The organism is Stappia sp. WLB 29 (assembly GCF_023507705.1).
Taxonomy (GTDB): Bacteria; Pseudomonadota; Alphaproteobacteria; order Rhizobiales; family Stappiaceae; genus Stappia.
This window is the reverse complement of sequence record NZ_JALBGD010000007.1, coordinates 1-113,156: the sequence shown is the minus strand read 5'-3', so window position 1 is coordinate 113,156 and position 113,156 is coordinate 1. Positions and strand designations below refer to the sequence as shown.

The following is a 113,156-nucleotide window of genomic DNA, read 5'->3' as shown; positions in this document are numbered from 1 at the left end:
GCGCTGTTCGGGGGCGAGCCCCTGCCAGAAGCCCGGGTTGATCACGTAGTTGGCGCCCAGCACCACGCCCATCGGCAGGGTGGTCACGGACTTCGCGACTTCCCAGAACTTGTTGCCCTTGTCGAGGTTGGTCGGGTCCGACATGGTGCAGTCGATGGAGCCGCGGCTGAGGCCCGAATAGACATCGCCGATCGGCACGGAGACCGGCACGCCGCCGAGACTCTCGACCCAGGAGGTCTGGGCGCCGCCGGCGGTGCGGATCTTCAGGCCGTTGGCATCGGCTGCCGCGCGGATCGGCTTGACGCAGACGAAGTTGTAGACCGGGGTCGAGTAGCCGCCGGCGAAGATGCCGCCGTTCTTCTTCCACTCGCCGACGATGCGCTCGTTGGTCATGCCCATTTCGGTATAGGCGAAGGCCGAGGCGATATCGTCGTCGGAGACGAAGACGAGGTCGTTGAGCACGTTGTTCAGCGGCAGTTCCGAGGGGGTGTAGCCCGGATAGACGATGCCGAGCTGGGCAACGCCGTCGCGGATCGCCTGCATGGTCGACTTGGCCGGCACCAGCGCGCCGCTGGAATAGACCTCGAAGGTGATGGCGCTGTCCGTCGCGGCCGCCACATCCTTGGAGAACTTCTGGTAGGTCTCTTCGTTGAGGATGTGGACCGGCGCCATCCAGTTGGTGGCCTGGTACACGTCCGCATAGGCGGCTGAGCCCATCAGGCCGGCAGTCAGGGTCGCAAGGGCGAGCAGTTTCTTCATGTCTTCCTCCCATGTTCCGGCGCTTCTTGTCGGGCGCCGATCGGATCAGGCGAACGAGGTGTTCGGGGGTCAGTTCGCCATGATTGCGGGCAGCCACAGGCTGATGGCCGGGAAGGCGATCAGCAGGGCCAGCGTGATGAAGTCGGCCAGGATGAACCAGCTGACGCCGGCGAAGATCTGGCCGAGAGGTATGGTGCTGCCGAGACTGGATCGGATGACGTAGACGTTCATTCCGACCGGCGGCGTGACGAGGCCGATCTCCAGCAGCTTGACGGTCAGGATGCCGAACCAGATCAGGTCGACGCCCAGCAGCGCCAGCATCGGCGCCAGCACCGGCAGGGTCAGCAGCATGATCGAGATGCTTTCCAGGAAGCAGCCGAGCACCAGATACAGCGCGCCGATCATCAGGATCACGGTGATCGCGCTGTAGCCGTCGAAGAAGTTGGTGACCCAGACCGGCACCGTGGACAGGGCGATGAAACGGGCGAACAGGGCCGCGCCGACGACGATGATGAAGATTGCGGCTGTCCCCATTGCCGTATCGATGAGCGCGCAGCGCATCACCCGGATGTCGAGCTGGCGGCGGGCGGCGGCGATGATGCAGGCGAGGAACGCGCCGATGGCTCCGGCCTCGGTGGCGGTGAAGATGCCGGTGAAGATGCCGCCGAGCACGCCGGCGATCAGCACCGGAAGCGGCCACACGTCCTTGATCAGCTCGAGCTTCTCGGCCCAGCTGTAGACGGCGTCGCTCTTGGGCGCCAGCTCGGGATTGAGCATGGTGCGCAGCGAGATCAAGCCGACGAACATGACGGCCGACAGCAGGCCGGGGATGAGGCCGGCGATGAACAGCTCGCTGATCGACACGTCCATCATCAGGCCGAAGACGATCAGCAGGACGCTCGGCGGGATCAGCGAGCCGAGCGTGCCGGCCGCCGCGACCGAGCCGGCCGCGAGCGAGGGGGCATAGCCGGCCTTCAGCATTTCCGGGATGGCGATGCGCGAGAAGGCGGCGGCGGTCGCGACGCTCGATCCGCTGGCCGAGGCGAACAGCGCGCTGGAGGCGACCGTCGCCGAGGCGAGCCCGCCCGGCACCCGGTTGAGGAACACGCGGGCAGCGGCGAACAGGCCCTTGGTCAGGCCGGCGCCGGAGGCGATGTAGCCCATCAGCAGGAACATCGGCACGGCCGACAGGTTCCAGTCGCCGACGAGATCGTAGGGAACGGCCTTGACGATGCCGATGGCCGGCATCGCGCCGAGCATCGCGAAGATGCCGCCGACGGCGACCGCGCCCATGGCGACGCCGATGGGAACGCGCAGGCCGATGAGGACGAGCGTCAGGACGATGCCGACGAAGCCGATTTCGAGACGGTCCATGATCGGGGCCTCAGACTGGATCTGCGTGTTGGGGCTGGTCGTCCGCCGGCAGGACGTCGCGGCCGGACAGGATCAGCACGAGGCGGGTGAACTGGGCGAGGCAGGCGAGGCCGAGGCCGAGCGGCAGGAGGAATTTGGTCGGCCAGACGACGACCTTCCAGGCGCCTTCGACGATCTCGCCGATTTCCCAGGCATGCACGGCCGGCTGCCAGGACAGCCAGGCGATCAGCCCGTAGACGGCGAGCGACAGCAGCGTGCCGAGCAGCAGCATCATGCGCCGCGCCGTGGGGTTCGCCATGTCGAAGAACAGCTCCACCACGATCGGGCCGTTCTTCACTTCGAGCCAGGCCAGCGGGAGGAACACGACCGAGATCATGTAGTAGCTGGCCACCACCTCGGCGGTACCCGGGATCGGCGCATTCAGGAAGTACTTGCCGGCGACGTCCGCCGTCACGTGCAGCATCATCGCCAGCAGGGCGAGGGCCGCCAGCCCGGCGAGCAGGGCGGCGATCCGGTTGAGGGCGCGCTCCAGCATGGTCATTGCATCCGGTAGCCGCCGTTGATGTCCAGCGTGGCGCCGGTCACATAGGCACCGTCCGGACCGGCGAGATAGGACACGGCACCGGCGACGTCTTCCGGTGTGCCGATCCGGCCCATGGGGATGTTGCGGGAAATCTCCGCGTCTTGGGACGGGTCGAGTGACAGGCGCAGCATCGGCGCGTCGATCAGGCCGGGAGCGACCGCATTGACGGTGACGCCGAGGGGCGCGGCCTCGCGGGCGCCGGCCTTGATGAGCCCGAGGATCGCGCTCTTGCTGGCGATGTAGGCCGAGCTCGACCGGTAGCCACCGAGCTGGGCCGCAACGGAGGAAAAGCCGACGAAACGGGCGTGCTCCAGCGGGGCGCGGGTGCGGTGGCGCAGGTACTCGCGCAGCAGCAGGAACGTGCCCGTGCTGTTGATCGTCTGCGTCTTGTCCCATTCCTCGAAGCTGGTCTCGGTGAGGGGGCGGCGTTGGCCGGTCTCGTCGAGGATCAGGATGCCGGCCGCCGCGACGAGCACGTTGATCGGGGCGATGCCGCTCTCGACCTCGCGAAGACAGGCGATCACCGCCTCTTCGCTGCTGACGTCGAGCGCAAGGCCGGCATGGCCGGTTCCCGGCAGCGAGGCGGCAACCTCGCGGGCCCGTCCCGCGTCCATGTCGGTGGCAATGATCGAGAAACCGTCCGCGGCAAGCCGCTGTGCGACGGCGCGGCCTATTCCGCCTGCCGCGCCGGTGACGAACGCTGTGAGCGCCATCCGTATCCTCCCATATTTGTTCCCAGGATTGGATACATTATTGCGGTTGTCAATCGTGAATATGAGGATTTTTGATTGTTTTGGATAAATTCGATGTTTGGCGAACTTGCCAGAGGGCATGAAACAGGTCATTTTGGACCCATGACACCACTCGATCAGGCTCCGGCATCCACAGCCGACGTCACCAGCGCGGATGCTGCGGCAACCGCCATTCGCGAGATGATCCTGGAAGGCAGGTTTGCCCCCGGCGAACGGCTGCATCAGGACCAGCTTGCGGAAATCCTTGGCGTTTCGCGCACGCCCCTGCGCACCGCTCTGGCTCGGCTCGCCCAGGACGGGCTGATCGACTACGAGCCCAATCGCGGCTATCGAATCCGCCGCTTCATGGTCTCCGACATCCGGCAGGCCTTCACCGTACGGGCGAACCTGGAAGGGCTCGCCTGCCGGCTGGCGGCGGAGGCGGGGCTCAGCAAGGGGCAGCTGGCGCGCATGGAGGCGCTGGTCCTTGAGGGCGACGCGATCCTCTCGGCCGGCCGCCTCGACCCTGAGCAACTGCCTGCCTACCGACGGATGAATGTCGAGTTTCACGAGACCATCATCGGCGCCGCCGGGAACCACTGGATCGGCCGCTTCGTGCACCAGTCGCACAACGTGCCGCTCGTCTCCGACCGCGTGATCCTCTGGGACGACTTCGAGGTCATCCACCGCTCGCATGACGACCACCGCCGCATTCTCAAGGCGCTGGGCGACAGGGACGGCACGCGGGCGCAGAACCTGATGAGCGAACATGTCATATTCGCCGGCCAGCTCCTTGCCGACCGGCTGGAGGCCGACCCGGAAGCCGCGCTGCGCCAGGCGAGCCAGGCACAGGCCGGACATTTCTGAAAACCCACTGGAGAGTGTTGATGAAGCTCTATTTTTCCCCCGCCTCGCCCTATGTGCGTAAGGTGATGGTCGTCGCCCATGAAAAGGGCGTGGCCGACCGGATCGAACTTCTCGGTTCGGCGGCAAACCCCGTCAACCGCGACAAGACCATCGTCGCCAGCAACCCGTCCGGCAAGGTGCCGACCATGCTGCTGGACGACGGATCCGCTCTCTATGACAGCCGGGTGATCTGCGCCTATGTGGATGCGCAGGCCGCCTCGCCGGTGCTGGTGCCGGCCGAGGGCAACGAGCGCTTTGCGGTGATGACGCTGGAGGCGCTCGCCGACGCGATCCTCGATGCGGCGCTTCTCGCCCGCTACGAGAAGATCATGCGGCCCGAAGCGCTCTACTGGGACGACTGGCACCGCGGCCAGATGGAGAAGATCGACAGCGGCCTCGATGCGCTCGAGACGGTCTGGTTGTCGCATCTGGAGGGGCCGCTGTCGATGGGATCGATCGCGGCTGCCTGCACCCTCGGCTATCTCGACTTCCGCTTCCCCGACAAGGACTGGCGCAGCACCCATCCGGGCCTCGCGGCGTGGTTCAAGGCGGTCTCCGAACGCCCGTCCATGCAGGCAACGATGCCGAAGGGCTGAGGCGCCTCGGGCGGACAGGCAGCCGCCTCTCAACGATCAGGGCGCGGATCCGCAAAGGGTCCGCGCCCTTTTCGTATTGCCAGGCTCAGATTTTCAGGCTGTCGACGATCAGCCACAGGCCGGACAGGCCGTAGACGGCCGCCAGCGCGTAGCGGAAGCCGGTCGAATTGGCGACCTCCTCGCGGTTCAGCACGCGCGAGGAAAACAGCAGCACATAGGCCGAGAAGATGCACAGGCCGAGAACGAGGCACCCGAGCACGATCGCCAGCGGCGCATACCAGGGCGAATCCGGACGCACCCCGGCGGTGATGATAAGGATCCAGCCGACGCTCGCCTTGGGGTTGAGGATCTGGATCAGGAAGCCCCGGCGGAAATGGCCGGCAAGCCCTGTTTCCGTGCCGTTCTGCCCTGTCTCCGGTCCGCCGGCCGGCCCCATTGACGGTTTCCACTGGCGAAAGGTCTTCCAGGCCAGCCAGACGAGATAGGCCCCGCCGGCGATGCCGACAGCCATCATCGCCGCCGGCATGGCGACCAGCACCGACGACAGGCCGAAGGCGGCGAGCAGGGCCCAGGTCTGCCCCGCGGCCATCACCCCGGCCATCACGGCGAAGCCGGACGGGCGGCCCTGGCGGATCGCGGTCGTTGCGATCGTCATGTTGCCGAGGCCGGGGCTGGCTGCCCCCACGATGTAGATGAGAAACGCCGAGATCATGTTGGCGTCGTCGTAGGTCATGATCGGCAAGGGCTCTCAGGAAGGAGTGGCGGGTCGCGGCGCTTCCTTTACAGGGGCGCCGACAGGCGGTGCAAGTCTAGATTGTAGGAAATCGCTTGCTCGCGCTGGGCGTAGCCTTGCCGTTTCCTCCCCCGTTGCGCGAGATGCTCGCGAGTGTCCCGCCGATCAGTGCGAAACACTTCTTTGCGCGGAAGAAGAAATCAATATCGTAATTAATAACAATATTGATAAATCTACGCAAGGAATCGCCTATTTATTTCTTGATTCGGGCCTTCATATTTGAAGTGACTCACATGATATATTTAAAGAATTTCGGCAAAAACAGTCGTACTGCTAGCGTGATCAAGTGATAAATAGAGTTTTTCCAAAAAAATACGGTGTATTTACGCGATAAATACTTCGCGTGCACAGGTCATCCGACGGTCCGTTCCGGCGACTTGCGGGCTGCGATTGGAGGAAGAGTCATGCTGAACAGAGGCGACCAGATCGCTCATCAGATGTTCCAGGAGGTGCAACTGCCAGGGCAGCCGCGCCAGAAGGTTATCGACAGTCCGCACCTGCACAAGATGCAGAGAATGCATTTTTTCCTGTTCGACGTGTTGCCGATCCTCGGCACCGCCTGCGCGATCGTGTTGCTGTTCTTCCACCCGATCACGTCTCTCGACCTGACGCTCTTCCTCGTCTTCTGGGCGTTGAGCGGTCTGGGGATCTCGATCGGCTACCACCGTCTCTTCACTCATCGCAGCTTCAAGGCCTCCGCGCCGGTTCGCGCGGCTCTCGGCATCTTCGGGTCGATGGCGGGGCAGGGCGGGGTGATCTCCTGGACGGCGATGCACCGGCGACACCACGAGCTCGGCGACCAGGAAGGCGACCTCCACTCGCCGAACCTGCATGGCAGCGGGCTCAAGGGCAAGCTCAAGGGCTTCGTCCACGCGCATTTCACCTGGATGGTGGCGCATCCCTATCCCAACGTCGTCCACTACGCGCCGGACCTGCTCAAGGACCGGGTGATGATCTGGGTGAACCGCCACTACTACACCTGGATCGTGCTGGGCCTGCTGATCCCGACCGCCATCGGCGGGCTGGTGAGCCAGTCCTGGATGGGTGCGCTGACGGGCTTCCTGTGGGGCGGCATGGTGCGCATGTTCGTGGTCGAGCAGGGCATCTTCGCACTCAACTCGCTTTGCCACCTGATCGGCCGCCGCCGCTTCGTCACCGACGACCAGAGCACCAACATCAGCTGGCTCGCCCCCTTCATCTTCGGCGAGTCCTGGCACCACAACCACCACGCCTTCCCCGGTTCCGCGTCCTTCGGGCTCGCCTGGTACCGCATCGATCCCGGTTACTGGGTCATCCGCTTGCTCGCTCTTTTCGGCCAGGCCTGGGACATCAAGGTCCCGACGAAAGAGCAGATCGAGCGCCGGGAAATTCGCAGCGCCTGACCCGACGCAATTGCAGGAAGAGGAGGAGTTCCCATGGATCACGTTCAGATTGCGGAAAAGGTCGACGAGGCCGCCGTGTTTGCCTGGCTCAAGACCTACATCTCCAATGTGCTGGGCATGGACCAGGCGTCCATCAAGGGCAGCGATGGACTCGATTCCCTCGGTCTCGACTCCGCCCTGACCACGGCGCTGGCGATGGATCTGGAGACCTGGCTCGGCGTGGAGATCCCGCTGGCGATCCTGTTCGAGGCGGAAACGCTCGACAACATCGCCGCCGGCGTCGCCCGTGAGGCCGAGCGCCAGCACGTCACGGCAGGATGAGGGCCGATACCATGAAGACGGAACAGCCCGACTACGGCGGCTCGATGGCCGCGGTCCAGTACCACTACGACGTCAGCCGCGACTTCTACCGTCTGTGGCTCGACGAGTCGCTCACCTACTCCAGCGCCCTGTGGGAGGGCGAGGACGACACGCTGGCCGCCGCCCAGCAGCGCAAGATCGACCATCACCTGCGCGAGGCCCGGGCGGAGAAGGCTGAATCCCTGCTCGACGTCGGCTGCGGCTGGGGCGCCCTGGTACGCAAGGCCAGCAGCTATTCCGGCCTGAAGCGGATCGTCGGCCTGACGCTCAGCGAGGACCAGGCGGACAACGTGCGCAGCTTCGGCATCCCGCAGATCGAGGTGCGCCTGGAAAGCTGGACCCAGCACAAGCCGGACCGGCCTTATGACAGCATCATCTCCGTCGGCGCTTTCGAGCATTTCGCCAAGCCCGAGGACAGCCGTCAGGTGAAGATCGAGACCTATCGCGACTTCTTCGCCACCTGTGCCTCGTGGCTGACGCCGGGCGGGCGCATGTCGCTGCAGACCTTCGTCTACGGCACCATGCGCAACGAGGAAGCCAGCCAGTTCATCAACGAGGAGATCTTCCCGGCCGCCGACCTTCCGCGGCTGGACGAGATCGCCGCGGCGGCGGACGGGGTGATGGAGGTGACCTATCTGGTCAACCACCGCCTGCACTACGCCCGCACCTACGATGCGTGGGCGCGCAACCTGCGCCGGCGGCGCGACGAGGCGGTGAAGCTGGTCGGAGAAACCGTCACCGAGCGGTACGAGCGCTATCTCAAGCAGACCTCCATCGGCTTCTACACGGGCAAGATCGGGCTGCTGCGCATCTCGCTGCGCCCGACCGATCGCCCCGTCTCCGAACTGTCGAGGATGTGAGGGAGCCGGGCCGGCGTCCCTCGCCGGCCCGCCGCACGCATCGGCAACACCCCCGGCTGCGCGAGCCGTGCCGCCGGACGCCCCCGTCTTGTCTCCGTCTTGCCCGCGTCCAGCAACAGGGAACCGTGCCATGACCGTCACCGCCCCAGCAGCACAAACCCAGCCAGGCAGCGCTGCCTCCCGCGTGCCGGGCGGCCAGGACATCGTCTTCAACCCACTTGATCCCGCGTTCCGCGCCGATCCCTATCCGGTCTATGCGCGCCTGCGCCGCGAGGCGCCGATCCTGCGCACCAAGGGTACGCTCATCCTGTCGCGCTACGAAGACGTGCTCGCGGTCATGCGCAGCCGCAAGTTCAGCGTGCGCCTGATCCCCGACACGGTGGTCAAGCAGGCCGCCCGCCTGCGGTTCGAGGACTACGGCCAGATGCTGCGCTTCCTGCAGACCTCCATCGTCTTCACCGACAATCCGGAGCACATGCGTCTGCGCCGGCTGGTGAACCAGGCCTATTCCAATGAGGCGATCAACGCTCTCCTGCCGGTGCTGACCGACCGGATCGAGCGCCTGCTCGCCACCCATGCCGCCCGCGGCGGCTGCGACGTCATGGCGGACATCGCCGTGCCGCTGCCCATCGACATCCTGTGCGACTGGATGGCGGTCGATGACGAAGCCCGCCCCGGTATCGCCGAGAAGGTCCATGCCGTCCGCTACCTGCTCGACCCCGGCATGATGAACCGCTCCGCCTTCCAGAAGGCGGCAAGCAGCATGCGCGAGCTGACCGGCTATTTCGGCGAGCATGCGGCCCGCATCCGCAAGTCGGGCAAGGACACGATCATCGCCCGCCTCTGCGAGGCGCAGGTCGACGGCGCCGGCCTGACGGAGGAGGAGATCGCCTTCGCCTGCGTCATGTCCTTCGTCGCCGGCACCGAGACGACCCAGTGCCTCATCGGCAATCTCGTCGATGCCATCCTCGATCACCGCGAGAAGTTCGAGGCGCTGGGCGACGACGGAGCCTCGATCCGCGCCGCGATCGAGGAAGTGACGCGCTACGAGACGCCGCTGCAGTTCACCAAGCGCCTTGCCGTCGAGGACTGCACCGTCGGTGGCATCGACATTGCCGCCGGCGAGCAGATCCTGCTCTGCCTCGGCTCGGCCAATCGCGACGGCGAGGTCTTCGAGGCTCCCGACGAGCTGCGCTTCGACCGCAAGGGCACCGCCCATATCGGCTTCGGCTTCGGCATGCATTCCTGTCTCGGCGCGCTGCTTGCCCGCGTCCAGGGCGATGCCTTTCTCAAGGTGCTGCTGAACGGCTACGGCGACTTCGAGCGTGTCGATCCAGAGCGCCGCTGGCAGGCCAACAGCCTGATCCTGCGCGGTCCCGAGCGGCTCGACATCCGCTTCTCCAGTCAACGGGGGACGGCGTGAGCGCGCAGGCGGAGATCTTTGCCAGCGACCGCGCGCGGGCGGCGGTCGACCTCTACGTCTTCCACCATGCCGGTGGCAGCCGCCACTCCTTTGCGGCCTGGCAGGCGAAGTTTCCCCCGGAGGTCGCGCTGCACCGGGTGCAGCTTCCCGGCCGCACGGCGGAGACCTGCAATGTCCTGCCGAAATGGGCCGGCGCGCTGGTTCCCGGCCTCGTCCGCAACTTCCTAGCGTCCCGCGCCGGATCCCGGCGGCCTTTCGTCTTCTACGGCCACAGCCTCGGCGCATTGATCGCCTTCGAGCTGACCCGCTTCCTGCGGCTGATCGGCGAGGACATGCCCGCCGGCCTCGTCGTCGCCAGCCGGCGCGCGCCCCACTGCGAACTCAGCCATGGCGAGCTGTTCAGCCTGCCCGACGACGAGCTTGTTGCCGCGCTCCATCGTCTCGGCGGCGTGCCGGCGCTCATGCGCGGCAAGGAGGACTGGCTGCGCCAGGTGCTGCCCGTGATCCGCGCCGACCTGCAGCTGTCCGACATTTATCGTTACGCCGGCCAGCCGCCGCTCGAGTGTCCCATGCTGGCGGTGAAGGGCTTCGACGACCCGATCATGTCGCTGCGCGAGCTCATCGAATGGTCGGCCCACACCACCGGCAATTTCACCTGCGGCCAGCTGCCGGGCGCGCATTTCTTCGATGCCGAGGGCACGCGCCGCCTGGAGGCGATCCTCGTCAGGACCCTGGCCCGCTGGGCCGACTTCGAACCTGCGGGCACGTCCGCCCGTCCCATCAGCCTTCCGGAGGAGAGACCATGCTGGACAAGAGCCGGGATCTGAGCAGCGTCGGCGTTCCCACCCTGTGGGGCCTCCTCGACACCTATGCGGCCGCACGGCCCGACGACCGGGCCTTCCTCTATCTGGGGCCGGACAATATCGAGCAGGAGGCGCTGACTTACGCCGAGCTGCACCGGCTGGCGCGCATCTACGGCCAGCGGCTGCGGCGGCACACGCGCCCCGGCGACCGGGCGATCCTGATGTTCCCGACCGGCCTTGCCTTCGTCGTCGCCTTCTTCGCCTGCCATTTCGCCGGCGTGGTGCCGGTGCCGATGGTGCCGTTGAAGGGCTCGCGCCTGCGCAACACGGTGCATGCCATCGCCGAGAATGCCGCTGCCGCCGTGGTGTTCAGCAATCTCGACCAGGCCTCGCTCGTCCACGCTCAGCTGAGCCCGCTGCCGAGCTACCGAGACGCCACTTTCATCGCCATCGATCTCGACGAAGCCGGCGCCGCACCGACGGCCGACCCGCACGAGGCGCTGCCGCACGAACTCGCCTTCATCCAGTATACGTCCGGCTCCACGTCGGTGCCGCGCGGCGTAATGGTGAGCCACGCCAATCTGGCCGCCAACCTGGAGATGATGGCCGAGGCCTTCGGCAACGACGACAATCCCACCTATGTCGGCTGGGCGCCGCTCTATCACGACATGGGGCTGATCGCGAATGTGCTGGAGCCGTTCTATCTCGGCACCTTCTGCATCCTGATGTCGCCCAACCTGTTCGCCCACCGGCCCTGGCTTTGGCCGAAGGCGATCAGCGACTATCGCGCGGTGGTCAGCGGCGGACCGAACTATGCCTACGACCTGTGCATCGAGCGCCGCGACCTGATCATCGATGCCGGTCTCGACCTGTCGTCGTGGAAGCTGGCGTTCAACAGCGCCGAGCCGGTGCGCGCCGGCACCCTGCAGCGCTTCACCGAGGCCTTCGCCGGCATCGGCTTTCGCCCGCAGACCTTCTACCCCTGCTTCGGCATGGCGGAGGCGACGCTCCTGATCACCGGCGGCAGCCGCAGCGAGGTTCCGATCCTGCGTCCGGTCAGCCGTGCCGGCCTTGCGCGAGGGGCGGCCGTCGCGCCGGCCGACGAGAAAGACGAGACACAGGCGATAGGCTGCGGCCGCGCGCTGCGCGACGAGACGCTGCGCATCGTCGACCCGGAGACTTTCGCCGCCATGCCCGACGGCGAGATCGGCGAGATCTGGGTGGCAGGACCGCATGTGCCGCTCGGCTATTTCGACAATGAGGAGGTCTCCCAGCGCACCTTCCACGCGCGCATCAAGGGCGAGGCAGACGGCGAGCGTTACCTGCGCACCGGCGACCTCGGCTTCGTTCTTGAGGGCGAGCTCTATGTCACGGGCCGATACAAAGATCTCATCATCGTCCGCGGCCACAACGTCTATCCGCAGGACATCGAATATGTGGCGGAGCGCGCCTGGCCGGGGCTGAAGACCAACTCCGGCGCCGCCTTCGCGGTGGAGGATCCCGACAGCGGCATCCAGACGCTGGTGCTCGCCCAGGAGGTGCGGATGGGCAATCGCCAGTCGATCGATATCGACGCGGCAACACGGGCGATCCGCCAGGAGATCCTGCGCGAGGCCGACGTCACCTTCCACAAGATCGTCCTGCTGGAGCCGGGCTCCATCCCCAAGACGTCGAGCGGCAAGATCCGCCGGGCCGAGACGCGCAAGCGCTATCTCGACGAGACGCTGGCGATCCTTGCCCGCCGGCCGTCCCAGGCTGCCGAGGCGGAGCCCGCCAGAGCGGCGAGCGGCGACGACTGACCGAACGCGGAACCGGGCCGGCACGGCCCGCCCGGTTCGCGGAACTTGCAATCGTGACGAGGTGAATAAAGGACCATGTCCGAGGAAAAGCAGCCGGTTCTCTCGCGGGACGAGATCGGAGCGGTGATCGGCAAGACGCCGTTTGCGGTCTGGGTCGGGGCCAGCCTCGACACCTATCGCCACGGCGAGGTCGAGATCAGCATCCCGATGCGCCGCGAGCTGACCCAGCATCACGGCTTCGGCCATGGCGCGATCATCGGATTCCTGGCCGACAGCGCCTGTGCCTGGGCGGCCGCCTCCGTCGCCGGCGATGTCGTGACCTCCGAATATAAGCTCAACATGTTCGCACCCGCCGTCGGCCAGACGCTCGTCGGCCACGGCCAGGTGCTCAACTACGGCGGGCGCCATGCGGTCTGCCGTGCCGATGTCTACGCCCTTTCGGGCACGCGCAAGAAGCTGGTGGCGACGGCGCTCGCCACGATCTTCCAGGTCAAGCCGTAAGGCGACCTTCCGATCCACCCCAACCAGGAGTTCGCGTCATGCAGCACGTTGAAAGCACTCTCGGTCCCGACGTTCCGATCGTGGTCTGGTCGCCGCGCGACGGCACCCGTTTCAGCCTCGACGAGCTCGCCGCCTACCTCGCCGAGGCCAAGGACCGCATCTCCGCCCAGCTCGATGAAAACGGCGGCGTCCTGCTGCGCGGGTTCGACTGCGTGCACACCTCCAGCGACTATCAGAAGGTGCTCGACGTGGTCGCGCCCGACCTGATGGACTATGTCGGCGGCACCTCGCCGCGCAAGGTCGTCAACGGCCGGATCATGACCGCGACCGAGATCCCCGGCTCCTACTCGATCCCGCTGCACCAGGAGATGTCCTACACGGACAATTCGCCCGACCGCATCTCCTTCTTCTGCGAGCGCCCGCCCGAAGAGGGCGGCCAGACCACCATCGGCGACATGCGCGCCATCACCCGCGCCATCGATCCGAAGGTCCGCGAGCGCTTCGAGACCCATGGCGGCGTGCAGCTCTGCCGCAACCTGCCGCTGCCGGAGAAGGTCGCCTCCCGGCCGGGCGTGCCCAAGACCTGGCACGAGGTGTTCGCGACCGACCGGCGCGAGGAGGCCGAGAAGGTCGCCGCCAAGTCCGGCTGGCGCTTCGAATGGCTGGACGACGGGTCGATGCAGCTCTGGCAGGAGGTGCGTCCGACCACCCGGCAGCACCCGCGCTCCGGCGACGATGTCTGGTTCAACCAGGTGCATATCTTCTCGCCCGTCTCGGCGCTGAAATGGGCGCGGCTCGATGGTCGCACCGAGGCCGCCGACCGGCTGGCGCGGGCGCTGGAAGAGGCGCCGCAGCTTCTCGACCACATGCGCTACGGCGATGGCACCGAGATCTCGGCCGAGGATGTGCTGCACATCTACGACGTGCTGCTGGAGAACGAGAAGCCGGTGCAGTGGCAGAAGGGCGACGTGCTCGTCCTGGACAATATCCTCGTCGCCCATGGCCGCAAGCGCTTCTCCGGCGACCGCAGCGTGCTCACCGCGCTGATCCAGCACGCCCACTGACACTCGTGCCAAGGCCCGGCGGCGTGTCCGCTGGGCCCAACCCCATCCGAACGGGAGACAGCCATGCTGAAGACGGTTTCCAGCACAAAGTCCGGCGAGGCGCGGGACGAGATGGCCGCCGAGGAGCGGCGCATGCGCGTCCAGCTTGCCGAGTTCTACCATCTCGTCGCCTATCTCGGCTGGACCGAGATGATCTTCAACCACATCTCGCTGCGCGTGCCCGGTCCCCACCGACACTACCTCGTCAATCCCTTCGGGCTGCACTACGAGGAGATCACCCCGGACAACCTGGTGAAGGTCGACGTCGAGGGCAATCTGGTCGAGCCGTCGGACTACCCGGCCAACCGGACGGGCTTTGCCCTGCACGGGGCGATCCACGAGGCGCGCGACGACATCCATTGCATCGCCCACACCCACACGACGCCGATCTCCGCCATCGCGCTGAAGGAGGGCGGTTTCACCTATGACGACTTCTACGGGGCGCAGCTCTTCGGCCGGGTCGGCTATCACGCCTTCGAGGGGGTGACGGTCTTTGCCGACGAGCGCCCGCGCATGGTCGCGAGCCTTGGCGACAAGAGTGTCCTTGTGCTGCGCAACCACGGCATCGCGGTCGGCGAGCGCGACGTGCCGCGCACCTTCTGGCTGCTCTACAACGCGCAGCGCGCGGCCGAAATCCAGTGCCAGGCGGGCATGCTGCCCGGCGCCAATACCCCGCTCACCGACGAAGTGCGTCTGCGCAGCGCGGCAGCGGCCGAGGAGCTCGTCGCGGGCGATGCGTTCGCCGCCAAGCTCTTCGACGCGATGGTGCGCAAGGTACGCCGTGACCGCGGCCCTCTCTGGGCCAGGGATACGGGAACCGACCGGCTCGAATAGGCGGCGTCCCGCCGGCCTGCCGACCCCGAAATCGCGGAGGATCATGTCCCGTGACACTGCAAGAGAGAAACCGGCCCCGGTCCGGGCCAGGGGTGGCGTCCCACCGGGATCGGGCGACAGGCTGGGCGAGCACTCACCGGGTCCATCTCGGCATGCCGCATCTGGCCTTCAGCGGGCTTTCGGAGGCCTGGCTGCTGAAGGAACTGGGCCACCGCCACTGGATCCAGCTGGCGCGCATGGCGGAATACGACTTTCCCGACTTCTACGACGAGGCGGGACACACGGTCTATGCCGCGTTCCGTTCGGTGCGGATCGAGGGCGCGCGCTTCGATATGGCCAAGGAGAACGACACGCTGGTGATCCGCTCCAGCCTGTTCCGCCTGTCGCGCACCCAGGTGCAGAGCGAGCACCGTCTGAGCATCGGCGGGGCGATGCTCGGCATCGTGCGCATGGTCTCGGTCTTCGTGCACCGCAACGGCCAGACCTCGAACCGCTCGGTGGTCCGCGTCGAGATCCAGGGCCTGCCGCCGGTCTCCGAAGCCGGCAAGTCGGATCTGTCGGGCCTCGACGGCACCTTGTGGGCCTGGGACGAGGGAACGATCGTTGCCGCCGACCACCGGCCGCAGCTGTTTTTTCCCTGCCCCTCGCAGGACTTCAACGGGGCGGGCTTTCTCTACTTCGCCAACGTCCCGGCTTTCGTCGACCGGGCCGAATGGAACGTCGATCCGGACTTCGCGCGCAATGCGATCACCCGCTGGCGCAGCGTCGCCTATCACGCCAACATCGATCCCGGCGAGGCGATCTCCATCGAGCTCGTCGACTTCGAGCGGGGTGATCTGCTCTGGCGGCACCGCTGCCGGGTGACCCGGGCTACCGACGGCAAGCATATGGCCGACGTCCTGAGCGTGCGCAGCCGCGTCGAAGTTGCCGGATCGCGGCGGGTTGCGGCCCGGCAGGAGATCGGCTGTACCGACCGGCCGGACTGCTGACCTCTTTGACCGAAGAAGGGGCAACCGGGCGGTGCGCGCCCGGCAAGGGTCCCTTGCGCCCGCCCAAGGGTTGCATATCCTGAAATACGGAGTGTGGATACCGGTTGGTGATACGGATATTTTACATCGCCACGTTGTCGTGATACCCCTCTTCAGATCCTGCAAAAGTGCGGAACATCCGTAATCTCAAGTAGTTTCAAGAAAAAATCCGTTCAGGACGCCAAGAGGCCGATCTGATGCCGTTTTGCATCGAGCTTTCTCTCGTTCTGGCGAAGGGTTGGTTGCGGCCATCGGGAGACGGGCATGACATATTCGGTGTTGCGGCGGATCGAGGAACTTGCCTTCGATCGTGGCGACCGCGTCGCGATGGAAGAGGGGCCGCGCCGGCTGACCTATGCCGGCCTCTATGAGGCGATCCGCAGGACCGGCCGCCAAGGCCTCTCCCGTTCCGCCCCCGGACTTGTCGGGATCAACGGACGTCCCTCGATCGAGGCCGGCGTCGGCATGCTTGCGGCGCTGGCCTCGGGCGATGTCGCCGTTCCGGTCGACGGGCGCCTGCCGCTCGCCCGACAGCATGCGCTGCTCGACTGGTGCGACACCTTGAGCGATCAACGCGACATCGCCGGGATCGTCGCAGATCTCGACGGCAAGGTGCCGCAGCCCGATCCCGCGGGCTGCATCGCGCCGCGCCTCCCGCGTCAGGCGGCCTATATCGCCTTCACTTCCGGCACCACCGGCGAGCCCAAGGCCATCGAAGGCACGATGGAGGGTATCGACCATTTCATGGCCTGGCAGTCGGGCCTCGTCGGCAGATTCTGCGAGGCGCCGCGTGTCTCCTGGCTGACGCCGCTGTCCTTCGACGTGATGTATCGCGACCTGTTGCTGCCGTTGGTGACCGGCGGCACGCTGGTCGTTCCCGATGTCGAGGCCGGGTTCAACATCGCCTCGGGCTGGCAATGGCTGACGGCAGAGCGGATCGACATTGCCCATGTCGTTCCGTCCATCGTCTCTGCCTGGCTGGCGGCCGGCGAGCTGCCGCGCCTGGACGTCCGTGCCCTGTTCTTTGCCGGGGAACCTTTGAAGGTGCCGCTGGTCGCGGCGCTGCGCCGCCGCTATGCCGGGCGCGTCTACAATCTCTACGGCCCCTCCGAGGGCACGATGGCGAAGTTCTGCCGCCTGATCGACGAAGACTGCCCGACGCGCGGCGCGCTCTATCCCGTGGGCCGTCCCATCGGCGACGATGTGTCCTTCGAACTCGCCGGGACCGGCGAAATCGTGCTCGCCTCGCCTTACCTGACCAACGGCTACCGGCGCCGCGACGGGGCGGCCGAGCCGTTCCCGCAGGTCCGGCCGGGCTGGTACGCCTATCGCACGGGAGACCGGGGCGAGGTTTCCGGAGACGACCTCTTCCTGCTCGGCCGCCTCGACAACCAGATGAAGGTCAACGGCATCCGCATCGAGGCCGGCGAGGTCGAGCGTCTTGCCGAAGCTTGCGAGGGCGTCGAGCGCGCGGTCGCCGTCAAGCTGGCGCCGCCCGAGGCGCCGGGCGAGACGCTCGCCCTGTTCTGGCAGGGCGCGCCGGACCGGGAGGCGTTGCTCCGCGAGCAGCTGTCCGATGCTCTTCATCCGGCCGTGATGCCCTCGCTCTACACGCGTCTTGCCAGCTTCCCCGTCACCCTCAACGGCAAGGTGGATCGCAAGGCCCTTGCTGCGGATGCGGCAGCCTTGCTCGCCGAAGCGCAGGCGGATCCTGGCGAGCCCCTTCACGGCAACCCGGCCGAGCGGCATGTCCAGCAGGTGATCTCGCAGGTGCTGCGCCGTCCTTGCGGCCTCGATACGGATTTCATCGGCCTTGGCGGCAATTCGCTGATGTTCGGACTGATCGCCCTGCAACTGGAGACGGCCTTCGGCATCGCCATTCCCCAGCCGCGCTTCTACGAGGCCGGCACGCCGCGTGCCATCGCGGCCTGGTTCCTCGCCAATGGCGGGCGGCTTCGCCAGACGGGGAAAACTGCGGACACGGGCGGCGCCCCCGCTTTGCCGGAAGCGGCGGTGGCGACTTACCGGCCGCTCACCAGCCGCCAGCAGACGATCTTCGACATCTTCTGCAAGGACATCTTCGGCGCGGCCATCAACATGATCCTGCAGATGCCGTTTCGCGCCGCCGAGGCCGAGCGGCTGAAGCGCGTGTTGCTGCGGCTGATCGAACTCAACGACTGCTTCCACCTGCGCTTCCGGCGGGATGGCGACACGCTGCTGCAGACGATGGTTGCCGAAGGCTTTAGTCCTGAGGACTTCGAGGAGGTCGAGGCGGACGATGCCGAGTTCGACCGGCGGTCCACCCTTTTCGGCGAGCGGACCTTCGACCTCGACGGCGAGCGCCCCTTCCGGATCCTGCTGCTCACCAGCCCGTCGGGTGCCGGCCGCCTCGTCCTGTCCATGCATCACCTCATCAGCGACGGCATGTCGCGCGAATATATCCGCCGCGACATCGAGGACGCGCTGGCCGGCGCGCCGGTACCGGTGCGCGGGCCGTTCCGCTCGGCCATCGCCGCCGAAACCGGCGAAAGCCGTGCCCGCGCCACCGCCTTCTGGCATGCGCATATCGCGGGCGCGCCGCCGATGCCGCGCTTCGTCTCCGGGCCCGACCGGGAGAACCTGTCGGCGCGCATGCTCACCGTGCCGCTCGGCGTTGATCACGACGCGCTGCTGGCCCATGCCCGCGCGCTCAACGCCAGCGTCTTTCCCTTTCTGATGGCGCATTTCTACCGGGCAATGGCGGCCCATTCCGGTGCATCCGACCTGATCATCCGGGTCACCACCCACGGGCGCTACCGCCCGGAACTGCTCGACACGCTGGGCCTGCTGTTCAGCGCCGTGCCCTTGCGCATCGACGGGGCTGGAAAGAGCACGCCTGCCATCGTCGCCAGCCTGTCGCGCATGCTGGAGGCCGCCCGCGATCACCAGGACGTGTGCTTCCGCGATCTCGCCCGACTGGCCGGCGAGCCGGACGACGAGCATGTCCACCCGGTCACCGGCATCAGCTTCGCGCTCGACGGCTACGACGTCAGCGAGGCGATGCCGGCCGGCCTTTCCCTCGACGCGATTCCGCAGGTCGTCCGGGCGTCGCTCCCGCATGAGGCGCTGGTCTTCGCCCGCACCTATAGCGACGGCTGCGTGCTGCGGTTCCTCTACCGCGCGAAGGCCTTTTCCGACGCCGATATCCGCGCCATCGCCGCGCATATGCGTGAAACGATCCTGCAGGAACTGGCGGAGGGCGCGCGGGAGGCCTTTGAGGCAGCGGAGACCGGTCGCCGTGCTCTGCAGTGTTCCTAGCGCGGTCGTGGCCAAAAAATAAGCCCGTCCGCAGCGAGAAAGTGCTAGTTTTCCGACAGCTAGCGTGGCATGCGACCGACGATGTCGGTTGCGGCAGGTATGCGGACTGGGACGGGATCTTGCGCAAGGACAAGTCGATGACGCAGGCGCCGGCGGGCGCCACGGTGGTGGACCGGGTTTTCCGTGCGGTGCGCTCCGCGCTTTTCGGCGTGGCGCTGGTCAGCCTCTTGGTCAACCTCTTGATGCTCACCGGGCCGGTCTACATGCTGCAGGTCTATGACCGGGTCCTGGCCAGCGGCTCCGTGCCGACCCTGCTGGTGATCAGCGGCTTCGCCCTGCTGCTCTATGGCGTCTTCGGCCTCCTGGAAGGCCTGCGCTCGCGCATCCTTTCGCGCATCGGCCAGCGCATCGATGCCCAGCTGTCCGGTCTTGCCTTCGCCATCTCGTCCCGGCTGCCGCTGCGCATGGGCGCGGGAGCGGCGAAACTGCGTCCGGTGCAGGATCTTGACGCGGTCCGCACCTTCATGTCCGGCCCCGGCCCGGCGGCGATCTTCGACCTGCCGTGGATGCCGGTCTATTTCGCCCTGCTTTTCCTGTTTCATCCGTTGCTCGGCTGGCTGGCCATCGGCGGTGCAGTGCTGATCTGCATCCTGATCGGCCTCAACGAGGCGACGTCCCGCAAGCCGGCAACGGAAGCCGCCCGCGCCGCCAGCCGCCGGGCGTCGGTGGAAGAGGCCGGCCGCCGCAATGCCGAGGCGCTGGGTGCCATGGCGATGGACGGCCCCCTGGTGCAGCGTTGGGAGCGCGAGAACGAGGCCTTCCTCGAGGTGCAGCGCCGGGCGCAGGACTGGTCCGGCTTCTTCGCCACGGGGATCAAGACCGTCCGCTTCCTGCTGCAGTCGGCGGTGCTGGGCCTCGGCGCCTGGCTCGCCATCCTGGGCGAGGTCACTCCTGGCGTCGTCATCGCCGGATCCATTCTCACCTCCCGCGCGCTCGCCCCGGTGGAGCAGGCGGTCGCCCAGTGGCGCCCCTTTGCGGCGGCTCGTCTCGGTCGCCGGCGCCTGCGCGAGGTGTTCGCCCAGCTGTCGGAGCCGGACGTCGAGCGCCTGGAGTTGCCGTTGCCGCAGCGCTCCCTGACGGTCGAGCAGCTGGCCTGCGGCCCGGCCGGCGTGCCGCGCCCGGTGGTGCAGGGCGTTGCGCTGGAGCTTTCCGCCGGCGACGGGCTCGGCATCATCGGCCCGTCCGGCTCGGGCAAGTCGACGCTGGCCCGTGCCCTAGTCGGCCTGGTGCCGCCGCTGCATGGCTCGGTCCGCCTCGACGGGGCGGAGCTGTCGCAATGGGCGCCCGCCCGCCGCGGCCGCATCATCGGCTATCTGCCGCAGGACGTGCAGCTGTTCGACGGGACGGTTGCGGAAAACATCGCCCGCTTCGATCCGGATGCGGAGGCGGATGCGGTGATCGAGGCGGCCCGCATGGCCGATATCCACGATTTTGCAACCGGTCTGCCGGACGGGTACAACACGCTGATCGGGTCGGAAGGCATGGTCCTGTCGGGCGGGCAGCAGCAGCGCATCGCCCTTGCCCGCGCCCTGTTCCGCAAGCCGTTCCTGGTGGTGCTGGACGAGCCCAATTCCAATCTCGATTCCGACGGGGAGGCCGCGCTGACGCGGGCGATCCGAGAAATGCGCAATGCGGGCTGCATCGTCGTGGTCATCGCCCATCGGCCGAGTGCCATCTCCGCCGTCGACAAGGTCCTGTGCCTGCGCGATGGACGCATGGCGGCCTTCGGACCGAAGGACGAGGTGCTGAAGCGCGTGGTCGCGCCGGTGCCGCAGTCGGGAGTGGCGTGACATGGTCCGCCGCGAAGCCGACGGGCGCCTCGCCGCGCCCTCCATCGACCGTCAGCTGACCCGCAGCGTCCGCCGTCACCTGCTCGCCTCGCTGCTGGTTGCGGTTCTGCTGCTCGGCGGCTTCGGCGGCTGGGCGGCGATGGCGCGCATTTCCGGCGCGGTCGTCGCGCCCGCCACCGTGGTGGTGGAGAGCAACGTGCGCCGCATCCAGCACCAGGAAGGCGGCATCGTCCGCGAGATCGCCGTGCAGAACGGCGACCGCGTGGCCGCCGGCGACCTTCTCGTGCGCCTGGACGATACGGTGACCCGCGCCAACCTGGCCGTCGTGACGCGCCAGCTCGTCGATCTCTACGCCCAGGAAGCGCGCCTCGTCGCCGAGCGCGACGAGAGCGAGGAAATCGCCTTCAACGAGCGCGCCCGCGAGCTTGCCGATACCGAGCAGCTGGCGCTGGTCGAGGACAGCCAGAAAAGCCTGATGGATGCGCGGCGCAAGTCCGTCACCGGCCGTAAGGACCAGTTGGGCGAGCAGATCGTCCAGTATCGCCGGCAGATCGAGGGGCTCGATGCGCAGCTTTCCGCCAAGGGCGAGGAGATCGCCCTGATCGAGGACGAGCTGAAGGATCTCACCGCCCTCCTCGAAAAGCGGCTCGTGTCGCGCGCCCGCGTCACCGCCCTGCAGCGGGACCGCACCCGCCTCAAGGGCGAGCATGGCGGGCTCGTCGCCAAGATCGCCGAGGTCAACGAGGCGATCAGCGAGCGGCGCATCCTGATGCTGCAGATCGACGAGCAGTCCCGCGCCGAGGTGCTGGAGCAGTTGCAGGACACTCGCGCCCGCATCGCTCGGCTGGAGGAGCAGAAGATCGCCGCCGAGGACCAGCTGCGCCGTGTCGAGGTGCGCAGTCCGCAGGCCGGCACGGTCCACCAGCTTGCCGTGCACACCATCGGCGGCGTGGTCGGTCAGGGCGAGACCTTGATGCTGATCGTGCCGCAGGGCGACCTGCTGGTGATCGAGGCGCAGGTGCAGCCGCGCGACATCTCGCAGATCGTGCCGGGGCAGGAGGCGCGCGTGCGCTTCCCCGGCTTCGACCAGCGCACGACGCCGGAGCTTGCCGCTCGCGTGCACACTATCTCGGCCGACCTTGCGAGGGACAACGTTACCGGCGCCCGCTACTTCGTCGCCCGTCTCGTCATTCCGGACGAGGAACTGTCGCGCCTCGACGGCGAGCTCCTGGTGCCCGGCATGCCGGCGGAGGCCTTCATTACCACCGAAGACCGCACGGTGCTGTCCTACCTGGTGCGCCCCGTCACCGACCAGATCGCCCACGCCTTGCGCGAGCGGTGAGCCGCCCCCCCGCTTGACGTTCCCTCCCGACCCTCCTATCGTGCCGCAAAATTCGTTGGGGTGCCTTCACCGGCTGAGAGACGCGAACCGCGTCAACCCACTGAACCTGATCCGGGTCATGCCGGCGTAGGGAACGAATGCAAGCCCGAACGGCCGCAAGGCCGGGCTCTGCCGCAAGATCGATGCGGCCATCCGTCGCCCCGAAACCGCAGTCCGGATCGTGCCATTCACGCGGCGCGCCACCTTCTTGCCGAAGGCGCGCCTGGCAGGAGCGGGGAGCGCCGTGGCCAGGGACACGAAACCGGAACATGCTGCAGGCGGCTCGGGCAGAGGCCCGGCCATCGCACTGACCATCGCCGGCTCGGACAGCAGCGGCGGCGCCGGCATTCAGGCGGATCTCAAGACCTTCTCCGCGCTCGGCGTCTATGGCGCCAGCGCGATCACGGCGATCACGGCGCAGAACACCCGCGCGGTGACGCATATCCACGACATCCCGCTCGATGTGGTCGCAGGCCAGATCGCCGCCGTTCTCGACGATCTCGAGGTCGGCGCGGTGAAGATCGGCATGCTGTCCTCGCCGGAGATCGTCGCCTGTGTCGCCGCCGCGCTTGCCGACTATGCGGGCCCGGTGGTGGTCGATCCGGTCATCGTCGCCAAGTCCGGCGCCAAGCTCCTGCGCGAGGAGGCCATCGCCGCGCTGAAGGAGCAGCTGCTGCCGCGTGCGACGCTGATCACGCCGAACCTGCCGGAAGCCGCCAGCCTGCTCGGAGAGGGTCCGGTCCGCGACACTGATGCGGCGGAGCGACAGGGCCATGCACTGCTGGCGCTCGGCTCCGGCGCCGTGTTGATGAAGGGCGGCCATGCCGAAGGGGAGCAGTGCACCGATCTTCTGCTGGTTCCCGGCGAGCCGCCGCTCGCCTTCACCTCGCCGCGGATCGAGACCCGCAACACGCACGGCACCGGCTGCACGCTCTCCTCGGCCATCGCCGCGGGCCTTGCCAAGGGGCTGCCGCTCGCGGCGGCCGTCGCCGAAGCGCATTCCTGGCTGCACGCGGCCATCGCCGCCGCCGATACGCTGCGCGTCGGTTCCGGGCATGGTCCCGTGCATCATTTCCATGCCCTGTGGCGGGAGGATACGCGATGAAGATCTCCGTCGTCGGCGGCGGCGTCGTCGGCCTCTGCGTTGCTACCGTGCTTGCCGAGCGCGGGCAGGAGGTGACGCTGTTCGAACGGGCCGAGGCGCCGGGTCCCGCCTCCTGTTCCTGGTGGGCGGGCGGCATGCTCGCCCCCTGGTGCGAGGGCGAGAGCGCCGAGGAGCCGGTGGTCCGGCTCGGCCGCGACGCCATCTCCTGGTGGTCGCAGCGTGTCGGCGGCGTCGTGCTCAACGGCAGCCTGGTGGTCGCCCCGCCACGGGACACGGCGGACCTGCGCCGCTTCGCTCGCATGACCGACTGCCACGAGAGCGTCGACGGCGAGCGCATCGCCGAGCTGGAGCCGGACCTTGCGGGCCGCTTCCGCCAGGGGTTGTTATTTGCCGGCGAAGGACATCTCGATCCGCGCCGGGCGCTGGCCGATCTCGTCGCCCGGCTGCAGGGGCTGGGCGCCGCCCTGCGCTTCAACACGGACATGCTGCCGCAGGACGCACCGGGCGACCGGGTGGTCGACTGCCGGGGCCTCGGCGCTGCGGCCGACGTGCCGGAGCTGCGCGGCGTCAAGGGCGAGATGCTGGTCCTGCATGCGCCGGAGGTGTCGCTGTCCCGGCCGGTGCGCCTGCTGCATCCGCGCATCCCGCTTTACGTGGTGCCGCGCGGCGAGGGGGTGTTCATGGTCGGCGCCACCATGATCGAGAGCAGCGAGCGCTGGCGCATCACCGCCCGCTCGATGATGGAGCTGCTCGGCTCCGCCTACACACTGACGCCGGCCTTCGCCGAGGCCGAGATCCTGGAAACCGGCGTCGACGCGCGCCCGGCCTTCCCCGACAACCTGCCGCGCCTGTTGCGCGACGGCCGTATCCTGCGGGCCAACGGCACCTATCGGCACGGCTACCTGCTTTCGCCGGCGCTGGCGCAGCAGGCGGCCGATCTGCTTCTCCATCCTGAAACCGAACCGGAGTTCTTCCATGGCCATAACCGTCAACGGCGCTCCGCTTGAGCTTGCGCCGGGGTCGCTGGCCGCGATCCTCGAGGCGCTCGACTATGGCGATGCCATCGTCGCCACCGCCCTCAACGGCGATTTCGTTCCGGCCGAGGAGCGCGCCGGCACGCAGGTGCGCGACGGCGACCGGGTCGAGATCCTCGCCCCCATGCAGGGGGGCTGACCCATGCCCGTCTTCTACGGAGAAACCGTCGAGAGCCCGCTGCTGCTCGGCACCGCGCTCTATCCCTCCCCGGCGATCATGGCCGAGGCGGTGCGGGCCAGCGGCTGCGACATCGTCACCGTGTCGCTGCGGCGCGAGTCCGGCTCGGCCCGCGCGGGCCAGGACTTCTGGGGCTTCATCCGCGACCTCGGCGTCCGCGTTCTGCCCAATACCGCCGGCTGCCATTCGGTGCGCGAGGCGGTGACCACGGCAAAGATGGCGCGCGAGGTTTTCGGCACGCCCTGGATCAAGCTCGAGGTCATCCACGACGCCGAGACGCTGGCCCCCGACGTGTTCGGCCTGGTCGAAGCGGCACGCATCCTCTCCGGCGAGGGGTTCCAGGTGTTCCCCTATTGCACCGAGGATCTCGGCGTCGCCGAACGTCTGGTCGAGGCGGGCTGCGAGGTCCTGATGCCCTGGGGCGCGCCCATCGGCTCGGCGCGAGGGCTCAACAATGTCTACGGCCTGCGCTCCCTGCGCGCGCATTTCCCGAAGATTCCGCTGGTGGTCGATGCCGGCCTCGGCGTGCCCTCCCATGCGGCGGCCGCCATGGAACTCGGCTACGACGCGGTGCTGCTTAACACGGCGGTCGCCAAGGCCGGCGATCCGGTCGCCATGGCTCGCGCCTTCGCCAAGGCCGTGGAGGCCGGCCGCCTTGCCTTCACGGCCGGGGCGATGGAGCCGCGCGACATGGCTGCCCCCTCCACGCCAGTTCTCGGAAAGGCTTTTCTGGAATGACCGCCCTCGACCGCTTCTATCCCATTGTCGACAGCGCCGCCTGGATCGACCGCATCGTGCCGCTCGGCGTGCGTCTCGTGCAGCTGCGGATCAAGGACCGCAGCCCGGCGGAACTGCGGGCGCAGATCCGCGCCGCGGAGGCGACCTGCCTTGCGCAGGGCTGCCTGCTGGTGGTCAACGACTACTGGCAGCTCGCCATCGACGAGGGCTGCCGCTTCGTCCATCTCGGCCAGGAAGACCTTGCCGATGCCGATGTCGGCGCGATCCGCCGCGCAGGCCTCGGCCTTGGCCTCTCCAGCCACGACGGGGAGGAGCTCGAGACCGCGCTCGCCGTCTCGCCGGACTATATCGCGCTCGGGCCGGTCTATCCGACCATCCTGAAGCAGATGAAATGGGCGCCGCAGGGGCTGGAAAAGCTCGGCGACTGGAAGCGCCGGATCGGAGACATCCCGCTGGTCGCCATCGGCGGCATGAGCGTCGAGCGCGCCGCCGGCGCCTTTGCCGCCGGGGCCGACATCGTCTCCGCCGTCACCGACATCACCCTAAACCCGGATCCCGAGGACCGGGTCCGGCAATGGCTCGCGGCAACGCGCGCCTGATCTTGCACACCTTCAGCCGAGGTTCGTCACCAATGCGTATCCTGACTTTCGTTCTCGCCCTCCTTGTCGCCCTGCCGGCCGTTGCCGCCGACAAGATGACGCTGCTGCTCGACTGGTACGTGAACCCCGATCACGGCCCGATCATCATCGCCAAGGAGAAGGGCTTCTTCGCCGACGAAGGCCTCGACGTCGAGATCGTCGCCCCGGCCGACCCGTCCGCCCCGCCGAAGCTGGTTGCCGCCGGCAAGGCGGAGCTCGCGGTCTCCTATCAGCCGCAGATCCATCTGCAGGTCGCCGAGGGCCTGCCCCTGAAGCGCGTCGGCACGCTGATCGCCTCGCCGCTCAACTGCCTGATGGTCAAGGACGACGGCCCGGTGAAGACCATCGCCGACCTCAAGGGCCGCAAGGTCGGCTACTCCGTCGCCGGCGTGGAGGAGGCGCAGATGCGTGCCGTGCTGTCCCGTCACGGGTTGACGATGGACGACATCGAGATGGTCAACGTCAACTGGTCGCTCGCCCCGTCCGTCATGTCCGGGCAGGTCGACGCGGTCATCGGCGCCTATCGCAATGTCGAGCTGCACCAGATGGAGATCGAGGGCGTCAAGGGCCGCTGCTTCTTCATCGAGGAGGAGGGCATGCCCTCCTATGACGAGCTGATCTATGTCGCCAATCCGGAGCTGATGGACAAGGCGAAGATCGCCCGCTTCCTGGCCGCGACCGAGCGCGCCACCCAGTATATCGTCAACCATCCGCAGGAGAGCTTCGAGATCTATGCCGGCACCGCGCCGGAGCTGAACGACGAGCTCAACAAGCGTTCCTGGGCCGACACGATCCGCCGGTTCGCCCTGCGTCCGGCTGCGCTCGACCACGGCCGCTACGTCCGCTTCGAGGAGTTCCTGAAGGAGCACGGCCTGATCGAGACGATCCGCCCGGTGTCCGACATCGCCATCGATGTGAGCGTCCAATGAGCGGCGCGGAGCGGATCGTGGAGGCGGCCTACGGCTCGCCGGTCTACGGCGCCTGGCGTCAGGAGGCGGCCGGCGACTGGCAGGCCTACACGCACCATGCCTTCGTCGAGCAGCTCGGCGCCGGCACGCTGCCGCGGGAGATCTTCCTGCATTACCTGACGCAGGACTATATCTTCCTGTTCCACTTCGCCCGCGCCTGGGCGCTGGCGGTGGTGAAGTCCGAGACGATCGCCGAGGCGCGCTTTGCCTCCTCCATCGTCGACGGGCTGATGAACACCGAGATGAGCCTGCATGTCGACATCTGCGGCAAGGCCGGCATTTCGGAGGCGGCCCTGCTGGCTGCCGCCGAGGAGCGGGAGAACCTCGCCTATACCCGCTTCGTGCTGGATGCCGGCATGTCGGGCGACTTCCTCGACCTCGTCGCCGCGCTGGCGCCCTGCGTCATGGGCTATGGCGAGATCGGCGCAAGGCTCGCCCGCGAGGGCGCGGCCGACACGCCGTACCGCCAGTGGATCGACACCTATGCCGGCGACGACTACCAGGGCCTTTGCGCGAGCGTCGGCGAGCTGATCGAGACGTCCGTTCGCGGCCGCCTCGGCGATGCGCCGGCCGCCCTGCCGCGCTGGGCCAGCCTGTCGAAGCGCTTCCGCACCGCCACGCGGCTGGAAATCGGCTTCTGGGAGATGGGATTGCGCGGCCCGACCATCGCTCCGGACCTGACGTGAGCAAGGCACCCGCGCCCGCCCCGGCTTCGGTTTCGGCTCCGGCCCTCCGGCTGACCGGCGACTTTCATCATGCCGGGCGGCCGCTGTTTACAGGCCTCGACTTGGCCATTGCTGACCGTGGCTGGACCTGCCTGCTCGGACCCTCCGGCGTCGGCAAGTCGACGGTGCTGCGCTTGCTTGCGGGGCTCGACACCGGCGGCACGTTCGACGGCGATATTTCGGCGAGCGACGGGGCGCCGGTCGCAACCCGCATCGCCTTCATGGCCCAGTCGGACCTGCTGGCGCCCTGGCTCGACGTCGTCGGCAACGTGACGCTCGGCGCGCGGCTGCGCGGCGAGGCGCCCGACCTTGTCCGCGCCCGCGCCCTGATCGAGCGCGTCGGCCTTGCCGGTCATGTCGACAAGCGCCCGGCGAGCCTGTCCGGCGGCATGCGCCAGCGGGTGGCGCTCGCCCGCGTGCTGATGGAAGACCGCCCCATCGTCCTGCTCGACGAGCCTTTCGCCGCGCTCGACGCCCGCACGCGGGCGGAGATGCAGGAACTGGCCTTCGAGGTGCTGGAGGGACGCACCGTGCTGCTCGTCACCCACGATCCGGCGGAGGCCGTCCGTCTCGGCCATCACCTCTTCATCCTGTCGGAGGACGGGCTGACGCGGGTCGATGTGCCCGCCTCGCCGCCGATCCGCGCGGTCGACGCACCGGAGACGATGGAGATGCAGGCGCGTCTGTTCCATGCGCTGCGCGGGAGGCCGGCATGACGAGCTCGACCCGCCTGACGCCGCTGCAGCGGCTGCGCGATGCGCTGGTCGCGGTCGTGGCGGCCCTGTCGTTGTGGCAGGCCATCGTCTGGCTCAGCGGCGTTCCGCCCTTCATCCTGCCGGGGCCCTGGCGGGTGGCGGTGACGCTTGCCGACAATATCGGCCTGATCGCCGACCATGCGCTCATCACCATTGCCGAGGTGCTGATCGGTCTCGTCTTCGGTGCCCTGCTGGGTGCTGCCACCGCGCTGCATCTGATGGTCTCGCCGGCCGCGCGCCGCATCGCCCTGCCGATCATGGTGTTCAGCCAGGCCGTGCCGGTCTTCGCGCTGGCGCCGCTGCTGACCCTGTGGCTCGGCTACGGCATGGCTTCGAAGATCGCCATGGCGCTGCTGATCATCTACTTTCCGGTGGTCTCCACCTTCTACGACGGGTTGCGCCGCACCGATCCCGGCCTGCTCGATCTTGCCCGCACGATGGGCGCGACGCCCACGCGCACCCTGCTGCATATCCGCCTGCCGGCGGGCCTGCCGGCCTTCGGCTCGGGGCTGAGGCTCGCCGCCGTCTATGCGCCCATCGGCGCGGTGATCGGCGAGTGGGTGGGCGCCTCCAACGGCCTCGGCTACCTGATGCTGCTGGCCAACGGACGCGCCAAGACCGATCTGATGTTCGCCAGCCTGTTCGTGCTGGCCGCCTTCGCGGTGGCGCTTTACGGGCTTGTCTCGGTGGCAACGCGGCGGATGACGTCCTGGTCGCGCGAAAGCCTCGATACGCTTTAAACACCGTCCGGATGCGGCCGGGCGAGCAGCACCGCATTTCCGCGCCCGAGCCCGACCCGCAACCCCTCGCTGCCCGCCACGCGGTTGGAGAGGGTGAGGGACGAGCCCATCGGCACGTCGCGTTTCGTGAGCGGCCACTCGACCCCGCGCAGGGTCAGGCCGGCAAGGTCCGACAGCGCCAGCACGGAAAACAGCGAGCCGGCGGGCAGGTCGATCTCCTGCTCGCCCGGCAGCAGCGGCCAGCCTTCCTCGTCGCCGCTGGTCATCAGCACGGGAATGCCGCGCGCCCGGAGCGCTGCCCCCTGCAGCAGGTTGCCCATCGCATGGTCCGAGCGCGCGCCGCCGAACACGCCGGCGAGGACGAGACCGCTGGCGCCGCGGGCGATGGCTTCAGCTGCCGCCAGTTCGCCGTCGGTCATGTCCTTGGCGACCGGATGGCTCTGGCGCGGCACGTCGCGCCACGCGGCCGCCATGTCGCTGCCGCTTGAGTCGAAGTCGCCGACCCACAGCTCCGGGCGAACGCCCAGCGGTCCCGCATGGCGGATGCCGCCGTCGGCGGCGATGGTGCGCGCGCCGGCGATCTGCCGCAGAAGTCGCGGCGTCGGATCGAGATCCCCGCCGAGCAGGATCAGGAACGGCATCGTTCCGATCATCGGTCAAGCCTCCTGTCCGATATGACTTATTGCGAAATCAGCCTTGTATTATCGGTTTTTTCCCGTCCATGCTCGCGCAAAAGGGAGGACTTCATGAATCTGTCCAACATGCTTGCCCATCGTGCGGAGACGGGCCGCCCGGTGCGCGTTGCGCTGATCGGCGCGGGAAAGTTCGGCTCCATGTACCTGACCCAGGCGCGCCTGACGGTCGGCGTCCATGTCACGGCCATCGTCGATCTGGATCCTGCGCGCGCGTGCCGCACGCTGGCGACCTGCGGCTGGCCGGACGAGCAGTCGCGGGCGATGTCGCTGGACGATGCCTGTGCCGGCGGCGCGACCTTTGTTACCGACGATCTTGCCGCCGTGCTCGCCGACGGGCGCATCGAGGTGGTGATCGAGGCGACGGGCGATCCGTCGGTCGGCATCCGCCATGCGCTGGCGGTGATCGAGGCCGGCAAGCATGTGGTGATGGTCAATGTCGAGGCCGACGTGCTGGCCGGACCGCTGCTCGCCCGCCGGGCAGAGCAGGCCGGCGTCGTCTATTCGCTGGCCTGGGGCGATCAGCCGGCGCTGATCTGCGAGCATGTCGATTGGGCGCGCGCCTGCGGCTTCAAGGTCGTGTGCGCGGGCAAGGGCACGCGCTACCTCCCGACCTACCACCAGCTGACGCCGGAGACGGTCTGGGACGTCCTGGTCCAGTATCTCGGCATCACAGACCGCAGCCTGATCAATCCGAAGATGTTCAACTCGTTTCTCGACGGCACCAAGTCGGGCATCGAGATGACGGCGGTGTGCAACGCCACCGGCCTGCTGCCCCAGCCGGACGGGCTGTCCTTCCCGCCGGCGAGCCGCTTCGAGCTGTCCACTGTGCTGCGGCCGAAGGAGGCCGGCGGCACCCTGCCGTTCACCGGCACCACCGAGGTCGTCTCCTCGCTGACGCGCGACGGCGCCGACGTGCCGCATCACCTCGCCATGGGCACCTTCGTGGTGATCGAGGGCGAGACGGATTACGCCCGCCAGTGCTTCCGCGAATATCACATGTTGGAGGACGAGACCGGCCGCTATGCCGCGCTCTATCGCCCGACCCACATGATCGGCATGGAGCTCGGCCTATCGGTCGCCTCCGCCGTGCTGCGCAAGGAGCCGACCGGCATGCCGCGCGGCTTCGTCGCCGATGTGGTGGCGACCGCCAAGCGCAACCTCAAGGCCGGCGAGATGCTGGACGGCGAGGGCGGCGCCACCGTATGGGGTAAGCAGCAGCCGGCATCGGTGTCGCTGGAGCGCGGCCTGCTGCCGCTCGGCCTTGCCGCCCATGTGAAGCTGGTGCGCGACATCGCTGAAGGCGAGATGCTGCGCTGGGACGATGTCGCCATCGACACGACCCAGACGGCGGTGCGCATCCGCCGCGAGATGGAAGCCGCGTTCACCGCCGGCTGACGCGTCGGCCCTCAGCAGGCCACGACATTGACCGCAAGTCCGCCTTTCGAGGTTTCCTTGTACTTGTCGGTCATGTCGAGGCCGGTCTGCCGCATCGTCTCGATGCAGCTGTCCAGCGGCACGAAATGCGCGCCGTCGCCCCTCAGCGACAGGGAGGCGGCGGTCACCGCCTTCACCGCGCCGAAGGCGTTGCGCTCGATGCAGGGCACCTGCACCAGCCCGCCGATGGGATCGCAGGTCATGCCGAGATGGTGCTCCAGCGCGATCTCGGCCGCGTTCTCCACCTGCTCGTTGGTGCCGCCGAGCGCGGCGCACAGGCCCGCCGCCGCCATCGCCGAGGCCGACCCGACCTCGCCCTGGCAGCCGACCTCCGCGCCGGAGATCGAGGCGTTCGCCTTGATGATGCCGCCGATCGCGGCCGCGACCAGCAGGAACGAGCGGATGCCTTCCTGGGTGCAGTCCGGGCAGTGGTCGAGATAGTAGCGCAGCACCGCCGGCACGACGCCGGCCGCCCCGTTCGTCGGCGCGGTGACCAGCGTGCCGCCGGCCGCGTTTTCCTCGTTCACCGCCATCGCATAGACGCCGAGCCAGTCCATCACCGTGTGCTGGAAGGGGCGGTTCTGTCCGGCTTCGCCCACCAGCTTGGCGTGGATCTGGTGGGCCCGCCGCTTGACGTTGAGACCGCCGGGCAGGGTGCCGCTGCGCGACAGCCCGCGCTCCAGGCAGGCGTTCATCACGCTCCAGATCCGGTCGAGCCCGGCGTCGAGATCGCTGTCGGGGCTGCGCGCGATCTCGTTCCGCCGTTTCATCTCGGCGATGGACAACCCGCTGTCGCGGCCCATCGCCAGCATTTCCGCCGCGCTCTTGAAGGGGAAGGGGACGCCGGTTTCCACCGTGCCGGCCATCGGCTCGTTCTGCGCGGCAAGCTCCGCCTCGCTGACGACGAAGCCGCCGCCGACCGAATAGAGCGTTTCCTCCGCCAGCACGGTACCGTCCGCATCGAAGGCGCGGAAGATCATGCCGTTGGCGTGGCCCGGCAGCGGCGGGCCGTAGTCGAAGACGAGATCGGTTGCCGGATCGAAATCCATATGGCCGACGCCTTCGACGGCAAGGCGCTTGTCGCGCGTGAGGCTCGCGATCTCCTCCTCCACGCAGTCGGGATCGATGGTTGCCGGATCGTGGCCGAGCAGGCCGAGGCAGATCGCCCGATCGCTGGCGTGGCCCTTGCCGGTGAAGGCGAGCGAGCCGTGCAGCGACATGGCAAGGCGCGCCGGCCTCAAGCCCCTTTCGCGCAGCAGATCCAGGAAGCGTGCCGCCGCCACCATCGGCCCCATCGTATGCGAGGACGATGGACCGATCCCGATCTTGAAGATGTCGAAGACGCTGATGAACACGTGATCCTCCCGAAACCGCCGGCGTATCGCCGGTGCGCTCGGGTTTCTCCCGCACCCGTCGCGCGGCCGCGATCATGCGTCGGGACGCGGCCCGTGTCACCCGTTGCCGGGTCCGGTGACGCAAAGGGGAAAATCCCTGTCGCTTTCGAAAGACCGGAAGAACGGCGTCAAGCGTCCTCGGGCCACAGGAAGGCGTAGACGGCGAGCGAAAAGCCGATGTGCTCGACGAGCAGCGCCGCCGCGCGGGCGCTGTCGCGGGCGAGCGCCGCGTCCATCAGGTCCGTGTGGTGGGCAAGGCCGAGCGTGCGCTCGACCAGGGCGCGAAAACCGGCCATCGCCTCCTGCGACAGGCCCTGGCGCGCCTGCGGGTCGAACAGCATGTGCCGGTGGTGGCGCTGCAACTGCTCCGTGATCTGTTGCTGGAAACGGGAGAGGCTTTCGGAGCGTCCGGCCGACAGCAACGCGGCGTGGAACGCATCGTGCCGCTCCTCCCACAGCGACATGCCGGCATCGTCGATGCCGGGTTCGGGGGCGGGCGTCAGCGACAGGCGGTGATGGGCGGCGACGATTCGGGCTTCCCAGTCCGCATCTCCCGCCTCGATGGAGCGCACCAGCAGCGTCTCCTCCACGGTGCGGCGGGCGAGTTGCAGGTCGCGGATCGCGGCGGCGGAGACCGGTGCGACCCGGTAGCCGCGATTGCGCTCGGAGACCACCAGACCTTCCGCCTCCAGCCGCGACAGCGCTTCGCGCAGCGGCGTCCAGCCGAGGCCGTAGCGCGCCTTCAGGCCGGCGACGACCAGCGGCGCGCCCGGCGCGATGCGGCTGCGCAGCAGGTCGGCCTTCAGCCGCTCATAGGCTTCCTCGGTCTTGGCCATGGGCTCCCCGGGCTCTGTCGCCGCTTCCGCTTGGAAACGGTATTTTGATATAATCAGATTGATTATATATAATTCTTGGCACTTGTCGTCCACACTGTTAGGATCGCCGCGTCACGACAGGAGATGGACATGCTGACAGGCCATGGCGCGGCCGGCGGAGCCTCGAAGGAGGCGCCCGACATTGCCGCACTCGACCGCAATGACCCGCTCAAGGACAAGCGCGCGCTCTTCTCGATCCCCGAGGGCGTGCTCTATCTCGACGGCAATTCGCTCGGCGTGCTGCCCAAAGCCGTGCCCGACCGTCTGGCCGAGGCGGTCACCAGGGAATGGGGCGAAAGCCTCATCCGCGCCTGGAACGAGCATGGCTGGATCGACCTGCCGCAGCGCGTCGGCGACCGTATCGCGCGGATCGTCGGCGCCGCGCCCGGCCAGGTGACGGCCTGCGACAGCACCTCGGTCAACGTCTTCAAGGTGCTGGCCGCCGCGCTGGCGCTGCGCCCCGAGCGCAAGGTGATCCTTTCCGACAGCGGCAATTTCCCGACCGATCTCTACATGGCACAGGGCCTGCGCGACCTGCTCGGCCAGGGGCACGAATTGAAGATCGTCGCGCCGGAGGAGGTCGAGGCGGCCATCGGCGAGGAAGTCGCCGTCGTCATGCTGACCGAGGTCGACTACCGCACCGGCCGCCTGCACGACATGGCGGCGATCACCGCGATGGCTCATGCCGCCGGCGCGCTGACCATCTGGGATCTTGCCCACTCGGCCGGCGCCCTGCCGGTGGAGCTGGATGCCGCCGGAGCGGATTTCGCCGTCGGCTGCGGCTACAAGTATCTGAACGGCGGCCCCGGCGCCCCGGCCTTTCTCTATGTCGCGCAGCGCCATCTCGACCGTGTCGCGCCGCCGCTGACCGGCTGGATGGGCCACGCCGCGCCCTTCGCCTTCGATCTCGACTACCGCGCCGATACCGGCATCGGCCGCATGCGGGTCGGCACGCCGCCGATCCTGTCGCTGGTCGCGCTGGAGGCGGCGCTCGCCGCCTTCGACGGCGTCGACATGGCCGCGCTGCGTGCAAAGTCCATCTCCCTGTCGGAGCTGTTCCGCGCTGAGGTCGAGCGACGCTGCCCGGAACTGGAACTCGCCAGCCCGCGCGATCCGCAGGCGCGCGGCAGCCAGGTCTCGTTCCGCTTCGAGCACGGCTATGCCCTGATGCAGGCGCTGATCGCCCGCGGCGTCATCGGCGACTTCCGCGCGCCCGATGTCGTCCGCTTCGGCTTCACCCCGCTCTACCTCTCCCATGCCGACGTGATGGCCGCTTGCGGCATCCTCCAGGAGATCATGGAGACGCGCGCCTGGGATCGGCCTGAGTTCCACAAGCGGGCCAAGGTCACATGAGCGGGACGGGGGGAGAGATGGAAACGCGCAGCCCTTATGCGAGCGGACCTTTCGATCCGGCCGAGGACGGCGCCGAGATGGAATTCGACGGTCGCATGTCCTATGGCGACTATCTCAACCTCAGCCGCATCCTGACGGCGCAAAACCCGCTGTCCGAAGCCCATGACGAGATGCTGTTCATCATCCAGCATCAGACCTCGGAACTGTGGATGAAGCTCGCCATCCACGAGCTTGCGGCGGCCAAGGGGCGCATCGCCGCCGACGACCTGCAGCCGGCCTTCAAGATGCTGACCCGCGTGTCGCGGATCTTCGAGCAGCTGACCGGCGCCTGGCAGGTCCTGCGCACCATGACGCCCTCGGAATACACCCTGTTCCGCGGCGATCTCGGCCAGTCCTCGGGCTTCCAGTCGCACCAGTACCGGGCCATCGAGTTCCTCGCCGGCAACAAGAACGCGGCGATGATGCGCCCGCATGCCCATGTGCCGCGGGTGCACGACTGGCTCGACCGGATCCGTTGCGACACCAGCATCTACGACGAGGCGATCCGCCTGCTCGCCCGCTCGGGCCTGCCCATCGACGAGGCGCATCTGGCCCGCGACATCTCGCAGCCCTACGAGCGCAACGACAGCGTCGCGCGCGCCTGGCTCGAGGTCTATCGCGACCCGCACCGCCATTGGCCGCTCTACGACCTGGCCGAGAAGCTGGTCGACTTCGAGGATTATTTCCGCCGCTGGCGCTTCAACCATGTCACCACGGTGGAGCGCATCATCGGCTTCAAGCGCGGCACCGGCGGCACCTCCGGCGTCATGTATCTGCGCCGCATGCTGGAAGTGGTGCTGTTTCCCGAATTGTGGGAGATCCGCGCCGACATGTGAGCGCGGCGCGCTATATGCCCTTGGGAACGGACAGTCCTGGGAGGGGCTGACGGGAAGGGCACGGGGACGGGGTTCATGGGGAGGGCTTCATGCCGACGGGACTGATCGACATCACGCCGCCGCTGCGCCCTGGCGCGGCGGTGTTTCCGGGCGATGCGCCCTACCGGGTGGAGAGAACCTTCGCCATCGGCCCCGGCTGCCCGGTCAACGTCACCTCCGTCTCGCTCTCCACCCATTGCGGCGCCCATGCCGATGCGCCCTTGCATTACGATGCGGACGGCGCTCCCATCGATGCCCTGCCGCTGGAGGACTTCATCGGCCCCGCCCGGGTGATCGATGCGCGAGGGGACGGCCCGCTCTGCCTGCCGCAGGAGATCGCGGACCATCTGGACGGCGCGCCGCCGCGCGTGCTGCTGCGCCTTGCCGAGGCGCTCGATCCGCAGGTCTGGCCGGAGGGCTTTCGCGCGCTCAGCCCCGAGACGGTGGAGCTGCTCGCCTCCCGCGGCGTGCGCCTCGTCGGCGTCGACGTCCCTTCCGTCGATCCCGACACGTCGAAGGAGCTGCCTGCCCATATGGCATTTCGGCGTCACGACATGCGGATTCTGGAGAATCTCGCCCTCGCCCACGTCGAAACCGGGGATTATGAGTTGATCGCCCCGCCATTGAAGCTAGAAGGGCTCGACGCGGCGCCGGTGCGCGCCCTGTTGCGGCGCCTTTAGGACGCGCGAAAAATGCCACCGGCAGGCAGAGCGGCCGGCAAGGCCGCCACATCGGACCGGGAAGGTCCTGGCGAGGGGACGATGAGCGGACAGGACATGATGCTTGAGGTCGAGGACCTCGTGATGACCTATGGCGGCTTCCGCGCCGTCGACGGGTGCAGTTTCTCCGTGCGCGAGGGAACGATCACCGGCTTGATCGGACCCAACGGCGCCGGCAAGACGACGACGTTCAACATGGTGGCCGGCGCCATTCCGCCGACATCCGGGCGCATCCGCTATCTGGGGCAGGACGTCACCGATCTTTCCACCGACAAGCGGTTCCATCTCGGTCTTGTGCGCACCTTCCAGATCCCGCACGAATTCCACCGGCTGACGGCGCTGGAGAACCTGATGATGGTGCCGCCGCGCCAGTCGGGCGAGGGGCTGCTCGCCAACTGGCTGTCGCCGGGCCGGGTGCGCGCCGACGAGGAGCGTGTGCGTGCCAGAGCGGTCGAGACGCTCGCCTTCCTGGAACTGACCCACGTGGCGGACGAGCGCGCCGGCAACCTGTCGGGCGGCCAGAAGAAGCTGCTGGAGCTCGGCCGCACCATGATGACGGACGCGAAGCTGGTGCTGCTCGACGAGCCGGCCGCCGGCGTCAACCGCACGCTCCTGCGCAAGCTGGAGGAGAAGATCGCCATCCTCAACCGCGAGCGCGGCTACACCTTCGTCCTCATCGAGCACGACATGGAGATGATCGAGAAGCTCTGCGATCCGGTCGTCTGCATGGCCGAGGGGCGCGTGCTGATCGAGGGCGATTTCGCGACCGTGCGCTCCGATCCGCGGGTGCTGGAAGCCTATCTCGGCGAGACGGTGGGAGACGCCGCATGAGCGACATTCTCGACATGCGCGATGTCGTCGGCGGCTACGGCGAGGCCGACATCCTGCTGGGCGTGACCCTGCGCGCCGCCCCTTCCGAAATCGTCGTCATCGTCGGCCCGAACGGGGCCGGCAAGTCGACGGCGATGAAGGCGATCTTCGGCCTGCTGCATGTGCGCGGCGGCACGATCCGCGTCGACGGGGCCGACATCACCGGCCTTGAGCCCAACCGCATCGTCGAGGCCGGCGTGTGCTACGTGCCGCAGGTCAACAACGTCTTCCGCGAGATGACGGTGCACGAGAACCTGGAGATGGGCGCCTTCCTGCGCTCCGGCGACCTGTCGGCCGCCTACGACCGGGTCTATGCCCTGTTCCCAGACCTGAAGGAGCGGCGCAAGGCGCTTGCCGGCAACCTGTCCGGCGGCCAGCGTCAGATGGTCGCCATGGGCCGGGCGCTCATGCTGGAGCCCAAGCTGCTGCTGCTCGACGAGCCGACGGCGGGGCTTTCGCCGAAATACATGGAGCAGATCTTCCGGATCTGCCGCGACGTGCGCGACACCGGCGTCACCATTTTGCTGGTCGAGCAGCATGCCAAGCAGGCGCTGGCCTTCGCCGACCGCGGCTATGTGCTCGCCTCCGGCGTCAACCGTCACGAGGGAACGGGTGCCGAACTCCTCGCCGACGAGGATGTCGCCGCCATGTTCCTGGGAGGCTGACCGACATGGACGCGATGGAACTGATCAACTTCTACCTGGTGCCGGGCATCGTCGTCGGCTCGATCTATGCGCTCGGCGCGGTCGGCATCACGCTCGTCTTCGCGATCCTGCGCTATGCGCATCTCGCCCATGGCGACCTTGCCACCTTCGGCGCCTTCCTGGCGCTGGGCGTGGTCACGCTGGGCGGCGTCTCGCCCTATGTGGCGCTGCCGGTGGCGATGGCGGTGACGGCGGCGGTCGCCGTCGGCATCGACAGGACCTTCTACGCCTATCTGCGCGAGCGGCCGAAGATCGTCACGGTGATGGCCTCGCTCGGCGTCGCCCTGATGGTGCGCGCGGTGGTGCAGATCGTGTGGGGCGTCGATTCCCAGACCTACACCCGCGGCATCGTGCGCCCCGAGAACTGGTTCGGCATCCGCATCCGCGACCGCGAGATCGTCACCGTGCTGGCGATGATCGCCCTCGTCGTCGCCCTGCAGCTGTTCCTCAAGTACAGCAAGTGGGGCAAGGCCATGCGCGCGATGTCCGACAACCCGGACCTTGCGCTCCTGTCGGGCGTCGACAACCGCAAGGTCGTGCTGCTCACCTGGACGATCGTCGGAGGCCTGTGCGCGGCGGCTGGCGTCTTCCTCGGCCTCAATTACGAGCTGAAGGCGCTGATGGGCTGGACCATGCTGCTGCCGATGTTCGCCGCCGCCATTCTCGGCGGCGTCGGCCGGGTCGAGGGCGCGGTGCTCGGCGGGTTGATCGTCGGCATCGCCGAGGAGATGTCGGCCCTGTTCCTGCCGACCGAGTACAAGGCGGCCACCGCCTTCGCCATCCTGCTGTTGATGCTCCTTGTGCGGCCGACCGGCCTGCTCAAGGGCAAGGTCCTGTAAGGAGGTCGCGCGCGATGGAATGGCTCGGCTTCGTCAATTACGCCGTCTTCATGGCGATCTTCATCGGCATCTATGCGCTGCTGGCGCTGGGGCTGAACATCCAGTGGGGCTATACCGGCCTCTTCAACGCGGGCATTGCCGGCTTCTTCGCCGTCGGCGCCTACACCTCGGCGATCCTCACCTCGCCCTTCGCGGAAGGGCGCGTCGGCGGCTTCGACCTGCCGGTGCCGGTCGGCTGGCTCGGGGCGATGGTGGCGGCCGGGCTGATCGCCTGGCCGATCGGCAAGATCTGCCTGCGCCTGCGCTCCGATTATCTGGCCATCGCCACCATCGGCGTTGCCGAGATCATCCGCCTCGTCGTCAAGTCGGAAAGCTGGCTGACCAACGCCGCGCGCGGCATCACCGACATCCCGCGCCCCTTCGGAGATCTCGCCTACACCATGTCGCAGCTGGCCTATCTGGCCATCGTCGCCGGCGTGCTGCTGGTCGCCTATCTCCTGGTCGAGCGGCAGTTCGCCTCGCCCTGGGGCCGGATGATGCGCGCCATCCGCGACAACGAGGACGCGGCCCGCGCCATGGGCAAGGACGTGCCCTACCGGCGGCTCGAGGCCTTCATCTTCGGATCGGCGCTGATGGGGCTCGGCGGCGCGCTCTTCGCCCATTTCAACCGCACGATCACGCCGGAGGCGATCGACCCGATGGTCGCGACCTTCCTCGTCTGGATCATGCTGATCCTCGGCGGATCGGGCAACAATCGCGGCGCCATCCTCGGCGTCGCCGTGGTCTGGATCATCTGGTCCATGTCGGAGATCGTCACCGACCGCCTGCCGCACGAATATGCCGTGAAGGCCAAGTACCTGCGCGTCTTCCTGATCGGCCTGATGCTGCAGGTGGTGCTGCGCTTCCGGCCCGAGGGGCTTTTGCCCGAGCCGCAGAAGCGCGGGCCCCGGCCGGACCCCGCGGCAAGCGGTGCACGCCCGCCGGCGTCACCCGATTGAGGCTTGTGAGGGCGGCGCGTTTCGGTTGAAACTGCCGCCACCAGGGCAGCCGGGCATCCGGCTGCCGCAAGCGCGGAAGGCGCCGTTCCGGGACGGGCAGGATGGCCCGAGGGGAGCGCCTCCGCGAGACAGCAAACGGCCGGCAGGATTTCGCACCGGCCGGATAACCACAAGGTGGAGGTTTATCATGAGGACGTTCCGTATCGCCGCGGCTGCGGCTCTCCTGGGTGCGACGGCGCTGGCGGCGCCCGCCCATGCGGACGTGAAGATCGGTCTGCTCGGCGGCGTTTCCGGTCCGATCGCGGCAATGGCGCCGGCGATGATCGACAGCGCCAATCTCGCCATCAGCCAGGTCAACGACGCCGGCGGCATTCTCGACGGCCAGAAGCTGGTCGGCGTAGTCGGCGACAGCGCCTGCAACCCGCAGAACGCCACCGACGCGGCCACCAAGGCGGTCAACATCGAGGGTGTCGTCGCCGTCGTCGGCCCGCATTGCTCGGGCGCCGTGCTGGCGGCCGCCAATTCGGTGACCATCCCCGCAGGCATCGTCATCGTCACTCCGTCGGGAACCTCGCCGGAGATCACTTCGCTCAAGGACAACGACACCGTGTTCCGCACCGTGCCGTCCGACGATTTCCAGGGCCGGGCGCTTGCCCGCACGCTGCTGGAACGCGGCACCAAGAAGGTGGCGGTCGCCTATCTCAACAACGACTACGGCAAGGGCCTGGCCGAGTCGTTCCGCGCCGAGTTCGAGGCGCAGGGCGGCGAGATCGCCGGCTATGCCGCCCACGAGGGCGAGAAGGCCTCCTACCGCTCCAACCTCGCGGACCTCGCGTCCGGTGGCGCCGACACGCTGGTCATCCTCGACTACGGCGACGGCTCGGGCCTGACGATGCTGCGCCAGGCGCTGGAGAACGGCTTCTTCGAGAACTTCGTCGGCGCCGACGGGATGAAGTCCGACGCCCCGATCAAGGAGCTCGGTGCGGAAAACCTGGAGACCTTCCTCGCCTCCGCTCCGGTCGGCGAGCAGTCCACCTCGCTGGATGCCTTCAGCAAGGCCTTCTCCGATATCGGCGGCGACCCGAGCGCGATCTTCGTGACCACGTCCTACGACGCGGCCTTCATGCTGGCGCTCGCCATCGAGAAGGCGGGCGGCGACAAGGCCAAGGTGGCCGCTTCCTTGCGCGAGATCTCCAACGGCGAGGGCGAGCCGATCCTGCCGGGCGAGTGGGCCAAGGCCAAGGAGCTGATCGCGGCCGGCACGGCCATCGACTACAAGGGCGCGGCCGGCGAGCACAATTTCGACGAAGCCGGCGACGTTCCGGGCGCCTATGCCCTGTTCAGGGTCTCGGGCAACGGCTTCGAGGTCGTCTCCGAGATGAAGTGAGCCTTCGTCCGGCCGGGGGCGCTCGCGTCCCGGCCGGATCCTCCCCTTGGCGGGGAGCGGAAACGCGAAACGGCGGCCCTGCGAGGGGCCGCCGTTTTCGTGTCGCGGTCGGGAACCTGAACTCTGCCTGTACGCCTCAGGCGCCGGCGCCCTGCAGGCTCGCCATCTTGCCCGAAGTGGGGATCTCGCCATCCATCTTCAGAAGGAAGCGGATCTCGGTGCGGTCCTCGGCCAGCTCGGCGATGGTGTGGGAATCGAGCACCATCATGAAGGCCTCGAGCGCCTCGTGCAGCAACCCGTTGAAGCCGCAGGAGGTGATCAGCGGGCAGTCCTTGCGGCCGGATTCGAAACACTCGGCGAGCAGGAAGCTTTCTTCCGCTGCACGCACCACCTCGCCGACGGAAATCTCCGCCGCCGGGCGCGCGAGCAGGATGCCGCCGTTGCGGCCGCGCAAGGTGCGCACGAATCCGCCGTCGACAAGAACCTTGAGGATCTTGAAGAGATGCGTCTCCGACATCTCGAAGCTGGCCGCGATATCCGCGACACGGCTCGGGGATCCGGGGTTTGCCGCACAGTAGATGAGGGTGCGGACGGCGTAGTTGGTCTGCTGGGTCAGGCGCATGTGCATAGATATGCGGTGCCGGGGCGGGAACGTCAACGGCTTTGATGGAAAAACATGACGGAGAAAGTCAGCTTTTTCCGCGCCTTTGTGCCGCTACGTCGGATCGGGGTGGAGCGGGGCCGGATCGGGATTGTCCGCCTCGTCGGGGGGCTAGGCCGGGAGGTGATGTCGTGCCTCCCCCCGGCGGCAGGCGAAGCCGGAGAGCCGGCACTCTCGGCAGGTGTTGCCTCGCTCGAGCCTTTCCGCGTCCTTCGGGCAAGCGCAAGCGCGACCCGGGATCGGGGAGGCACGTCGGTCGCGGCGGCGTTCGGGACCGTGCCTCATCCGCCCTCGGCTCTCCGATCCCGCATCTCCCTTGCTTTGCACTTGAAACTCGTCGGCAGAACATGAATAGTGATTCATAATTCATATTGTTTGGGGGAGGATGTCGTGGGCGGAGCGGAAACGGGCAGAGGCGCGGGGCAGGCCGCAACCCGCGGCACGGCTGCGCGCGGGCGCAAGGCTCCTGCAAAGACGGGGGCCGGCAAGCCGCGCGCACCCAAGAATGACGCAGCGGGAACCGGTCCGGCAAGTGCTGTCGCACCGGCCGGCGAGGATGCCGCCTCCGGCATGCCGAAAACCGCGCGCGGCGCGGCGACCCGGCGGGCGATCCTCGAGGCAGCCGAACGGGTCATCGGCCGCCAGGGCTTCAACGAGGCCTCCATCGGCTCCATCACCCGCGAGGCCGGAGTCGCGCAAGGAACCTTCTACATCTACTTCGCCAGCAAGGACGAGGTCTTCTCCGAACTCGTCGCCGAAATGGGCCGCATGCTGCGCCATGCGATCAGCGAGGCGACCTCCGGCTATACCGACCGCCTGCAGGCCGAGCGCGAGGGCCTGCGCGCCTTCCTTGCCTTCGTCTCCGCACATCCCGAGCTCTATCGCATCGTCCAGGAGGCGCAGTTCGTCGACCGCGACGCCTATCTCGCCTACTTTCGCACCTTCGCCGAAGGCTATCGCGAGGGGCTGGAGCGGGCGGCGAGCGCGGGCACCATCCGCCCCGGCGATGCCGAGATCCGCGCCTGGACGCTGATGGGCATCGCCCGCTCGCTCGGCGAGTTCCAGGTGGTGTTCGGCGGCGAGGTTCCGGTCGACACCATGGTCGAGGTCGCCCACGATCTCATCGAGAACGGCCTCAAGGTCGGCGGCAGCAAAGGGGGCGGCGAATGAGCGCCGCCGCCGACGGTGCCGTGCATCTCGACTGGCGGGAGGGTGCCGCATGGCTGACGCTCGACCGACCGGGGCGCGGCAACGCGCTGGCGCCGGAGCTTCTTGCCGCCTTGCGCGCACGGATCGACGAGGCGCGGCAGGCAGGGGCGGCTGCGCTGGTGCTGACCGGCCGCGGCCGGGCCTTTTCCGCCGGCGGCGATGTCGCCCGCTTTGCCGCGCTCTCCAGGGACAGCAGCGATTTGCTGCACTTCGCGCGCGAGATCGTCGGCGCGCTCAATGCGGCGGTTCTCGACCTGCTCGCCTTCCCGATGCCGGTGATCGCCGCGCTCAACGGTCCGGTCACCGGCGGCTCTGCCGGCCTGATGCTCGCCGCCGACATGGTGGTGATGAGCGAGGACGCATTCCTCCAGCCCTATTATGCGCAGATGGGCTTTGCGCCGGACGGCGGCTGGACGGCGCTGCTGCCGGAACGCATCGGCACCGCGCGGGCGCTGGAGGTGCAATATCTCAACCAGCGTCTGACCGCCGCCGACTGCCTGCGCCTCGGGTTGGCGAGCGAGACCTGCCTGCCGTCCGAGCTGGAGGCCCGCGTCTGCGCGCGGCTCGCCACCCTCGCCGGGATGGACCCCGGCACCCTTGCCGTGACCCGCGCCAATATCTGGAACGAGGATCGTCTCGCCGCCGTCGCCAGGGATCTCGAGCGCGAGCTTCACGGCTTTCTCGCCTTGATCGCCCGGCCGCAGACGCGGGAGCGGATGCAGGCCTTTCTCGCCCCGCTCGCGGCCGGGGAGGCGCGGCGATGATGTCCTGGGTCACCGATATGGCGGCCAGGCGCGCCGAGCTGACGCCGGATCGCATCGCCTTCACCGACCACGAGACCGGCGCGCAACTCACCTTCGCCGAGGTCGAGGCGAAGGCCAACCGCACCGCGCGGGCGCTGCTGGCGCGGGGCGTTGCCGCCGGCGAGCGTGTCGCCGTCCTTAGCCACAATCACGCGGATTTCTTCGTCCTGCTTTTCGCCGCCCAGAAGACCGGCATCGTCCTGCTGCCGCTCAACTGGCGCCAGCCGCCGGCCGAACTCGCCCCGGTCGTCGCCGCCTCCGGCGCGCGGCTGCTGCTGCATGACGGCGCAACGGCCGCGACCGCGCAGGCGCTTGCCGGTGACCTCGCGCTGGATCTTGTCGGCTTCGCCGATGCGCCCGTTGCGGGCGAGGCGCCCCATCTTGATCAGCTTGCCGCGGATCTCTCCCCGGCCTCGCTCAGTGACACGCGGGTCGAGGCCGGCCGGCCGTGGTATCTGCTCGCCACATCCGGCACCACCGGCACCCCGAAACTGGTGATCCAGACGGCGGAAATGGCCTGGGCCAACGCGGTCAACTACACCCAGGCGACCGGCCTTTCCGGCACCGACCGTACGGTCAATTTCCTGCCGCTGTTCCACACGGCCGGCATCAACCTGATGACCCTGCCGCTGTTCCTCGCCGGCGGCGAGAGCATTGTCTTGCGCAAGTTCGATGCCCCGGCGGTGCTGAAACTGATCGGCGCCGGCCGGCTCACCGCCTTCTTCGGCGTGCCGGCGATCTACCAGGCAATCGCGCTGGAGCCGGGCTTTTCGGAAACGGACTTTTCCGCCCTGCGCTCGCTCGGCTGCGGCGGCGCGCCGATGCCCGCGCCCCTGCTTGAGACCTATCTGTCGTGCGGCGTCACCGTGTGCAACGGCATGGGCATGACCGAGACCGGGCCGACCGTGTTCCTGTCCGATCCGGAGAATGCGCCGCGCAAGATCGGCTCCGTCGGCAAGGCGCAGATCCTCGCCGAGGTGCGTCTCGTCTCGGTGACGGGCGAGGTGGTGGAGGGCGAAGGCGAGGGCGAATTGCAGATCCGCGGCCCCGGCGTCACGCCCGGCTATTTCGGCAACCCGCAGGCGAGTGAAGTCGCCTTCGCGCCGGGCGGCTGGCTCTTGTCGGGCGATGTCGCCCGCCGCGATGCCGAGGGCTACTACTACATCGTCGACCGCATCAAGGACATGTACATCTCCGGCGGCGAGAACGTCTATCCGGCCGAGGTCGAGCGGGTGCTGGTCGCCCATGAGGACGTGCTCGATGCGGTGGTGATCGGCGTGCCGGACGAAAAATGGGGCGAGGTCGGCGCCGCCTGGCTGATCGCCCGCCCCGGCGCGCTGATCGACGTCGCCGCGCTGACCCGTTGGTGCCGCGAGCAGCTCGCCGGCTACAAGGTGCCGCGCAGCTTCCGCGTCGTCGACGAGTTGCCGCGCACCGCCGCCGGCAAGGTCCAGAAACACATCCTGAGAACACGACATGGGGAGAGCGGCCGGTGACGACGGCAACGGACGAGTTTTCGGCACGCTGGGTGCCGACACAGGCGGATTTCGACGCCTTCGCGGAACTGTCGGGCGACGACAATCCGATCCATGTCGATGCGGAGTTCTCGGCGCGCACCCGCTTCGGGCGCACCGTCTCGCACGGCATGCTGCTCTATTCGCGGCTCTGGGCCCTGCTGCGCCAGCGCTATCCGGAGCACCGCCATGAGATGCAGGCCCTGATGTTCCCCAATCCCGCCTATCCGGAGGAGGAGCTGGAGCTCGCCTTCTCGCCGGCCGATACCGGCGAGGTCGCGATCACCGTTTCGCGGGTCGCCGACGGGGCGCCCGTGCTCGTCGGGCAGTGCAGGCTGGAGGCGGGACGATGAAGCTGACCGTGGGACAGAGCGCCGAGGTGAGCCGCCGCTTTCCGGCATCGGATGCGGCCGTCTTCGCCGGCCTTGCCGGGCTGGATGCGCTTCCCGAGACGGTGCCGCAACCGCTGATCGGCGGGCTGTTCTCCTATCTGCTCGGCGTCCGGCTGCCGGGCTTCGGCACCAACTACCTGAAGCAGGAAATGTCCTTCCTGTCCGAGGCGCGCTTCGGCGAGATGCTGAGCGCGCGGGTGACGATCACGCGCCTGCGCCCGGAAAAGCATCTCGTGGACCTCGAGACCGTGTGTCTGGGCGAGGACGGGCGGCGCATCTGCGAGGGCCGGGCGCTGGTCTATGTCGAGGATGCCGTCGCCGCCTGAGGGTCCCCGCAACGAAAAACGCCGCCGGCGGGGCCGGCGGCGTCAGAACCTGGGGTTCCTTGCGGAACGGCCCGATCTGCTCAGGCGAGCTCGAGCTGGGCGGCCTGCAGGCCACGACCGCGACGGTCTTCCTCGGTCACGAAGGTCAGCGTGGTGCCCTCGGCCGGAACGGCGAGGCCCGAACGCTCGAAAGCCGTGATGTGAACGAACACGTCCTTGCCGCCCTCGGCCGGGGTCACGAAGCCGAAGCCGCGATCATGGTTGAAGAACTTCAGGGTGCCGGTCTGGCGCATGGGAAAACTCCTGTCCCGTGTCGATAGTTAAGCGCAAGTAAGCGCGCTTGCTTGCGCGAGCGTGGCATTCAGAAACGGGAAAGGCAGTTCTGTTCGACAGAACCGGTCGTTTGGACCAGGAAGCGCCGCATACCGAAACTTTCTTAACCGGGTTCGAATTTTCAAGCCCGCTGAGGTCGGTCCGAAAACCGACCGGGCGAAGTGTATGCGAAAACCCTGAGACCGGCAAGCACCGCCGCAGCGTCCGCTGCGCTTCCTCACGCAGGTTCGGCGCCTTGCAGGGTTCCGTGCCGCCGCAGCAGCCCGGCCAGCATGTCGTTGAAGCTGCTGGATTCCTCCAGATGCGGCGAGTGGCCCGAGCGGGCGAAGGTCTCTATGCGGGCGCGCGCCAGATGCGCCGCCTGCCACTCGGCGGCAGCGAGGCCGTAGAGCTGGCTGCGCGCGCCTCGCGCCAGAACCACGGGGAGCTGGATGCGCGGCGTCAGAGGGCGGAAATCCTGGATCGTCAGCGAGCGCCACATGGCGGCGAGCAGCCGCGGGTTCGCCCCGCGCATCTCCCGTTCGGCGAAGTCGACGAGCTGCCGGGGCGCATCCAGGGCGAAGCTCCGCCGGGCGGTTGCCGGCGCCAGCAGCGGCCACTGGCCCTCGATGGCCTTGAGGAACACCGCGTTGCGCGGCCCGTCGAGACCGTTCAGCGTGCCCAGCGTCCAGTCCGGCCCGTTGATCACCCGCGGCGCCATGTCCTCCACCACCAGCGCGCCGAGCCGGCCGCTGCCGTGGCGCTCGATCATCGACCAGGCGACGAGCGCGCCCATCGACCAGCCGACCAGCACGGCTTGCGCGATATCCTCTTCCTGCATCATTGCCGCCAGCGCGTCCGCGCCCGCCTCGATGCTCGGGGTCACACGGTCGCCGGTCTTGCCGTGGCCCGGCAGGTCGGGGGCGATCACCTCGGTGAGCTCGGCCAGCTCCTCCAGCTGCGGGGCGAAGAAGCCGCCATGGCAGGACCAGCCGTGCAGCAGGATCAGGATGGGCACGCCCGGTCGCCGCCGGCCGGCCCGGTGCAGATGCAGCCTCCTCATCCACGGTTCCTCAGCCGGCCGACGATGCCGTCCGGGAAGAAATAGACCGACAGGATGAACAGCGTGCCGAGCCACAGCAGCCAGCGTTCGGGCGCCACCAGGTCGGGCAGCAGCGGCAGGCCGCGCGTTGCCGCCTCGGCGCTCGCCATCAGGCTCTGCAGATAGGTCTGGGCGAGGATGAACAGGCTCGCCCCGATCACCGCCCCGTACATGGTGCCCATGCCGCCGATCACCACCATCAACAGGATGTCGATCATGATCTCCATGGACAGGGTCGTCGCCGGTCCCGTGTAGCGGATCCAGATCGCGAGCAGCGCGCCGGCAAGGCTTGCCATGGCGGCGGAGAGCACCGTCGCCGTGGTGCGGTAGAGCACCACCCGGTAGCCGATCGCCTCGGCACGGAAGGCATTGTCGCGCACCGCCTTCAGCGTGGTGCCGAAGGGCGAGTTGACGATGCGCAGCATCACGAGGAACAGCACCAGCGCGCAGAGGAAGACGAGGTAATAGGCGAGCAGCCGCCCGTCGATCCGCACGTCGAAGAGGCGCAGGTCGGTCAGGCGGAAGGCCGGCGTCAGCTCGCGCGGGATCCGGTAGGTCAGCCCGTCCTCGCCGCCGGTGATCGAGGAGAGCTGCGAGACCAGCACGGCGAAGGCGCTGGCCACCGCCAGCGTCACCATGGCGAAGAAGATCGCCTTCACCCGCAATGAGAACAGGCCGATGGCGAGCGCCAGCGCGCAGGACAGCGCCGTTCCGGCCAGCACGCCGACGAGGATCGCCACGAACGAGGCGCCGAGACTGCCGAGCGCCAGCGCCACGCCATAGGCGCCGATGCCGAAGAACATCGTATGGGCGAAGGAGACGATGCCGGTATAGCCGAGCAGCAGGTCGTAGCTCGCCACCAGCACGATGAAGATGCAGATGCGCGCGGCCGTATCGAGCGGCTTGGTGCCGGGAAACAGGAACGGCGCGAAGGCGAGGCAAAGGCCGATTGCGATCAGCAGCAGCGCGAGCGTGCGGCTTTGCGGGCGGTCGCCGGAAAGGAGGGTGTCGATCATCTTGCGCCTACTTCGCCTTGACCACGGGATAGAGGCCCTGCGGCCGCCACATCAGGATGGCGACCATCAGCGCGATGGTGGAGACCAGCGCCGCCTTGGGCGCCAGGAACGCCATGTAGTTGGCGAGCAGCCCGACCAGCAGCGCGCCGATGAAGCAGCCCTCGATGGAGCCGAGCCCGCCGATGATCACCACGACGAAGACCAGCACCATGATCTCCGAGCCCATATGCGCGGTGATCGTCTCCTGATAGAGGCCCCACATGATGCCGCCGAGGCCGGCCAGCGCCGATCCAGCCATGAACACCAGCAGGAACAGCCGGTTGATCCGGTAGCCGAGCGCCTCGACCATCTCGCCGTTCTCCACCCCGGCGCGCACCAGCAGGCCGAGCTTGGTCGCCCGCAGCACGTGGCGCATGGCGAGGAACAGCACCAGCCCGATGGCCACCGCCAGCATGCGGTATTTCTCGATGGCCGCCTCGCCGACGATGAACGAGCCCTGCAGCGAGGGCGGGCGGGCGACATGGATCGCATCCGGCCCCCAGACCACATGGATCAGCTGCTGGGCGACGATCAGCCCGCCCATGGTGACGAGGATCTGCTTCAGGTGATGGCCGTAGACCGGCTTGACGATCACCCGCTCGAAGGCGAGTCCGAGCGCGCCGGTCACCGCCATGGAGGCGAGGATCGCCAGGAAAACGGCGGCAAGGTTCAGCACCACGGCCGGATTCTGCGTCCAGCCGGACAGCCAGGCCAGCACCGTGAAGCCGACGAAGGCGCCGACCGAGACGAAGGCGCCATGGCCGAAATTGATCACGTCCATCAGGCCGAAGACGACGGTGAGGCCCGAGGCCATGATGAAGATCATCAGCCCCATGGCGAGCCCGGCGACCGTCAGCGTCAGCCACACGGACGGATCGCCGACGGCGACAAGCCCGACAAGGGCCAGCACCGGCGCCAGCAGCAGCGGCGCCGCCTTGCCGAGCCGCTCCATCGCCGTCGGCCCCACCAGGCGGGGGCGGATCGCGGTTTCGCTCACTGGTGCACCTCCAGGCTGAGGCCCATCAGCTTCTCCTGCAGCGACGCGTCGGCGGCCAGCTCCGCCATCGCGCCCGCATGGACGATGCGCCCGTCATCCATCACCGCCACCGTGTCGCCGAGCGCCGAGGCCATGGCGAAATTCTGCTCCACCAGGAGGATCGTGGTGTCGGTGTCCTTCAGTTGCTTGAGCGCTGCCGTCATCGCGGCGATGATCGCCGGCGCCAGGCCCTTGCTCGGCTCGTCGATCAGGATCAGGCGGCGCGGCTCGATGATCGCGCGGGCGACCGACAGCATCTGCTTCTGTCCGCCCGACAGCGTGCCGGCGGCCTTGTCCCAGAACGTGCCGATCGGCGGGAACAGCTCCTTGATCCAGGCAAGGCGCCTCTCGTCGAACGGCCCGCTTGTCGCGGCAAGGCGCATGTTCTCCGCCACCGTGAGGTCGGCGAAGATGCCCATGTTCTCCGGCACATAGGCAATGCCGGCACGGGCGATGTCCGGTGTCGCCAGCGACTGGATCGGCCGGCCGTCGAAGGTGATGGTGCCCCGGCTTGCCTTCCACAGGCCCATGATGGTGCGCAGCGTCGTCGACTTGCCGGCACCGTTGCGCCCCAGCAGCATGGTCACCCCGCCGCGCGGCACGGCAAAGCTCACCTCATGCAGGATGTGATAGGGGCCGATATGGGTGTGGACGCCCTCCAGCGTCAGCAGCGCGTCAGCCATGGGCTGTCTCCGTTGCGGCAGCGGCATCCGGTGCCTTGCCGAGATAGGCTTCCTGCACGATGGCCGAGCGCATCACCTCGCCGGGCTCGCCGTCGGCGACCAGCGCGCCGTTGTGCAGCACGACGATGCGGTCGGCCAGCGTGCGGATCACGTCCATCTTGTGCTCGACCAGGAGGATCGTGCGGTCCTTGTCGGCCTTCAGCTCGCGGATCAGGTCGAGGATCACCGGCACCTCGTCGACGCTCATGCCGGCGGTCGGCTCGTCGAACATCAGCACCTGCGCGCCGAGCGCGATCATCAGGGCGACCTCCAGCTTGCGCTGGTCGCCATGCGGCAGGGCGGAGACGGTGACGTCGCGCTTGTCGGCAAGCCGCACCTCGGCCAGCACATGGTCGGCCCGCTCGATCAGCTCCACATGCGAGCTTGCCCGCGAGAACAGGTCGAAGCCGCGCCGCGCGCGCGATTGCGCCACCAGGCGGACGTTCTCGCGCACGCTGAGGCTGGGAAACAGGTTGGTCAGCTGGAAGGCCCGGCCGATGCCGCGCTCGCAGCGGTCGGCGACGCCAAGGCGGGTGATGTCCTCGCCGTTGAGGCGCACTGTGCCGGCGCTGGCCTTCAGCTGGCCCGAGACGAGGTTGAAATAGGTGGTCTTGCCGGCGCCGTTGGGGCCGACGATGGCGGTCAGCGTGCCGCGCTCGAAGGCGCAGGTCACCGCGTCGACCGCGACATGGCCGCCGAAGCGGATCGTCAGGTCCTCGGTCGCAAGAACGGGCGGTTCGCGCATGAGGGCTCGGCTCCGGGAAAGGGCGCGGGAAAGGCTCGGTGTCGGAAAGTTCGGGCGGCCCGGCCGCGGCGAAAGGGCCGGGCCGCCTCGCGTGGCGGAATTCGAAACACGCTTTGGGAGTGCCGCCGAGACGACGCGTGTTCCAAACTCGCCACGCCAGAGCGTCAGCGCGTGTTGCGGATCGGGATGTTCATGTCCTCGATCTTCAGCTCGCGCACCAGTTCCGGAATGCCCCACTCGACCTCCGGGTCGACCCGGATCTTGAAGTGGTACATGGACTGCAACGCCTGGTGATCCTCCGCGCGGAAGGTCATCGTGCCCTTCGGCGTTTCGAAGGACATGCCCTCCATCGCTGCGATCAGGTCTTCCGTGTCGGTCGAGCCGGCCTTGCGGATGCCCTCGACGACGGCGATGGCGGCCGACATGCCGCCGGCGGTGAAGAAGTCCGGCGGCGAGCCGTGGCGCTTCTCGTGCTCGGAGACCAGCCAGTCGTTCGCCGCGTTCTTCGGGATGTCGTGGTAGTAATAGGTGGCGCCTTCCATGCCCGGCAGCGCCTTGTAGGCCTTCATCGCCGCCAGGATGTTGCCGCCGGTGGCGATCTCGATGCCGAAACGCTCCGGCTCCATCGCCTTGATCTTGCCGATCGGGTTGTTGGCGCCGGCCCAGATCACGAACAGGAACTTGCGGCCCTCGATGTCCTTCATCGCGTCGAAGATGCGCTGGGCGCTGGCGGTGAAGTCCTGGGTGTCGGTCGGGGCGTATTCCTCGAAGGCGAGCTTGGCGCCCGTATCGGCCAGCGCCTCGCGGAAGGCGGCGACGCCGTCGCGGCCGAAGGCGTAGTCCTGCGCCAGCGTTGCGATGGTGACGCCCTCCTTGCCGAGCGCGACCGCATTGGCGATGGCGTCCTGCGAGGAATTGCGCCCCGTGCGGAAGACGTAGCGGTTCCAGTTCTCGCCGGTGATGGAATCGGCCACCGCCGGCTCGACCAGCAGCAGCTTGCCGTATTCCTCGGCGACCGGCAGCATGGCCAGCGCGACACCCGAGGACACCGGCCCGACGGCCAGGTGCACGTCGTCGTCGCCATAGGCCTCGGCCAGCGCGGCGCGGCCGATATCCGGCTTCAGCTGGGTGTCCTTCTCGATGACGACGATCTTGCGGCCGTCGATCTCCATCGTGCCGTCGGTCGCGTATTCCAGCCCCATCATGAAGCCGATATGCGACTGCTTGGCATAGGCTTCCAGCGCGCCGGTCTTGCCGTAGACGTGGGCGATGCGGATGTCCTCGGCCTTGGCCCCGGCGCCCAGGGGCGCGGCGGCAAGGGCTGCGGCGAGCAGCGCGGCCGCGGTGGCATGTCTGATCATGGTGTCCTCCCTGTGGCGCGGATCGCGGGCCGCTCCTCCAGCCCGCCGCTCCGTATCGCCGCCGTTATATGACGCATGATTCATGTTTCATGTCAATTCGGATGCGCGCAAGCCTCCGCCGCTTCCCGAAGGGGCAGTCCCGCGGGATGCGCCATCTCGTGATCGCGATCACAGTTGTCTTGGCAAGACTGTCTTATCTTCTGACCATGGACGCAGGAAAAAGCGGCGTCACGAAGATGAGAAATAAGCATCAAGCAGAGGGAATGAAGTCATGTTCAAGAAGATCGCAGTCACGAGTCTTGCAGTCGCCCTGACCGCCGGTGCGGTTCTGGCATCCGGCACCACCGGCGCCGAGGCCAAGAAGGGCTGGCACCACAACAACGGCTGGGCCGCTGCCGGCGGGTTCGTCGCCGGTGCCGTCATCGGCTCCGCCCTGTCGCAGCCGCGCTACTACGAGCCGGCCCCGCACTACGCTCCGGCCCCGGTCTATTACGGCCGCCCGGCCCCGTGGACGCCCGAATGGTACCGCTACTGCTCGTCCAGGTACCGCTCGTTCAATCCGGACACCGGCTACTTCCGCACCTATTCGGGTCGCTACCAGTTCTGCCGCTAGTCACCCGAATCTGAAGTTCGTCACTCCAGGCGGACCCCCCCTTTCCGGGGACCAGAAGAGGGCCGGCCTTTGCCGGCCTTTTTCCGTTGTGCCGGGGGAGGGGTCAGCGACCGGCCAGTGCCCGGGCGATGCCGTCGGCAGCCTTGACGCCGCTGGCGAAGGACGCCTGCAGCAGGTAGCCGCCCGTCGGGGCTTCCCAGTCGATCATCTCGCCGGCCACATGGATGCCCGGCAGCTTGCTGAGGCCGAAATCTGCGCCGATCTCCTCCCAGGCGATGCCGCCGGCCGTGGAGATCGCCCGGTCCAGGCCGGAAAACCCCGTCGCCGTCAGCGCCAGCCCCTTGATGCGGCGGGCCAGTTCGAGCGGATCGCTGGTGCGCTCGCCCGTCTCCGACAGCAGCGCGATGGCGGCGGGCGGCAGGCCCGCGGCCTTGCGCAAGTGATTGGACAGCGACTGCTTGCCGCGCGGTCGCGCGAGCCGCACTGCCAGATCCGCCTCGCCGAGATCCGGGCGCAGGTCGAGCACCAGCTGCGCCGTTCCGTTCGCCTCGAAGGCCGCCCGCAGCTCCGCCGACAGCGCGTAGACCGCGCCGCCTTCCAGCCCGCGCGCGGTGATCATCGCCTCGCCGGCAACGCGCGTGCCGCCGATGCTTGCGGCGATTCGCTTCAGCGGCGTTCCGGCAAAGCGCGCCTTCAGCAGCTGCGACCAGTCGACGAGAACGCCCGCATTCGCCGGTGCAAGCGGCGTCACCGTCACGCCGTGCCGTTCGAGCATCGGCACCCAGCCGCCGTCGCTGCCGAGCCGCGGCCAGCTCGCGCCGCCGAGCGCCAGCAGCACTGCATCCGCCTCGATGTCCTTTGTCCGGTCCGGCGTCTCGAAGGAGAGGCGCCAGCGCGCGGGCGCGTCCGTGCTCCGCTCCAATCCTGTCCAGCTCCAGCGGGTGTTGAGCTGTACGCCGCGCGCCGCCAGCCGCTCCAACAGCGCCCGCACCAGCGGCGAGGCCTTCATCTGGATCGGAAACACCCGCCCGCTCGAGCCGATGAAGGTCTCGATGCCGAGCTCCGCGCACCAGGCCCTGAGCGCTGCGGGATCGAAGGCCGCGATCGCCGGCGCCAGCTGCGCCTCCGCGTCCCGGTAGCGGGTGAGGAACGCCGGCATCTCCTCGCTATGGGTGAGGTTCAGCCCGCCGCGCCCGGCCATCAGCAGCTTGCGCGCCGGCGAGGGCATGCGCTCGGCGATGGTCACGGCAAGACCCGCTGCCGACAGTCTGTCGGCGGCGATCAGCCCGGCCGGCCCGGCGCCGACGACGACCACCTGCGGGACCGCCCGCGTGCCGTTCTCGCTCACTCTGTGCGTCCCGTTTCGGCCCCCGCGCGCTCAGCGCAGCGGCGCCCGGCCCTTGGAGAACAGGAAGCCGCGCTTGGCCTCGAACAGCCACAGGCCGAGCTTGGCCAGCAGCTTGACGTCGCCGGCCGGCAGCAGCGACTTGCGCCCGACGCGGGTGAGATTGAAGCCGCGGAAGGTCTCGAACACCCGGCGCGTCATGCCGAAGGTCTTGTGGAAGCGCGGATGTCCGCCGGCCGCAAAGCGCGGGTGGAACGAGACGTAGCAGTCGACCCGCTCGCGCTGCAGCAGCGGCGCCAGCAGCGGCGCCACCTCGTATTCCGCGCCCTCGATGTCCATCTTGATGAACAGCTTGTCGTTCGGCCCGATCATCGCCGCGATCTCCTCGATGGAAATGCAGTCGACATCGAAGGACACGCTCGCGTCCTTGTGCACGAAGGACGACATCGAATCGCCCGGCGCGGTCTTGGCGGCCATCTTGCGGCTGCCGCTTTGCGTCCACACCGCCTTGCGGATCACCGTGACCTTGTCCTTGAAGGCCGGGTTCAGCGCGAGATTGGCCTCCAGCTCGTCGGCCGCGGTCGGGTCCGGCTCGAAGGCGATGACCTTGCGCCCGCGCTGCGCCTCGTAGAGCACGGTCGGCCCGACCCAGGCGCCGAAGTCGAGGCAGACGGTGTCCTCGTCGACGCAGGCATCGAGAATGTCGTAGGTCGGCTTTTCCCAGTTGCCGTTTTCCGCCTGCCGCCAGAAGCCGGGGCGCGCATCGTTCACCTGGAAGGAAATCTCGCGGATCGTCACGCTGTGCATCTGGAGGGTACCGGCTCTCTTTATCTATATGTCTCTTGCGAAGCGTCTGCCGAAGGGCGGGCTTCAGCGCCGGCGGCGCTTGTCGGCCTGCTCGCACAGATCCTGCTCGTAGGCCTTCGCAAGCCGCAGGAACCTCGTATAGGCGAAATTGACGGAGATCACGATCCCCCACCAGCCATAGAGCGCATAGCGGCGGATCGCATAGGCCTTCAGGAAGGCGAGGGGGAACTCGGTGGCGATGCGCCAGCGGGCGATCCGCCGTCCGCGGGCGGCCATGTCCTGCGCCTGCATCGTCGAGTAGCGGTTCATCTTCTCCACGTGGAAGGCGACCGAGCGGATCGAGCGGTGCTCCATCGCACCTTTCAGCCGCGCCGGCCGTGCGCCGGCCGGCGGACGCACCGTGTCGTGCACGGGCGAATCGGAAAACCGGCCTGCGCGCCGGTCGTAGAGGCGGATCTGGATATAGCCGTAGGCCCAGGGCGCCGGGCCGTCCTCATGGGCGAAGACGTCCTTGATCGCCACCTCCCAGAAAGAAGAGGCAGTCAGCGCGCCGGAAGCGGCCAGTTGCGCGATCTCGCGCGCCAGCACCGGCGTTGCCGCCTCGTCCGCATCCAGATTGAAGATCCAGTCGTTGCGGCACTGGTCCTCGCCGAAGCGCTTTTGCGGTCCGTAGCCCGGCCAGGCATTCTCTAAGACCCGCGCGCCATGCGCGCGCGCGATCTCCTGCGTCCCGTCGGTGGAGCCGCTGTCGACGACGACGACCTCGTCGGCGAATCCCGCTACGCTGTCGATGGCGCGGCCGATGCGGTCGGCCTCGTCATGGGCGATGATGAAGACCGATACGGCGACGGGCTGCCCGCCAGCTGTCTTCTGCATCCGTTCAAGTCCCTGTTGCCGGCCGTAAGGGCCGCTTGACTGCCGCGAATCGAGGCCACGCCCCTGCCGTAAAAAGCGTCTGCATGCACTGTGCGGGCCTTCTTTACGGGGCGGGATAGGCTGCTTCAAGGCTTTCGCGGCGCGGCATCGCCGGGAAGCCCGGAAAGCGGCGCCAAAGGCCGAAAACGGCAGAACCGCAGGAAACCTCGCCCATTTGCTAACAGAGGTTTAACGGGGTGTCACCGCAAAGACACACTGTGTCCGTCGAGTGCCGCTCTCGGGCATTTGCCGGTTGCTAGGCGCCGACGGCCTCGCTTAGAAAAGGATCGAGCTCGCGGGGAAGCTTGCTCAACTCTTCATCTCCCGTTGGCCGCTAGGTCACACAGGGAATAACGACGAGGTCAGGAAATGAACATCAAGAGCATCCTGCTCGGCGCTTCCGCTGCCGCCCTGGCGGCCACGGGCGCTCAGGCCGCCGATCTCCCGGTGGCTCCGGAGCCGGTCGACTACGTTCGCGTTTGCGACGCTTTCGGCACCGGCTTCTTCTACATCCCGGGCACCGAGACCTGCCTGAAGATCGGCGGCGGCGTTCGCGTCGAGTTCCGTATCAACGACGTGCTGGACGAGGGTGGTTCCGATTGGGACTCGCGTCTCGACGATTCGACCACGTTCCGTGCTCGTGCGTACATGAACTTCGACACCCGCACCAACACCGAGTACGGCCTGCTGCGCACCTACGTCGCGGCCTGGTCGACCACCGACAACACCGGTGGCTCTGACTTCTACCTCGACGAAGCCTTCATCCAGCTGGGTGGTTTCGTTGCTGGTCGTACCGCTACGTACTTCCAGTTCTACACCGGCAACAACTGGGGTGCGGCGCTCGACCAGGGCTTCACCGACTACGGCGAGACCAACCTGTTCGCGTACACCGCTCAGTTCGGCAACGGCTTCTCGGCCTCGGTGTCGGCTGAAGTCGCGAACAAGCGCGCTCAGATCTGGGACGCTGCTGCGCCTGGCATCAACTACTACGGTGGCAACAAGATCCCGGACTTCGTCGCAAACCTGCGCGTCGACCAGGGTTGGGGTTCGGCCCAGATCATGGGTGCTCTGCACCACGTCTACGGTGCGCACGTCCCGGCTACCTACGGTGGCGAGAGCAAGCTCGGCTGGGCGATCGGCGCTGGCGCCACGTTCAACCTGCCGATGATCGCTCCGGGCGACAACATCTCGCTGCAGGCGGTCTACTCGCAGGGCGCGATCGGCTACGTCAGCTCGGCTTGGGACGGCACGGCTGGTTTTGCTGATGCGGCCTACAACGCAGCTGGCAAGCTCAAGCTGTCGACCGCTTGGGGCATCGGCGGTGGCTTCACCCACTTCTGGACCCCGGCGATCTCGACCTCGGTCACCGCATCGTACAACCACCTCGATCAGGCGACCGCCGCTCTGGCCGATATCCGCGACATCAACGTCCAGGGTAACGTCGTGTGGCGTCCGGTCTCCGGTCTGCAGGTCGGTGCCGAGCTCGAGTACCGTCATCGCGACCGCGACTTCCTGCCGAACAACGACGCTCTGATCGGCGTGTTCCGCGTCCAGCGCACGTTCTAATCTGATCCTCTAAGGATTGGATTGAGAGGCCCGGCAGGCAACTGCCGGGCCTTTTTCTTTGGCCGCAGACAAGCCGGAGGGGCTGTGGAACTCCGGCGCTCGTGTCGCGCAATTTTATTTAAGTGATTGAAAGTAAATTATTAATCTTGCCTGATTGACGTTTTCGTAAATAAGGTGCTTGCAAGCCCGCCTGCGAAGTGGAATCTTCCCCTCCATCGAAAGAAACGGCCCGGGATCCGGACAGGTCCGCCCGCATGGGCGCAGCCGGCGATCCGCGACAGGGCATTTCGCGGAGGTAGTCATGACTGCAGCAATTGTCGGCTGGGCCCATACCCCCTTTGGCAAGCATTCCGACGAGACGGTCGAGAGCCTGATCGTCCAGGTGGCGCGCGATGCCATCGCCGATGCCGGCTTCGAGCCGGCCGATATCGACGAGATCGTGCTCGGCCATTTCAACGCCGGCTTCTCGGCCCAGGACTTCACCGCCTCGCTGGTGCTGCAGGCCGACCCGGCTTTGCGCTTCAAGCGCGCGACCCGCGTCGAGAATGCCTGCGCTACAGGCTCTGCCGCGGTGCATCAGGGCGTGCGCGCCATCGCCGCGCGCGAGGCGCGGGTGGTGCTGGTGGTCGGCGTCGAGCAGATGACCACGACTCCGGGGCCCGAGATCGGCCGCAACCTGCTCAAGGCCTCCTACCTGCCCGAGGACGGCGACACGCCGGCCGGCTTTGCCGGCGTCTTCGGCAAGATCGCGCAGGCCTATTTCCAGAAATACGGCGACCGCTCCGATGCGCTGGCCGCCATCGCCGCCAAGAACCACAAGAACGGCGTCGGCAACCCCTATGCCCAGATGCGCAAGGATCTCGGCTTCGACTTCTGCCGCGCCGAGAGCGAGAAGAACCCCTTCGTCGCCGGCCCGCTCAAGCGCACCGACTGCTCGCTCGTCTCGGACGGCGCCGCCGCGCTGGTGCTCACCGACATCGAGACGGCGCTCGGCCGCAAGAAGGCGGTCGCCTTCCGCGGGCTTGCCCATGCGCAGGATTTCCTGCCCATGTCGAAGCGCGACATCCTCGCCTTCGAGGGCTGCGGCGAAGCCTGGCGCCGGGCGCTGGGGGCGGCCGGGCTGTCCATCGAAGACCTCTCCTTCGTCGAGACCCACGACTGCTTCACCATCGCCGAGCTCATCGAGTACGAGGCGATGGGCCTGACCGCGCCGGGCGAGGGGCATCGCGCCATTCTCGAGGGCTGGACCCAGATGGACGGCCGCCTGCCGGTCAATCCGTCCGGCGGACTGAAGGCCAAGGGCCACCCGATCGGCGCCACCGGCGTCTCCATGCATGTGCTGTCGTCGATGCAGCTGACCGGCACGGCCGGCGACATCCAGGTGAAGAATGCCGAGCTCGGCGGCGTCTTCAACATGGGCGGCGCCGCGGTCGCCAACTACGTTTCGGTGCTGCAGCCGCTGCGCTGATGCTGCGCCATATGAAATAGAGGCGCGGGGGCTCGGCTCCCGCGCCGTTGTTTTGTCTGCGACCCTTGGTATCGGCGTCAGTAGACGGCCGATTCCATGTAGCGGGCCAGGTCCAGAAGGTCGAAGGCGACGATGTCCCAGCTGTCCCGCGGGGCAAGGTCGTTGCGCTGCTCGGGCCCGAACTCCTTCGGCCTTGCGAAGAAGGCGGTCTTCAGCCCCGCAGCTCGGGCGGCGGCCAGGTCCGCATTGTGGGCGGAGGCATACATCACCTCGGACGGCTGCAAGTCCAGCGTCGCCGCGGCCTTGAGAAACAGGCTGCCGTCGTGCGCCCGCCCGTCCAGCAGGTCCGATCCGAGCACGAGATCCCATGGCAGGCCCGCATGCTTGGCGAGCCAGGTCATCGGCGCGGTCGGCAGGTCGGTGCAGGATGCGATGACATATTCGCGGCGCAGCGCGCGCAAGCCCGGCACGCTGTCCGGCCAGGCGGGAAAGCGTTGCCAGCAGGCCAGGAGCAATTCCTGCTCCCGGCTTCCCACCGGGGCCTCCAGGCCTGCCTCTTCCAGTACGTGGGACAGGCTTTCGGCCAGTTGGTCCTGAGCGTAAACGGCTCCCGTGCTGGAGGTGAACCGCGCGCGATAGTCCTTGTACCACGCACTCGCCAGGGTGCTTGCCGAAATGTCCTTGCCGCTTTTTGCGAAGGCGCGGTCGAAACCGCTGGATAGCCCCCTGTTCCAATCGACAATGGTGCCCAATACATCAAAGAAAATAGCTTTTACCACGGGTTTTCACTCGATATCGATATGTCTGAAACGCTTCTGGGGAGACCAGTATTAGTTGCTTGACAGTGGGAATCAACCAAGAGTCTTCCTTGTCGGAGGTACAGTAACACCCCCCAATCTGATTTTCCGAAGAAAGCAGAATCATGGATAAGGAGCAAAAATCAAAAAGAAAACACCTGAAGTCTCGCTGATGTTGAACAAGATCAGTTGATTTTTTGAAATTATGGTAAGACGGTTGCAAAGGCTCGCCAGCGCGCGCCAAAGACTATGGTTCTGAATTCCGCGCGCGGAAAACCTCCCTCATGGGTTGTAGTCGCGAGGCAGGACGTCTTTTCGTCTTGCACCGGCAAAATCGTGCCGGCTTCCGGCAAGCATTTCGGTCCTGCCTGGCGGCAAAACCGTCGGAAGGCCGATCCGTAGTATGATTTTTCCCTGCCGCTTCCCTCGATTGAAATGCCATGCCCGGCGCAAGCGGGTCCGAGGCTTTATCTCTAGGGCTGTCTCAAGACCGCCCAGAGATCGTTGGGAGATCGCGCCAGATGGCTCGCCAAGCAAAGGCAACGGATCGCAAGCTCGCCGTCTTCCCGGCCTTTCACAAGGTCGAGGGCAAGCGCGTCGTCGTGGTCGGCGGCGGCGACGAGGCGGCCGCCAAGGTCCGGCTTCTTGCCGAAACGCTCGCCGACATCGTCGTTGTCGCGCCGCAGGCCGAGGATGTCCTGCGGGACGCCGTCGCCCGCGCCGGCGGCGCCATCGTCGCCGAAGCCTTCGATCCGGCGCAGCTCAAGGGCGCCGTCCTGGTCTTCGCCGCCAGCGGCGAGGAGGCGGAGGACACCTCCGTCGTTGCCGCCGCGCGCGCGCTCGGCATTCCGGCCAACGCGGTCGACCGGCCGGAGATCTGCGACTTCTATGTCGGCGCCCTGGTCAACCGCGCGCCGGTCGCCGTCGCCATCACCTCCACCGGCGTCGGCCCGGTCCTCGCCCGCCACATCCGCGCGCGCATCGAGGCGATGCTGCCGCGCGAGACCGGCGATCTCGCCCGCCTTGCCGAGAGCTTCCGCGAGACGGTCGTGCGCGTGATTTCCAGCGGTGTCGAGCGCCGCCGCTTCTGGGCGCGCTTCTTCTCCGGCCCGGTCGCTGCCCAGCTGCAGGCCGGGCGCCCCGATGCGGCCCGCAACGAGGCGCAGCGCCTGCTCAACACCCGCAACCAGGAAGCCGGCTTCGTCTGGCTGGTCGGCGCCGGTCCCGGCGCCGAGGACCTCCTGACCCTTCGCGCGCAGCGCCTGCTGCAGGAGGCCGACGTCATCGTCCACGACGCCCTGGTGCCGGAGGCGGTCGTCGCCATGGGCCGGCGCGATGCGGAGCGGATTTCCGTCGGCAAGCGCAAGGGCCGCCATTCGGTGTCGCAGGACGAGATCAACGCGATCCTGGTGCGCGAGGCCTCGCACGGCCGCCGCGTCGTGCGGCTGAAGGCGGGCGATCCGCTGGTCTTCGGCCGCGCCGGCGAGGAGATCGCCGCCCTGCGCGCCGCCGGCATCGCCCATGACGTGGTGCCGGGCGTGACGGCCGCCCTTGCCGCCGCCGCCGGCACCCGCATTCCGCTGACCCTGCGCGGCGTCGCCTCCGACCTCGTCTTCGCCACCGGTCACGACCGCGACGGCGAGACGCTGCCGTCCTGGGGCACGATGGCGCTGCAGGGCGCGACCGTCGCCGTCTATATGGGCCGCACGGTCGCTTCCCGCGTCGCCGACCGGCTGCTCGGCGCGGGCCTGTCGCCGGCCACCCCGGTCGCGGTGGTGGAGAACGCGGCGCAGCGCAACGAGCGCTTTTTCGCCGGCACGCTCGCCGATCTGCCGGCGCTTCAGGGCCGCCACGAGATCGACGGCCCGACCCTGATCATCATCGGCGAGGCCGTCGGCCATGGCGACCTCGCAAACAGCCAGCCCCTGCGCGTCGCGCCCGCCGAAAGGGCCGTGGTCGCCGCATAGCCCCGTTCGAAGGAGCGATTGCATGAAGGCTTTGACAGCCAACCGACTGATCGATGGCGAAGTGGTGTGGCTCGGCCGCTCCGGCACCTGGGTCGAGACCCTGGCCGGCGCATGGCTGCTGGAAACGCCGGAGGCCGTGGCCGAGGCGGAAGCGGCCGGCGCCGAGGCCGAGGCGGCCCGGTTGATCGTCGAGCCCTATCTCATCGATCTGACGCGCGAGGACGGCGAGATTCAGCCCGTCCGCTTCCGCGAGAAGATCCGTGCCAAGGGGCCGACCGTGCGCCTCGACCTCGGCAAGCAGGCCCGGCGCGAGGTGTCGGCGGCCTGATCCGGCCGCGACACGCTACCCATTGAGTACCCAGAACCGGGACGCGACACGCGATCCGCCGTTCCAGGAGTTGCAAGCATGTACCGCTATGACGAGTTCGATGCGCATTTCGTGTCCGCCCGCGTGGACCAGTTCCGCGACCAGGTGCAGCGCCGCCTTGCCGGCGACCTGACGGAAGACCAGTTCAAGCCGCTGCGGCTGATGAACGGCGTCTATCTGCAGCTCCATGCCTACATGCTGCGCATCGCCATTCCCTACGGCACGCTGAATGCCCGCCAGATGCGGCGCCTCGCCCATGTCGCGCGCACCTACGACCGCGGCTACGGCCATTTCACCACGCGGCAGAACATCCAGTTCAACTGGCCGCGGCTGAAGGACATTCCCGACATTCTTTCGCAGCTCGCGGAAGTCGAGATGCACGCGATCCAGACCTCGGGCAACTGCATCCGCAATGTCACGGCCGACCATTTCTCGGGCGCTGCCGCCGACGAGATCCTCGACCCGCGGCCCTATGCGGAGATCCTGCGCCAGTGGTCGTCGCTGCATCCGGAGTTCTCGTATCTGCCGCGCAAATTCAAGATCGCGGTCACCGGCGCCCCGCACGACCGGGCGGCGGTGCAGGTGCACGATATCGGCCTGCAGGCGGTGCGCGACGCGGACGGCAATGTCGGCTTCCGCGTCTTCGTCGGCGGCGGCCTGGGGCGGACCCCGATGGTCGGCCGGCTGGTGCGCGAGTTCCTGCCCGAGGCGGACCTGCTCGCCTACAGCGAGGCGATCCTGCGCGTCTACAACCGCTACGGCCGCCGCGACAACAAGTACAAGGCCCGCATCAAGATCCTCGTCCACGAGACCGGCCTCGAGGAGCTGAAGGCCGATATCGAGGCCGAGTTCGCCGAGATCCGCGACGGCGTCCTGACGCTGCCGGCCTCGGAGATCGAGCGCATCACCGCCTATTTCGCGCCGCCGGCCTTCGATGTCGCGGTCGGGGACGAGGCGGTGCTGGAGGCGGCGATTGCCGCCGATCCGCAGCTGGAGGCCTTTGCCGCGCGCAACGTCCATCCGCACCGCGCGCCCGGCTATGCCAGCCTCACCATTTCGCTCAAGCCCATCGGCAAGGCGCCGGGCGATGCCACGGCGGAGCAGATGGAGGTCGTCGCCGACCTTGCCGAGCGCTACGGCCATGACGAGATCCGCGTCAGCCACGAGCAGAACCTGGTGCTGCCGCATGTGCGCCGCCGCGACATCCCGGCGATCCACGCCGCGCTCGCCGAGGCGGGGCTCGCCGAGGCCAATGCCGGCCTGGTGACGGACATCATCGCCTGCCCGGGGCTCGACTATTGCGCCCTCGCCACCGCCCGCTCGATCCCGGTCGCGCAGCGCATTTCCGAGCGCTTCGCCTCGCCCGAGCGTCAGCGCGAGATCGGCGATCTCAAGATCAAGATCTCCGGCTGCATCAATGCCTGCGGCCATCACCATGTCGGCCATATCGGCATTCTCGGTGTCGAGAAGAAGGGCGAGGAATACTACCAGATCACCCTCGGCGGCTCGGCGGACGAGAACACGTCGGTCGGCGAGATCATCGGCCGCGGCTTCTCCTACGACGAGGTGGTCGATGCGATCGAAAAGGTCGTCGACACCTATGTCGGCCTGCGCGAGACCCCGCAGGAAGATTTCCTCGCCGCCTATCGCCGTGTCGGCGATCAACCGTTCAAGGAGGCGCTCTATGGCACTGCGTGAGGCCTATGCGGTCCGGCAGGACCCGCCGACGCCCGCCCTCGATGCGGCCTGGCTCGCCGAGCGCTTCGTCTCGGCCTCCGCGGAGGCGGTGATCGCGGCCGCGCGCGGGCGCTTCGGCGACCGGTTGGCGATGGTGTCCTCCTTCGGCGCGGAAGCGGCGGTGCTGCTGCATCTCGTCTCGCGCGTCGACCGGACCATTCCCGTGCTGTTCATCGACACCGGCAAGTTGTTCCCGGACACGCTGCGCTACCGCGACCTTCTGGTCGAGCAGTTCGGTCTTTCGGACGTGCGCACCCTCGCGCCCGATCCGGCGGATCTCGAGGCCGTCGACCCGGCCGGCATGCTGTGGATGAGCGACACCGACGCCTGCTGCGAGATCCGCAAGGTCCGCCCGCTGGCGCGCGCGCTCAAGGGCTTCGATGCCTGGATTTCCGGGCGCAAGCGCTTCCAGGCGAGCACCCGGTCCGACATCCCGGTCTTCGAGGCCGACGGCGAGCGCATCAAGGTCAATCCGCTGGCCGACTGGGACCCGTCGGACCTGCGCGCCTATGCGCAGGCGCAGGACCTGCCCAGCCACCCGCTGGTCGCCAGGGGCTACCCCTCCATCGGCTGCATGCCCTGCACCAGCCCGGTGGCGGAGGGCGAGGACCCGCGCGCCGGCCGCTGGCGCGGGCGCGACAAGACCGAATGCGGCATTCATCTGGCTCTGCCGATGGAGAACGAACAGGGAGCCGGGATCTGACCATGACGGCAAGACTTTACCGTGCCGGCGGCTTCGTCGCCGACGAGTGGACCCATCTGGACGACGAGGCGGAGCTGCCCGCGCAAGGCGCCTTCGTCGTGCCGCTCGCCCGCTTCCTGGAGCAGGCGGCCGATCTGCCGCAGGGCCTCAGGCTTGCGCCGCTGGTCAAGGCGGGCGACGATCCGGCAAGCCTTGCCGGCCATCTCGCCGCGCTGGAGCTGGTGGTGGTCGACTTCGCCAAGTTCTCGGACGGGCGCGGCTACTCGACCGCCCGCCTGCTGCGCCAGCGCTACGGCTTTGCCGGCGAGGTCCGGGCGAGCGGCGATGTGCTGCTCGACCAGATCCCGTTGATGCGGCGGGTCGGCTTCGACGCCTTCGCCGTGGTCAACGAGCCGACGATCCGGGCGCTGGAGGCTGGTCACGACGTCGACGTGCCACTATACCTCCAGCCTGCGGAACGGGCGGGCGAGGTGCCTGCCGGCGCGCGTTCCTGGGCCCGGCGCCCGGCGGATGCGCAGCTTTCCTGATGTCTGCGGCGCGGCTCTTGGCTATGCTGCCGCCGGCCGTTCGGATACACGTATTGTTCGACATGTAGTGAGGATGCAACGCATGAATGTGGTCAATCTTGCCGGCGATCTCGCCGACGCCGTCCCTGCAGGCGCCACTGCCGAGACGGTGACCGAGGTTCAGCACTACACGGACGATCTGTTCCGCTTCCGCATGACGCGCCCGGCGAGCTTCCGCTTCCGCTCCGGCGAGTTCGTGATGATCGGGCTGATGGTCGGCGAAAAGCCGGTCTTCCGTGCCTATTCCATCGCTTCTCCGTCCTGGGACGAGGAGCTGGAATTCTTCTCGATCAAGGTTCCCGACGGCCCGCTGACCCAGCATCTGCAGAAGATCAAGGTCGGCGACAAGGTCCTGATGAAGAAGAAGCCGACCGGCACGCTCGTCAACGACGCGCTGATCGCCGGCAAGCGCCTCTACATGTTCTCCACCGGCACCGGCTTTGCGCCCTTTGCCAGCCTGATCCGCGACCCGGAGACCTACGAGAAGTTCGAGGAGGTGATCGTCACCCACTCGTGCCGTTTCGTGGCCGAACTCGCCTATTCGCAGCAGACGGTCGCCGCCACCCGCGAGGATCCGCTGATCGGCGAGCTCGCCGCCAGCCAGCTGCGCCTGTTCACCTCCACGACCCGCGAGCCGCACGCGCATACCGGCCGCATCACCACATTGATCGAGAACGGCGATCTGTTCCGCGCGCTCGGCGTGCCGCCGCTCGATCCGGCCACCGACCGGGCGATGATCTGCGGCTCCATGGCGATGCTCAAGGACACCAAGGCGCTGCTCGAGGCGGCAGGCCTCACGGAGGGCGCCAACAACCGGCCGGCCGAGTTCGTCATCGAGCGGGCCTTCGTCGGCTGACGATTTTCGCCCCCCTTGCGCCCATCGTCTTCGGCTGACATGAGTGAGACGCCGCGTTGCGGTGCATCGGGAGTGTTTATGCAAGAAGAAGACAGGCAGGACCCGTCCGAACGGGAAGGGCAGAAGGCTGTGCGCATCGTCTCCGAGCGCAGCCTCTACGAGGGCTTCGGCACCTACCGGGAGATGGTTGTCGAACAGCCGCTGGCCTCCGGCGGCAATATCGAGATTTCGCGCGAGTTTCAGGCACGGCGCGATGTGGTCGCCGTTCTTCCCTACGATCCGGTGCGGCGGGTCGCCTTGCTCGCCCGCCAGCTCCGCGTGCCGCTGTTCGCCCGCGGCGACCATGACGGGTACCTGGAGGAAGCGCCGGCCGGCTATATCGACGAGGGCGAGATCGCCGTCGATGCCGCCCGCCGCGAGGCCGCCGAGGAAGTCGGCGTCAAGGTCGGCGAGCTCGAACATGTCGGCGACATCTATCCCTCGCCCGGTTCCTCCACCGAACGGCTCAGTCTTTACCTTGCCCGCTACGGCGCCGGCGATGTCGTCTCCGGCGGCGGCGGCCTTGCCGAGGAGGGCGAGGAGATCGAGGTGATGGAATGGCCCATCGCCCGTCTCGGCGAAGCGGTGCAGGAGGGCAGCCTCTCCGACGCCAAGACCCTGATTCTCGTTCAGGCCTTGATGTTGCGCGCGCCCGAGCTTTTCTCGTAGCCTTGCCGCCATCGTATCTCCAACACGCGAAAAGGGACCGCCATGCCGATGAACCGTGTCGTGCGTCTGGTCAAGCGTCCGGCCCCGGGCCTTGTCACGCCGGATTGTTTCGAGATCCGCGACGAGCCGCTGCCGGAACCGGGCGAGGGCGAGTTCCGCGTCCGCATCAGCCACGTCTCGCTGGATCCGGCCATGCGCGGCTGGGTCAATGACGGCAAGTCCTATGTGGCGCCGGTCGGGCTCGGCGATGTCATGCGCTCGTTTTCCGCCGGCATCGTCGAGGCCTCGCGCCATCCCGACTTCCAGGACGGCGAGGCCGTCGTCGGCCTCTTCGGCGTGCAGAGCCATGCCGTGTCGGACGGCAAGGGCGTACAGCGCGCCGACACCTCCATCGCGCCGCTGCAGAGCTGGATCGGCGGCCTCGGCATGCCGGGCCTCACCGCCTATTTCGGCCTGTTGCGCGTTGCCGAGGCCAGGGAAGGCGACACGGTGGTCGTCTCCGCCGCTTCCGGCGCGGTCGGCTCCATCGTCGGCCAGATCGCCAGGATCAAGGGCTGCCGCGCCGTCGGCATCGCCGGCGGGCCGGCCAAGTGCCGGGCCCTCGTCGAGGAAGACGGCTTCGACGCGGCCGTCGACTACAAGGCCGGCAATCTCGCCGCCGACCTTGCCGCCGCCTGTCCCGACGGCATCGACGTCAATTTCGAGAATGTCGGCGGCGAGATCCTCGACGCGGTGCTGGCGCGGATGAACCCGTTCGGGCGCATCGCCGTTTGCGGCCTGATCTCGGCCTACAACGCGACGACGCCGCAGCCCGGCCCCGCCAACCTGCGCTTCCTGCTGACCCAGCGACTGCGGATGCAGGGCTTCATCGTCTTCGACTTCGCCCGCGAGAACCCCATCGCCCTTGCCGATCTGTCGCAATGGGTCTCGCAAGGGCGGCTGAAGTTCCGCGAGGACGTGCGCGAGGGTGGGGTGGACGCCTTCCCGCAGGTGCTGAACCTGCTCTACACCGGCGAAAATTTCGGCAAGCTCTCGCTGAAAGTCTGAGGTCTCCGCCATCCTGCTGACAAGATGTCGCGGCCTCATTGATGCCGTCTTCTTCGGGCGGCGGGAGTGAAGAATGCGGCGGATCGGGCTGGGGTCGATTGCAGGACGAGTGTACGCTCGGGCCGGGCTCGCAAAGGCGCGCGGCGCGGCGCTGGCGCTGGCCGCCCTTTCGCTGCCGCTCAGTGCCGTGCCCGCCGCCGCCTCGTTGGAAAGCTGCCTGCCGCAGATGCGGGCCCAGGCCGTGAAGGCCGGCGTCAGCCAGCGCACGGTGGATGCCGCGCTTGCCGATGTCGCCTATGACGAAAAGGCGGTGCGCTTCTCCACCAGCCAGCCGGAATACAAGACCCCGATCTGGGACTACCTCGCCTTCCTCGTCGATGCCGAGCGCATCGCCGATGGCCGCAAGATGCTGTCGCGCCATGCCCGTGTGCTCGCCCAGGTCGAGAAGACCTACGGCATCGACCGCCACATCGTCGTCGCCGTCTGGGGCGTGGAGAGCGATTACGGCCAGTTCCGCGGCGACTTTCACGTTCCTCATGCGCTGGCCAATGTCGGCTGCTCGGGCCGGAGGGCCAAGTATTTCCGCTCCGAGCTGATCGAGATCCTCAAGATCGTCGACCGCGGCGACGTGCGCCTCGCCGATCTCCAGGGCTCCTGGGCCGGCGCCTTCGGCCAGACCCAGTTCATGCCCTCCACCTATCGCCGCCTTGCCGTCGATTTCGACGGCGACGGGCGCAAGGACCTGGTCAATTCGGTGCCGGACGCGCTCGCCTCCACGGCCAATTACCTCAAGAACGCGGGCTGGGTCACCGGCATGCCCTGGGGCTACGAGGTCAAGGTGCCGGCCGGCTATCGCGGTCCCTCGGGCCGCAAGTCCAAGGTCTCGGTCACGGAGTGGGGCAAGCGCGGCATCCGCCATCTCGATGGCGCCGAGCTGACCGGCTCGGCCAGGGCCGGCCTGCTGCTGCCTGCCGGCGCGGAAGGTCCCGCCTTCCTCGTCTTCAGCAATTTCGACGCGATCTACACCTACAATGTCGCGGAAAGCTACGCGCTGGCGATCTCGCATCTCGCCGACCGGCTGCGCGGCGCCGGACCGTTCCAGGTCGCCTGGCCGACCGCCGATCCCGGCCTGTCGCGCAAGGAACGGCTGGAACTGCAAAAGCTGCTGCTGCGCGCCGGCTACGACATCGGCGAGGCCGACGGGCGGGTGGGTGCGGCGACCCGCGCCGGCATCAGCAAGGCGGAGGCGCGGCTCGGCCTGCCGGTCACGGGGCGTCCGGGGCAGCGCATCTACAAGGCGCTCGGCGGCCGCTGAGCCGCCGGCCGGCGTGGTACGGGATCAGGAGGTCAGGACGCGACCGTGCGGTTGCGCCCGCCATGCTTGGCCTCGTAGAGCCGCATGTCGGCGATGCGCATGGCCGACTGCATGTTCGCCTCGTTGCCGTTCGACAGGCCGACGCTGATCGTGACGTTGCCGAGCGAGCGCAGCGGCCCCTCGCGTCCGGTCAACTCGGCGAGCCCCTTGCGCACCTTGTCGATGAAGGCAACGCCCTCCGCCGGGGCGAGGCCCGGCAGCAGCACGCAGAACTCGTCGCCGCCGAGGCGCGCCGGGAAGGCGCGCTGCGGGCAGTGCTCGCGCAGCAGCATGCCGAACAGGCGGATCAGCTCGTCGCCCTGCTCGTGGCCGAACCGGTCGTTGACCGACTTGAACGTGTCGATGTCGATGGCCGCCACGGTCACGTCCTCGCCGGCGCGCCGGGCGCGTTCGAACATCGCGTTGCCTTCGGCGAACAGGTGCCGGCGGTTCGACAGCCCGCTCAAGGCATCGCCGTGCGCCATGCTCGACAGGGTCTGGATCCGGTCCAGCATGTCGAGGTTCTGCGAGATCCGCAGCATGAATTCTTCCGGCGTGCAGGACTTCGGCAGGAAGTCGTTGGCGCCCGATTTCAGGAAGCGGGCGATCACCTCCGGGCCGGCCTTGCCCGACAGGCCGATCACCGCCAGCTCGTTCATGGTGAAGCGCCCGCGCACCGCCCGCAGCACCTCGAAGCCGTCGACCCGCGGCATCACGTAGTCCAGCACGACCAGCCGCAGGTTCTCGAACGTGTCGAGCATGTCGATGGCGGTCTGGTGATCGGTGGCCGTATGCACCCGCAGCTGGTAGAGCGCCAGGCGCCGGGCGATCACCTCCGTGTCGACCCGGCTGTCGTCGACCACCAGCGCGTCGATATGCCGGTTGGCATGGACGCGCTGCACCAGCGTCGTCAGGTAGGTCAGGCTCGCCGGGCTGTCCTTCAGGATGTAGTCGACGACGCCCTTGTTCAGCAGCGTGTGCCGCAGCCTCTCGTCGAAGCGGCCGGAAAACACGATGGTCGGCAGCTGTGCGTTCAGCGTCACGTCGACGATCTCGCCGTCGGGTGCGTCCGGCAGCGTCAGGTCGACCAGCGCCACCTCCGGTTTGAAGTCCGGGCGCGCCAGCAGGGCCTCGGCCTCCGCACGCGTCGTCGCGGAAACGACCTCGAGCCCATGCAGCTCGCTCAACTGACGGCGAATGACCCGTTCGAAGAACGAGGCATCCTCTACAAGCAGAACTTGTCCCATCTCGCCTGACCCGACTCTCTCCCAGGGACTTCGACCATTGTCCTCCATCGGTGAAGGAAACGTTTACCGAATCGTCTTTCTGCCGATGGTGCGGAAAGCACCGCCTGCCGAAATCGGTCCGAAATCGAATGCTTGTCGCAAGGAGAGGATAAGCGGGGTGCCCGGCGGGGATAACGCGGGCAAGGTGCTGCGTCACCCTGTCGAGGGGAAGCTTGCATCCGCTCCGGCGTCCGTGCGGGGACAAGTCGCTGCGGCCGGGCGCCCGGCCTGCATCTCCAGATTGCCGAGTTTGCGAGGCCGAACGCAACTTCGGCGATTATTGAGACGGGATTTTGCAAAATCCGTCTCAATTTTTCTCGAAATTCGCACCACGCCCTGCGCCTGCGATGCTGTCGCCGGGCTGCACTCCCGGCCCAAACAAAAAGGCGGACGGGAGGTCCCGTCCGCCTTCGCTGTTCTTGCAGATCGACCGTCCTGCCGGACCGAAATCGTCAGGCCGGAATGGTCAGCTTGGCCGTGGTGCTTGCCTTGACCTCGTCCGCGGTCACGTCCTTGGCCAGCTCCACCAGCACCAGGCCGTCCTCGGTCACGTCGAAGACGCCCAGGTTGGTGATGATCCGGTGCACGCAGTTGACGCCGGTCAGCGGCAGGGTGCACTCGGGCAGCAGCTTCGGGTCGCCCGACTTCGACGTGTGATCCATGATCACGACGACGCGCTTGACGCCGGCGACCAGGTCCATGGCGCCGCCCATGCCCTTGACCATCTTACCCGGGATCATCCAGTTGGCGAGATCGCCCTTCTCGGACACTTCCATGGCGCCGAGGATCGACAGGTCGATATGGCCGCCGCGGATCATGCCGAAGCTGTCGGCGGACGAGAAGTAGCTCGTCTGCGGCAGCTCCGTGATCGTCTGCTTGCCGGCATTGATCAGGTCCGCATCCACCTCGTTCTCGGTCGGGAACGGGCCCATGCCGAGCATGCCGTTCTCCGACTGGAGCGTCACGTGAACGCCTTCGGGAATGTAGTTCGAGACCAGCGTCGGGATGCCGATGCCGAGATTGACGTAGAAGCCGTCCTCCAGCTCCTGCGCGGCCCGCTGGGCCATTTCGTCGCGAGTCCAGGCCATTGTTCTTCTCCTTGTCCTCAGGCGGCGCGGGTGGTGCGCTTCTCGATCCGCTTCTCGTGCTGGCCGAGAATGATGCGGTCGACGAAGATGCCGGGCGTGTGGATGGTGTCGGGATCGAGCTCGCCGAGCCCGACGATCTCCTCCACCTCGACAAGGGTCGTCTTGCCGGCGGTCGCCATCATCGGATTGAAGTTGCGGGCGGTCTTCCGGTAGATCAGGTTGCCTTCCGGATCGGCCTTCCAGGCCTTCACCAGCGACACATCGGCGACCAGTCCGGTCTCCATGATGTAGGTCTCGCCGTTGAAGTCCTTGTGCTCCTTGCCTTCCGCGATCAGCGTGCCGACGCCGGTCTTGGTGTAGAAGCCCGGAATGCCGGCGCCGCCGGCGCGGATGCGCTCGGCCAGCGTGCCCTGCGGGTTGAACTCCAGTTCCAGCTCGCCGTTGAGGTACTGACGCTCGAAGGTAGCATTCTCGCCGACATACGAGGAGATCATTTTGCTGATCTGGCGCGTCTGCAGCAGCAGGCCGAGGCCGAAATCGTCGACACCGGCATTGTTGGAAATCGCCGTGATGTTCTTCGTACCGCTGTCGCGCAGCGCCGCGATCAGGTTCTCCGGAATGCCGCAAAGACCGAATCCGCCGGCCATCACGGTCATGCCGTCAAACGTCAGTCCCTCAAGCGCGGCGGCCGCGTTGGGGTATACCTTATTCATCTGGCGTCTCCTCGCATCAGCGTCTCCTCGCAACGGGTCCTGCGGACGGGGCAGGGGCGCGCAGCGCCGCCCGTCCAACATGAACCTTTCGTCAGGCGCCCTGTGATACCTTCCCTCACCGGTGATCTCAAGCGCCATCCATTCGGCCCGGGATTTCCGGCGGTTTCGTCTTGAACCGCGTGCCCCGAACTCCTATCCCGATGCAGGATGCGACGCGCTGCGTCGCTGCGAACACATCGAAGACGACGCGCCAGAGGGCGCCGGCCGGATTTTGTCATGAAGCGCCTTTTGGCGATCCTCCTTGCAGCACTTGTCCTCGTCGCGGTCGCAGCCGTGTCCGGCTATCTGCTGGTCTCGCGCGAGGTCTCGCGAGAGCGCGTCGAGGCGAGCCTGTCGGCCCGGCTCGGCGGCACGCTGAACCTTGTCGACGTGCCCGCCGTCTCGCTCGCTCAAGGCCCGGCCCTGGTGCTCGGCGGCGTCCGCTGGCAGGGCCGGGATGGCCGCTGGACGCTGGCGGCCGAGCGCATGATTGCGGGGATAGATCCGGCTGGCCTCTTCCTCGGCGAGGTGCGCCTGTCGTCCTTTCAGCTCGACGGGGCGCGCCTGCACCTGGCCGGCGCCGTTCCGGCGGACGGCGTGCTGGCAGGCCTGGGGCGCGATCTGTCGCAGGTCATTGGGGCGCCGGTCACGGTTTCGGGCGATGGCATCAGCTGGGGCGCGTCCGAAACACCGCGGCTCGGCGCCTTCGCCTTTCGTCTTTCGCCGTCGGGCGAGGGCGGCACGCTTCGCGGGTCGGTGGCGGCCGGCGACCAGACGGTCGAGTTCAGCGCCTCTCTCGGACATCGCGGCATCCTGACCGGCACGGCCAGCGGGCCGGTCGCCGTTTCCGTGGTCTCGCCGCTTGCCAGCTTCCGCATGACCGGGGCGGTCCGCAACCCGGAAGCGGCCCGGATCGAGGGAAGTTTCGACTTCAATACCAGCGACTTGCGCGGCCTTGCGGTCCGCTTCGGCAAGACGCTGGTCGGCGAGGCGAGCTTCGGCGCGCTGCGGATCGCCGGCGATGGTGCGGTCGACTTCTCCCGCCTGGTGCTCGACACGGCCCGGCTGGAGCTGGACGGCAATGTCGGCGAGGGCCGTCTCGGCTTCGAGCTCGGCAGCCAGCGTCCGCGCCTTGAGGGAACGCTCGCCTTCGAGAAATTCGACCTCTCCGCCTATCTCGGCGAACTCGGCAGCCTCGTCGGTGCCCGGGACGACGCGCCGCAGGGCGACAGCCTGCGCGACCGGTCCTTGTCGGGCCTGCTGCAGGCGGCCGACATCGACCTGCGCCTGTCGGCCGCCCGCTTCACTGCCGGGCCGCTGTCGGGCGGGCCGAGCGCCGTCGCGCTGCTGCTGCGCGACGGCGACCTGTCGCTCGACCTCAGCGAAACCGATGTTTCCGGCGGCACGCTGGAGGCGACCGCCCGGCTGAAGCCGGCGGGCGGCGACACGTTCGACCTTGCAGCGGACGCCATCGCCGACAAACTGGATGTGCGCCAGCTTCCCCCGCTCGACGTCGTGACGATGCCGCAATCCGGGCAGCTGACCTTCCGCCTCGGGCGCACCGGCAAGGGGCCGACCCTTGCCGCGATCCTTGGGAATGCCGGCGGCGAATTGCAGCTGCTGCTTGAAAACGCGACCTATCCGGCCGGCGGTGAAGCGCTGGCCCGGCTCGCGGCCTCGGCAGGCCAGGCAGGAACCGCCGTCGCCGCGCTGGTGCTGGAGCGCGTGTCGGGACACGGCGCCATGGCAGGGCAGGAGATGCGCCTCGGCGATGTCGAGGCGTTTGCCGGCAAGCACCTCCTGCAGCTCGCGGGCCGCCTGTCGCTCGCCGATTTTTCGCTGTCGCTGCGCGGCAGGCTGCTGCCGCGCACGGCCGCGGCGCCGGCTGCCACCGCAGGGCCGGCAGCACCGGCTTCCGCTCCTTCGCAGACCGTGGCCGAAGGCATCCCGGTGCTGGTGCGCGGCACGCTTGCCCGGCCCAGCCTCCTGCCCGACATGACCGGGATCGGCAACGGGACTGGGACCGGGACTGGCACCGGCGCCCCGTAAACCCACGGACTGCCCCGGGGTCAGGCTTGCGCTTCCGCCTGCCGCATGTCCTGCGCGCGCCGAACTTCGCGCCGCTTGGTCAGCAGCGAGGTGAAGACCACCACCACCGTTACCACGCCGACCAGGATCGTGCAGATCGCGTTGATCTCCGGCGTCACGCCGAGGCGCACCTGCGAGTAGATTTTCATCGGCAGGGTCGTCGCTTCCGGCCCGGTGGTGAAGCTGGCGATGACCAGGTCGTCCAGCGACAGGGTGAAGGCCAGCATCCAGCCGGCGACGACGCCGGGCAGGATGATCGGCAGGGTGATCGAAAGGAAGGTGCGCGCCGGCGGGCAGCCGAGGTCCTGCGCCGCTTCCTCCAGCGACCGGTCGAAGCCGGCAAGGCGCGACTGCACCACCACCGCCACGTAGCACATGGCGAAGGTCGTATGCGCGATCATGATGGTCCAGAAGCCGCGAGCCTGGTCGATGGCGACGAAGAGCAGCAGCAAGGACAGGCCCAGGATCACCTCCGGCATCACCAAGGGCGCGTAGACCATGCCGGAAAACAGGCTGCGGCCGGCGAACCGGCCCGAGCGCACCAGAACCAGCGCGGCCAGCGTGCCCAGCACCGTGGCGATGGTCGCCGAGGCGAAGGCGACCCGCACGGTCACCCAGGCGGCGTCGAGGAGCTGCTGGTTGCCCAGCAACGTTCCGTACCATCTCGTCGAGAAGCCGCCCCACACGGTGACGAGCCGCGAGTCGTTGAACGAGTAGATCACCAGCAGCACGATCGGCAGGTACAGGAACGAAAATCCCAGCACCAGCGAGGTGACGTTGAACCAGCTCGGTCCCTGTCTCATCGTGCCGTCCTTTCGCGCGCGCCGGCCGCGTGCGGCCTTGTCGGTCGGGTGCTCACAGGCCTCTCTCCGCGGCTTTCTGCTGCTGGTTCTGGAAGAGCACGATCGGCACCACCAGGATGAGCAGGAGAATGACGGCAACCGCCGAAGAGACCGGCCAGTCGCGGTTCGTGAAGAACTCCATCCACAGCGTCTTGCCGATCATCAGCGTCTCAGACCCGCCCAGCAGGTCCGGAATGACGAACTCGCCGACGGCCGGAATGAAGACCAGGAAGCAGCCGGCGATGACGCCCGGGATCGCCAGCGGCACGGTGATCGTCCAGAAGCTGCGCCACGGCGGGCAGCCGAGGTCCGCGGCCGCTTCCAGAAGGCTGGTGTCGAGCTTTTCCAGGTTGGCGTAGAGCGGCAGCACCAGGAACGGCAGGTATGAGTAGACGATGCCGATATAGACCGCGAGGTTGGTGTTGAGGATCGTCAGCGGCTGGTCGATCAGCCCCAGCCACAGGAGAAACTGGTTGAGCAGGCCCTCGTTCTTCAGGATGCCGATCCAGGCGTAGACGCGGATCAGGAAGCTGGTCCAGAACGGCAGGATCACCAGCATCAGCAGCGTCGTGCGCCATTCCTTCGGCGCGCGCGCCATGCCGTAGGCGATCGGAAAGCCGACCAGCAGCGTGATCAGCGTCGAGATCGCCGCGATCGAGACGCTGGAGATGTAGGACTTCCAGTAAAGGTCGTCCTGGGTCAGCCAGACGTAATTGTCGAAGGACAGCCCGCCGACCAGCTCGACGAGCCCGTTCCAGCCGTCCGCCGGATCGAAGGTCGGCATGTAGGGCGGGATCGCGACGGCGATCTCCGACAGCGAGATCTTGAAGACGATGAAGAACGGGGCCAGGAAGAAGAACAGCAGCCACGCATAGGGCACGGCGATCAGCAACCAGCCGCCGAGGCTGCGCCTGGGTCTCGTGCTCACCTGCTCGGGCATCGTGTCGTCTCCCGGTTGAGGTCCGGCGGCATCGCGCCCCGCCGGACGGCACTATTTCGTCAGAACCACCCCGGCATCCGCGTCCCAGGACAGCCAGACCTTGTCGTCCCAGCCGACCGGCCGTTCCACGACGCGCGACCGGTTGGCGACCGTCGCCCGCACGGTCTGCTCGTTGGCGATATGCGTGTGGTAGATCGAGACGTCGCCGAGATAAGCGATGTCCCAGACCTCGCCCGTCACCGCGTTGACACGGCTTTCCGGCTCGTCGAAGGAGATGCGAACCTTCTCGGGCCGGATCGCGAACCACACCGTCTCGCCGATGCCGGCCTCGACCGGCTGCGCCACCTCGATCTCGCAGCCGAACTCGACCGACGTCATGCGGCAGATCTCGCCCTCCTTGGCGGCCACCTTGCATTCCATCAGATTGATATCGCCGATGAAATCGGCCACGAAGCGCGAGTTCGGCAGCTCGTAGATCTCCGCCGGCGTCGCGATCTGGATGATCCGCCCACGGTCCATGACGGCGATGCGATCGGCCATGGTCATGGCCTCTTCCTGGTCATGGGTGACGATCAGGAAGGTCATGCCGAGCTCGTATTGCAGGTCGGTCAGCTCGAACTGGGTTTCCTCGCGCAGCTTGCGGTCGAGCGCGCCGAGCGGCTCGTCGAGCAGCAGCACCTTGGGCTTCTTTGCGAGCGAGCGGGCCAGCGCGACGCGCTGCCGCTGGCCGCCGGACAGCTGGTGCGGCTTGCGCTTGGCGAAATCCTGGAGCTTCACCAGCTTCAGCATTTCCTCCACGCGCGCGGCGATCTGGTCCTTCGGCATGCCCTCCTGCTTGAGGCCGAAGGCGACATTCGCCTCCACGCTCATGTGCGGAAACAGCGCGTAGGACTGGAACATCATGTTGACCGGGCGCTTGTAGGGCGGCACGCCGGCCAGGTTCTGTCCGTCGAGAAAGATCTCGCCCGCATTCGGCGTCTCGAAGCCGGCGAGCATGCGCATCATCGTCGTCTTGCCGCAGCCGGAGCCGCCCAACAGGGCGAAGAACTCGCGCTCGTAGATCTTGAGGGAAAGGTTGTCGACGGCGGTAAAGTCGCCGAAGGTCTTGGTAACGTTCCTGAATTCGATATACGGCTTCGCCTGCGGGTCGTCCCAGGGTGCGAAGTCGCGGCGCACCGGCCCGATCGGTTTCTTGGCCAAGTCAGCCCCCTCGTCGACGGGAGGAAAGGGCCCGGCCGCCGCTCGGCGGCCGGACGATCGTCTTGGTTACTGGCCGGTCTTGACCCGGGTCCACTCGCGGGTGCGTGCCCGCATGGCCTGGGGCGACTTGGTGGTGGTGGTGAACAGGTTCTCGACCGTCTCCTCGCTCGGATAGATCGCCGGATCGTCCAGAACTTCCTTGTCGACGAACTCCTGGCTCGCCTTGTTGCCGTTGGCGTAGAAGACGTAGTTGGTCGCCTTGGCGATGACTTCCGGTTTCATGATGAAGTTGAGGAAGGCATGCGCCTCCTCCACATGCGGGGCATCGGCCGGGATCGCCATGTTGTCGAACCACATCATCGCGCCTTCCTTGGGGATGACGTATTCGACCGTGACGTTGTTGTCGGCCTCGGCCGCGCGGTCGCGCGCCTGCAGCACATCGCCGGACCAGCCCACGGCCAGGCAGATGTCGCCATTGGCCAGCGCGTTGATGTATTCCGACGAGTGGAACTTCTGGATGTAGGGACGGATCTTCATGAGAAGTTCGCCGGCCTTGGCGAAGTCTTCCGGATCGCCGCTGTCGGGATCGAGCCCTAGATAGTTCAGCGCCGCCGGAAAAATCTCGTCCGCGGTGTCGAGCAGGTGCACGCCGCAATCGGCGAACTTGGAGATCACTTCCGGCTTGAAGATCATGTCCCAGCTGTCGAGCGGGGCGTCGGGCATGCGCTCCTTGATCTTGTCGACATTGTAGCCGAAACCGGTGGTGCCCCACATGTAGTTGATGGCGTGCTCGTTGCCCGGATCGAACTTCTCGATGCGGGCCGAAATCTCCGGCCACATGTTCTCCAGGTTCGGCAGCTTCGACTTGTCGAGCTTCTGGAACACGCCGGCCTGGATCTGGCGGCCGAGGAAGGTTCCGGTCGGCACGACGACGTCGTAGCCGGTGCCGCCGGCCAGCAGCTTGGTCTCCAGCATCTCGTTGCTGTCGAACACGTCGTAGACGACCTTGATGCCGGTCTCCTTGGTGAACTCCTCGAGCACGGATTCGTCGATATAGTCCGACCAGTTGTAGACGCGCACTTCCCGATCCTGGGCGGACGCCGCGGTGGCGGCAAGTACGCCGAGCATTGCGACGCTGGTGAACAGCAGCTTCTTCATCAGTCCCTCCGTCTGGCCTGCGCCGGCGCGGCTCGCACTCCGGCCCCTGTCGTTTTCCGGTTGCAGGCGCTCGCGCCCGTCCCGGATTCCGTCTTTCATTCGGCCGTATGCGGCCCCTCTGCCTCGCAGCCTAGAAGCGATGCGGCCCGTCCTCAAGAGAGCATCCGCACCAATCGCCACGAACTGCCTTTGCGGACAGGCATTTCCCCAGTCGCGCTCGCGTCACAGGTAGGTCTGCCGTTCCAGCGACGAAATCTCGCGCCCGAACGCGAAGAGTTCATGACGCTTGATGTCGACCAGTACCTTGTGCATTTCCTCGCCGACCGCGTCCTTCATCCGCTGGGAGGCGGCGAAGGCGTCGATCGCCTCGTCCATCCACGGCGTCAGGCGCGGGGCGGTCTTCTCGTAGGCATTGCCGTCAACCGCCGGCGGCGGCGGCAATTCGCCGAGCACGCCCTGCATCATCCCCGCCAGCACCCCGGTCAGCACCAGATACGGATTGGCGTCGGCTCCGGCGATCCGGTGCTCGATGCGTGCGGAGGCCGGCGTTCCGGCCGGGACGCGCAGCGCCACCGAGCGGTTGTCGTAGCCCCAGCAGATCGAGGTCGGGGCATAGGAACCCGGCTGCATGCGGCGGAAGCCGTTGAAGGTGGAGACGAACAGCAGGTGCGCCTCCGGCATCGTGTCGAGCAGCCCGCGGATCGCGTAGCCGAGCCGCGCCTCGCCGGTGTCCGGGTCGGCGAAGATGTTGCCCGTGCCGTCCTCCATCGAGACATGCACATGCATGCCGTTGCCCGGCCACTCGACGAAGGGCTTGGCCATGAACGAGGCCTTGAGATTGTGCTTGCGGGCAACGCCTGCGACCAGCCGGCGCAGCAGCACCGCGTCGTCGGCGGCGCGCAAGGGATCGCGCTGATAATGAAGGTTCAGCTCGAACTGCCCGGGCGCGGCCTCGGAGACGGCGGCATCGGCCGGAATGTCCTGCGCATCGGCCGAGCGGCGGATCTCGTCGACCAGCGGCATCAAGGCCTCGAGGTCGGACAGCGCATACATGTTCTGCCGGGCCGGACCGAGATGGGTGGAGAAGACCGGCGTCGGCGCACTGCTCCAGTCGCCGTCGTCCTTGTCCTCGAACAGATAGAATTCCAGCTCGAAGGCCGCCGTCGCCGTCAATCCGTGCTCGCCGAGCCGGCTGGCCTTGCGCGCCAGCACATGGCGCGGATCGCACATGAAGGCGCTGCCGTCGCGGTCGTGCATCGACAGCAGCACCTGCGCGGTCGGGCGCTCGGCCCAGGGCACGGCGCGCAGCGAGCCGGGCACCGGCCAGCACACGCCGTCCTTGTCGCCGGTCTCGATATGCATGCCGGTCTCTTCGACCTCGCGGCCCCACACATCGAGGCCGAACAGCGAGAAGGGCAGGGCGACGCCGTTTTCGAACACCTTGCGCAGCGCGCTGCCGGGTAGCCACTTGCCGCGCAGAACCCCGTTGCTGTCGGGCAGGATCACCTCCAGCGTGTCGAGGTCGGGATACTCCGCCTCGAAGCGGGCCACCTCTTCCTGCCAGTCGACGCCGCCGGCCGGGCGCTGCCAGGCCGTGCGATGGGTCTGCAACATCGGATCCTCCAGGGCGCGAACTTGCCGTCCGCGCGAATTGCCGTTTACGCAAAAATGTGATCACGTAGCGGCAAGGCTGTCAAGCAAGGCCGGGAGGGAACGAGGCAAATGGCTGGCCAAAGCCGACCGCAACAGGCGAAAGACCTGCAGGATCCGCCTGCACCCGGCCGGCACTCGCTGCGCGATACGGTCGAGGAGGCGCTGCGCGAGGCGCTGCTGACCGGCCGCTTCGTTCCGGGGCGCGCCGTCACGCTGCGCGGCCTGGCGCAGGAGCTCAAGGTCAGCCCGATGCCGGTGCGCGAGGCGGTGCGGGCGATGGCGGCCGGCCATGCGCTGGAAATCCGCGCCAACGGCCGCATCCAGGTTCCGACCATGACGCCGCCGCGCCTGGCCGAGATCGTCAAGGCGCGCCTCCTGCTGGAGCCGGAACTGGCGCAGGCCGCGGCGGCGCGACTGGGACCGCGCGATGCAGCACGCCTTGCCGCCATCGACGACCGGATCGACGCCAGTCTCGATGGCGGGGATGCGGAGACCTACATGCGTCTCAACCATTCCTTTCACTTCATGATTTACCGTGCGGCTGGCTCGCAGGTGCTGCTGCCTCTGGTCGAAAGTCTGTGGTTGCAGTTCGCCCCGTTCATGCGCACCGTCTACGGGCGGGTGGGGACCTTTGCCCTCGTCGACCACCACAAGGAGGCGATCGAGGCCGTGCGGACCCGCGATGCTGCGGCCCTGCGGGAGGCGGTGGCGGCGGACATCCGCTGCGGAATGGATCTGCTCGACACCGGACTTCCCGATGCCGGGCCGTCGGTCGCCGAATGATCGCCGGCGATTGACTCGATGAAAATGTGATCACAAAATGCAGTCCGCGCGGTGAGGAGGCAGGCAGGCGCCCGCTGCCCCGCCCGCCCTGCGCCCGAAAGGCGAGACCCGTGAGCAAGAAGAAGAAATCCGCACCGAAGATTGCCAGCCGCCGGGGCGTCGAGAGCTTCGACGCGGCCCAGCTATGGCTGTCCGAACGCGGGATCGAGGACATCGAGTGCATCGTGCCCGATCTCGCCGGCGTGGCGCGCGGCAAGATGATGCCGACGGAGAAGTTCTTCTCCGGACCGGTGATGACGATGCCCGCCTCGATCTTCGCCCAGACCATTTCCGGCGACTATCCGCCGGACGACGAGCGCTTCCAGCACAATTCGACCGACGGCGACCTGTTCTTCCGCGCCGACTATTCGACGCTGACCACCGTGCCCTGGGAGAGCGATCCGACCGCCCAACTCATCCACGACGCCTATACCCGCGAGGGCATTCCGGTGGAGACGGCGCCGCGCAACGTGCTCAAGCGCGTGCTGCAGCTCTACGAGGACGAGGGCTGGACGCCGCTGGTCGCCCCGGAAATGGAGTTCTATCTCGTCCGCCCGAACACCGACCCGGACTATCCGCTGGAGCCGCCGACCGGCCGCTCGGGCCGGCCGGAGGTCGGCCGCCAGTCCTATTCGATCTCCGCACTCAACGAGTTCGACGACCTGATCGACGACATCTACGACCTGTCGGAGGCGCAGGGGCTGGAGATCGACACCCTGATCCACGAGGAAGGCGCCGCGCAGATGGAGATCAATCTCCGGCACGGCCATCCGCTGGAGCTTGCCGACCAGGTGTTCCTGTTCAAGCGCACGATCCGCGAGGCGGCGCTGCGCCACGACATGTACGCCACCTTCATGGCCAAGCCGATGTCGAACCAGCCCGGCTCGTCCATGCACATCCACCAGTCGGTGATGGACGCGGAGAAGGGCACCAACATCTTCTCGCGCGACGACGGCGAGCCGACGAGCGAGTTCCTCTCCTTCATCGCCGGCCACCAGGCCTTCCTGCCGGCGGTGACCTGCATCCTGGCGCCTTACGTGAATTCCTACCGCCGCTTCACCCGCGGCACCACGGCGCCGGTCAATGTCCACTGGGGCTACGACAACCGGACGGTGGGCCTGCGCGTGCCGAACTCGAAGCCCGGCGCCCGCCGGCTGGAGAACCGCGTGCCGTCCTCGGACGCCAACCCGTATCTCGCCATCGCCGCCTCGCTCGCCTGCGGCTATCTCGGCATCAAGCAGCGCCTGACGCCGGACGAGCCGCGCAGCGGCAATTTCAGCGAGGACATGCACGCCCTGCCGCGCGGCCTGCTGGAGGCGGTCGCGCTGTTCGGCGAGTGCGAGGAGCTGATCGACGTGTTCGGCGAGAAGTTCGTCGCCACCTACCGCGCCATCAAGCAGGAAGAGTTCGAGACCTTCATGAAGGTCATCAGCCCATGGGAGCGGGAATACCTGCTGCTCAACGTCTGACGCGCGTCGGGCGGGGCAAAGAGATCGACAACCAGAAAAACCGGGAGACGCCACCATGACCGGTGCCTCGAACCTTTACCCGACCGCAGACCTGCGCGCCCGCGATGCTGCGCACCATTTCCACCCCTTCACCGATACGGGGGCGCTGAACCGGGAGGGCGTGCGCGTCATCACCTCGGCCGAAGGAGTGTGGCTGACCGACAGCGACGGCAACCGCTATCTCGACGGCATGGCCGGCCTGTGGTGCTGCCAGGTCGGGCATGGTCGCGGCGAGATCGTCGATGCGGTCGAGAAGCAGATGCGCGAGCTCGACTATTACAACACCTTCTTCAAGACCAGCCATCCGCCGGTCATCGCCCTGTCCGAGCGCCTGGCTCAGCTCAGCCCGCCGCAGTTCAACCGCGTCTTCTTCACCTCCTCCGGTTCGGAGGCGAACGACACGGTGTTCCGCATGGTCCGCACCTATTGGGACCTGATGGGCAAGCCGGAGAAGAAGACGATCATCGGCCGCTGGAACGGCTATCACGGCTCCACGCTCGCCGGCACCAGCCTCGGCGGCATGACCGGCATGCATGCGCAGGGCGACCTGCCGGTGCCCGGCGTCCATCACATTCCCCAGCCCTACTGGTTCGGCGAAGGCGGCGCGATGTCGCCGGACGAGTTCGGCCTGTGGGCGGCGCGCGAGCTGGAGCGGGCCATCGATGTCCTCGGCGAGGGCAAGGTGGCGGCCTTCATCGCCGAGCCGATCCAGGGCGCGGGCGGCGTCGTCATCCCGCCGGACAGCTACTGGCCTGAGGTTTCCCGCATCTGCCGCGAGCGCGACATCCTCTTGGTCGCCGACGAGGTGATCTGCGGCTTCGGGCGCCTGGGCAGCTGGTTCGGCTCGCAGCATTACGGCATCGAGCCCGACCTGATGCCCATCGCCAAGGGCCTGTCCTCCGGCTACCTGCCGATCGGCGGCGTGATGATCGCCGACCGGGTCGCCGACGTCTTCATCGCCAAGGGCGGCGAGTTCTATCATGGCTATACCTATTCCGGTCATCCGGCCTGCTGCGCGGCCGCGCTCGCCAATCTCGACATCATGGTGCGCGAGCGGTTGGTCGAGCGGGTGGCGGACGATATCGGTCCCTATCTGCAGAAGCGCTGGAAGGCCTTGGGCGACCATCCGCTGGTCGGCGAGGCGCGCATGGTCGGTCTCGTCGGCGCGCTGGAGCTGGTGCCGGCCAAGGGCGATCGCACGCGCAAGTTCGCGCCCGTCGGCGAGGTCGGCACGCTGTGCCGCGACATCTCCTTCGGCAACGGGCTGGTCATGCGCGCCGTGCGCGACAGCATGATCATCTCGCCGCCGCTGGTGCTGACCCATGAGGAGGCGGACGAACTGGTCGCACGCGCCGAGCGCACCCTCGACGAGACCTATGCAGCGCTCAAGAAGGACGGCCGTCTGGCGGCCTGAGACGAACCCGAGCCCGGTTCGCGGCCAACCCGCGACCGACCCGCCCGCGACCGACCCGAAGGGAGGCAGATGTGACCGAGATCGCCAGCGCCCATGCCCCCTCCTACTACGCGGCGAGCGTCGACGACCGCCCGGCCCGGCCTGCCTTGGCCGGCGCGGTGCGGGCGGACGTTGCCATCGTCGGCGGCGGGTTCACCGGGCTCAACGCGGCGATCACCCTGGCCGAGGCGGGCCGCTCGGTCGTCCTGATCGAGCAGAACCGCATCGGCTGGGGCGCCAGCGGGCGCAATGGCGGCCAGCTGCACAGCGGCCAGCGGCGCGACCAGGTGCATTTGGAAAAGCAGTACGGCCTCGACACCGCCCGCCGGCTTTGGACCTTCGCCGAGGAGGCGAAGGCCCTGCTGCACGACCGTATGCAGCGCTTCGGCATCGACTGCGACTGGACGGAAGGCCTCATCCACGCCGCCCATAAGGAGCGGTTCGTCGCCGAGGAGTGGGCCTATGCCGAAAAGCTCGCCCGCGACTATGGGTATGACGCGGTCACGCCGCTCGACCGCGCCCAGCTGGCGGCGGCCATCGGCACCAAGCGCTATTTCGGCGGCACGCGCGACGGCGGGGCGGGGCATCTGCATCCGCTGAAACTCGCCCAGGGGCTCGCCGATGCGGCTGAGGCGGCCGGTGCCGTCCTGCACGAGGCGACCCATGCCATCTCGCTGCGGCATGCAGGAGGGCGGGTGGCGGTCGAGACCGGGCAGGGCGAGATCGACGCCGGCAGCGTGCTTTTGGCCGGCAACGGCTATCTCGCCGGGCTCGACCGCGACAGCGAGGCCCGGGTCATGCCGATCAACAATTACATCCTGACCACCGAGCCGTTGTCGCGCGAGGCGGCAGATCACTTGATTCCCGGCCGCGAGGCCGTCTCCGATAGCCGCTTCGTCGTCTACTACTGGCGCCTGACCCGCGACCTGCGGCTTCTGTTCGGCGGCGGCGAGACCTATCGGCGCGGCTTCCCGCCGGACCTGCGCGCTTTCGTGCGCTCGCATCTGAGCAATGTCTATCCGCAGCTCGCCACGGCCCCCGTCTCCCATGTCTGGGGCGGCACGCTCGGCGTCACCACCTCGCGCATGCCCTGCCTGCGGCGCACCGCGCCCGGCGTCTATGTGGCGGCGGGCTTTTCCGGCCACGGCGTGGCGATGGCCGGCTTTTGCGGCCATGCGGCCGCCTGCGCCATGCTGGGCGATACGGAGCGGTTCGATGTGTTCGCGCAGCTGTCGCCGCCGAAATTTCCGGGCGGGCGGGCCTTCCGCTGGCCGATCCTGGTGCTGGCGATGAGCTGGTTCGCCCTGCGCGACCGGCTGTGGTAGCCGCCCGGCCGACCCGTCAAAACCGCGTGCTGCCCTTGTCGCGGAAGCTGCGGGCGGAGGTGCGCGCCAGCAGAATCGACGGCACCAGCCCCACCAGCACGATCAGCAGCGCCGGCAGCGCGCCTTCGCCGAAGGCCTCGCGCGAGGCGGCGTTGTAGACCGTCGTCGCCAGCGTCTCGAAATTGAACGGGCGCAGCAGGATCGTTGCCGGCAGTTCCTTCATGCAGTCGACGAAGGCGAGCAGCAGGGCGGTGAGCAGAACCGGGCGCAGCATCGGCAGGTGCACCTCGAAGAGGATGCGGCCGGAACTGCGCCCCAGCGTGCGCGCGGCCATGTCGAGATGCGGCGTCACCTTGCCGAAGCCACCCTCGATCTGGCCGTAGGCCACCGCCAGGAAGCGGACCATATAGGCATAGACCAGCGCCGTGCCCGAACCGATCAGCAGCAACCCGGTCGAAAAGCCGAAGGTCGAGCGGGCGACGCCGTCCAGAAAATTGTCGAAATTGGCGAGCGGGATCAGGATGCCGACGGCGAGCACCGTGCCGGGGATGGCGTAGCCGATGGAGGCGATGCGGCCGAACAGCTGCGTCAGCCGGCTGGCCTGGACCCGGTGCGCATAGGTCAGCACCACGCCGATCACCACGGTCAGCAGCGCCGCCGAGACCGACAGGACCAGGGTGTTCTGGATCGCCGAGAGCAGGCGCGGATCGAACAGGTCGTCGAGGCGCCGGCTGGCATAGTCGGCCAACAGGGCGGCCGGGAAGACGAAGCCGATCAGGATCGGCAGGGCGCAAGCGGCGGTGGCGAGCCAGGCCTGCGGCCCGCTCAGCCGGTAGCTCGGCAGCGTCTTGTAGCTGGCGGACGGGGTGTGGAAGCGCTGGCCCTTGCGGGCGCGCCGCTCCATCCACAAAAGCGCGAAGACCAGCGCCAGCATGGCGCAGGCGATCTGCGCCGCCCCGGCCAGGCTCGAGCGATGCACCCAGGTGTCGTAGACCGAGAAGCTGAGCGTATGGACGCCGAAGAAGGTGACCGCGCCGATGTCGTTGAGGCATTCCATCAGGGCGAGCGAGATGCCGACGACGATGGCCGGGCGGGCGAGCGGCAGCGCCACGCGGAAGAACAGGCGTGTGGGGCCGGCGCCGAGCGTGCGCGACACGTCCAGCGTGGAGGCCGACTGCAGCAGCAGGGCGGCGCGCGTCGTCAGGTAGACGTAAGGGTAGAGCACGAAGCCCATCACGAAGATCGCCCCGCCCAGCGAGCGAACCTCCGGGAACCAGTATTCCCGCGAGGTGCGGAAGCCGAAAATCTCGCGGACGAGGCTCTGCACCGGCCCGGTGAAGGTCAGGATCTCCACATAGGTATAGGCGATGATGTAGGTCGGCACCGCCAGCGGCAGCAGCAGCGCCCAGTCGAACAGGGCGCGGCCGGGAAAGCGGCACATGGTGACGAGCCACGCGGTGCCCGTGCCGACGACGAAGGTGATCAGGCCGACGCCCAGCAGCAGCAGGAAGGTGGTCTGGAGCGAACGCGGCAGCACCGTGCCGATCAGGTGGCTCCACACATCGCCCGTCGGCTGGGCGGCAAGGACGACGAGCGCGCCGATCGGCAGCAGGGTCAGTCCGGCGACCATGAGGCCGGCGACGAGCCACAGCCGGTCGGCGAGGCTGCGCGAGGCGCGCGGGGCGACCGGGATCGCGGTCATGTCGTCGAGGCGGGCAGTATCGCTCATGGTGCTTCCGACGGCTCGATCAGCGGAACCCGGTTTGGCGGGCCGGATCTGGCTGGTCTGAAGGCCGTTTCCGGCGGTATCCGGCAACGGCGAACGGCGCCCCGTTCGCAAGAACAGGGCGCCGCGGAGTTTCAGTCTTCGCTTGCGAGGACGGGCCTCAGCTCTGCGGGCCGTCGTTGAAGCCGACCTTGTCGACCAGCTCGCTGGCGGTCTTGCGGTTCTTGGCGATCTCGTCGAGCGACAGGGTGTCGGCCTTGAAGTCGCCCCACGAGGCGACCATCTCGGAAATCTCGACGCCCGGCTTCACCGGATACTCGTTGTTGGCCTCGGCATAGATGTGCTGGGCCTGGTCCGAGGAGAGGAACTCGATCAGCTTGACGGCGGCTTCCGGGTTCGGAGCGTTCTTGGCCATTACGACGCCCGAGATGTTGACATGGGTGCCGCGGTCGTCGCTGTTCGGGAACAGGATCTTGACCGAGTTGGCCCAGTCCTTCTGCTCCGGCTCCTTCTCGTTGGTCAGCATCGCGCCCATGTAATAGGTGTTGCCGAGCGAGATGTCGCACTCGCCGGCGAAGATCGCCTGCACCTGGCCGCGGTCGTTTCCGGTCGGCTTGCGGGCAAGGTTGTCACGCACACCGGCGAGCCACTTCTCGGCTTCCTCGGCGCCTTTGTGGGCGACGACGGAGGCGAACAGGGCGACGTTGTAGACGTGCTGGCCCGAGCGGGTGCAGATCTTGCCCTTCCACTTCGGGTCGGCCAGCTCCTCATAGGTAATGCTGTCCTGCGCCACGCGCTCCTTCGAGGCGTAGACGATGCGCGCGCGGGTGGTCAGGCCGATCCAGTGGCCCTCCGGATCGCGGAACTCGACCGGCACGTTGGCGTTGACGACCTCGGACGACACCGGCTGGGTGATGCCGAGCTCCTTGGCGCCGTCGAGACGGCCGATGTCGACCGTCAGCAGCACGTCGGCCGGCGAATTCGCGCCCTCGGCCTGGATGCGCTCGGCGAGGCCGTCGGAGGCGAAGATGACGTTGGTCTTGATCCCGGTTTCCTTGGTGAAGGCCTCGAGCAGCGGCTCGATCAGGAACGGCTGGCGATAGGAGTAGATGTTGACCTCGCCCTCGGCAGCGGCCGGCGCAGCGATCGCGGCGGATGCGAGAAGCGCGGCCGACAGGAGGCCGGTGCGCAGAGCGGAAACCTTGTGGAACATGGAATTCTCCCAGCGATCAGGGGACAAGGCCCTGATGTCGGTTGCGTTGGCCCGTTGGGCTGCCGTTGCGGCAACTTTCTATCGAGCGCCCGCATCCTATAAACAGGAGTTCTGGTGTCAAGAATAATCGCTTGAAAAATCAATAGTTTAGAATTATTCTAAGTTAAGCTGAGTGCGTTGGCCAACTTTTCTCCCTCTCAGCAGAAAGTCGGGCCGGATATTTTACGGCGCCGGGGTGCCGCCCGATAGGATCTCGGCCATCCACGCGGTGTCGATGTTCTGCCCGCTCAGCACGATGCCGGCGACCTCGCCGCGCCTTTGGTCCTGCAGCAATGCGGCAAGGGCGGCCGCGCCCGAACCTTCCGCAACGGAGTGCGTGGTGCGGTAGAGCAGGCGCACGGCCTCGGCGATCGCCTCGTCGCCGACGCGCAGGATGTCGTCGACGCCGGCGCGGATGACCGCCAGCGCGGTCTCGTCCGGCCCGCGTACCGCCATGCCGTCGGCGAAGGTGACGGCGCTCGCCGTCTCGACCCGTTGGCCGCTCTCCAGCGACAGCGCATAGGCATCGGCCTTGTCGGAGACGACGCCGACGATGCGCGTGCGCCGGCCCAGCAGGTTGCGTGCCGAAATCATGCCGCAGATGCCGGAGCCGAGGCCGATCGGCACATAGACGACGTCGAGATCGTCGGCCGCCCGGAAGAACTCCATCGCGTAGGTGGCGACGCCGCGCACCAGGTCGGGATGGAAGCTCGGCACCATCAGCAGGCCGCGCTCGTCCGCCAGCGCCATCGCATGCTGCTTGGCCTCGTCGAAGTCGCTGCCTGCCTCCACCAGCTCCGCCCCGAAGGCGCGCATCGCGGCATTCTTCTCGGCCGAATTGCCGTGCGGCACGACGATGGTGCAGGCCAGCCCGTTGCGGGCCGAGGCGAAGGCAAGGCTCTGCCCGTGATTGCCGCGGGTGGCGGAGATGATGCCGGTGCCGGCGGGGGAGTTGCGGGCGATGCAGCTTGCGATCACCAACCCGCCGCGCACCTTGAAGGCGCCCGTCGGCGTGTGGTTCTCGTGCTTGACCCAGACCTTCCGTCCCACCGCGTCCGCCAGCAGCGGCCAGGCATATTGCGGGGTCGGGCGCATCGACCGGTAGACGGTCTCGGCGGCATCCTCGATGGCGGCAAGCGTGAGCATGGCGAATCCGGAAACTATCGGCGTGCCGGCTACTCGGCCAGCACGCGCTGCGGCGGGAAGGTGACTTCCACCAGGGTGCCGTGGTTGACTTCCGAGTCGATGCGGAAGCTCGCCCGGTTCGCCTCCACCAGCGCCTTGGTCAGCGGCAGGCCGAGCCCGGTGCCGCCGCCGTGGCGGGCGGTGTGCAGCTGGCGGAACGGCTCCATCGCCGCGGCGAGGTCCTGGTGGCTCATACCCATGCCCGTGTCGCGCACCCGCAGGATCACTTCGCCCGTATCCTCCAGCGCCGTCGAGACGATCACCTGGCCTCCCGGCTGGTTGAACTTGATGGCGTTGGACAGAAGGTTCAGCACGATCTGGCGCACCGACCGGCCGTCGGCGACGATCTTCGGCACCGAGGTCGGCAGGCTGGCGCGGATGATCACCCGCTCCCGGTTGGCCTGCGGCTGCATCAGGGCGACGCATTCGCGGATGATGTCGTTGGCCGACACCGCCTCGAAGGTCAGGTCCAGCTTGCCCGCCTCGATCTTCGACAGGTCGAGCAGGTCGTTGATCAGGCTCATGATATGCGAGCCGGAATTGTGGATGTCGCGCAGGTAGCCCTTGTAGCGGTCGTTGCCGACCGGGCCGAAGCGCTCTTCCATCATCACTTCCGAAAAGCCGATGATCGCGTTGAGCGGCGTGCGGATCTCGTGGCTGATCTTGGCGAGGAAATCGGACTTCTGCGAGCTGGCGTTTTCCGCCTGGCGTTTCGCGTCGGTCAGTTCCTCCTCGGCCGTCTTCCACTGGGTGATGTCGCGCAGCACCGTGCAGAAGCGCGGCCCTTCCGAGCCGTGGCCGACCCGGCCGATGGTCATGAACAGCGGGATCAGTCCGCCGGAGCGTAACTGGCCGATCACCTCGCGCCCGTCGTTCAGCACGCTGGCGACGCCGTTGCGGGCGAGCCCGTCCAGATAGTCGTTGGCGTCCCGGTGGCTTTCCGGGGCCAGGAAGTCGGTCAGCGGCGCGCCGACCATCTCCTCGCGCGCGCCGTCGAACAGCGCCTCGGCCGAGCGGTTCACCTTCACGATGCGGCCGCCCTCGTCGAGGATCAGTACCCCGTCCGTCGCGGTTTCCAGCACCGCATCCATCTCGGCCAGGTGCTCCTCGGCCAGCGCCAGCGCCGACTGCGCCTCGTGCAGGCGGTCGAGCGCGGCTTCCTGCGCCGGGTCGTGCCGGTCGAGCAGCGACATCATCAGCGCCGTGCCCTCCTTCCACGGCACGGTGTGCAGGCGCGCCTTCACCGGCTTGGTGCCGCCGTCGGAAAGCCGGATGCGCATGGTCCGTTCGGTCATCGCGCCGGGCAGGGCGCTCGGCCAGTCCTCCGGCTCGGCGAAGACCGCGTCCAGCCCGCCGACGGATTTCAGCGTATCGAGATCGGCATAGCCGAGCAGGTCGAGCAGCGTCGCGTTGGCATAGTCGACATCCTCGCCGGCGATGATCGCGACGCCGACCGGCAGCTTGTCGAGCAGGCTGGTGCGGGCGGCACGCGGCGCAGCCGGCGCCTGCATCCGCGGGATGATGCCGAGGCTCGCAACGTTTGAGGCCTCGCGCCCGCCGACAGTGTCGGCAGTCTGCGGCGAGACGGGCTCCGCCGGTTCGGACCCTGCGGGTTGCGTGCCCGTTACCGCGTCCTTCGCAGGCGTGTCCGCCGCCGGAGCGATGGTGCGGGTCGGCGTGGCAGCGGCCCCATCGTCCAACTCGCTGCGCGCGCCGAGCGCCTCGGCGATCTTGCGGAAGGCTTCGCGCTCGGGCTTCGACAGGCGCGAGGTGTCGAGTTCTTCGTCGCGGCGCTGAACCGGCGCCTCCTGCACGGGCGTGCGGGTGTCGGGCGTGTGCACCGGCGCCTGCGGCTCGATCAGCGGCAGCAGGCCGGCTTGCGACGGTGCGGCGGGCTCTGCGTCGACCGCCTCGGGTTCCGTCCCGGCCTCGTCGTCCGCGCCAACGTCCCCGACCAGATCGTCCTCGTCCAGATCATCCGCGCCCGTATCGTCGTCCCCGGTCGGCGAAAGGCCGGCCTCGGTAAGGACCTTCGGCGGCGCATCGGCCTGGGCGGCGGGCACCTCCTGCGTGCTCGCCTCGATGCTGTCGCTTCCGGTGTCGCTCGCAGTGCCGCTTTCGGCCGGCGAGGCGGCTTCCTCTTCTTCTCTCTCTTCCGCGTCTGCCGCGTCGGCGGCAAAGATGTCGTCGATCTCCCGCGCACCCGGCAGATCCAGCAGGTCGGCGACGTCGGCGGTCAGTTCCCGCGGCGCCGGCTCGACGGCCTGGTCTTCCGGATCCGAGCCCAGCATGGCGGCAAGCGCCGGCGTGTCGTCTGCGCCCGTGCCCAGGGCCTCGCCGGCTTCGGCAACCTCTGTGCCGGTCTCTGCATCCGTGCCCGGCGCTGCCTCCGGTGCGGGTGTACCGGCATCGTCGCCAGGGTCCTGTTCGGCCGCGCTGTCCTCAGGCTCTGCGGCCGCGTCCTCGCGCAGCACCAGCGCAAGGCCGGTCGCCGCCGCATCCTCGGACGCCTCGCCGGTCCGGCACACGCCGAACCCTCGGAAGCCCTCGAACACCCGCTGGCGGTCGAAGGCCGGCAGCGCGGCCATGTCGACAGGCACGCGCAGGGCCGCGCCGCTGACCGGCCAGTCGACGGTGCGCCCGCTCCAGGTGTCGCGCCGGCGCAGGGCCGCCGCAACGCGGCCGTCCCGGTCGAGATCGAACCGTTCGGCCACCTCTTCCCAGCTGAGGCCGACCACATCGGCCGCCTGCGGGCCGAGCGCCTCGGCAAACTCGGGCGAAATGAAGGTGAAGCGCCGCTCGACATCCATTTTCCAGGCAAAGCGGACGGGCCGCTCGCGCGCCTCGAAGGCAAAGCCCGATGCACCGGCGACGGGCGTCTCATCGGAGAGCACTTCGTCGGTAGCCTCGTCCGCGTCCTCGCCGAAGGTGCCGGCCTCGGCTTCCGCCTCGACACTCGCCGCGTCCTCCGCAACCGTCTCCTGGGCGGGCGAGGGCAGGGCGTCCACATCCGTCCCGGTCGCCTCCTGGGTAGTGGTCTCGGCAAGGATCTCTTCCGGCGCCGCGTCGGTGGTCGCGACCGCTTGCGCTGCTGCGACCAGCGTCTCGGTCGTCTCGAGGCCCCCGGCTTCTTCTTCGCCGGTTTCCTCGTCGCCGGTTCCGCCAGCGGGCGCCTCGTCCTCGGACGCCAGAATCTCTGCGGTCTCCCGCATCTCGGGCGCCATCACGGCCGGCAGGTCGGCTTCATGGAGGTCGTCGGCGATGTCGTCATGCGCAAGCAGGGCCTTGGTGCTCGCCCCGGTGTCCTGTGGTGCGGCATCCGCGCGTGAGATCGGCGCAGCCGGTTCTGCCGCCTCGGTCGTCGGGCCTGCCGAAAGAAACCGCGTGCCGCTGGCAAAGGCATAGAGGCCGCCCATGCTGAGGCGGCTGCGCGGAGGGATTGCGGGCGCCGGCGCCTCGGCATCTGCCGCAGGGCTTGTCGGCGCCGCAATGTCCGCCGGCTCTGCGGCTTCGCCCAGATCGGGCGCGATCGCCGGGGCAGCGTCCTCGGCGAGCGGGCGCCCGCTCGCCTCCGCCACCATCAGCACCGAGCCGCTGTCCAGCGTCAGCACCGCCGCCTCGTGCAGCTGTTCGCCGAAGGCGAACGCACGGCGCAGCGGCGCGTGCTTGGCCTGGCGCAGGGCCGCCCGCACGCTGTCGCTGTCGGGCAGGTCGAGGTCGCTGACGCTGGTCCGCAGACTTCCGTCCCGCTGGTAGAGTACGGCGACACGGTCCTCGCCGGCCAGGAAGTCGACAAGCGCGGTCTCCTCGCCGTCGCCCGGATTGGCCGGGGCGTCCAGCGCGACGATGAGCGCGCCGCTGGACCCGTTCGGCAGGTCGAGCCGCCGGCAGGTGCAGGTCAGCAGCATCACCCGGAGGCCGCGATAGAAGCGCAGGCGGTCGATCGTGTCGCGCTCTGTCGACCCGCTGGCGGCCACCCGCGCGATGTGCGGGCGCGCCGGGGCGCGGCCGAGGCCGGAGAGTTCGGACAGGGCCGCAAGGGTGCCGACGCCGAAAAAGGCCGCGCCTGCCGGGTTCGCCCACAGCAGCGTCTTGCCGTCCTCGGCCCAGATCCAGGCCGGGCGCGCATCCGTCAGATGGCTGCTGGCGGCCGCCAGGCCGCTCAACGCCATGAAGGTGCTCAACTGGCTGTTCATGGGCATGCTCACTCCGCCATTGCAGCCTTCCCGGCTTCTCGACCGCCGCATCCGAGCCTCCGGGTCGGGGAGGCACCGGCAAGGTCCTGTTTCTTCGGGCCTTTGTCGACAGGTACTCGAGACTACGCCGAGCTTTCGAAATCCGACGCGGTAAACAAACAGTAAATATCGTTTCGCATCCGAGTCGTCCACGTCAGCCACTGTAAATGGCCGGTTTCTCTTGAACTGTGGTTAATCCGGATGTGGGGCGCCGATATGACTTTGAAAGGCCTTGCTCGCGTCCGGGACTCCCATTCGGCCGATTTCCTCCAGGTCGGATTTCCTCTAAGATCGCATGCGTTGCAGGCATTGCGGGTTTCGCGTGCCGGCAGCGGGCCGGGCCCCGTCGGGCCTTTGGGGTCGGATCAGCGTCAATCAGATCAGTGCGAAGGAGAGGCATCGTGACGAAAAGCGGCAAGACAGGCTTTGAAATCCCCGAGCAGATGCGCGACTTCGCCGACCAGAGCGTCGATCAGGCCCGCAAGGCCTTCGACGAATACATGTCGGCGACCCGCAAGGCGGTGGGCAGTGCGGAAGAAACCGCCCAGACCGTCAAGGCCAGCGCCAACGACATGGGCCGCACCGCGCTCGAATATACCGAGGAGCACGTCTCCGCGGCCTTCGATCTCGCCCAGAAGATGGTCCGTGCCAAGGATCCGCAGGAGATGATGCAGCTGCAAAGCGAATATCTGAAGAAGCAGATGGAAGCGCTCGGCGAGCAGGTGCGCGAACTCGGCGACAAGGCCGCCCGCACCGCACAGGACGTCGCGCGCAAGACCCGCGACTGAGGCATCGGCCGGCGCCCGGCTTCGCTTTCGGTCCGGGCGCCGCTTTCTCCCGCCTTCAGATCTTGAAAGTCAGGTTGTCGCTCGCGGCGCAGAGGGCGCGCGAATGCATGGCTGCTGCGCGGCCCGTGCATTGTGCGATGCAATAGTTATGTTGCAATGCACAATAATCCTTGCTATATAGAAACCTGTAGATGGCGACCAGCGCATCTGGCGTTCAGGTCGCAGGCTTTCCCCGCAAGGCAGGCCCGCCCCAGGGCGAGCGAACTGCCAAAGGAGCATACCATGACCGAGACCAAGACCGCTGCTGCGGCGCCGAAGGCGCCGCGTGCCAAGACCGCCAAGGCCGCCGAAGCGACCGTTTCCGCTTTCCCGAACTTCGAGGCTTTCACCATGCCGAAGATGGAAATTCCTGCCGTGACCCGCGAGATGGCCGAGAAGAGCATCGAGCAGGCCCGTGAGGCCTATGCCAAGCTCAAGACCGCTGCCGAGGACGCGACCGACCTTCTCGAGGACGGTTTCGAGACCACCCGCCGCGGCGTGCTGGACTTCAACCACAAGGCTGTCGACGCGGCCCGCACCAACACCGATGCCACGTTCCAGTTCGTCAAGGACCTGTTCGAGGTCAAGACCCTGGCCGAGGCGATCGAGCTGCAGACCTCCTTCGCCCGCGCCCAGTTCGATGCGTTCGGCGCCCAGGCCAAGGACATGCAGGAGCTGTCCACCAAGCTGGCCGGCGAGATGAACGAGACGTTCAAGGGTGCCGTCGAGAAGGCGTCCAAGGACTTCAAGGCGGCCTGATCCGCCTCCGGTCTTCGACCGGAACAGACATAGAGCCCGGGCCGCAAGGTCCGGGCTCTTTGCGTCGTGGCAGGGCTATTGCCCGGCGCGATGCCGGCCTGTGGACGAACGGGCGGAAAGGCGGTTTGCGCCTCTTGCAATCACCGTCATTTCAAACTAGGTTCCGCCACCGAATTGACGTGCAGACGTAGCTCAGTTGGTTAGAGCGTCGGATTGTGGCTCCGAAGGTCGTTGGTTCAACTCCAACCGTCTGTACCATTCGCCTCTCCCCCTCATCTCATTCCTGCATCCCTTGCCAGTGACGGGCCGGCCCTGCCGCCGCCGCGCATCATGATGGCGCGCTCCCCCGCGCCTGTCTGACTTTCCTTGCCTCCCTCCTGTATCTTGAGGCACCTTGTCACGGGGAGCCGCCGGAACAATCAGGCACGCAGGCGGATTGGGGGAAATGGCAGAGGACACCGGACAGACCGGTCGTGCCGGCGATGCGACCGCGTATCGGATGCGTCGGCTGCTCGAGACCTACTACGACCTGACGCTGCAGATCAGCGAGCGTCTCGGCGTGCACGACATGTCCGATGTCCTGATGCTGGTGCTCGTTGCGATCGCCGACCTGCGCGGTGCGCCGATGGATGCCGAACTCCTCGCCGAGAAACTCGAATCCTCGCGCTCGACCATCGAGCGTCGCCTCAAGCCCTATTTGGACAGCGGCCGCATCGCCAAGGAACGGCGAGGCAAGTCAGTAGTTTACCTATGGTCGGCCGAGGCCGGTGAGCGCAACGGAGCGCCGCCGGACATGAGCGTCGACATGGTCAGAGCCGTCATGACGATGGTTTTCGACATTGCCAACGATTGAACCGGCGCAAGGCCTTTGTGGTTAAAATTTGTGGAAAATCTGACGAATTGCACAAATTACCCAGGGGATTGGTCGCTGCGGTCGCGCCTTGCCTCTTGAACTGCCGGGAATCGCCGCTGCAAACGGGCCAGTTTCGTCAAAATGACGAATGAGCAACACAGGGAGGACCCTCATGTCGCGTCAGGATGATGAACTCCCGACTCAGGCGCACCGGATCCTCCGTCTTTACGAGATGTTTTTCAGCCTCATGTTCCGGTTCATGGAGGAATATGAAGTAAAAGACCTTGGAAATCTGATGATAATTACCACGATATCCATCGCAAATGCGAACCGTATCGAAGCGGATATTGAAACTATCTCTGAGGAAACGGACATTCCATACTCGACAGTACGTAGAAAGATCGACAAAATGTGTGCCGACGGCATCCTGAAAATGCGAAAAGAAAACCAGAAGCTTGTTTTTTCTATCTCTGATCAGATGGACTTTGCCCACCCTGGCCAGCACAAAGAGGAAATAAGCAGAAAATTCCAGAAAGATGTAATAGATATTGTTGTTAAGTCGATTAATTCAATAATACTTGAGAATAAAAAGTAAAATTCAGAATGGAAATCTCATTCAATTGACGCGTTAAGGTATTGTTAACTATACAATACGCATACTCGTTGACAGGTTCATCGAGTAGCAGGGCCGCGGGGCGGGAACGCTCGGAAAGCTCGTCGCGGCGATGGGAGTCGCTACCGGAAAATCAAGATGTTGGCAGCTGTCGGCACCCGAAAGGGGCTCCGGCGGGACAGGAAACCTGCGTGTCCGCACCAGGTTGTTGAAGACAGGAAAGCGGGGCTGAACATGGCTTGGACTCAGGAACGCGAAGATCTGCTCAGGAAGCTTTGGCTGCAGGGCCTCAGCGCCAGCCAGATCGCCTATGTGATGGCAGGCATCACCCGCAATGCGGTGATCGGCAAGGCGCATCGCATGGGGTTGCCCAAGCGTTCGCCCGCCACCAGCCATCGTCCCAAGCCGCGGATCCAGCGCGGCAAGCCCTCGCTCGCCCTGGTCGGCGCCAAGCCGGCCCCGCGCGAAAGCATCATGGAGAAGCAGTTCCAGCGCGGCCTCGGCCTCGGCTTCGACGCCGCTCTCCAGGCGCAGCAGGGTGACCGCGTCACGCTGATGACGCTGACCAGCCGCACTTGCAAGTGGCCGATCGGCGATCCGGCGGATGCCGACTTCCACTTCTGCAGCCACGAGGCCGACAACGGCCGCTCCTATTGCGAGTTCCACCACAGCCTCGCCTATCAGGGCGTCCGCCGCCGTCGCCAGGCGGCCGAGCGCCGGGTCGCTCCGGTCGAGGCTCTGCCGCTGCGGGCCATCGCGGTCTGACAGCATCGGGTCAGGGTTCGACGCGGGGGCCTCCCCCCTCCCAGGCACTTCGCGTTTGACCCCGGGCGGGGCCGGCAACGGCCCCGCCCCTTTTGTCTCAGGGGATACAGGGCCGGCAACGGCCCCGCCCCTTTGTCTCTCCGGGTAGCGGCCCGAGCAGTTGTTCCTGTCTCCGACGGCCGGTGTGACCCTGCTCCCAGCTTGATTTCGCTCATTGTCGCAAGTCTCCATTCGGGCAAACTGGAGGCGAAACGGCAACACATGCCGGCACGAAATGCCGGCGCAACGGGAGCAAGCTCAGATGACCGCTCATTCCGGTTTGAAGAAGATCCGGCTCAATCTCGCCCGCACTCACGATTTTCCCAGCGGCTCGGCCCGTCACGGCTATGAGTTCGTCGCGCCTCTGGGTGAGGACGGCCATATCGACGCGGCGCAGTGGAAGGTGCATCGCGACGCCTGCCGCGTGCGCCGGTTCTGGGCGGACGAGGAAGAGGACATCGGCCACCTCCTGCATCGGCCGGGCGGCTCCTGGGCCTTCCGCTACGATATCGGCGGCGACGAGGACGACGAGGCGGGCTATCGTTTCGCCGCCCACGCCTTCGTGCCCGGCGAATACGTCTCCATCCGCGACGAGGACGGCGACCTGCACACCTTCCAGGTGGTGACCGTCCAGGACGTGTGAGCCTTCCCTCCGGAGGAAGACTCATTCCGTTTCGGAATGAGGTGCCGACACTCGTGCCTTTGCGCGCAGGGCTACCGGCAGGTATACCGGCAGGCAGCGACACACGGATTGGGATGGAACCACATGCACGGGAACGAGGCGCGCCGGATCTCCGGTACGGGCGGATTTTTGCTGGTCAAGGCGCTGGAGCAGCTCGGCGCGGGTCGCGTCTTCTGCGTGCCGGGCGAGAGCTATCTGCCGGTGCTCGACGCGCTGCATGACGCCTCCATCCCCGTCACTGTCTGCCGCCAGGAAGGCGGTGCGGCGATGATGGCCGAGGCCTGGGGCAAACTGACCGGCCGGCCCGGCATCTGCATGGTCACCCGTGGCCCCGGCGCCACCAATGCCGCTGCCGGCCTGCATGTCGCCCAGCAGGATTCGACGCCGATGATCCTCTTCGTCGGCCAGATCGAGACCGGCATGCGCGGCCGCGACGCCTTCCAGGAGGTTGACTACCGCCAGATGTTCGGCGGCATCGCCAAGTGGGTGGCCGAGATCGAGGACCCGGCCCGCATCCCCGAGATGCTGTCGCGCGCCTATCATGTGGCCACGTCCGGGCGGCCCGGCCCGGTGGTTCTCGCCCTCCCGGAGGACACGCTCGCCCGCACCGCCGAGGTGATGGAACTGCCGCCCTTCCGTCCGGTCGAGACGCATCCTTCGCTCGCCCAGATGGCGGAGCTGCAAAAGCGCCTGTGGGCGGCCCGCCGGCCGCTCGCCATTCTCGGCGGCAGCCGCTGGAACGATGCCGCGCGTGCGGCCTTCGCCCGCTTTGCCGAGCGCTTCCGCCTGCCGGTCGCCTGCTCCTTCCGCCGGCAGATGCTGTTCGACAACCTGCATCCCAACTATGCCGGGGATGTCGGTATCGGCATCAACCCGGCGCTGGCCGAGCGGGTGAGGGAGGCGGACCTGCTGCTGCTCGTCGGCGGGCGCATGTCGGAAATGCCGAGCCAGTCCTACGAGCTGCTCGACATTCCCTCGCCGCGCCAGGCGCTGGTGCATGTGCATGCGGGCGCCGAGGAACTCGGCCGCGTCTATCTTCCTGATCTCGCGATCCATGCGACCCCGATCGGTTTCTGCGCCGCGCTGGAGGGCCTGCAGCCGCCGAACGAGATCGCCTGGTCGGGCCGGGCCGACGAGGCGCACAAGGACTATCTCGCCTGGTCGGGTGCGCGGCCCAAGGTGCCGGGCGCCCTGCAGATGGCGCAGGTGATGGACTGGCTGGAAGAGAACCTGCCGGAAGACGCGGTGCTGACCAATGGCGCCGGCAACTACGCCACCTGGGTGCATCGCTTCCACCGCTTCCGCCGCAACAACACGCAGCTCGCCCCGACCAGCGGCTCGATGGGCTACGGCCTTCCGGCCGCCGTCGCCGCCGGCCTGCATTCGCCCGGCCGCCGCGTCGTTTGCTTTGCCGGCGACGGCTGCCTGCAGATGACCATGCAGGAGTTCGGCACGGCGGTGCAGGATGGGTCGGCGATCATCGTCGTCGTGGTCGACAACGGCATGTACGGCACCATCCGCATGCATCAGGAGCGCGAGTTCCCGGGCCGCGTCTCGGCGACCACCCTGGTCAATCCGGACTTCGCGGCGCTGGCCCGCGCCTATGGCGCCCATGCGGAAACGGTGCTGACGGCGGACGAGTTCGGTCCGGCCTTCGAGCGGGCTGCCGCATCCGGCGGGCCGGCCCTGCTGCATCTCAAGCTCGACCCGGAGGCGATCACCCCGGTGCGCAGCTTGAGCCAGATCCGCGCCGGCTGACCCGTCGAGGCCCGCCTCAGGCGGGATCCCGGCTTCCCTCGCTGGCCGAGGCGACCGGCAGCGTCACCTTGGCGATGGCGTCGTCGTCGACGGACGATTTCACGGTGAAACCGAGCGCGGTGCACATCGCCAGCATGGTGGTGTTTTCCTTCAGCACCTCGCCGGTGATCGTCTCGATGCCGTCCGAGCGCGCATAGTCGATGATCAGCTGCATCAAGGCCCAGCCGAGGCCGCGCCCCTTCAGGTCCGACTGGACGATGATGGCGTATTCGCCGGTCCGGTGGTCCGGGTCGGCATGCAGGCGCACGACGCCGAGGATCTCGTCCGTGCCCGGCGTCAGCGCGGCAAAGGCCATGGCGCGCGAATAGTCGAGCTGCACCAGCCGCTGCATGAAGGCGTGGTTGAACTCCTTGACCGGCGCGAAGAAGCGCAGCCGCAGGTCGTGCGGCGACACTTTCTCGAAGAAGCGGCGATAGCGCTCCTCGTCCTCCGGCCGCACCGGACGGATGTCGACGGTGCTGCCGTCCTTGAGCTGCAGCTGCTTTTCCCACTCCTTCGGATAGGGGGCGATGGCGAGCCGCGAGGTCGGGTGGCGGCCGCGATGCACTTCCGGCTCGCGCAGGGCGATCCGCGCGTCCAGCGCGGTGACGCCGCGGGCATCGGCGACCAGGGGGTTGAGATCGAGCTCGCGCACCTCCGGCAGGTCGACGGCGATCTGCGCGACCTTGACCAGGGTGAGGGCGATGGCGTCGAGATCGGCGGCCGGGCGGTTGCGGAAGCCGGCGAGCAGCCGGCTCACCCGCGTCTGGCGGATCAAGGCCTGGGCAAGGTTGAGGTCGAGCGGCGGCAGGGCCAGCGCCACGTCGCCCATCACCTCGACGCCCGTGCCGCCATGGCCGAACAGCAGCACCGGCCCGAAGCCCGGATCGTCGGCAAGGCCGATGAAGATCTCCGTGCCGCTGGCCGAGCGCACCATCGGCTGCAGCAGAATGCCGGTGATTTCGGCTGTCGGATGCGCCGTGCCGATCCGCTCCAGCAGCGTCGCGGCGGCGATCCGCACCGCCTCCGGCGAGGCGAGGTCGAGCACCACGCCGCCCACGTCCGACTTGAACGGCAGCTGCGGCGAGACCAGTTTCAGCGCCAGCCGCTCGGCCTGCATCAACAGATCGCGCGCCAGGATTTCGGCCTCCTGCGGCGTGGCGGCAAGGCGGCCGGGCGCCTGCTTGATGCCGTAGCAGGCGAGCAGTTCGGAGATCTCGCCGGGGTGCAGCCATGTGCGCCCCTCGTCGAGGGCCTGGCGCACCAGCCGCCGCGCGCTCTCGCTGTCGGTGGTGAAGCCGGCCGGCAGGCTGGGCGGGGCCGCCATCAGCATCTCGCGTGCCTCGGCATAGCGCACCAGATGCATGAACGAGCGCACCGCCTCCGAGGCGCTGCCGTGGCAGGGAATGCGCGCGGCATCGAGCGGCTGGCGCGGCAGCGGCGGGCCGGCCGTCAGCGCCACCAGCAGCGGCTTGCGCCGGCCGTAGCCCGATTGCGTCTCGCCATGCGCCCTGGCCAGCTCGCCGGCGATGCCTTCCAGATCCACGAAGGCGGAGGGGGCGGCCACCGCCAGCACCGCATCGACATTGGGGTCCTTCAGCAGCGCCTTGGCGACCTCGCCGTAGCGCGCCGGCGGCGAGGTCTCGTGCAGGGTCAGCGGATTGGCCCGGCTCTGCCCTTGCCGGCGAAGCGGCGCGAGCTGCGCGGCCGTGGCGTTGTCGAGGTCGGCCAACTGCCCGCCCTGCCGCTCCAGCTGGTCGGCGGCCAGCGTCGCCAGGCTGCCGCCGGTCGCCAGGATGGCAAGGCGGCGTCCGGCCACCGGCTTCACCCGGCTCACCGTTTCCACTGCCTCGAACATCTCGTCGATATCGCCGACGCGCAGCACGCCGGCGCGCGCCAGCGCCGCATCGTAGACCGCGTCCTGCACGGCGATCCGGCCCGCATGGGTGACGCGCTCGCCGATCCGCTCGCGGCTGGCGCCGGAGCGCAGCACGACGACAGGCTTGGAGCGGGCGGCGACGCGGGCGGCCGACAGGAACTTGCGCGGATTGGCGATGGTTTCCAGATGCACCAGGATCGCCCGGGTGCGGTAGTCGAGCGCGAACCAGTCGAGCAGGTCCGACACGTCGACATCCGTGCGCTGGCCGAGCGAGGCAACGGCGGAAAAGCCGATGCCGTTGGCCTTGGCCCAGGACAGCGTCGCGTTCACCACCGTGCCCGAGCGGGCGATGAAGGCAAGGTCGCCCTTGCCGGCCTCGCATACGCCCAGATGCGCGGCAAGCCCGGTCGCAGGAGCGGCGATGCCGAGGCTTCCGGGGCCGAGCAGGCGCAGCGTGTGGGGGCGGGCGGCCTGCAGCGTCGCGGCGACGGTGGCCTCGTCCCAGCGGTCGTAGCCGGGCGACAGGGCGGCGACGGCGCGCGTGCCGGCGGCTCCGAGGGCCGCGACCGCGGCCGGTGCGTCCTCCGGGCTTCCCAGATAGAGCGCAAGGTCCGGGGCGAAGGGGATCTCGGCGATGGTGCCGACAGCGCGCATGCGCCCGCCGACCGGGTTCGGCGGACAGGCGACCGCGGCCATATCGCCGGCAAAGCCGCCGCCGGCAAGGCGCGACAGCAGCAGCTCGAGCACCTCGTCGCCGAAGCGGTCGGGGCCGACCACGGCCAGCGAGGTCGGGCGGAACAGCGCTTCGAGGTTGCGGATTGTCATCGGCAATCACCCGGGTTGGCCGGCGGCGCGGCCGGTCCTGCCGGAGAGTGTGGCGCGAAAGACGGGGAAATCAAAGGCCGAGGCCGTGTGAAGGCGCCGCCACTTCCCCCGATGTGGCGGCGCCTCGCTTCCGGGCGTCAGGCTTAGGGCCGCGCCCGAAAGCAACTCGTGGCCGGCAGACGTTCTCTGCCCGGCCGGTCAGTGCGCCATCAGCACCGGCACGGTCATCGAGGCGAGGATCTCGCGCGTTGCGCCGCCGAACAGAAACTCGCGCATGCGCGAATGGCCGTAGCCGCCCATCGCGATCATGTCGACGTCGTGGTCGGAGACGTAGTTGAGGATCGCATCGGCAACGCCGGAGCCGGGCCGCGGCACCACGTCGACGGTGACCGACAGGCCGTGCCGGGCGAGATAGGTGGCGATGTCGGAGCCGGGCTCGCCGTCCGTGAAGCGGCGTCCGGTCTCCACGATCATCACGGTGACCTTCTTGGCCATATGCAGCATCGGCATCGCCGCATGCACCGCGCGGCTGGCCGTGGGGCTGCCGTCCCAGGCCACCATGACGTTCTTCATCTTCAGGCTGCCGCCGATATAGGGCACCACCAGCACCGGCACGCCGGCCTCGAACAGCACCGTCTCGATCAGCAATTCGCGCATGGGCTCCGGCGCGTCCGGGTTCTCCTGGCCGATGACGACCAGGTCGGTCAGCCGGCAATGGGCCAGCACCGCCTCGGCGGAGCCGCCGGTGATGACCTCGGCGGTGCGCAGTTCGGCTGCGACGCCGGCCTTGCGGGCCATTTCGCTGAAGGTCTCGCCGGCGCTCTGCGCGGCCTTCAGCGCCTGGTTGCGGGCGATCTCGATATAGTCCGCCGGCATCGGTCCGGCGATGAAGCCGGGAACGACCGGTTCGAAAGCGACCGTCAGTCCGGTCGCATGCGCACCGGTGCGGGTTGCCAGGTCGAGCGCCACCTGCGCCGCGTGCTGTTTGCCGGCCAGGTCGACCAGCGTGAGGATGTCCTTGATAGCCATGGATCGTGTCCCTCCATCTCACACCGTGCCGTTGCAGCCGGAAAGGCTGCCGCGGGGGGTGTGCCGAAACTAGGACGTCCGATCCGCCCGATCCTTGACCGGGATCAATCTTCGGGCGCGGAACGGACATGCGCGCGTGTCCCGTAAAGGGCGCGCGGTTACGCATCGTTGCACAGGATGGATCAGATTTAAATCCTCGACGATTTTATCCTCTCAGTATTTCATCCGATATTGCTCGCCTGCGTAAGAACAATCGGACCCTGCGGCATGTGATGTGTCGCAGTATCCCGGAAAATGACAAGCGAAACGGAGGCAATCATGCGCAAGTACTTTATGGGTGCGGCTCTCGCGACGGCCCTGGCCGCCGCCGGCACCGCGAATGCGGCAAATATCGTCGAGACGGCCCAGCAGGCCGGCACGTTCAACACGCTGATTGCGGCCGCACAGGCGGCCGGTCTCGTCGAAGCCCTGTCCGCCCCCGGCCCGATCACGGTCTTCGCGCCGACCGACGAGGCCTTCGCCGCGCTTCCCGCGGGCACGGTCGACAACCTCCTGAAGCCGGAGAACAAGGGCCAGCTCGCCGCGATCCTGAGCTACCACGTGGTCGGCCAGGAGATCACCTCCGACCAGATCCCGGCCGCCACGACCGAGGTCGAGACGCTGAAGGGCGAGGGCGACCGCACGATCACCGTGGTGAAGTCCGACAGCGGCGTCACCGTCGACGGGGCCAATGTGGTCACCGCCGACATCAAGGCCGACAACGGCGTCATCCATGTCATCGACAAGGTGATCCTGCCGTCCGACTGACCTTGCTGCACATGGTGCATGGAAAGGCCGGCGCTTCTCGCCGGCCTTTTCGTTCGGCGGTTGACCGCCCGCCGGCCTTACTGGTCGCGCAGTGCCTCGCGGGCGATGATCAGCCGCTGGATCTCCGAGGTGCCCTCGTAGATCGTGGTGATGCGGGCATCGCGCGCCAGCCGCTCCAGCGGGTATTCGCGGATATAGCCCGCCCCGCCATGCAGCTGCAGCGCCGCATAGGTGGCGCGCTGGGCCGCTTCCGAGGCGAAGAGCTTGGCCATCGAGGCTTCCCGGGCGAAGGACTTGCCCGCGTCCTTCAGCGCGGCGGCCTGCAGGATCAGCAGCCGCGCCGCTTCCAGCTCCGTTTCCCGGTCGGCGATCATCCACTGCACGCCCTGCATGTCGGAGATCGCCTTGCCGAACTGCCGGCGCTCCTTCACATAGGCCTTGGCCCGCTCCATCGCTGCGCGGGCGATGCCCAGCGACAGGGCGGCGATGCCGATGCGCCCGCCCGCCAGCTCGCCGACCGCGATGCGGAAGCCGTCGTTTTCGCGGCCGAGAAGGGCGCTTGCTGGCACCCGGCAATTCTCGAAATGCACCTCGTTGGTCGCCGATCCGGTCTGGCCCATCTTCTTCTCGGCCTTGCCGACGACGAGGCCCGGCGTGCCGGCCTCCACCAGGAAGCAGCTGATGCCCTTGCCCTTCGGCGCCTCCTTGTCGGTGACGGCCCACACCACGAAGACGCCGGCATATTCGGCCGAGGTGATGTAGAGCTTGGAGCCGTTCAGCACGTAGCCGTCGCCGTCGCGCTCGGCGCGCGTGCGCATCGAGGCCGGATCGGAGCCCGCGCCCGTCTCCGTCAGGCAGAAGGCGCCGGCGGCATAGGTGCCGTCGGTCAGCAGCGGCAGGTAGCGCGCGCGCTGGTCGTCGTTGCCCACGGCCTGGATGACTTCCGCCACCATGTTGGAGACCGAGACGGTGACGCCGGTGGAGGCGCAGGCCCTGCCGATCTCCTCGACTGCGATGGCGAAGGCGACGCTGCCCGCGCCGGTGCCGCCATGGTCGGGCGAGATGTTGAGGCCCATGAAGCCGTTTTCGGCAAGCAGCTTCAGATTGGCGAGAAAGGCCTCCCGGCCGCCGCCCTGGTCCAGTTCCTCGGCCAGAGGGGCGATCCTGTCCTCGGCGAGCTTTCGCGCCGTGTCCTGGATGAGATACTCTTCCTCGCTCAACGAAAACTGCATCGGCGTTCCTCCCAGAACAATGATGTCGCCAAAGGGTTGGATCAGGACCGCAAGAACCGGCCATGACAGGTGCAAAGACATACGGCCCGGCGGCCCCGCTGTCCACGCCCGGGGAAGGGGAGGGCAGCGCGCACAGGTTGCATGATCCCGTCGGGAGCAATCCGGTTCGGGGCCCGTGGCGGCTGCCGGCGCGCCTGCGGCGGCCGCTTTTGTTCCTGCCGCCGGTGCTCGTGCTGCTGCTTGCGGTTCTCGCCGCCGACTGGGCCGAGGTGCAATCGGGCCTGCGCAGCGATGCGGCGGCGCGCGAACGGCTGACCCTTTACCGCGAGACCATCCTGCGCGAGCTCGAGAAGCATCGCTATCTCCCCTATATCGTTGCCCGCGATCCGCGCGCCGTCGGTGTGCTGTCTGACCCGGCAGCAGCCCCCTCTGCCAACCGGTTCCTCAAGGATCTGGCGGCGACGACCGGCGCCGACGCGCTTTATGTGATGGATGCGGACGGGCTCACGGTCGCGGCCAGCAATTTCGACACGGCCGGCTCCTTCGTCGGCAACAACTATTCCTTCCGCCCCTATTTCCAGGAGGCGAAGGAGGGTGGGGAAGGGCGCTTCTTCGCCGTCGGCGCCACCACCGGCGAGCCCGGCTTCTTCTTCGCCCGCGCAACGCCCGCCGGGGCGCCGGTGCAGGGCGTGGTGGTGGTCAAGGTCGACATGGAGCGGCTGGAGAACAACTGGCGCGAGGCCGGCGAGACGGTGATGGTCACCGACGTGCACGGCGTCGTCTTTCTCGGCACCCGCGACGACTGGCGCTATTCCTCCATCGCCCCGCTGGACGACATGGTCGTCGCCGCGATCCGCTCCGATAGGCAATACGGCAATGCCCGGCTCGCCAGCCTGCAGCAGGGCGCCCTGGACCAGACCCGCCTTGTCATCGGCGGCACCGCCTGGCGGCAGTCGCGCCTGCGCGTCGGCATGCTGGACTGGACCATCCACTACCTCACTCCCATGAGCGAGGTGCGGGCGCCGCGCGGCCTCGTCTGGGCCGGCGCCGTCACCCTCATCCTGCTCTATGCCATCTGGCTGCTGGTGCTGCGCAGCCGCAGGCTCGGGCGCGTCACCGCGGGCCTGCGCCAGGACGCGGCGACGTTGCGCGATCTCAACCGCCGCCTCGTCGACGAGATCGAGGAGCGGCGCCGGGTCGAGCGGGAGCTGCGCGACACCCAGGCCGACCTTGCCCGCGCCGGGCGCCTTGCCGCCGTCGGCGAAATGTCCGCCGCCGTCGCCCACGAGCTCAACCAGCCGCTGGCCGCGCTCGGTATGTTCGTCTCCGGCGCCCGGCTCTACCAGCAGCGCGGCGAGGCCGCCGCGGTGACGGAAAATCTCGACGAGATCGACGCCCTGCGCCACCGCATGGCAACGCTGACCCAGGAGCTGAAGCGCTTCGCCCGCCCCGGCGAATCGCGCATCGAGACGGTGGACCTGCGCGACTGCCTGAAGACCAGCGCCAAGCTGGTGCGCCCGCGCATCGAGGAAAGCGGCGTCGCTCTGCAGCTGCACCTTCCCTCGCAGCCGATGACCGCGAACACCGCGCCGCTGCGCGTCGAGCAGGTGCTGGTCAACCTGCTGCGCAATGCCATCGACGCCTGCCAGGGGGTTGCGGCGCCCGTCGTCGAGGCCCGCGCGCGGATCGAGGAGGGGCGCGCCGTCATCGAGATCCTCGACAATGGCGAGGGCATTCCCGAGCCGCTGCGCGAGCGCATCTTCGAGCCCTTCTTCACCACCAAGCCGGCGACGACCGGCCTCGGCCTCGGGCTTGCGATCTCCGCGCGGATCGTGGAAGACCTCGGCGGCGCCCTGAAGACGCGGACGCGCCTCACGTCCGACGGTGCCTGCTTCATCCTGTCGCTGCCGCTGGCAGCGGAGCGGGACGGGCCGGTCAAGGGCGCGGCAGGGCCGGGCGGGGAGGAGGCGCGTGCGCCCTCGTACCTGCTCGACGAGGCCGGTGCGCAGTGAGGGCCGGGTGAGCGCGAGGCGGGAGCAGGACAGCATGACCATCGACAGCGATCGCCACGCCGCGGCGGACAAGCGCACGCCGGTGCTCGTTGTCGACGACGACCCGTCGATGCGCGCAGGCCTGCGCCAGTGGATGCGGCTCGCCGACTTCGATCCGGTCGAGGCGGTGGATGCGGAGACCGCGCTGTCGCGCCTTGGTCCGGACTTTCCCGGCTGCGTCATCTCCGACGTGCTGCTGCCCGGCGCCAGCGGGTTGGAGCTGCTGCGGCGGGTCAAGCAGATCGACCCGGACCTGCCGGTGATCCTGATGACCGGCCATGGCGACGTTCCGATGGCGGTGGAGGCGATGCGCCACGGCGCCGCCGACTTCATCGAAAAGCCCTTCGACCCGGACATGCTGGCGGCGATGGTCCGCCGCGCCACCGGCCACCGCCGGCTGGTGCTGGAAAATCGCGCGCTCAGCCGCCGGCTCAGCGACATGAGCGGGTTGTCCGCCCGCCTCATCGGCGAATCCGCCGCCATGGTCCGCCTGCGCGAGCAGATCGGCCATTTCGCCCGCACCGACGCTTCGGTGATGATCATCGGCGAGACCGGCACCGGCAAGGAAGTGGTGGCGCGGGCCCTGCACGACCTGTCGCCCCGCGCCGACGCACCCTTCGTCGCGCTCAACTGTGCGGCGCTTCCCGAGACCATGGTCGAGGCGGAGCTCTTCGGCCACGAGGCGGGCGCCTTCACCGGCGCCGACCGCAGCCGGGTAGGGCGGATCGAACAGGCCGACCGCGGCGTGCTGTTCCTCGACGAAGTCCCCTCCATGCCGCTCGCCCTGCAGCCCAAGCTCCTGCGCGTGCTGCAGGAGCGCGAGGTCGACCGCATCGGCGGCCGCTCGGCGGTGCCCGTCGACATCCGCATCATCAGCGCGGCCAATGTCGATCCGCGGCAGGCGGTGGCGGAGAACCTGATGCGACAGGACCTCGTCTACCGGCTCAACGCGGTGGAGATCCGCATCCCGCCCCTGCGCGAGCGCGGCGGCGACATCCGCCTGCTGTTCGACAGTTTCGTCAACCGCTTCACGGCCGAATACGGCATCGACGGCGTCGCCCTGTCGCCGGACGATGCCGGCTTCCTGGCGGCGCACGAGTGGCCGGGCAATGTCCGCGAATTGCGCAATGCCGCCGAGCGTTTCGTGCTCAACGCGCCGATGGGCGCGCCTTCGCTGCGCGATCTCGTCACCGGCGCGGCTCCGGGCGCGGAAGGGGCGCCGCGCGGACGCCTGCGCGACCTGATGGAGGACTACGAGCGGCGCGTCATCGTCGATGCGCTGCGCCGCCACGACGGGCGCATCGCCCCGGTGCTGGACGAACTCGATCTGCCCCGCCGCACCCTTAACGAGAAGATGGCGCGCCTCGGTCTCAGCCGCACCGGCGAGGGAGTAGGCGAAAGCTGATCGCCGAGATCGGCAAGATCTTGCCGATGGCCGGTAACCTTTCGGCAAGGTTTTGCCGGTCGGTGCCGTCCCTGTTGCAGTGCGGTGCGCTGCGCCCTGCCTTTTTCTCTCCCGGTTCCTGCCCTCTCGGGACGGTTGCGGCCGATCTGGCACGCCGCGTGCTAAGCTGATGCCAATCGCCTGTCAGGGAGGATGGGCGAGGATAGCGAGATGGCCGCGGCGCAAGGTCGGCGCCCGGCCCAAACTGGCATCTGGCCGGAAACCGGCCGGATCTTGGGAGGACTGACATGACCCTTTCCCGCAAGCTCGCCGTGCTCGGCACGACGACGATCCTCGGTCTCGGCTTCGCGACCGAGACGATGGCGCTCGAGTGGAACGTCTCCGTGTGGGGCAAGCGCCGCGCCTTCACCGAGCACATCGAGAAGCTCGCCGAGCTGGTCAGCGAGAAGACCAACGGCGAATTCACGCTCAACATCGCCTATGGCGAGGCCCTGTCCAAGTCGCGCGAGAATCTCGACGGCATCTCCATCGGCGCCTTCGAGATGGCGCAGATCTGCGCCGGCTACCACGAGGACAAGAACCCGACCCTGACGGTCATCGAGCTGCCGTTCCTCGGTGTGCCGGACCTGCCGACCCAGATCGAGCTGGAAAACACGATCTACAAGCACCCGGCGGTCGAAAAGGACCTGATGCGCTGGGACGCCAAGCTGCTGATGTCCTCGCCGATGCCGCAGTACAATTTCGTCGGCAAGGGCGAGGCGCCGACCAAGGTGTCGGACTTCGAGGGCATGCGCGTGCGCGCGCTGGGCGGCATCGGCCAGGCCATGACCACCATCGGCGCCGTGCCGACCACCGTCACCGCTTCGGAGACCTTCCAGGCCATCGATTCCGGCACGGTCCGCGCGGCGTCCTTCGCCCCGCACGCCCACCTGTCGTTCCGCACCATCGACGCCGGCACCTGGTGGACCAACAACCTGAACCCGGGCACCGTCAGCTGCCCGGTCGTGGTCAGCGCCGCCGCCTACGACGCCCTGCCGGACAATTTCCGCGAGGCGCTGGACAGCTCCGTCGAGGGCGCGATGGAGCATTATCTCGCCGAGTACGACAAGGTGTACCAGAAGTGGTACCCGACCCTGGAAGAGATGAAGATCGAGCAGGTCGAGTTCCCCAAGGAAGAGCTGCAGGCCTTCAAGGAGCGGGCCGGCAAGCCGATCTGGGACGCCTGGGTGCAGAAGATGAACGCGCAAGGCATCCCGGGCCAGGAACTGCTGGACCTCGCCCTGTCCAAGCTCGACTGACGCGGATAGAGCGGATGCGCGCCGGCTGTCTCGCTCGAGGCGGCCGGCGCCTCTCCCGTGTACCCTCGGGCCCTCGCCCCCATGTGGGGCCCGCCGCCCCTGATCGCCCCATGGACCCCATGAGCTGGCCCTGCGCCTGCGGTCGAAGGCTGAGCCCTTTCGGCTGCGGACCGGCCGGCCGGAGCTTGTCATGACATCGCCAACCGCCCACAGCGGCCCGCCCGGCACCTATATCCGCTTCGACGGATGGCTGCGCGTGGTCGAGAACGCCTTCAACATGATCGCCGCCGTCAGCATCCTCGCCCTGATGCTGCTCGCCGTCGTCCAGATCGTCGGCCGCAACGCCTTCAACTGGCCGGTGCCCGGCTTCATCGACATCACCGAGCAGGCGATGGCGGTTTTCGCCTTCATGGGCATCGCCTATTGCCAGCGCGTCGGCGGCCATATCCGCATGGAGCTGTTCCTCGGCAAGCTGAGCGGCCGGGCCATGTGGATCGCCGAGGTCATCGGCATCCTCGGCATCTGGATCGTCGTTGCCGCGCTGATCTACGGCTCCTGGTTCCATTTCGAGCGGTCCTGGACCATCGGCGACAGCTCCATCGACATCGGCCTGCCCACCTGGCCGTCGAAGCTGGTCATTCCCGTCGCCTTGTCCCTCTTGCTGCTGCGCCTGACGCTGCAGCTCTACGGCTACTGGCGCCTGGTGCGCGATCCGTCCGCCGAGCCGGTCGCCGTGCCGGTCCTGACCGACGTCGAATCCGTCGCCCGTCATGAAATCGAGGAAGCGCTCGGCGACGACGACGCCTCCGGCAAGGGGCAGGAGACGCCGCGATGACCCCGTTCGAAATCGGACTGATCATGACCGGCCTGCTGCTGGTCCTCGTCGTGCTGGGCATGCGTGTCGCCTTCGCTGCCGCCCTGGTCGGCACGCTCGGCCTCATCGCCATCTTCAGCATGCGCCTTGGCTTCGAGCGCGGCGTGGTGACGGCCCTCAAGATGGCCGGCACCATCCCGCATTCCAAGTCGGTGACCTATTCGCTGTCGGTGCTGCCGACCTTCATCCTCATCGGCTTCCTCGCCTTCTATGCCGGCTTCACCCGTCAGCTGTTCGAGGCGGCCAAGCGCTGGCTCGGCTGGCTGCCCGGCGGCATGGCGGTCGGCACGGTCTTCGCCACCGCCGGCTTTGCAGCCGTCTCCGGCGCCTCGGTCGCAACGGCCGCGGTCTTCGCCCGCGTCGCCATCCCGGAAATGCTGCAGGTCGGCTATTCCAAGCGCCTGTCGGCGGCGGTCGTTGCGGCCGGCGGCACGCTCGCCTCGCTGATCCCGCCCTCCGCGATCCTGGTGATCTACGCCATCCTCGTGGAACAGTCGGTCGCCAAGCTGCTGCTCGCCGGCTTCCTGCCGGGCATCTTCTCGGCCTTCGTCTACATCGCCATCATCATCGGCATGGCGATGTGGAAGGGCGACGCCCCGCCGGTGCGCGGCTTCACCTGGGGCCAGCGCCTCGCCTCCGTGCCGGGCACGCTGCCGATCATCGCCGTCGTGGTGATCATCTTCGGCTCGCTCTACTACGGCTATGCCACGCCGACGGAAGCCGGCGCGCTCGGCGCCTTCGTTGTGCTGGTCTCGGCCTTCGTCAACGGCATGCGCGGCAAGCAGCTCTGGCAGGCCCTGCACGAGACGGCGAAGTTGACGGTGATGATCTTCACGCTGATCTGGGGCGTGCTGGTCTATGTCCGCTTCCTCGGCTTTGCCGGCCTGCCCGACGCGTTCGAGCAGTTCATCGTCTCGCTGCACATGTCGCCCTGGCTGATCCTCATCTTGATCCTGTGCGTCTATGCGGTGCTCGGCATGTTCATGGATGCGATCGGCATGCTGATCCTCACCCTGCCGGTGGTCTATCCGGCGGTGATGGCGCTCAATGGCGGCGAGACCGTCTCCGCCGCCGACAGCGCCTTCGGCCTGTCGGGCGAAATGTGCGCGATCTGGTTCGGCATCCTGGTGGTGAAGATGGCGGAGCTCTGCCTGATCACCCCGCCCATCGGGCTCAACTGCTTCGTGGTGGCGGGCGTGCGCGACGACATTCCCGTCCAGGAAGTCTTCCGCGGTTGCGTGCCGTTCTTCGTCGCCGACATCCTGACCATCGGCGGGCTGGTGGCGTTCCCCGCCATCATCACCTTCCTGCCCTCGATCATGTGAGGGCGGGCATCGGTCCGAAGACAAGAAAGGGGCGTCCGCCGGGCGCCCCTTTTTTAACGCTCCAGCCTCTCTCCTCGTCATCAACTCATATCGTTGAGGTGGT

At 67.7% G+C, this 113,156-nt stretch carries 103 protein-coding genes, 1 tRNA gene and 1 riboswitch (1 of these 105 running past the window's edge); of the genes, 69 read left to right on the top strand and 35 right to left on the bottom strand.

Annotated features, from left to right (window positions below; all coding sequences use genetic code 11):
• The 4 genes from MNI96_RS14480 to MNI96_RS14465 form a co-directional block, all read right to left on the bottom strand.
• Nucleotides 1-759 carry the 5' portion of a C4-dicarboxylate TRAP transporter substrate-binding protein gene (locus tag MNI96_RS14480; RefSeq protein WP_249694294.1) on the bottom strand. Its footprint begins 363 nt before the window's first position, so only the first 759 of its 1,122 coding nucleotides appear in the window; the start codon lies at nt 757-759; its stop codon lies off the left edge, out of view.
• A gap of 69 nt (nt 760-828) precedes the next feature.
• The gene (locus tag MNI96_RS14475; RefSeq protein WP_249694293.1) at nt 829-2,133 is read right to left on the bottom strand and encodes a TRAP transporter large permease; all 1,305 of its coding nucleotides are present in this window, start codon (nt 2,131-2,133) and stop codon (nt 829-831) included.
• A 10-nt stretch (nt 2,134-2,143) separates the two neighbouring features.
• A complete protein-coding gene (locus MNI96_RS14470; protein ID WP_249694292.1) occupies nt 2,144-2,668 on the bottom strand; it encodes a TRAP transporter small permease subunit in 525 nt (174 codons plus the stop codon).
• 2 nt (nt 2,669-2,670) lie between these two features.
• On the bottom strand, nt 2,671-3,429 hold the full coding sequence (locus MNI96_RS14465; RefSeq protein ID WP_249694291.1) for an SDR family NAD(P)-dependent oxidoreductase: 759 nt from the start codon (nt 3,427-3,429) through the stop codon (nt 2,671-2,673).
• Between the two features lie 141 nt (nt 3,430-3,570).
• Here MNI96_RS14465 and MNI96_RS14460 point away from each other — a divergent pair, with 141 nt between their 5' ends.
• Nucleotides 3,571-4,314 carry a GntR family transcriptional regulator gene (locus tag MNI96_RS14460; RefSeq protein ID WP_249694289.1) on the top strand — a complete coding sequence of 248 codons (744 nt, stop codon included), beginning with the start codon at nt 3,571-3,573 and terminating at the stop codon, nt 4,312-4,314.
• 20 nt (nt 4,315-4,334) lie between these two features.
• Nucleotides 4,335-4,949: a glutathione S-transferase family protein gene (locus tag MNI96_RS14455; protein WP_249694287.1), complete on the top strand. Its 615-nt coding sequence runs from the start codon at nt 4,335-4,337 to the stop codon at nt 4,947-4,949.
• An 85-nt stretch (nt 4,950-5,034) separates the two neighbouring features.
• Here the strand turns inward: MNI96_RS14455 and MNI96_RS14450 are convergent, their stop codons facing one another.
• Nucleotides 5,035-5,682: a LysE family translocator gene (locus tag MNI96_RS14450; protein WP_249694285.1), complete on the bottom strand. Its 648-nt coding sequence runs from the start codon at nt 5,680-5,682 to the stop codon at nt 5,035-5,037.
• A 464-nt stretch (nt 5,683-6,146) separates the two neighbouring features.
• Between MNI96_RS14450 and MNI96_RS14445 the strand changes: the two genes are divergently transcribed.
• From MNI96_RS14445 to MNI96_RS14340, 22 genes are all read left to right on the top strand, one after another.
• Nucleotides 6,147-7,124 carry an acyl-CoA desaturase gene (locus MNI96_RS14445; protein ID WP_249694283.1) on the top strand — a complete coding sequence of 326 codons (978 nt, stop codon included), beginning with the start codon at nt 6,147-6,149 and terminating at the stop codon, nt 7,122-7,124.
• Between the two features lie 33 nt (nt 7,125-7,157).
• Entirely contained in the window at nt 7,158-7,445 is a 288-nt protein-coding gene (locus tag MNI96_RS14440; RefSeq protein ID WP_249694281.1) for an acyl carrier protein, read from the top strand.
• Nucleotides 7,446-7,456: 11 nt separating this feature from the next.
• A complete protein-coding gene (locus MNI96_RS14435) occupies nt 7,457-8,344 on the top strand; it encodes an SAM-dependent methyltransferase (protein WP_249694279.1) in 888 nt (295 codons plus the stop codon).
• 130 nt (nt 8,345-8,474) lie between these two features.
• Entirely contained in the window at nt 8,475-9,767 is a 1,293-nt protein-coding gene (locus MNI96_RS14430) for a cytochrome P450 (RefSeq protein ID WP_249694278.1), read from the top strand.
• Nucleotides 9,764-10,594 (top strand): thioesterase II family protein, encoded by an 831-nt coding sequence (locus tag MNI96_RS14425; RefSeq protein WP_249694277.1) that lies wholly within the window; start codon nt 9,764-9,766, stop codon nt 10,592-10,594. The genes MNI96_RS14430 and MNI96_RS14425 overlap by 4 nt, the downstream gene beginning before the upstream one ends.
• Nucleotides 10,570-12,369 (top strand): fatty acyl-AMP ligase, encoded by a 1,800-nt coding sequence (locus MNI96_RS14420; protein ID WP_249694276.1) that lies wholly within the window; start codon nt 10,570-10,572, stop codon nt 12,367-12,369. Before MNI96_RS14425 ends, MNI96_RS14420 begins: the two co-directional genes overlap by 25 nt.
• 75 nt (nt 12,370-12,444) lie before the next feature.
• Nucleotides 12,445-12,870, top strand: coding sequence for a PaaI family thioesterase (locus tag MNI96_RS14415; RefSeq protein WP_249694275.1), 426 nt, complete (start codon nt 12,445-12,447; stop codon nt 12,868-12,870).
• A 38-nt stretch (nt 12,871-12,908) separates the two neighbouring features.
• A complete protein-coding gene (locus tag MNI96_RS14410) occupies nt 12,909-13,934 on the top strand; it encodes a TauD/TfdA family dioxygenase (RefSeq protein WP_249694274.1) in 1,026 nt (341 codons plus the stop codon).
• Nucleotides 13,935-13,997: 63 nt separating this feature from the next.
• A complete protein-coding gene (locus MNI96_RS14405; protein ID WP_249694273.1) occupies nt 13,998-14,807 on the top strand; it encodes a class II aldolase/adducin family protein in 810 nt (269 codons plus the stop codon).
• Nucleotides 14,808-14,857: 50 nt separating this feature from the next.
• Nucleotides 14,858-15,796 carry a Pnap_2097 family protein gene (locus MNI96_RS14400; RefSeq protein WP_349629179.1) on the top strand — a complete coding sequence of 313 codons (939 nt, stop codon included), beginning with the start codon at nt 14,858-14,860 and terminating at the stop codon, nt 15,794-15,796.
• A 303-nt stretch (nt 15,797-16,099) separates the two neighbouring features.
• On the top strand, nt 16,100-19,132 hold the full coding sequence (locus tag MNI96_RS14395; RefSeq protein WP_249694270.1) for an AMP-binding protein: 3,033 nt from the start codon (nt 16,100-16,102) through the stop codon (nt 19,130-19,132).
• 119 nt (nt 19,133-19,251) lie between these two features.
• The gene (locus tag MNI96_RS14390; RefSeq protein ID WP_349629178.1) at nt 19,252-20,982 is read left to right on the top strand and encodes a type I secretion system permease/ATPase; all 1,731 of its coding nucleotides are present in this window, start codon (nt 19,252-19,254) and stop codon (nt 20,980-20,982) included.
• Between the two features lies 1 nt (nt 20,983).
• Entirely contained in the window at nt 20,984-22,324 is a 1,341-nt protein-coding gene (locus MNI96_RS14385; protein WP_249694268.1) for an HlyD family type I secretion periplasmic adaptor subunit, read from the top strand.
• 46 nt (nt 22,325-22,370) lie between these two features.
• Nucleotides 22,371-22,474: riboswitch (TPP riboswitch) on the top strand.
• 133 nt (nt 22,475-22,607) lie between these two features.
• Nucleotides 22,608-23,468 carry a bifunctional hydroxymethylpyrimidine kinase/phosphomethylpyrimidine kinase gene (gene thiD / locus MNI96_RS14380; protein ID WP_249694266.1) on the top strand — a complete coding sequence of 287 codons (861 nt, stop codon included), beginning with the start codon at nt 22,608-22,610 and terminating at the stop codon, nt 23,466-23,468.
• Nucleotides 23,465-24,475: a glycine oxidase ThiO gene (thiO, locus tag MNI96_RS14375; RefSeq protein WP_249694264.1), complete on the top strand. Its 1,011-nt coding sequence runs from the start codon at nt 23,465-23,467 to the stop codon at nt 24,473-24,475. Before thiD ends, thiO begins: the two co-directional genes overlap by 4 nt.
• Nucleotides 24,444-24,641 carry a sulfur carrier protein ThiS gene (gene thiS, locus MNI96_RS14370; RefSeq protein WP_249694262.1) on the top strand — a complete coding sequence of 66 codons (198 nt, stop codon included), beginning with the start codon at nt 24,444-24,446 and terminating at the stop codon, nt 24,639-24,641. Before thiO ends, thiS begins: the two co-directional genes overlap by 32 nt.
• A gap of 3 nt (nt 24,642-24,644) precedes the next feature.
• Nucleotides 24,645-25,418 carry a thiazole synthase gene (locus MNI96_RS14365; protein WP_249694260.1) on the top strand — a complete coding sequence of 258 codons (774 nt, stop codon included), beginning with the start codon at nt 24,645-24,647 and terminating at the stop codon, nt 25,416-25,418.
• Nucleotides 25,415-26,017, top strand: a complete 603-nt coding sequence (locus tag MNI96_RS14360) for a thiamine phosphate synthase (protein ID WP_249694258.1) — start codon at nt 25,415-25,417, stop codon at nt 26,015-26,017. Before MNI96_RS14365 ends, MNI96_RS14360 begins: the two co-directional genes overlap by 4 nt.
• Nucleotides 26,018-26,049: 32 nt before the next feature.
• Nucleotides 26,050-26,985: an ABC transporter substrate-binding protein gene (locus tag MNI96_RS14355; protein ID WP_249694256.1), complete on the top strand. Its 936-nt coding sequence runs from the start codon at nt 26,050-26,052 to the stop codon at nt 26,983-26,985.
• Nucleotides 26,982-27,710 (top strand): TenA family protein, encoded by a 729-nt coding sequence (locus tag MNI96_RS14350; protein WP_249694254.1) that lies wholly within the window; start codon nt 26,982-26,984, stop codon nt 27,708-27,710. The genes MNI96_RS14355 and MNI96_RS14350 overlap by 4 nt, the downstream gene beginning before the upstream one ends.
• Complete coding sequence (locus MNI96_RS14345; RefSeq protein WP_249694251.1) at nt 27,707-28,465, top strand: ABC transporter ATP-binding protein; 759 nt, start codon at nt 27,707-27,709, stop codon at nt 28,463-28,465. The genes MNI96_RS14350 and MNI96_RS14345 overlap by 4 nt, the downstream gene beginning before the upstream one ends.
• Nucleotides 28,462-29,244: an ABC transporter permease gene (locus MNI96_RS14340; RefSeq protein WP_249694249.1), complete on the top strand. Its 783-nt coding sequence runs from the start codon at nt 28,462-28,464 to the stop codon at nt 29,242-29,244. The genes MNI96_RS14345 and MNI96_RS14340 overlap by 4 nt, the downstream gene beginning before the upstream one ends.
• Here MNI96_RS14340 and MNI96_RS14335 read toward each other — a convergent pair.
• A complete protein-coding gene (locus tag MNI96_RS14335) occupies nt 29,241-29,897 on the bottom strand; it encodes a thiamine diphosphokinase (RefSeq protein WP_249694247.1) in 657 nt (218 codons plus the stop codon). The genes MNI96_RS14340 and MNI96_RS14335 overlap by 4 nt on opposite strands.
• 93 nt (nt 29,898-29,990) lie before the next feature.
• Between MNI96_RS14335 and MNI96_RS14330 the strand changes: the two genes are divergently transcribed.
• On the top strand, nt 29,991-31,334 hold the full coding sequence (locus tag MNI96_RS14330; RefSeq protein WP_249694245.1) for an NAD(P)H-dependent oxidoreductase: 1,344 nt from the start codon (nt 29,991-29,993) through the stop codon (nt 31,332-31,334).
• Nucleotides 31,335-31,345: 11 nt separating this feature from the next.
• On the opposite strand, the gene MNI96_RS14325 is transcribed toward MNI96_RS14330, so the two are convergent.
• Entirely contained in the window at nt 31,346-32,728 is a 1,383-nt protein-coding gene (locus tag MNI96_RS14325; RefSeq protein WP_249694244.1) for an L-serine ammonia-lyase, read from the bottom strand.
• A 167-nt stretch (nt 32,729-32,895) separates the two neighbouring features.
• On the bottom strand, nt 32,896-33,603 hold the full coding sequence (locus MNI96_RS14320; protein WP_249694242.1) for a GntR family transcriptional regulator: 708 nt from the start codon (nt 33,601-33,603) through the stop codon (nt 32,896-32,898).
• Between the two features lie 129 nt (nt 33,604-33,732).
• On the opposite strand from MNI96_RS14320, the gene kynU reads away from it, so the two are divergent.
• The 8 genes from kynU to MNI96_RS14280 all read left to right on the top strand — a co-directional run bounded on the left by kynU (nt 33,733) and on the right by MNI96_RS14280 (nt 41,426).
• The gene (kynU, locus tag MNI96_RS14315; protein ID WP_249694240.1) at nt 33,733-34,995 is read left to right on the top strand and encodes a kynureninase; all 1,263 of its coding nucleotides are present in this window, start codon (nt 33,733-33,735) and stop codon (nt 34,993-34,995) included.
• Between the two features lie 17 nt (nt 34,996-35,012).
• Nucleotides 35,013-35,870, top strand: a complete 858-nt coding sequence (gene kynA / locus MNI96_RS14310; protein ID WP_249694238.1) for a tryptophan 2,3-dioxygenase — start codon at nt 35,013-35,015, stop codon at nt 35,868-35,870.
• 89 nt (nt 35,871-35,959) lie between these two features.
• A complete protein-coding gene (gene kynB, locus MNI96_RS14305) occupies nt 35,960-36,589 on the top strand; it encodes an arylformamidase (RefSeq protein ID WP_249694231.1) in 630 nt (209 codons plus the stop codon).
• A gap of 99 nt (nt 36,590-36,688) precedes the next feature.
• Entirely contained in the window at nt 36,689-37,459 is a 771-nt protein-coding gene (locus tag MNI96_RS14300; RefSeq protein ID WP_249694495.1) for an ABC transporter ATP-binding protein, read from the top strand.
• A complete protein-coding gene (locus tag MNI96_RS14295) occupies nt 37,456-38,163 on the top strand; it encodes an ABC transporter ATP-binding protein (protein ID WP_249694229.1) in 708 nt (235 codons plus the stop codon). Before MNI96_RS14300 ends, MNI96_RS14295 begins: the two co-directional genes overlap by 4 nt.
• A gap of 5 nt (nt 38,164-38,168) precedes the next feature.
• A complete protein-coding gene (locus tag MNI96_RS14290) occupies nt 38,169-39,041 on the top strand; it encodes a branched-chain amino acid ABC transporter permease (RefSeq protein ID WP_249694228.1) in 873 nt (290 codons plus the stop codon).
• Between the two features lie 14 nt (nt 39,042-39,055).
• A complete protein-coding gene (locus MNI96_RS14285) occupies nt 39,056-40,039 on the top strand; it encodes a branched-chain amino acid ABC transporter permease (RefSeq protein ID WP_249694225.1) in 984 nt (327 codons plus the stop codon).
• A 187-nt stretch (nt 40,040-40,226) separates the two neighbouring features.
• Nucleotides 40,227-41,426: an ABC transporter substrate-binding protein gene (locus MNI96_RS14280; RefSeq protein ID WP_249694224.1), complete on the top strand. Its 1,200-nt coding sequence runs from the start codon at nt 40,227-40,229 to the stop codon at nt 41,424-41,426.
• 136 nt (nt 41,427-41,562) lie between these two features.
• Here the strand turns inward: MNI96_RS14280 and MNI96_RS14275 are convergent, their stop codons facing one another.
• Entirely contained in the window at nt 41,563-42,048 is a 486-nt protein-coding gene (locus tag MNI96_RS14275; RefSeq protein ID WP_158194980.1) for an Rrf2 family transcriptional regulator, read from the bottom strand.
• A 609-nt stretch (nt 42,049-42,657) separates the two neighbouring features.
• Between MNI96_RS14275 and MNI96_RS14270 the strand changes: the two genes are divergently transcribed.
• The 5 genes from MNI96_RS14270 to MNI96_RS14250 are packed head-to-tail and all read left to right on the top strand — an operon-like array spanning nt 42,658 to nt 46,331.
• Nucleotides 42,658-43,257, top strand: coding sequence for a TetR/AcrR family transcriptional regulator (locus MNI96_RS14270; RefSeq protein ID WP_249694222.1), 600 nt, complete (start codon nt 42,658-42,660; stop codon nt 43,255-43,257).
• The gene (locus tag MNI96_RS14265; protein WP_249694220.1) at nt 43,254-44,060 is read left to right on the top strand and encodes an enoyl-CoA hydratase/isomerase family protein; all 807 of its coding nucleotides are present in this window, start codon (nt 43,254-43,256) and stop codon (nt 44,058-44,060) included. Before MNI96_RS14270 ends, MNI96_RS14265 begins: the two co-directional genes overlap by 4 nt.
• On the top strand, nt 44,057-45,595 hold the full coding sequence (locus MNI96_RS14260) for a class I adenylate-forming enzyme family protein (protein ID WP_249694218.1): 1,539 nt from the start codon (nt 44,057-44,059) through the stop codon (nt 45,593-45,595). The genes MNI96_RS14265 and MNI96_RS14260 overlap by 4 nt, the downstream gene beginning before the upstream one ends.
• Nucleotides 45,592-45,966: a MaoC family dehydratase gene (locus MNI96_RS14255; RefSeq protein ID WP_249694216.1), complete on the top strand. Its 375-nt coding sequence runs from the start codon at nt 45,592-45,594 to the stop codon at nt 45,964-45,966. The genes MNI96_RS14260 and MNI96_RS14255 overlap by 4 nt, the downstream gene beginning before the upstream one ends.
• Entirely contained in the window at nt 45,963-46,331 is a 369-nt protein-coding gene (locus MNI96_RS14250; RefSeq protein WP_249694215.1) for a hotdog family protein, read from the top strand. Before MNI96_RS14255 ends, MNI96_RS14250 begins: the two co-directional genes overlap by 4 nt.
• An 80-nt stretch (nt 46,332-46,411) precedes the next feature.
• On the opposite strand, the gene MNI96_RS14245 is transcribed toward MNI96_RS14250, so the two are convergent.
• From MNI96_RS14245 to MNI96_RS14215, 7 genes are all read right to left on the bottom strand, one after another.
• Nucleotides 46,412-46,624: a cold-shock protein gene (locus tag MNI96_RS14245; protein ID WP_067220344.1), complete on the bottom strand. Its 213-nt coding sequence runs from the start codon at nt 46,622-46,624 to the stop codon at nt 46,412-46,414.
• Between the two features lie 257 nt (nt 46,625-46,881).
• Nucleotides 46,882-47,706 carry an alpha/beta fold hydrolase gene (locus tag MNI96_RS14240; protein WP_249694212.1) on the bottom strand — a complete coding sequence of 275 codons (825 nt, stop codon included), beginning with the start codon at nt 47,704-47,706 and terminating at the stop codon, nt 46,882-46,884.
• On the bottom strand, nt 47,703-48,761 hold the full coding sequence (locus MNI96_RS14235; RefSeq protein ID WP_249694210.1) for a branched-chain amino acid ABC transporter permease: 1,059 nt from the start codon (nt 48,759-48,761) through the stop codon (nt 47,703-47,705). The genes MNI96_RS14240 and MNI96_RS14235 overlap by 4 nt, the downstream gene beginning before the upstream one ends.
• 7 nt (nt 48,762-48,768) lie before the next feature.
• Entirely contained in the window at nt 48,769-49,752 is a 984-nt protein-coding gene (locus MNI96_RS14230; protein ID WP_283776507.1) for a branched-chain amino acid ABC transporter permease, read from the bottom strand.
• Nucleotides 49,753-49,793: 41 nt separating this feature from the next.
• Nucleotides 49,794-50,519, bottom strand: a complete 726-nt coding sequence (locus tag MNI96_RS14225) for an ABC transporter ATP-binding protein (protein ID WP_158194989.1) — start codon at nt 50,517-50,519, stop codon at nt 49,794-49,796.
• Nucleotides 50,512-51,303 (bottom strand): ABC transporter ATP-binding protein, encoded by a 792-nt coding sequence (locus MNI96_RS14220; protein ID WP_249694206.1) that lies wholly within the window; start codon nt 51,301-51,303, stop codon nt 50,512-50,514. The genes MNI96_RS14225 and MNI96_RS14220 overlap by 8 nt, the downstream gene beginning before the upstream one ends.
• A 164-nt stretch (nt 51,304-51,467) precedes the next feature.
• Nucleotides 51,468-52,664 carry a substrate-binding domain-containing protein gene (locus tag MNI96_RS14215; RefSeq protein WP_249694204.1) on the bottom strand — a complete coding sequence of 399 codons (1,197 nt, stop codon included), beginning with the start codon at nt 52,662-52,664 and terminating at the stop codon, nt 51,468-51,470.
• Between the two features lie 271 nt (nt 52,665-52,935).
• Between MNI96_RS14215 and MNI96_RS14210 the strand changes: the two genes are divergently transcribed.
• Nucleotides 52,936-53,277, top strand: coding sequence for a BA14K family protein (locus tag MNI96_RS14210; RefSeq protein ID WP_249694202.1), 342 nt, complete (start codon nt 52,936-52,938; stop codon nt 53,275-53,277).
• A gap of 103 nt (nt 53,278-53,380) precedes the next feature.
• Here MNI96_RS14210 and MNI96_RS14205 read toward each other — a convergent pair whose 3' ends face one another.
• The 3 genes from MNI96_RS14205 to MNI96_RS14195 form a co-directional block, all read right to left on the bottom strand.
• Nucleotides 53,381-54,625, bottom strand: coding sequence for a BaiN/RdsA family NAD(P)/FAD-dependent oxidoreductase (locus MNI96_RS14205; RefSeq protein WP_249694201.1), 1,245 nt, complete (start codon nt 54,623-54,625; stop codon nt 53,381-53,383).
• Between the two features lie 30 nt (nt 54,626-54,655).
• Complete coding sequence (locus MNI96_RS14200) at nt 54,656-55,429, bottom strand: FkbM family methyltransferase (RefSeq protein WP_249694200.1); 774 nt, start codon at nt 55,427-55,429, stop codon at nt 54,656-54,658.
• Between the two features lie 63 nt (nt 55,430-55,492).
• Nucleotides 55,493-56,305, bottom strand: a complete 813-nt coding sequence (locus MNI96_RS14195) for a glycosyltransferase family 2 protein (protein ID WP_249694199.1) — start codon at nt 56,303-56,305, stop codon at nt 55,493-55,495.
• A 408-nt stretch (nt 56,306-56,713) separates the two neighbouring features.
• On the opposite strand from MNI96_RS14195, the gene MNI96_RS14190 reads away from it, so the two are divergent.
• Both MNI96_RS14190 and MNI96_RS14185 read left to right on the top strand, forming a co-directional pair.
• Nucleotides 56,714-57,910, top strand: coding sequence for a porin (locus MNI96_RS14190; RefSeq protein WP_249694198.1), 1,197 nt, complete (start codon nt 56,714-56,716; stop codon nt 57,908-57,910).
• Between the two features lie 301 nt (nt 57,911-58,211).
• The gene (locus MNI96_RS14185; protein WP_249694197.1) at nt 58,212-59,378 is read left to right on the top strand and encodes an acetyl-CoA acetyltransferase; all 1,167 of its coding nucleotides are present in this window, start codon (nt 58,212-58,214) and stop codon (nt 59,376-59,378) included.
• A 77-nt stretch (nt 59,379-59,455) separates the two neighbouring features.
• On the opposite strand, the gene MNI96_RS14180 is transcribed toward MNI96_RS14185, so the two are convergent.
• Nucleotides 59,456-60,157, bottom strand: a complete 702-nt coding sequence (locus tag MNI96_RS14180) for an HAD family hydrolase (protein ID WP_249694196.1) — start codon at nt 60,155-60,157, stop codon at nt 59,456-59,458.
• Nucleotides 60,158-60,696: 539 nt separating this feature from the next.
• Here MNI96_RS14180 and cysG point away from each other — a divergent pair.
• The 9 genes from cysG (at nt 60,697) to MNI96_RS14135 (ending at nt 69,441) form a co-directional block, all read left to right on the top strand.
• Complete coding sequence (cysG, locus tag MNI96_RS14175; protein WP_249694195.1) at nt 60,697-62,142, top strand: siroheme synthase CysG; 1,446 nt, start codon at nt 60,697-60,699, stop codon at nt 62,140-62,142.
• Nucleotides 62,143-62,164: 22 nt separating this feature from the next.
• Entirely contained in the window at nt 62,165-62,470 is a 306-nt protein-coding gene (locus MNI96_RS14170) for a DUF2849 domain-containing protein (RefSeq protein WP_249694194.1), read from the top strand.
• A 78-nt stretch (nt 62,471-62,548) separates the two neighbouring features.
• The gene (locus MNI96_RS14165; protein ID WP_249694192.1) at nt 62,549-64,207 is read left to right on the top strand and encodes a nitrite/sulfite reductase; all 1,659 of its coding nucleotides are present in this window, start codon (nt 62,549-62,551) and stop codon (nt 64,205-64,207) included.
• Nucleotides 64,194-64,949: a phosphoadenylyl-sulfate reductase gene (locus MNI96_RS14160; RefSeq protein ID WP_158195003.1), complete on the top strand. Its 756-nt coding sequence runs from the start codon at nt 64,194-64,196 to the stop codon at nt 64,947-64,949. Before MNI96_RS14165 ends, MNI96_RS14160 begins: the two co-directional genes overlap by 14 nt.
• 2 nt (nt 64,950-64,951) lie before the next feature.
• Nucleotides 64,952-65,476, top strand: coding sequence for a DUF934 domain-containing protein (locus tag MNI96_RS14155; protein WP_249694190.1), 525 nt, complete (start codon nt 64,952-64,954; stop codon nt 65,474-65,476).
• Between the two features lie 73 nt (nt 65,477-65,549).
• Nucleotides 65,550-66,371: a ferredoxin--NADP reductase gene (locus MNI96_RS14150; protein WP_502960343.1), complete on the top strand. Its 822-nt coding sequence runs from the start codon at nt 65,550-65,552 to the stop codon at nt 66,369-66,371.
• A 78-nt stretch (nt 66,372-66,449) separates the two neighbouring features.
• Nucleotides 66,450-67,079, top strand: coding sequence for an NUDIX domain-containing protein (locus tag MNI96_RS14145; protein WP_249694186.1), 630 nt, complete (start codon nt 66,450-66,452; stop codon nt 67,077-67,079).
• 42 nt (nt 67,080-67,121) lie between these two features.
• Entirely contained in the window at nt 67,122-68,126 is a 1,005-nt protein-coding gene (locus MNI96_RS14140; protein ID WP_249694185.1) for an NADP-dependent oxidoreductase, read from the top strand.
• A 73-nt stretch (nt 68,127-68,199) separates the two neighbouring features.
• Nucleotides 68,200-69,441 (top strand): lytic murein transglycosylase, encoded by a 1,242-nt coding sequence (locus MNI96_RS14135; protein WP_249694183.1) that lies wholly within the window; start codon nt 68,200-68,202, stop codon nt 69,439-69,441.
• A 32-nt stretch (nt 69,442-69,473) separates the two neighbouring features.
• Here the strand turns inward: MNI96_RS14135 and MNI96_RS14130 are convergent, their stop codons facing one another.
• From MNI96_RS14130 to MNI96_RS14120, 3 genes are all read right to left on the bottom strand, one after another.
• Complete coding sequence (locus tag MNI96_RS14130; RefSeq protein ID WP_249694181.1) at nt 69,474-70,727, bottom strand: diguanylate cyclase; 1,254 nt, start codon at nt 70,725-70,727, stop codon at nt 69,474-69,476.
• Nucleotides 70,728-71,218: 491 nt separating this feature from the next.
• Nucleotides 71,219-71,854 (bottom strand): CoA transferase subunit B, encoded by a 636-nt coding sequence (locus MNI96_RS14125; RefSeq protein ID WP_067340059.1) that lies wholly within the window; start codon nt 71,852-71,854, stop codon nt 71,219-71,221.
• A gap of 17 nt (nt 71,855-71,871) precedes the next feature.
• Entirely contained in the window at nt 71,872-72,567 is a 696-nt protein-coding gene (locus MNI96_RS14120) for a CoA transferase subunit A (RefSeq protein WP_067220397.1), read from the bottom strand.
• A gap of 276 nt (nt 72,568-72,843) precedes the next feature.
• Between MNI96_RS14120 and MNI96_RS14115 the strand changes: the two genes are divergently transcribed.
• Complete coding sequence (locus MNI96_RS14115; RefSeq protein WP_249694179.1) at nt 72,844-74,655, top strand: AsmA family protein; 1,812 nt, start codon at nt 72,844-72,846, stop codon at nt 74,653-74,655.
• A gap of 20 nt (nt 74,656-74,675) precedes the next feature.
• Here MNI96_RS14115 and MNI96_RS14110 read toward each other — a convergent pair whose 3' ends face one another.
• The 5 genes from MNI96_RS14110 to MNI96_RS14090 form a co-directional block, all read right to left on the bottom strand.
• Nucleotides 74,676-75,497: an ABC transporter permease gene (locus MNI96_RS14110; RefSeq protein ID WP_249694178.1), complete on the bottom strand. Its 822-nt coding sequence runs from the start codon at nt 75,495-75,497 to the stop codon at nt 74,676-74,678.
• Nucleotides 75,498-75,549: 52 nt separating this feature from the next.
• Nucleotides 75,550-76,476, bottom strand: coding sequence for an ABC transporter permease subunit (locus MNI96_RS14105; RefSeq protein ID WP_249694177.1), 927 nt, complete (start codon nt 76,474-76,476; stop codon nt 75,550-75,552).
• A gap of 51 nt (nt 76,477-76,527) precedes the next feature.
• On the bottom strand, nt 76,528-77,676 hold the full coding sequence (locus MNI96_RS14100; protein WP_249694176.1) for an ABC transporter ATP-binding protein: 1,149 nt from the start codon (nt 77,674-77,676) through the stop codon (nt 76,528-76,530).
• A 66-nt stretch (nt 77,677-77,742) separates the two neighbouring features.
• Complete coding sequence (locus MNI96_RS14095) at nt 77,743-78,834, bottom strand: polyamine ABC transporter substrate-binding protein (protein WP_283776498.1); 1,092 nt, start codon at nt 78,832-78,834, stop codon at nt 77,743-77,745.
• Between the two features lie 222 nt (nt 78,835-79,056).
• Entirely contained in the window at nt 79,057-80,448 is a 1,392-nt protein-coding gene (locus MNI96_RS14090) for a glutamine synthetase family protein (protein WP_249694175.1), read from the bottom strand.
• 108 nt (nt 80,449-80,556) lie between these two features.
• Here MNI96_RS14090 and MNI96_RS14085 point away from each other — a divergent pair, with 108 nt between their 5' ends.
• From MNI96_RS14085 to MNI96_RS14070, 4 genes are all read left to right on the top strand, one after another.
• The gene (locus MNI96_RS14085; protein ID WP_249694174.1) at nt 80,557-81,270 is read left to right on the top strand and encodes a GntR family transcriptional regulator; all 714 of its coding nucleotides are present in this window, start codon (nt 80,557-80,559) and stop codon (nt 81,268-81,270) included.
• A 110-nt stretch (nt 81,271-81,380) separates the two neighbouring features.
• On the top strand, nt 81,381-82,778 hold the full coding sequence (locus MNI96_RS14080; protein ID WP_249694173.1) for a glutamine synthetase family protein: 1,398 nt from the start codon (nt 81,381-81,383) through the stop codon (nt 82,776-82,778).
• 55 nt (nt 82,779-82,833) lie between these two features.
• Nucleotides 82,834-84,231: an aspartate aminotransferase family protein gene (locus tag MNI96_RS14075; protein WP_249694172.1), complete on the top strand. Its 1,398-nt coding sequence runs from the start codon at nt 82,834-82,836 to the stop codon at nt 84,229-84,231.
• A 71-nt stretch (nt 84,232-84,302) separates the two neighbouring features.
• Complete coding sequence (locus MNI96_RS14070) at nt 84,303-85,595, top strand: NAD(P)/FAD-dependent oxidoreductase (protein ID WP_249694171.1); 1,293 nt, start codon at nt 84,303-84,305, stop codon at nt 85,593-85,595.
• Nucleotides 85,596-85,611: 16 nt separating this feature from the next.
• On the opposite strand, the gene MNI96_RS14065 is transcribed toward MNI96_RS14070, so the two are convergent.
• The 4 genes from MNI96_RS14065 to MNI96_RS14050 form a co-directional block, all read right to left on the bottom strand.
• On the bottom strand, nt 85,612-87,324 hold the full coding sequence (locus MNI96_RS14065) for an ABC transporter permease (protein WP_249694169.1): 1,713 nt from the start codon (nt 87,322-87,324) through the stop codon (nt 85,612-85,614).
• 157 nt (nt 87,325-87,481) lie between these two features.
• Nucleotides 87,482-88,534: a Fe(3+) ABC transporter substrate-binding protein gene (locus tag MNI96_RS14060; RefSeq protein ID WP_249694167.1), complete on the bottom strand. Its 1,053-nt coding sequence runs from the start codon at nt 88,532-88,534 to the stop codon at nt 87,482-87,484.
• A gap of 222 nt (nt 88,535-88,756) precedes the next feature.
• Nucleotides 88,757-89,719: a threonine dehydratase gene (locus MNI96_RS14055; RefSeq protein ID WP_249694165.1), complete on the bottom strand. Its 963-nt coding sequence runs from the start codon at nt 89,717-89,719 to the stop codon at nt 88,757-88,759.
• Between the two features lie 29 nt (nt 89,720-89,748).
• A complete protein-coding gene (locus tag MNI96_RS14050) occupies nt 89,749-93,960 on the bottom strand; it encodes a sensor histidine kinase (protein WP_249694164.1) in 4,212 nt (1,403 codons plus the stop codon).
• A gap of 434 nt (nt 93,961-94,394) precedes the next feature.
• On the opposite strand from MNI96_RS14050, the gene MNI96_RS14045 reads away from it, so the two are divergent.
• From MNI96_RS14045 to MNI96_RS14010, 8 genes are all read left to right on the top strand, one after another.
• Entirely contained in the window at nt 94,395-94,781 is a 387-nt protein-coding gene (locus MNI96_RS14045) for a phasin (RefSeq protein WP_228187052.1), read from the top strand.
• A gap of 282 nt (nt 94,782-95,063) precedes the next feature.
• Nucleotides 95,064-95,579 (top strand): phasin, encoded by a 516-nt coding sequence (locus MNI96_RS14040; RefSeq protein WP_249694162.1) that lies wholly within the window; start codon nt 95,064-95,066, stop codon nt 95,577-95,579.
• A 181-nt stretch (nt 95,580-95,760) separates the two neighbouring features.
• Nucleotides 95,761-95,837 (top strand) — tRNA-His (locus MNI96_RS14035).
• 187 nt (nt 95,838-96,024) lie between these two features.
• Nucleotides 96,025-96,432, top strand: a complete 408-nt coding sequence (locus MNI96_RS14030) for a hypothetical protein (RefSeq protein WP_249694160.1) — start codon at nt 96,025-96,027, stop codon at nt 96,430-96,432.
• Nucleotides 96,433-96,604: 172 nt separating this feature from the next.
• A complete protein-coding gene (locus MNI96_RS14025; RefSeq protein WP_249694158.1) occupies nt 96,605-97,027 on the top strand; it encodes a helix-turn-helix domain-containing protein in 423 nt (140 codons plus the stop codon).
• A gap of 252 nt (nt 97,028-97,279) precedes the next feature.
• The gene (locus MNI96_RS14020) at nt 97,280-97,810 is read left to right on the top strand and encodes a GcrA family cell cycle regulator (protein WP_249694156.1); all 531 of its coding nucleotides are present in this window, start codon (nt 97,280-97,282) and stop codon (nt 97,808-97,810) included.
• A 301-nt stretch (nt 97,811-98,111) separates the two neighbouring features.
• Nucleotides 98,112-98,492 carry a hypothetical protein gene (locus MNI96_RS14015; RefSeq protein WP_249694154.1) on the top strand — a complete coding sequence of 127 codons (381 nt, stop codon included), beginning with the start codon at nt 98,112-98,114 and terminating at the stop codon, nt 98,490-98,492.
• 123 nt (nt 98,493-98,615) lie between these two features.
• Nucleotides 98,616-100,289 carry a thiamine pyrophosphate-binding protein gene (locus MNI96_RS14010; protein WP_249694152.1) on the top strand — a complete coding sequence of 558 codons (1,674 nt, stop codon included), beginning with the start codon at nt 98,616-98,618 and terminating at the stop codon, nt 100,287-100,289.
• 16 nt (nt 100,290-100,305) lie between these two features.
• Here MNI96_RS14010 and MNI96_RS14005 read toward each other — a convergent pair whose 3' ends face one another.
• Together MNI96_RS14005 and MNI96_RS14000 are read right to left on the bottom strand one after the other, a co-directional pair.
• Nucleotides 100,306-103,032: a bifunctional acetate--CoA ligase family protein/GNAT family N-acetyltransferase gene (locus MNI96_RS14005; protein ID WP_249694150.1), complete on the bottom strand. Its 2,727-nt coding sequence runs from the start codon at nt 103,030-103,032 to the stop codon at nt 100,306-100,308.
• A 198-nt stretch (nt 103,033-103,230) separates the two neighbouring features.
• Nucleotides 103,231-104,061, bottom strand: a complete 831-nt coding sequence (locus tag MNI96_RS14000) for a universal stress protein (protein WP_249694148.1) — start codon at nt 104,059-104,061, stop codon at nt 103,231-103,233.
• Nucleotides 104,062-104,379: 318 nt separating this feature from the next.
• On the opposite strand from MNI96_RS14000, the gene MNI96_RS13995 reads away from it, so the two are divergent.
• On the top strand, nt 104,380-104,868 hold the full coding sequence (locus MNI96_RS13995) for a fasciclin domain-containing protein (RefSeq protein ID WP_249694147.1): 489 nt from the start codon (nt 104,380-104,382) through the stop codon (nt 104,866-104,868).
• Nucleotides 104,869-104,945: 77 nt separating this feature from the next.
• On the opposite strand, the gene MNI96_RS13990 is transcribed toward MNI96_RS13995, so the two are convergent.
• Nucleotides 104,946-106,100 carry an acyl-CoA dehydrogenase family protein gene (locus MNI96_RS13990; protein ID WP_249694145.1) on the bottom strand — a complete coding sequence of 385 codons (1,155 nt, stop codon included), beginning with the start codon at nt 106,098-106,100 and terminating at the stop codon, nt 104,946-104,948.
• A gap of 209 nt (nt 106,101-106,309) precedes the next feature.
• Here MNI96_RS13990 and MNI96_RS13985 point away from each other — a divergent pair, with 209 nt between their 5' ends.
• The 5 genes from MNI96_RS13985 (at nt 106,310) to MNI96_RS13965 (ending at nt 113,053) form a co-directional block, all read left to right on the top strand.
• Complete coding sequence (locus MNI96_RS13985; protein WP_249694142.1) at nt 106,310-108,112, top strand: sensor histidine kinase; 1,803 nt, start codon at nt 106,310-106,312, stop codon at nt 108,110-108,112.
• A 34-nt stretch (nt 108,113-108,146) separates the two neighbouring features.
• Nucleotides 108,147-109,556 (top strand): sigma-54-dependent transcriptional regulator, encoded by a 1,410-nt coding sequence (locus MNI96_RS13980; RefSeq protein WP_249694140.1) that lies wholly within the window; start codon nt 108,147-108,149, stop codon nt 109,554-109,556.
• Nucleotides 109,557-109,843: 287 nt separating this feature from the next.
• Nucleotides 109,844-110,854 (top strand): TRAP transporter substrate-binding protein DctP, encoded by a 1,011-nt coding sequence (dctP, locus tag MNI96_RS13975; protein ID WP_249694138.1) that lies wholly within the window; start codon nt 109,844-109,846, stop codon nt 110,852-110,854.
• 190 nt (nt 110,855-111,044) lie between these two features.
• Nucleotides 111,045-111,689 carry a TRAP transporter small permease subunit gene (locus MNI96_RS13970; protein ID WP_249694136.1) on the top strand — a complete coding sequence of 215 codons (645 nt, stop codon included), beginning with the start codon at nt 111,045-111,047 and terminating at the stop codon, nt 111,687-111,689.
• Complete coding sequence (locus MNI96_RS13965; protein ID WP_249694134.1) at nt 111,686-113,053, top strand: TRAP transporter large permease; 1,368 nt, start codon at nt 111,686-111,688, stop codon at nt 113,051-113,053. The genes MNI96_RS13970 and MNI96_RS13965 overlap by 4 nt, the downstream gene beginning before the upstream one ends.
• Nucleotides 113,054-113,156 lie beyond the last annotated feature (103 nt).

Bases quoted from the DNA above. Each gene is read 5' to 3' on its own strand.
- MNI96_RS14450 (WP_249694285.1), bottom strand. From the start codon at position 5,682: ATGACCTACGACGACGCCAACATGATCTCGGCGTTTCTCATCTACATC.
- MNI96_RS14265 (WP_249694220.1), top strand. From the start codon at position 43,254: ATGAGCGCCGCCGCCGACGGTGCCGTGCATCTCGACTGGCGGGAGGGT.
- MNI96_RS14355 (WP_249694256.1), top strand. From the start codon at position 26,050: ATGCGTATCCTGACTTTCGTTCTCGCCCTCCTTGTCGCCCTGCCGGCC.
- MNI96_RS14410 (WP_249694274.1), top strand. From the start codon at position 12,909: ATGCAGCACGTTGAAAGCACTCTCGGTCCCGACGTTCCGATCGTGGTC.
- cysG (WP_249694195.1), top strand. From the start codon at position 60,697: ATGGCTCGCCAAGCAAAGGCAACGGATCGCAAGCTCGCCGTCTTCCCG.
- MNI96_RS14440 (WP_249694281.1), top strand. From the start codon at position 7,158: ATGGATCACGTTCAGATTGCGGAAAAGGTCGACGAGGCCGCCGTGTTT.
- dctP (WP_249694138.1), top strand. From the start codon at position 109,844: ATGACCCTTTCCCGCAAGCTCGCCGTGCTCGGCACGACGACGATCCTC.
- MNI96_RS14065 (WP_249694169.1), bottom strand. From the start codon at position 87,324: ATGAGCGATACTGCCCGCCTCGACGACATGACCGCGATCCCGGTCGCC.
- MNI96_RS14155 (WP_249694190.1), top strand. From the start codon at position 64,952: ATGACGGCAAGACTTTACCGTGCCGGCGGCTTCGTCGCCGACGAGTGG.
- MNI96_RS14020 (WP_249694156.1), top strand. From the start codon at position 97,280: ATGGCTTGGACTCAGGAACGCGAAGATCTGCTCAGGAAGCTTTGGCTG.
- MNI96_RS14210 (WP_249694202.1), top strand. From the start codon at position 52,936: ATGTTCAAGAAGATCGCAGTCACGAGTCTTGCAGTCGCCCTGACCGCC.
- MNI96_RS14055 (WP_249694165.1), bottom strand. From the start codon at position 89,719: ATGCTCACGCTTGCCGCCATCGAGGATGCCGCCGAGACCGTCTACCGG.
- MNI96_RS14110 (WP_249694178.1), bottom strand. From the start codon at position 75,497: ATGAGACAGGGACCGAGCTGGTTCAACGTCACCTCGCTGGTGCTGGGA.
- MNI96_RS14430 (WP_249694278.1), top strand. From the start codon at position 8,475: ATGACCGTCACCGCCCCAGCAGCACAAACCCAGCCAGGCAGCGCTGCC.
- MNI96_RS14050 (WP_249694164.1), bottom strand. From the start codon at position 93,960: ATGCCCATGAACAGCCAGTTGAGCACCTTCATGGCGTTGAGCGGCCTG.
- kynU (WP_249694240.1), top strand. From the start codon at position 33,733: ATGCTGACAGGCCATGGCGCGGCCGGCGGAGCCTCGAAGGAGGCGCCC.
- MNI96_RS14015 (WP_249694154.1), top strand. From the start codon at position 98,112: ATGACCGCTCATTCCGGTTTGAAGAAGATCCGGCTCAATCTCGCCCGC.
- MNI96_RS14365 (WP_249694260.1), top strand. From the start codon at position 24,645: ATGCCCGTCTTCTACGGAGAAACCGTCGAGAGCCCGCTGCTGCTCGGC.
- MNI96_RS14005 (WP_249694150.1), bottom strand. From the start codon at position 103,032: ATGACAATCCGCAACCTCGAAGCGCTGTTCCGCCCGACCTCGCTGGCC.
- MNI96_RS14215 (WP_249694204.1), bottom strand. From the start codon at position 52,664: ATGATCAGACATGCCACCGCGGCCGCGCTGCTCGCCGCAGCCCTTGCC.
- MNI96_RS14240 (WP_249694212.1), bottom strand. From the start codon at position 47,706: ATGAGGAGGCTGCATCTGCACCGGGCCGGCCGGCGGCGACCGGGCGTG.
- MNI96_RS14460 (WP_249694289.1), top strand. From the start codon at position 3,571: ATGACACCACTCGATCAGGCTCCGGCATCCACAGCCGACGTCACCAGC.
- MNI96_RS13995 (WP_249694147.1), top strand. From the start codon at position 104,380: ATGCGCAAGTACTTTATGGGTGCGGCTCTCGCGACGGCCCTGGCCGCC.
- MNI96_RS14170 (WP_249694194.1), top strand. From the start codon at position 62,165: ATGAAGGCTTTGACAGCCAACCGACTGATCGATGGCGAAGTGGTGTGG.
- thiO (WP_249694264.1), top strand. From the start codon at position 23,465: ATGAAGATCTCCGTCGTCGGCGGCGGCGTCGTCGGCCTCTGCGTTGCT.
- MNI96_RS14030 (WP_249694160.1), top strand. From the start codon at position 96,025: ATGGCAGAGGACACCGGACAGACCGGTCGTGCCGGCGATGCGACCGCG.
- MNI96_RS14320 (WP_249694242.1), bottom strand. From the start codon at position 33,603: ATGGCCAAGACCGAGGAAGCCTATGAGCGGCTGAAGGCCGACCTGCTG.
- MNI96_RS14140 (WP_249694185.1), top strand. From the start codon at position 67,122: ATGCCGATGAACCGTGTCGTGCGTCTGGTCAAGCGTCCGGCCCCGGGC.
- MNI96_RS14085 (WP_249694174.1), top strand. From the start codon at position 80,557: ATGGCTGGCCAAAGCCGACCGCAACAGGCGAAAGACCTGCAGGATCCG.
- MNI96_RS14470 (WP_249694292.1), bottom strand. From the start codon at position 2,668: ATGCTGGAGCGCGCCCTCAACCGGATCGCCGCCCTGCTCGCCGGGCTG.
- MNI96_RS14445 (WP_249694283.1), top strand. From the start codon at position 6,147: ATGCTGAACAGAGGCGACCAGATCGCTCATCAGATGTTCCAGGAGGTG.
- thiS (WP_249694262.1), top strand. From the start codon at position 24,444: ATGGCCATAACCGTCAACGGCGCTCCGCTTGAGCTTGCGCCGGGGTCG.
- MNI96_RS14475 (WP_249694293.1), bottom strand. From the start codon at position 2,133: ATGGACCGTCTCGAAATCGGCTTCGTCGGCATCGTCCTGACGCTCGTC.
- MNI96_RS14245 (WP_067220344.1), bottom strand. From the start codon at position 46,624: ATGCGCCAGACCGGCACCCTGAAGTTCTTCAACCATGATCGCGGCTTC.
- MNI96_RS14330 (WP_249694245.1), top strand. From the start codon at position 29,991: ATGAATCTGTCCAACATGCTTGCCCATCGTGCGGAGACGGGCCGCCCG.
- MNI96_RS14415 (WP_249694275.1), top strand. From the start codon at position 12,445: ATGTCCGAGGAAAAGCAGCCGGTTCTCTCGCGGGACGAGATCGGAGCG.
- MNI96_RS14090 (WP_249694175.1), bottom strand. From the start codon at position 80,448: ATGTTGCAGACCCATCGCACGGCCTGGCAGCGCCCGGCCGGCGGCGTC.
- MNI96_RS14195 (WP_249694199.1), bottom strand. From the start codon at position 56,305: ATGCAGAAGACAGCTGGCGGGCAGCCCGTCGCCGTATCGGTCTTCATC.
- MNI96_RS14150 (WP_502960343.1), top strand. From the start codon at position 65,550: ATGCAACGCATGAATGTGGTCAATCTTGCCGGCGATCTCGCCGACGCC.
- MNI96_RS14335 (WP_249694247.1), bottom strand. From the start codon at position 29,897: ATGATCGGAACGATGCCGTTCCTGATCCTGCTCGGCGGGGATCTCGAT.
- MNI96_RS14420 (WP_249694276.1), top strand. From the start codon at position 10,570: ATGCTGGACAAGAGCCGGGATCTGAGCAGCGTCGGCGTTCCCACCCTG.
- MNI96_RS14145 (WP_249694186.1), top strand. From the start codon at position 66,450: ATGCAAGAAGAAGACAGGCAGGACCCGTCCGAACGGGAAGGGCAGAAG.
- MNI96_RS14230 (WP_283776507.1), bottom strand. From the start codon at position 49,752: ATGGAGCGGCTCGGCAAGGCGGCGCCGCTGCTGCTGGCGCCGGTGCTG.
- MNI96_RS14300 (WP_249694495.1), top strand. From the start codon at position 36,689: ATGCTTGAGGTCGAGGACCTCGTGATGACCTATGGCGGCTTCCGCGCC.
- MNI96_RS14060 (WP_249694167.1), bottom strand. From the start codon at position 88,534: ATGTTCCACAAGGTTTCCGCTCTGCGCACCGGCCTCCTGTCGGCCGCG.
- MNI96_RS14040 (WP_249694162.1), top strand. From the start codon at position 95,064: ATGACCGAGACCAAGACCGCTGCTGCGGCGCCGAAGGCGCCGCGTGCC.
- MNI96_RS14350 (WP_249694254.1), top strand. From the start codon at position 26,982: ATGAGCGGCGCGGAGCGGATCGTGGAGGCGGCCTACGGCTCGCCGGTC.
- MNI96_RS13980 (WP_249694140.1), top strand. From the start codon at position 108,147: ATGACCATCGACAGCGATCGCCACGCCGCGGCGGACAAGCGCACGCCG.
- MNI96_RS14290 (WP_249694228.1), top strand. From the start codon at position 38,169: ATGGACGCGATGGAACTGATCAACTTCTACCTGGTGCCGGGCATCGTC.
- MNI96_RS14220 (WP_249694206.1), bottom strand. From the start codon at position 51,303: ATGCGCGAACCGCCCGTTCTTGCGACCGAGGACCTGACGATCCGCTTC.
- MNI96_RS14340 (WP_249694249.1), top strand. From the start codon at position 28,462: ATGACGAGCTCGACCCGCCTGACGCCGCTGCAGCGGCTGCGCGATGCG.
- MNI96_RS14235 (WP_249694210.1), bottom strand. From the start codon at position 48,761: ATGATCGACACCCTCCTTTCCGGCGACCGCCCGCAAAGCCGCACGCTC.
- MNI96_RS14270 (WP_249694222.1), top strand. From the start codon at position 42,658: ATGCCGAAAACCGCGCGCGGCGCGGCGACCCGGCGGGCGATCCTCGAG.
- MNI96_RS13965 (WP_249694134.1), top strand. From the start codon at position 111,686: ATGACCCCGTTCGAAATCGGACTGATCATGACCGGCCTGCTGCTGGTC.
- MNI96_RS14095 (WP_283776498.1), bottom strand. From the start codon at position 78,834: ATGAAGAAGCTGCTGTTCACCAGCGTCGCAATGCTCGGCGTACTTGCC.
- MNI96_RS14190 (WP_249694198.1), top strand. From the start codon at position 56,714: ATGAACATCAAGAGCATCCTGCTCGGCGCTTCCGCTGCCGCCCTGGCG.
- MNI96_RS14165 (WP_249694192.1), top strand. From the start codon at position 62,549: ATGTACCGCTATGACGAGTTCGATGCGCATTTCGTGTCCGCCCGCGTG.
- MNI96_RS14225 (WP_158194989.1), bottom strand. From the start codon at position 50,519: ATGGCTGACGCGCTGCTGACGCTGGAGGGCGTCCACACCCATATCGGC.
- MNI96_RS14115 (WP_249694179.1), top strand. From the start codon at position 72,844: ATGAAGCGCCTTTTGGCGATCCTCCTTGCAGCACTTGTCCTCGTCGCG.
- MNI96_RS14280 (WP_249694224.1), top strand. From the start codon at position 40,227: ATGAGGACGTTCCGTATCGCCGCGGCTGCGGCTCTCCTGGGTGCGACG.
- MNI96_RS14295 (WP_249694229.1), top strand. From the start codon at position 37,456: ATGAGCGACATTCTCGACATGCGCGATGTCGTCGGCGGCTACGGCGAG.
- MNI96_RS14395 (WP_249694270.1), top strand. From the start codon at position 16,100: ATGACATATTCGGTGTTGCGGCGGATCGAGGAACTTGCCTTCGATCGT.
- MNI96_RS14455 (WP_249694287.1), top strand. From the start codon at position 4,335: ATGAAGCTCTATTTTTCCCCCGCCTCGCCCTATGTGCGTAAGGTGATG.
- MNI96_RS14260 (WP_249694218.1), top strand. From the start codon at position 44,057: ATGATGTCCTGGGTCACCGATATGGCGGCCAGGCGCGCCGAGCTGACG.
- MNI96_RS14285 (WP_249694225.1), top strand. From the start codon at position 39,056: ATGGAATGGCTCGGCTTCGTCAATTACGCCGTCTTCATGGCGATCTTC.
- MNI96_RS14160 (WP_158195003.1), top strand. From the start codon at position 64,194: ATGGCACTGCGTGAGGCCTATGCGGTCCGGCAGGACCCGCCGACGCCC.
- MNI96_RS14120 (WP_067220397.1), bottom strand. From the start codon at position 72,567: ATGAATAAGGTATACCCCAACGCGGCCGCCGCGCTTGAGGGACTGACG.
- MNI96_RS14465 (WP_249694291.1), bottom strand. From the start codon at position 3,429: ATGGCGCTCACAGCGTTCGTCACCGGCGCGGCAGGCGGAATAGGCCGC.
- kynB (WP_249694231.1), top strand. From the start codon at position 35,960: ATGCCGACGGGACTGATCGACATCACGCCGCCGCTGCGCCCTGGCGCG.
- MNI96_RS14200 (WP_249694200.1), bottom strand. From the start codon at position 55,429: ATGCACAGCGTGACGATCCGCGAGATTTCCTTCCAGGTGAACGATGCG.
- MNI96_RS14185 (WP_249694197.1), top strand. From the start codon at position 58,212: ATGACTGCAGCAATTGTCGGCTGGGCCCATACCCCCTTTGGCAAGCAT.
- MNI96_RS14250 (WP_249694215.1), top strand. From the start codon at position 45,963: ATGAAGCTGACCGTGGGACAGAGCGCCGAGGTGAGCCGCCGCTTTCCG.
- MNI96_RS14275 (WP_158194980.1), bottom strand. From the start codon at position 42,048: ATGCGCCTGACCCAGCAGACCAACTACGCCGTCCGCACCCTCATCTAC.
- MNI96_RS13990 (WP_249694145.1), bottom strand. From the start codon at position 106,100: ATGCAGTTTTCGTTGAGCGAGGAAGAGTATCTCATCCAGGACACGGCG.
- MNI96_RS14125 (WP_067340059.1), bottom strand. From the start codon at position 71,854: ATGGCCTGGACTCGCGACGAAATGGCCCAGCGGGCCGCGCAGGAGCTG.
- MNI96_RS14000 (WP_249694148.1), bottom strand. From the start codon at position 104,061: ATGGCTATCAAGGACATCCTCACGCTGGTCGACCTGGCCGGCAAACAG.
- MNI96_RS14025 (WP_249694158.1), top strand. From the start codon at position 96,605: ATGTCGCGTCAGGATGATGAACTCCCGACTCAGGCGCACCGGATCCTC.
- MNI96_RS14385 (WP_249694268.1), top strand. From the start codon at position 20,984: ATGGTCCGCCGCGAAGCCGACGGGCGCCTCGCCGCGCCCTCCATCGAC.
- MNI96_RS14405 (WP_249694273.1), top strand. From the start codon at position 13,998: ATGCTGAAGACGGTTTCCAGCACAAAGTCCGGCGAGGCGCGGGACGAG.
- MNI96_RS14075 (WP_249694172.1), top strand. From the start codon at position 82,834: ATGACCGGTGCCTCGAACCTTTACCCGACCGCAGACCTGCGCGCCCGC.
- kynA (WP_249694238.1), top strand. From the start codon at position 35,013: ATGGAAACGCGCAGCCCTTATGCGAGCGGACCTTTCGATCCGGCCGAG.
- MNI96_RS13970 (WP_249694136.1), top strand. From the start codon at position 111,045: ATGACATCGCCAACCGCCCACAGCGGCCCGCCCGGCACCTATATCCGC.
- MNI96_RS14010 (WP_249694152.1), top strand. From the start codon at position 98,616: ATGCACGGGAACGAGGCGCGCCGGATCTCCGGTACGGGCGGATTTTTG.
- MNI96_RS14360 (WP_249694258.1), top strand. From the start codon at position 25,415: ATGACCGCCCTCGACCGCTTCTATCCCATTGTCGACAGCGCCGCCTGG.
- MNI96_RS14105 (WP_249694177.1), bottom strand. From the start codon at position 76,476: ATGCCCGAGCAGGTGAGCACGAGACCCAGGCGCAGCCTCGGCGGCTGG.
- MNI96_RS14130 (WP_249694181.1), bottom strand. From the start codon at position 70,727: ATGGGACAAGTTCTGCTTGTAGAGGATGCCTCGTTCTTCGAACGGGTC.
- MNI96_RS14435 (WP_249694279.1), top strand. From the start codon at position 7,457: ATGAAGACGGAACAGCCCGACTACGGCGGCTCGATGGCCGCGGTCCAG.
- MNI96_RS14135 (WP_249694183.1), top strand. From the start codon at position 68,200: ATGCGGCGGATCGGGCTGGGGTCGATTGCAGGACGAGTGTACGCTCGG.